This window comes from Bradyrhizobium sp. 2S1 (assembly GCF_011516625.5).
GTDB classification, from domain to species: Bacteria; Pseudomonadota; Alphaproteobacteria; order Rhizobiales; family Xanthobacteraceae; genus Bradyrhizobium; species Bradyrhizobium septentrionale.
In genome coordinates this window covers 4,352,046-4,467,388 of record NZ_CP147717.1, presented here as the reverse complement: position 1 = coordinate 4,467,388, position 115,343 = coordinate 4,352,046, and the positions used below count along the sequence as shown (strand labels likewise).

The window sequence follows — 115,343 nt, the reverse complement described above, 5'->3', positions numbered from 1 at the left end:
CCATTCAGTTTCGCGACGCGGTGCAGCCCCGAGAAATCTCGGGCATGATCGAGTACGAGAAGCAGCGCGATCATTCCTCCCACACGCTCTATAATTATCTGCTGGGCTGGTACTTCTTCGTTCACAGCGAGAGGTTGCGCGACGCCCTCGCCGTCGAGTTCGCAAAGCGCGGGATCCCGGCCGTCAGGAATCATCCCGTGGAGGGCTTTCGGACCGATGCTGCTTTCTTTGGCTTCATCTGGCAGTACGTCTCGATCCTTCACGACATCGGCTACATGTTCGAGGGCAGCCTATCCCGCATGTCCTTCGACCACTCGAGCAAGCAGGCCGAGATCGGCGCCCGGGTCGCGCGGCATTACTTCAACCGGGCCGTCTGGAGCGAAAACGACATCGATCTAGCCCGTCCTATTCGTGAGAGTGCTTTTTTTAGTCCGCTTGATGTGGCCGCACATCTGCTCTGACGAGGCGCGCGGGATTGCCTTCGGCTTTTCACCGCCTGACGACCGGTACTTTGCAACGCGCTTGAGGTGTAGGTTGGGCGAACGGGGGGCGGACGCCCCGCCGGTCAAGGACCGAGCGGCAGCAGCGCGCCTGGCAAGCCGCGGATCAGGTCGGCTTCGGGACATGCCGCGGCAAACGCAAGGCGAATGCGGCTCGTGGTCTCGACGACACGGGCGGCGAGTTTCAAGAGACGAAGACGCAGCGTCGCGAACTCGGCTGTGGCCAATTCCCGGGCTTTGGGAATCGCGTCGCGCACGGTCAGCATCAGCCAATAAGCGGCGGTGTGGAGAACGAGGCGGACTTGATTGGCGAGCGCCGAACGGCAGCTGGTGCGATCGGAGGCGAGCTGTGTCTTATGCAGCTTGATCAGATTCTCGGCTTGGCCGCGCGCGCAATACAGGCTGTCGTAGATCCACTCGGCCGAGCCGACATCGAGGCTGGTGACGACGAAACGGATGTCGAGGCCGAGCATCGTCGCCTCAATACGGGCGACGGTACGCCGTTCGCGATCCCAGGACTTTGCCTTGTGGCGCGTCTCGGTATAGCCACGCAGAACCGGCAGGTTCTCGATGGCGCGTCGCGTGCGGATGTCGTCGGCGGCCTCGTCGAGTTTTCTGGCGAGCGGCTTGGTGCCGGACAGACCGAAGATGTAGTCGATGCCGTTGGTCTCGCACCACGCCATTGCCTCCGGCCGAGCATAGTGCGCCCGTCGCCACGGAACGTAATTCGCGTGTTGTGCCACCGCGTCCGGATATGCCGTATCAGGCGGCGCAGATGGGCACGCACCTCGACGCCGCCCGGCGTCTTGCCGGGCCGCAGCACGACCGCCACGGGCCGGCTCTTCTCCGTGTCGTAGACGTGGATCGGCAGGAAGCAGCGTTCGTCATAATGAGCGTTGAACAGCGAGAGCTGCTGATGGCCGTGGACGACATCGCAGGTATCATCGATGTCAAGCGTGACGGATGCCGGCTCGCGCGGGTAGCTATCCATCCATGCGTCGACCAAAGTGTAGGTCAGTCGGATCACGTCGCGCAGGCGCGGAGCATTCTCCAGCCGCGACAGCGTCGGTTGGGAACACAGATCGCGACCCGTGTCCGGCAGCCGTCCGCAGGCCAGCTTGAATGCCGGATCGGACCGCAGATGATCGAGGTCGTCGGCGTCCTCGTAGCCGCAGCAGATCGCGAACATGCGCGCGCGGAACATATCGACAAGGCTGTGCACGACCCGCGTCGGATCGCGCCGATCCGGGAACACCCGGGCCAAATTGTCGGCCAAGCCGAGACGCCGCTCGGCCATCGCCAGAAGCATCACGCCCCCGTTCGAGGTCAGCCGACCGCCATCGAAGGCAGCTGTGACTTTCTTGGCGTGAACGGCTGGAAACGAGAAGGGCAGAATCGTATCATCGGTCATGGCGGGCGTGGTGTTCGCGGCTGAGTGTGATGGGGTTGGCTTTGCAACCGAATCCTACGCCGCATCAGCGCTTTACACCACGCTCGCCAGCCTCTCATCGCCCTCTGACGAATAAGACGGGCTAACTGGGACCTGCTCGGCGTTCCCGGCGCTGCCGATTTGCCCGCAATCAAGTGGAAACAGATTAATCTCGAAAAACTGAGCTCCGCTGCGAGGAGTGCCCTCGTTGCGCAGCTCGAAAAAACATTGAACGAAGCCTAACGAAGGGCAGTCCATCCCATGCCAACCGGCAACATACGCGACGATCAATCCGTTCGGTGCTGTCCGTATTTAAGCCCCCGCGCAGAAAAAGCGCGGAACTCCATTGACCCACGGAGAACCCCGGTAACACTTCTCCTCTGGAGGGAGAACAGTTGGCGGACCATAAGAATTGCTAAGGGCAGAACATTGGATTGCCGACTCAGTAGTCCTACCGAGAACACCGACCAAGCAGGACAGCACCATCCGTTCAGACGGCGGTGAGAAATATTTTTTTGGGAAGTGCTCCCGAGCGAGAATCCGATCTGTCGCAGATGTGGGTGGACCTTGACCCGAAATTCCAGCTGACGCCAGACACCCATGAAGGCGAAAATATCATCATGGATGCGGGCGCTTATCGTTATGTCCGCTTCAACCATCGCGTCCTGCGCGCATTTTGGATCGCCGGATACACTGCTTGGGAGGGCTACCGCCTGATTGCCGAAAGCACACCGCTTGAGACACTCCAGCAGATCGCTTTACCAGCCTGATCGCAGCCTTTGAGAAAACCATTTCTAGCGATCAGCCTGAATTGGAGGCCCTGCCTGCGGGCGTTGCCGAGCCGGGCAGCTACGCGGATGCCGGCACGGAACCCCAGAGTCGCGCGGCTGGCGAGCTCGCGACTATAGCGGTTGCTTGGGCGCTGCTGCACGAAGTTCGCCATATCCGGCATCAGCGTGAAGGAACGGGCGCTGCTCCATATGGATCGGACGCGACCGAAAAACACAGGGAAGAGTTCTCCTGCGATGAGTTCGCCACGGCGTTTCTGTTAGAGCAAATCGAGCAGGAAACGAAACAACCCGCGGAGCTGGTAAGGCAGAAACGCCAGCTGGGTAAGGCAGGAGACCAAAAACGTCCCGATTACGTCCGTGGTGCTCTTAGCCGTCGCGGGTTCATGCAGCGCAATTAGGAGACCTTACGCATGTTAACGAGCGATGACATTTGTGGAAGTCAGCGCTCGCTGACATTTTTCAATTGTCGCCGAACGCGGACATATGGTAATGTAAGCGAACGACAACATTTTGAATTGCCATGCTCATACGCACATCGGCCGATCTCGGGGCCATCATTCGGGATACCCGCAAACGGCACAAGCTTGATCAGTCCAGCCTCGCCAAGCGCATTGGCGTCAGCCGTCAGTGGGTCATCGAGGTCGAGCGCGGCCACGCGCGCGCCGAACTCGGCCTCGTACTCCGCGCTCTTGACGCTCTCGGCATCCATCTAGACGCAGGCAGCGAACAACCACATGGCCGCGGTTCAGAAAAGTCAGCCGTCGATATCAATGCAATCGTGTCAAAAGCCAAAAGAAGCAGACCATGACCAGCGAACTCGTCGCGCTCCTGGACGGCAGGGAAGTCGGCCGCGTGCACAACGACGCTCGTGGCCGCCTCACCTTCGTCTATGACAGCGATTGGCGTCAAACGAGGGGCGCGTACCCCATTTCGCTCTCCATGCCACTCGCGGCCGAGGAACACGGTCCCGCCGCTGTTCAGGCCTTTCTATGGGGACTGCTCCCGGACAATGAGCGCGTTCTCGATCGTTGGGCGAAGAAGTTTCAGGTCTCGGCTCGCAACGTCTTTGCCCTGATTTCCCATGTCGGCGAAGATTGCGCCGGCGCCATTCAATTCGTCACGCGCGATCGTTTGGAGGAATTGCGAAGCGGTACGAATGACAAGGTTGAGTGGCTTGACGAAACCGCCGTCGCAAAACGTCTGCAAGCATTGAGAGAAGATCATGCCGCGTGGCGGTTGCCGCGTGACACGGGGCAATTCAGTCTTGCCGGCGCCCAGCCGAAAACCGCGCTGCTTCTGCAAAAGGGGCGATGGGGGATACCGTCTGGACGCATTCCGACAACCCATATCCTTAAGCCGCCGACCGGCCATTTCGACGGCCATGCCGAGAACGAGCACATCTGCCTCAATCTCGCGCGCAATCTCGGCTTGCCCGTCGCCGGAACCAAAGTCGTGCGGTTTGAGAAAGAGATCGCCATTGTCGTCGAACGCTACGATCGGCAGTTCAGTGGCAATGACGTCATTCGCGTCCATCAAGAGGACGCGTGCCAGGCACGCGGCATCATGCCAACCAAGAAGTATCAAAGCGAGGGCGGCCCGTCCGCTGCGGATATTATCGAACTTTTACGCACCTACTCCACCGACAGTGTTGATGATCTCGATACATTCATCGATGCCCTCGGCTTAAATTGGCTCATCGGAGGCACCGATGCACACGCTAAGAACTACTCACTACTCCTAGCCAGCGGCCCCACGGTGCGACTTGCGCCACTCTACGATGTTGCCAGCATCCTTCCCTACGACGATGTCGACTTGCAGAAGATGAAGCTTGCTATGAAGGTCGGCGGGGAATACAGGCTAGCCCAGATAGGTGCGCGCGAATGGCAGAAATTCGCCCGCGAGACCCGTTTCGATGCGGAAAAAGTGATTGCCGGATTGAACTCGCTGGCCGAACTGCTCCCCGACAACGTGAGCGACGTGTGCGCTGCCGCGCAAGCGGAAGGGCTAGATAACGCCATTATCGAGCGCCTTTCCGCCAAGTTGATCGAGCGAGCCAAAGACTGCCAACGCCTTCTGAAAGGCTCCTAAGCTTGCACGAGCTCGCGGTTCGCGGTCCGCAAGCACCGACGGAGTCGACGTTCATTCGCGGCCAACTCAAGAAACCACGCTGGGCGGCTGTCTGCGAACTCGGACTTTCCAAATTGTCGCGCTGGGTTACCAAGGGGAGTATTGCCCGACTCGAATGCGCACTTGGTTCGTCGGATAGCTTCGAATCGATAGCTGACAGCGCCCTAACTGCCTTTTGTTCTTTGGAGTGTAGGCCGTGAGGCCTTACTCTTCGTCTTCGTAGAACACTCCAGCTGACCAGCGACTTGCCGATCCAGTCCCGCGCGATCACGTTGGAGGGGCCCATCGCAATCGCCGCGCACGCATCGCGGAAGGAGCCCAATTTGGAGATACTCCGACAGGGCCGCTAACCGAGGGGCAGCAGGTCCTAGGAGCTTGTCTGGATAGTCGCTGTTCAAATCTGGTCGGGTCTGATTCAACATTGGGCGATGAGCAAGTATTTTCGGCCTTGGAACATCGATCAGACGCTGCTTCTGCCGCCGAATGTGCAGGACTTCGTGCCGAAAGGCCATGTCTCGCGGTTTATGGTTGATCTGGTGCGGGAGAGCCTCGATCTCAGGGAGATCATGGGCAGCTATGTGAGCGGGCTTGGGCAGCCGCCGTTTGATCCGCGGATGATGGTGGCGCTGCTGCTGCATAGCTATGCGAGTGGGCTGTATTCGTCGCGTCGGATTGCCAAGGCCTGCCGGGAGCGGAACGATTTTGTGATGATCGTGGCGCTGGATGCGCCGGATTTTCGGACGATCAGCGACTTTCGCAAGCGACATTTGAAGGCGCTCGGCGCGCTATTCGTGCAGGTTCTGAAGTTGTGCGAGACGGCCGGGCTGGTCAAGCTCGGTCATGTCGCGCTGGATGGTACGAAGATCAAGGCGAACGCGTCGAAACACAAGGCGATGAGTTATGAGCGCATGAAGAAGCGCGAGGCGGAATTGAAGGCCGAGGTCGCTCGCATGCTGGCGGCCGCCGAGGCGGCGGATGCCTCGGAGGATGAGACTTTCGGCAACAGCGACGAACTGCCGGACTGGACCGTCGACAAGCAGAAACGGCTGGCGAAGATCCAGCAAGCGATGGCGGCGCTGGAAGCGGACGCCAAACTGGCGGCGGAGGAAGAGCGCCGCATCGAGGCCGAAAAGGAACAGCAGCGCCAGGCCGAAGGCCGCAAGAAGCCGGGCAAACCGGCGGCGCTGCCATCGGAGGAACCCAATCCCAAGGCGCAACGCAACTTCACCGATCCGGAAAGCCGCATCATGAAGTCGAAGGATGGCTTCGTTCAGGCCTATAATGCCCAGGCGGCCGTCGATGCACATGCCCAGATCATTGTCGCGCAAGAACTGACCCAGCACGGCAGCGATCAGGGCCAGTTGGTGCCCCTGATCGAGGCCATCGAGAGCAATCTTGGCCGCAAGCCGCGGCAGGCCTCAGCGGATTCCGGCTACTGCAGCGAAGCCAATCTCGAAGCGCTCGACACACGCAGCATCGATGGCTATGTCGCGCCCGGACGCGCCAAGCACCCGACAGTAGCGAACGGAAAAGTCGGCGGCCCGCTGACACAGGCCATGCGAAAGAAGATCGACGATGGCGGCTTCGAAACACCCTACCGATTGCGAAAGCAAGTGGTGGAGCCGGTGTTCGGGCAGATCAAACAGGCAAGAGGCTTCCGCCAGTTCCTGTTGCGGGGCATCGAGAAAGTGCGCGCCGAGTGGACAATGATCTGCACCGTCCATAACCTCCTCAAGCTGTTCAACCTCGCAAACGCAGCCTGAGCCTGCTACTCTACAACAAATGCCCGTCACGAAAACATATCTGGACGGGCTCCTAGGGCGGGAGATTGCGATCGCGGCGGCCGGTGCGAATGCGACCGAAGACAACATCGCGCGCCTGCGCGCAGCCGACGATCCGGAAGAGCTGACGTAATGCGCGGATCGGACGCGCGGCCGGCTAGGCGACCGGGCCCGCGTCGGTAGACACCACCTGCGATTCCTTGGATTTGCGCGAGATCAGGCGCGCCAGTTCGCTCTGCTCGTAACTCTCGCATGGCAGTTTTATTTAGCGAACAACACAACTACCGGGAGAGTTAATGCATGCCGATGCAATCGCGCCGTGCTCTAAACAGCCTGCCTCGGCTTGCAAGCCGGTGCTAGCTTTGGCCGAAATCAGACCGGACCCTCGGATACCAAACATGTCAGATAAACCGCTTGCCGACGGCAAGATCCTGCAAAGCGTGGTCGATGGCGTCGGCGTCATCACCTTCAACAATCCCGGCAAGCGCAACGCGATGTCGCTGGAGATGTGGGAAGGGCTCGGCGAGGCGCTGATCGCGTTGCGCGACGATCCTGATGTCCGCGTCGTGATCCTGGTCGGTGCGGGCGACAAGGCCTTCGTGTCGGGCGCCGATATCAGCCAGTTCGAGAAGACCAGGCACAACGCCGAGGCCTCCGAGGAATATTCACGGCGCAGCGCGGCCCAGCGCGCTTTGCTCGCCGACTATCCGAAGCCGACCATTGCCTGCATCCGCGGCTTCTGCCTCGGCGGCGGCATGCAGGTCGCGATGCTGACCGATATCCGCATCTCCGGCGCCAGCGGCCAGTTCGGCATTCCCGCCGCCAAGCTCGGCATCGCCTATGGCTATGAGGGCTTACGCCATCTGGTGTCGCTGGTCGGCCCGTCGTGGGCGCGGCTGATCATGTATACCGGCATGCGGATCGACGCCACCGAAGCGCTGCGGATCGGCCTCGTCGATCGCGTGCTGCCGGATGCCGAGCTCTGGGACGCGACCATGGAGATCGCGCGCACCATCTCCGGCAACGCGCCGCTGGCGATCAAGGCCGCCAAGATCACCATCGCGCAGGTGCTGAAGGACCCCGCCGATCGCGACATGGCCGCGATCAAGCAGATCGGCATCGACTGCATGGACAGCGCGGATTTCCGCGAGGGCCGCAGCGCCTTCATGGAGAAGCGCAAGCCGCAGTTCAAGGGCCGCTAGCCATCCGGTGTCATCACCCGCGCATGCGGGTGATCCAGTATTCCAGAGGCGGTCGTGCTTGAGCCGATGGGCCGCGGCGTACTGGGTCGCCCGGTTAAACCGGGCGATCCAGGTGAGGATGAGGACGCCACTTGCGTGATTTCTGAATAACGGAATAATACCGCCGATTTGCCCGACATGTCAAGTTGCCGTGTCGAACGCCGGCCGCGGGCTACTTTGCATGGGGTTGTTTTCGATATTTTGGCAATGCGCCCTTGCAACGGCAGGCCGAGGAGTTTCGCTGTGCTCGCGATTGAACCTGCCCTCTACTTCTTCTCGTTGACCGGCACCGTGTAGTTGAGGATCAACCGCCCGCCGTCGGGGTAAATGGTCTGGCCGGTGATGTAGGAGGCATCTTCGCTGGCGAGGAAGGCCACGACGGAAGCGACCTCGCTCGGTTCGCCGCAACGGCCAGCTGGGGTGCGCGACAGCACGCTGCGCCGGGCATCCTCGGACGAGAAGATCGCCGTCGCCACCATCTCGGTCAGGATCGTGCCGGGTCCGACCGCCACGACCCGAATGCCGTGCGGCGCCAGTGCCACCGCGGCCACCGAGGTCAGCTGCTTCATGGCGCCCTTGGACATCGCATAGGTCGCAAGCGAGGGGATCGCAAGCAGCGCATTGACCGAGGACATGTTGACGACGACGCCGCCACCGCCCTGCGCGATCATCTGCCGCGCTGCGGCCTGGACGCCGAAGAACGCGCCCTTGAGGTTGATCCCCATGACGTCGTCGAATTCGGCTTCGCTGATCTCGAGGAAGTCGCGGTTGCGCGCCACGCCCGCATTGTTGACCATGACGTCGAGCCGGCCGAACTCCTTGACCGCCGTAGCGACGATGCGATCGACATCGGCGCGCTTGCTGACGTCGGCTTCGACGGCCCGCAACCGATCCTCATGTCCGAGTTCGTTGGCGGTGTGGACGAGCCCAGCAGCGTCGACATCCGAGATGACGACCCTGGCGCCATCGGACAGGAAACGCGCCGCGCAGGCCTTGCCGATGCCGCGCGCCGCCCCCGTGATGGCGACGACCTTGTCGGAATTCTTCATGGAAGTGCCTCCAGACCAAAACTGTTCAAGGAGCAATAGCGCATCGCGCGTCCGCAGGGAACGCGACGGATTCTCCGCAGCAGGTTTCAGGACTTGATGCGCGCGAGAATTCTATCGGCCTCGGTACGCCAGTCTGCGCTGCGGGCGAAGTCCGGCGTTCCCTTACGCCCGAACACGCCCTCATCGGCAAGATCGGCGACCCAGCCCTGCCGCTCGGCGGTAGCAGACGCGGACCATGGCGCAAGCCCGGCCTCGCGCACGGTCTCCGCCACCTCGCGCACCTCCTCGGCGCGCCGTCGGCCATGCTCGATCACCCGTTGGAAGAAATAGGGGCCCTGCTTCTCCCAATCGATGCCAGGGAAGGTCTCCTTGAGCGAGGCGAGCACCGCATCCTCGACGCCATAGGCACGCGCGGTGGTAAAGCTCTCGATCACCATCGCCTCCAGGCCCTTGATCATGATGCTGCGGCACATCTTGACCGCCGACGACACGCCAAGTTCGTCACTCGCGACCTTCGCCGCGAAGCCGAGCGCGACCAAAAGCGGCGCCAGCTCGCGCGCGCCCGGGCCGCCGAGCAGCAGCGGCACCTTGATCCGATACGGCGGCAGCGAGGTCATCACCGCGCCCTCGACATAGCGGCCACCGGCGCCATCGATGTGCGCGGCGGCGCGCTGCTTGGCGCCGGGCGAGGCCGAGTTGAAATCGAGAAACCAGGCGCCCTTCCCGATCGCCGGCGCGCAGGCCTCGGCCACCGCCACCGCCTGGCTCGCCGTCACCGCCGAGATGATGAAATCGGCCCGCGCCGCGAGATCGGCGTGGGATTGCGCCAGCGCGACGTCGATCTCCGCCGCGTGCGCGCGCAGCGGCGCGCCCTGCTCGCGGTCGAGCTTGATGTCGTAGGCAGCGACCTTGACGCCCTGCTTGCGCAGATCTTCAGCGAGGATGCGGCCGACCTCGCCATAGCCGAGCATGCCGATCTGCCATTGCCGCGGATCGCTGGAGATTGTCATCAGTTCAAGTCCCGTGTTGTGTCGTCAAACAGCGCGTCGACCGCGACGCGACGCGGGATCAATGCCTGCTGGACGCAATAGTCGATCATCAGTTCGAGCGGCCTGCGGTTCGCCTCGACGCCGAACGGCACCAGGTCCGGCACGCCGGACGGACCAGCCCTGGCCTTGCCGCGCTTGAGGAGCTCGTAGAGGCTGCGCACCACATCCGGCCGCGATGTCGCGAGCCGCTCTGTCACCACCACCAGATGATTGACCGGCACGACACCCTGCCGCGCATACCACCGCGCCGCCTCGCCGGCCGGATCGGCGAACAGCGGCTTGAGCGCGGGATCGCTCGAGGTCTCGCCCAGCACGGCGTCGAGCTCGCCGTCCTTCAGCATCTGGATGATGGTGCTGCCCTTTGGCGCGCGTTCGGTGCGGTCGACATATTCGGCGATATGCGGGTCCTCGAAGGTCACCCAGTCGATGCTGTCAAGGTTGACGCCGTAGTCGTTGGCCAGGATGCCGCGCATCCATGCTCCCGTCGTGGTCGTGAACGAGCGGATGCCGACCCGCTTGCCCTCGAGGTCGGCAGGCGCGAGCGCGCCGCGATCGGCGCGATAGAGCGCGTGACCGTGTTGGAAGCGGCCGACCATCGCTGCCGGCAACAACACCAGCGGCTTGCCGTGCGCGCGTGCCATCAGATAGGTCACGATGGCCATCTCGCAGACGTCGAACGCCTGCTCGCGCACCATCGGCTTGAATGCGGCGTTGGTCGGCGTGAACTCGATGAAGTCGAGGTCGAACAGCTCCGAGCCCAGCTCACCGTCCTTCACCGCCTGGATATGCGGGTGATTGCCGAGCACGGTCCGCAGCCGAAGTTTCTCCATGGCGATCGACTCCGCGGGATCAGGTCAGCGCTCGTCCGGGAATTGCGCCCGGTGCCTTGCGCGGGGCAGGCGTCGCTGGATCAAGTGGAGGAGCCTGCAGCGCGGCCACCGTCGCGCGCACCAGTTCCTCGATAGCGTGGCCGGCGTCGGTGCCGTCGGCGCTGCCGCGCGACAGGCGCGAGACGCGCTCCGGCGTCACCAGCGTGTAGTAGAGCGCACCGAGCAGGAAATGGCCGCGCCAGACAAGATCGGTGCGCGGAATATGCGGCAGGCTTTCATGGATCGCATCGATAAAGGCGTGGCTGGTATCGTCGAACGTCTGCGCGATGATCTTGCGCACGACCTCGTTCCCTTCGGCCGACATGATCGCGCGCAGCCGCGTGAACCGCGTTCCGCCGCCGGCGAGGTCGCTGCCCGAGGTGAAGGCCGGCAGCACATAGGCGCGCACGATTGCCTCCAGCCGGTCCTGCAAATCGCGCACGCGTCGCGCCGCCGCCAAAAGCTCGGAGCGCCGCCGGTTCATCGGACCACAATGCCGCCGGTAGATTTCCAGCAGCAGGCCGTCCTTGGTTTTGAAGTGATAGGTCACGCTGCCGGGATTGGCGCCTGCCGCCTGCGCGATGTCGCGCACCGAGACGGCGTTGAAGCCGTAGGTCGAGAACAACTCCTCGGCGGCGGCGAGGATCGCCTCGCGCATGTTGGGCTTGCGTGAGCTTGCGGCCTTGACGTCGGCCTTAACGCCAGACTTGGCAGGTTTGCGGACCATATTTGTACTATCGTCCAAATAATCAGGTCGCGTCAACGAGGCGGCCGGCAAGCGCGCGGTCAGGACAGTTTGACGTCGGGCTCGGCTCGGCCGCGCGCGGCCGCATCGAGCAGGAAGGTCTTGCCATGCCCGGGATCGGCGGCGCGCTGCGCGTCATCCATGTCCTGCCAGGCCGAGGTCACCAGTACGCGTGAGAAGTCACGGCCGACAAAGGCCGGGCAACTCGATTGGCTTGCCGGCACGCGCAGCGAGCGTAGACGCTTGCCCAGTGGATCATAGATGTCGACGCAGCCGCCGCCCCAGCGCGCGTTCCAGATCAGCCCGTCGGCATCGACGATCGCGCCGTCGAGCCCGCCAGTGCCGTGATGCTGGATCAGGACGGCGGGTTGCCCCACCGGCAGTCCGGTCTCGGCATCGAGCGGCACCCGGTACAGCGCATTGCGCGCGGTATCGGCGAAATAGCCGATGTCACCGTGCGGCGAAAAGCAGATCGCGTTCGGGATCGTGATGTCAGGATAAAGCTGCGTGATGCGACCACGGTGCAGGGCGTAGATTGCGCCCGCTCCCTGCTCGGCCTGGCGCCCCATGGTGCCGAGCCAGAACGTGCCGGACGGATGCACGCGCGCATCGTTGGAGCGCGTCGCCGGGTTGTCGGCCTCGAGCGCAGCGAACAGCTCCATGCGGCCATTGGCGATCTGCCGCACATAGAGCCCGTCGTCGGTGAGAACAAGCTGCCGCTCACCGTCGATCCGCGCCAACGCGCTCGCCATGTTGGGCAGGTTGTGGATCACGGTCCGTCCGCTGGCAAAACGATGCTCGAACAGGCGACGCTCGCGGATGTCGAACCACCACGCGGTGTCGGTTGACGCATCGTAGGTCGGGCCTTCGCCGAGATGGCAACGTTCGGCCGACAACACGGATGTCGGCACCTCTTCCATGAGCGGCTCGGCGGCACGGTCAGTCATGGCATCACTCACACGGTCGAGAATCGATAGATGGCGGTGCGCCGGTAGGTCTGCCCGGGATCGAGCCGCGCCGAGGGAAAGTCGGGCCGGTTCGGCGCATCGGGCCAGGCATGCGGCTCGAGACACAGCGCATCGGATTGGCGGTACAGCCGGTCGCCCTTGCCGGCGGTCGAGCCGTCGAGAAAATTGCCGGAATAGAACTGCAGTCCCGGTTGATCGGTGAACAGCTCCATTACGCGGCCGCTGTGCGGCGCCTCGAGGCGCGCGGCGAAACGGAGGCCGGTCCCCGAGGCCAGACAGAAATTGTGGTCATAGCCGCGCCCGAGTCGCAGCTGCTCGTCATTCATCCTGATCCGCGCGCCGATCGCCGCGGGCTTGCGGAAGTCGAACGGCGTGCCGTCGACCGGCCGCGGCGGCTCCGGCAGCGGGATTGCCGTGGCGTCGACCGCGAGGAAATGGTCGGACGCGATCGTAAGGTGATGATCGAGGATCTGCGTGCCTGAGCGCGCGCCGTCGAGATTGAAGAAGCTGTGATTGGTGAGGTTGAGGCAGGTCGGCCGGTCGGTGGTCGCCTGATAGGTCACCGAAAGCTCCATCGGCGCACGCACGCGATAGGTCACCCGCGTCGCCAGATTGCCCGGATAGCCCTCCTCGCCATGCGGGCTGTCGCGCTCCAGCACCAGCGTCGGCTCCGGATCGTCGCTGAGCTCGACGATCTTCCACAGCTTGCGATCAAAGCCCTGCAGCCCGCCATGCAGCGCGTTGGGGCCGTTGTTGGCGTCGAGCCGCACCGTTTCGCCATCGAGCATGAAGCGCGCGCCGGCGATCCGGTTGGCGTAGCGCCCGACGGTCGCGCCGAAGAATTTGCGCTGCGCGAGATAGCCGTCGAACGCGTCGTGACCGAGCACGATGTCGTCGCATTGTCCGTTGCGATCCGGCGTTACTAGCGCCTGCAGGGTGGCGCCGAAGGGAAGGATGGCGGCCTCAAAGCCGTGCTCGCCGCGCAGCGTCACGCGCTCGACCACGGTACCATCGGGCAATGTGCCGAAGGGCGCACGACTAATTCCAGCTGATGTCATTGTCAGTCCTCGAACGCCTCGACGAGGCGCCGCCGCCCCAGCATGAAGCTGTCGGCGACAAGCTGCAAGGGCACCAGATCGACGTCGGATCTGCCGTCCGACGTCAACGCGACGAAGCGGCGATACAGCGCGGGATACTCCTCGTCGGCGGCATCGACGACCAGCCGGTTGCCGTCGCGCAGCTGTCTGCCGCCCTTGGACAGCGTCACGGGCCCGGCATCGGTCTCGCAAAGGATGTCCCAGGTCTGCGGACCGGTCTGGCGGAAATCGAATTCGGCATGGATCTGCAAGCCGCTCTCATCGGAGAGTTCAAGTTCCGCGGCAATCGGCGCTTCCCGATTGGAGGGAAAATCCAGCGTCGCACTCCTGACAAGAAGCGGGCGCGGCAGGATCTCGGTCAGGATCGAGAGCGCGTTGATGCCGGGATCGAACACGCCGAAACCTCCGGCCTCGAAGATCCAGGCCTGGCCCGGATGCCAGACGCGCACGTCCTCCTTCCAGATGATGGTCACCTTGTTGATGGTGCGGCCGGCGAGCAGCTTGCGCGCAGGCCCGACCGCGGGCGCATAACGCGAATGCCAGGTCGCAAACAATGTCCGGCCTGCTTGATGCGCTGCGGCGATCAACGGCGAGAGTTCGGCAACGGTCGCGCCCGGCGGCTTTTCCAGCAGCACGTGCTTGCCCGCAGCGAGGGCGGCCGCGGCCTGCGCGTGACGGATCTGGGGCGGCGTGCACAGCGCGACCGCATCGATCTCCGGCCCGTCGCGCAGCAGTTCATGCAGGTCGCGGAAATGCGGCAGACCCGGTGGCGATTTGACCGGATCGGCGACCGCAACCAGGGCCGCGCCCGAAATCTTCGCGATCGCCGGCACATGCTGCCGGCACGCGATCTCGCCGAAGCCGACAATAGCGATACGCAGCAAGTCGCTCATGCCCGTCCTCGTGTTGTCGGCTGCCCTGATCGACAAACACCCTCGGCGCAAGACCACAGGTAAGCGCCCAACATTAACCGCACGCTCTTGGTTTGGTTGCAATCCGGAAAATCCGCCACGCCCCGTTGCAAGACCGTTTCTCAAGACCGCGTCTAGCGCGCGGCCTCGAACCCGCCCAGCACGGCCGTCAGATTGGCCCCGAGGATATCGGAGAGATAGCCGCCCTCCTGCACCAGCACCGTCGGCAGACCGAACCGCGCCAGCCCCTCGCCGATGCGGCGGAAGCCGTCGGTGGTGACCGCGAGGCCCGCCAGCGGGTCCTTCTCGGAGGCGTCGAGGCCGAGCGCGACCACCAGCGCGGTCGGTGCGAAGGAGCGGATCGCCCGCTCCGCCGCCGCCAGCGCCTTCATGTAGCCGTCGTCGCCGGTGCCCTTGGCCAGCGGAATGTTGAGATTGGTGCCGAGGCCACCTCCGGCACCGCGCTCATGCGCATAGCCCCAGACGTAAGGATAGAAGAACGACGGATCGGCGTGGATCGAGACGGTGAAGACATCACCCCGTTCGTAGAAGATGCCCTGCGTGCCGTTGCCGTGATGCACGTCGACATCGAGGATCGCGACGCGCTCGTGCTTCTGGCGCAGATGCTCGGCCGCGATGGCGCTGTTGTTGAGGAAGCAGAAGCCGCCGGCGAGATCGCGATAGGCGTGGTGGCCGGGCGGACGGCACAGCGCATAGACGGCATCCTCGCCGTCCAGCACCATCTGCGCAGCGGTGACCGCGACGTCGCTGGAGGCGCAGGCGCCGGCCCAGGTGCCGGGGCCGATCGGGCAGGCCGCCAACGCGCTGGTCGCGGCGATCGCCTACCTCTTCATCGTCGGCGAGATCAAGCGGGTGCAGCTGAAGGCGGCGTGAGGCAAGTCCGGCGCAATAGGGCCGCCGCGACAATGACGACACATCAACGGCGGCTTCGGCCGCCGTCTTTGTCTTCTTGGCCAGTGGGAGGCATCGATGCTAGAACGTACAAATCCTCGAACGATCCATTCCAGGCTAGCATCGATGTTTGACCTGAACCAGCTCCGCTGTTTCGTCACGGTGGCCGAGGAATTGCACTTCGGCCGGGCCGCGGCGCGGCTCAACATGACGCAGCCGCCGTTGAGCCGCCAGATCCAGGTGCTCGAGCACATCATCGACGCGCCGCTGCTGGAGCGCACCAGCCGCTCGGTGCGGTTGACGCCGGCGGGACGCAGCTTCTTGCCGGAGGCGCGGCGCATCCTCAAGCTCGCGGAATCCGCGTCGCAGGTCGCCCGCCGCATCGCGCTCGGCAAGACCGGCTCGCTCAAGATCGGCTTTACGGCCGCCGCCGCCTATGGCTTCCTGCCCGACCTGATCGCGGCCGCCCGCTCCCGCCTGCCCGAGGTCGATTTTTCCCTGAAGGAAATGGTCTCCGGCGATCAGTTCGAGGCACTGACCACCGGCCAGATCGATGCCGGCCTGCTGCGCCCGCCGATCGCGCGGCCGGAATTCGCCAGCCGGCGCGTCGTGGCCGAGCCGCTGCTTGCCGCGATCCCGAAGAAGCATCCGCTGGCCGCGGCCGAGACCGTCAGCATCAAGGATTTCGACGACCAGCCCTTCGTGATGTATTCGCCCTATGAGGCGCGCTATTTCCACGATCTGCTGGTCTCGATGTTCACCCGCGCCGACGTGCTGCCGCGCTATGTCCAGCATCTCAGCCAGATCCATTCGATCCTCGCCATGGTGCGCGCCGGGCTCGGCGTCGCGATCGTGCCGGAAGCGGCCCCTGAAGATCGCGGATGTCCGGCTGAAGCCGCTGAAGTTGCGCACGCCGGTGCCGGTCGAGCTGTTCATGGTATGGCGGCGCGATCACGAGAACCAGCTGCTGCCGGCATTGATCGAGATCGCGACCGAAATCGCTGGCCCGCATCTGCGCGGCGATTGATGCAGATTGTGCATCGCTCGATACCGCGTTTGGCTTGGACGCGCATCGAACGATTTCCTAGGAATCTCGCCATGGACGCGCGCTGCTCGCGCATCTGTTCCCCATAAGCATTTTAGGAGTGGCGCCATGAGCAAGATGACCCCTCAGGAGATGGCCGCGAGAATCGGTGGCGGCCTCCTGTCCTTCCCCGTGACCCCGTTCAACGCGGATCATTCGTTCGACGAGGCGACCTATCGCGCCAACATGGACTGGCTGTGCGGCTATGACGTCGCCGGCCTGTTCGCCGCCGGTGGCACCGGCGAGTTCTTCTCGCTGACGCCGGCTGAGGTTCCGCAGGTCGTGAAGGTCGCGGTCGAGGAGACCAAGGGCCGCGTTCCCGTGCTGGCCGGCACCGGCTACGGCACCGCGATCGCGCGCGAGATCGCGATCGGCGCCGAGAAGGCCGGCGCCGATGGCCTGCTGCTGCTGCCGCCCTATCTGACGCATGCCGAGCAGGACGGTCTCGCCGCCCATGTCGAGGCGGTGTGCGCGTCGGTCAAGATCGGCGTCATCGTCTACAACCGCGACAACGCGATCCTGCAGCCCGATACGCTGGCGCGGCTCTGCGAGCGCTGCCCGAACCTCGTCGGCTACAAGGACGGCATCGGCGACATCGAGCTGATGACCCGCGTCTACACCCGGCTCGGCGACCGCCTGACCTATATCGGCGGGCTCCCCACGGCGGAAACCTTTGCCCTGCCCTATCTCGACATGGGCGTGACCACCTATTCGTCGGCGGTGTTCAACTTCGTGCCGGAATTCGCCACCAATTTCTATGCCGCGGTGCGCCGGCGCGATCATCAGACCATCCATGCAGGGTTGAAGGATTTCATCCTGCCGCTGATCGCGATACGCAACCGCAAGAAGGGCTATGCGGTCTCGATCATCAAGGCCGGCATGAAGGTGATCGGCCGCGATTCCGGCCCGGTGCGGCCGCCGCTCACCGATCTCACCGAGCAGGAGATCGCCGAGCTCGCGGCGCTGGTGGCCAAGCTGCCGCAGGCTGCGAGACAGCAAGCGGCAGAATAGGCCGAAGCGGCGCAAGAACGGAAAGAAGACCAAGGGAGGAGCAGATGATTCAAGACACGATCCGCACCGGCTTTACCGGCGCCCCCGTCGTCACGGCGATGGAGGTGATTCCGGTGGCCGGCCGCGACGGCATGCTCCTCAATCTGAGCGGCGCGCATGCGCCGTTCTTCACCCGCAACCTCGTCATCCTCACTGACAATTCCGGCCACACCGGCGTCGGCGAGGTGCCGGGCGGCGAGAAGATCCGCAAGACGCTCGAGGACGCACGCGACCTCGTCGTCGGCCAGACCATCGGCGCCTGCAACAACATCCTGGCGTCGATGCGCCAGACCTTTGCCGACCGCGACGCCGGCGGCCGCGGCAAGCAGACCTTTGATCTGCGCGTCACCATCCATGCGGTGACGGCCGTGGAATCCGCACTCCTCGATCTGCTCGGCCAGCATCTCAATCTCCCGGTCGCGGCGCTGCTCGGCGAAGGCCAGCAGCGCACCAGCGTCGAGACGCTCGGCTATCTCTTCTTTGTCGGCGATCGCAGCAAGACCAGCCTGCCTTACGTTGAAGGCGAGACCGGCAAGGCGGACTGGTTCAATTTGCGCCATCAGGTTGCGATGACACCGGACGCGATCGTGCGGCTCGCCGAGGCGACGCAAGCGCATTACGGCTTTGCCGATTTCAAGCTCAAGGGCGGCGTGCTCGCCGGCGAACAGGAGATCGAGGCCGTCACCGCGATCGCCAAGCGCTTCCCACAGGCGCGCGTGACGCTCGACCCGAACGGCGCCTGGTCGCTCGACGAGGCGATCCGTCTTTGCAGCAACATGCACGGCATTCTCGCCTATGCCGAGGACCCCTGCGGCGCGGAGGCCGGCTTCTCCGGCCGCGAGATCATGGCCGAGTTCCGCCGCGCCACCGGGCTGCCGACCGCGACCAACATGATCGCGACCGACTGGCGCCAGCTCTCGCACGCGCTGCGGTTAGGGGCCGTCGACATCCCGCTCGCCGATCCGCATTTCTGGACCATGCAGGGCTCGGTGCGGGTGGCGCAGACCTGCCGCGACAGCGGCCTGACCTGGGGCTCGCACTCCAACAACCATTTCGATATTTCGCTGGCGATGTTCACCCATGTCGGCGCCGCCGCGCCCGGCAAGGTGACCGCGATCGACACCCACTGGATTTGGCAGGACGGCCAGGCGTTGACCAAGGAGCCGCTGCAGATCAAGGGCGGCAAGATCGCGATCCCGGATCGTCCCGGCCTCGGCATCGAGCTCGCTCGCGGTGCCATTGAAGCTGCGAACGCGCTATACAAGCAGCATGGCCTGGGCGCCCGCGACGACGCGCTGGCCATGCAGTTCCTGATCCCCGGCTGGACCTTCGACGACAAGCGTCCCTGCCTCGTGCGCTAGACAAGAAAGGTTGGAAACATGACCGCTCACCAGAAGAACTTCATCGCCGGCGAATGGGTCGACGGAACAAGCATCACGCGGGACATCAATCCCTCCAACACCGGCGATGTGGTCGGCGAATACGCCAAGGCCGACAAGGCGCAGACCGAAAAGGCGATCGCCGCGGCAAAGGCCGCCTTCCCGGCCTGGGCGCGCTCGACACCGCAGGAGCGCTTTGACGCGCTGACCAGGATCTCGGTCGAAATCCTCGCCCGCAAGGAAGAGCTCGGCCGCCTGCTGGCGCGTGAGGAAGGCAAGACGCTGCCGGAAGGCATCGGCGAGGTCGCGCGCGCCGGGCAGATCTTTGCGTTCTTTGCCGGCGAGGCGCTGCGGCTGATCGGCGAGAAAGGCGCGTCCGTGCGCCCCGGTCTCGACGTCGAGATTACCCGCGAGCCGGTCGGCGTCGTCGGCATGATCACACCGTGGAATTTTCCGATCGCGATCCCGGCCTGGAAGATCGCGCCCGCGCTCTGCTACGGCAACAGCGTAGTGTTCAAGCCGGCCGAGCTGGTGCCGGGCTCGGCGCATGCGCTGTCCGAGATCATCGCGCGCTCCGGTATTCCCTCCGGCGTCTTCAACCTCGTGGTCGGCTCGGGCTCGGTGGTCGGCCAGACCCTGCTCGAACATCCCGATGTCGCCGCGATCTCATTCACCGGCTCGGTTCAGACCGGCCGCAAGATCGCGCAGGCCTGCGTGGTCTCCAACCCCATGAAGAAGTTCCAGCTCGAGATGGGCGGCAAGAACCCGCTGGTCGTGCTTGACGACGCCGACCTCAAGGTCGCGGTCGAGGTCGCCGTCAACGGCGCCTATTTCTCGACCGGCCAGCGCTGCACCGCGTCCTCGCGCCTGATCGTCACCGCAGGGATTCACGACCGCTTCGTCGCCGCGATGACCGAGCGGATGAAGGGGCTCTCGGTGGATGACGCGCTGAAGAGCGGCGTGCATGTCGGCCCGGTCGTCGACCAGAGCCAGCTCGACCAGGACCTCCGTTATATCAAGATCGGCCAGGATGAGGGCGCCCGCCTGCATTGGGGCGGCGAGTTGTTGAACCGCGAGACGCCCGGCTTCTATCTGCAGCCGGCGCTGTTCACCGAAGCCACCAACACCATGCGCATCGCCCGCGAGGAGATCTTCGGCCCGGTCGCCTGCGTGATCCGCGCCAAGGATTATGAGGAGGCGCTCGCGATCTCCAACGACACCGAGTTCGGCCTCGCCTCGGGCATCTGCACGTCAAGCCTGAAATACGCCTCGCATTACAAGCGCAACAGCGAGGCCGGCATGGTGATGGTCAATCTGCCGACCGCCGGCGTCGACTACCACGTGCCGTTCGGCGGCCGCAAAGGCTCGAGCTACGGCGCGCGCGAACAGGGCGCCTATGCCCGCGAGTTCTACACCACGGTGAAGACGGCTTATACGTTCCCGGGGTGAAATTAGATCGCACCTCGTAGGTGCTTCGCCCCCTCTCCCGCTTGCGGGGGGGGGGTTGGGGTGGGGGCTCTCTCCACGAGTCACACTGTGGAGAGAGTCCCCACCCGTCACGCTACGCGTGCCGACCTCCCCCGCAAGCGGGAGAGGTAAAGCAAGAAAGCCGTTGGCGCCGAAACCTCAGGAGAGCCCGCATGGACCAGTCGATCGGCGCGCAGGAGCAGCCCCGTTACATCAAGCTCAACGAGCGCGACAATGTCGCGATCGTCGTGAATGATTTCGGCCTGCCCGCCGGCTCCCGCTTCGCCGCGGACCTGCTGGTGCGTGCCGGCGCCACCGTGATGTTCTCGGAAGTGACCGAGGTGCGCGACGCGATCCAGCTTCTGACCCGCCGCACCGTCAACGAGGATGTCGGGCGCGCGCTGATCCGCGAGATGGCATGGTACGACGCCTATCTCGCCCGCGGCGGCGCCGACCGCAGTGCCAACACCACGCCGGGCAACAAGAAAGGCGGGCTCGCCAACATCGTCGAAAAATCCTTGGGCTCGATCGTCAAGTCGGGCTCCGGCCCGATCGCGGGCGTGCTGTCGCCCGGCGAGAAGGCGCGGCAGAAGGGCATGCTGTTTGCGGCTACTCCTGCAAGCGACTTCATCTGCGGCACGCTGCAGCTCGCCTCCGGCATGACCTTGCAGGTGTTCACCACCGGCCGCGGCACGCCCTATGGCCTCGCCGCCGCGCCCGTCATCAAGGTCGCGACCCGCAGCGAGCTGGCGCGGCGCTGGAAGGATCTGATCGATTTCGACGCCGGCTGCATCGCGACCGGCGAGAAGACCATCGAGGAGACCGGCTGGGACCTGTTCCGGCTGATCCTCGACGTCGCGAGCGGGCGGACAAAACCGTGGTCGGATCGCTGGGGCATCCACAACGATCTGACGCTGTTCAACCCGGCGCCGGTGACCTAGGACCGGCGCCGATCATCAACGCGCATGGAACTCGCTGAACAGACATTCACCAGCGTGGCGAAATGCTCATGTTCCGTGCGTTGAATCGCCCGAATTGATGTCCCACGTCCTCAGCAACAGGAGGACGTTCCATGAAACAATCGCAGCACTTTCTCGACAATGCGGAGAACTGCGCGCAGCTTGCCGAGCGCGCCGACGACGAGCCAACCTATAATCGCTTCAAGCGCATGGAAGCGGCCTGGCGCGCGCTGGCCAAGGAGCAGGATTGGCTCGACGGCGAGAGCTCGCCGTCGGAAACGGCGGCCTAACACCGAAGGTGGCCCGTGCGCGATAAATCAAATGTCGCCGCGGGCCGCTTTCTATTCGGCGCTGCGCTGCCGCTGCCAGCGCAGCAGATAGGCCTGCAGCCGCCAGATGATCGCCGACAGCACGACACCAACCAGCATCAGCACCACGACCGCGACCATCATGCCCGAGGCCTCGCCGCGCGCCTCCGACTCGATGATGAGACGGCCGATGCCGCGCTCGGCGCCGATGAATTCGCCGACGATCACGCTGATCAGCGCAAAGGAAATGGCGGGCGTCAGCGAGGCAAACACCCAGGCCATCGTCGAGGGGATCACCACGGTGCGGGTGATATGCCACTCGCTGGCGCCGAGCAGACGCGCAGCATTGGTAAAACCCTCGTCGATCGAGCGCGCGCCCTCGAAGGTGTTGAAGAACACCAGGAACACCACGACGATCCAGGAGGTCACGATCTTCGACATGTCGCCGATCCCGAACGCCAGCACGATGATCGGCGCCAGCGCAATCCGCGGGATCGAATTCACCGCGGTGATGAAGGGCTGGAAAATCGCGCTGAGGCGGTCGGATCGCCCCAGGATCAGCCCGGCGACGAAACCGCTGACCACGCCGGTGACGAAGCCGAAGAAGGTATTCTTCAGCGTGATGGCGGTCGCCGCCCAGAGATTGTTCTCGTTGCGCGCCAGGCACTTTGCGAAGTCGCCGTTGAACCAGCCGTTGAAGACGCCGAGCTTCGATTTGAGGCAGCTCTGGATCAGGAAATTCTCGTAGATCATCGACGGCTTCGAGATGAAGTACGGGTCGAGCAGATCCGGCACCAGCCACGGCAGTTTCGCCCGCAGGTCGTAGCCCCATTGCCACACCGAAAGCACGATTGCGCAGATCAGGACCTGCCAGCCGATCGTGTTCATCATGCTGTATCGCTTCATGGGCTGCGGCCCTTGACGAATTCCTCGCCGAGCGAATGCCAGATGTGCTGGAACAGCTCGGCATAGCGCGGAGTCTCGCGCACCTTCACCGCATCGCGCGGGCGGGCGAAGTCGACCTCGAACATGTCCTTGATCCGGCCCGGCCGCGCCGAGAACAGGATGATGCGGTCGGCGAGTGTCAGCGCCTCGCCGAGATCGTGGGTCACGAACAGCACGGTCTGCTGCTCGCGCTCCCAGATCCGGAGCAGCACCTCGTGCATGTCGATCTTGGTGTGGGTATCGAGCGCGCCGAACGGCTCGTCCATCAACAGGATCTGCGGCTCGACGATCAGGGTCCGCATCAACGCCGCGCGCTGCCGCATGCCGCCCGACAGCGCCGACGGATAGGCGTTCTCAAATCCCTTCAGCCCAGCCTGCGCGACGCATTCCGCGATGCGCGCTTTCCGTTCGCTCACGGCCACGCCCGCGAGCTCCAGCCCATAGCCGATATTGTCGGCCACCGTCCGCCAGGGGAACAGCGTATCGCGCTGAAAGACGTAGCCGACATCGGGCGTCGCCTTGCCGGCGACGACGCGCTTGCCGTCGATCAGGATCTCGCCGCCGGTGGGGCGGATCAGCGAGGCGATCATGTTGAGCACGGTGCTCTTGCCCGAGCCCGACGGCCCGAGCAGCGCGACGAACTCGCCGCGCCGGACGTCGAAAGTGACGTCGCGCACCGCCTCGATCGTGGTTTTGGCAAGCTGGAACGACTTGCACAGGCCGTTGACCTCGACGCGGCGGTCGGCCGAGGCGCGCGGTGACAGAGTGACGCTCGTCTCGAGCGCGCTCAACCCGGATAGGCCTTTCGCGCCGCGTCGATCAGGTTGGAGTTGACCACGTCGGCGATCTTGAGCGGCTTGATGCCGGTCATCTCGCGGAACCAGACCTTCTCGCCGCGCGCAAAGCTTGCGGCGTCGATCGTGCCCTCATAGTCCGCGACCTTCTGGATCGCCGTGATCTCGAGCAGATTGGCGTCACGCGAGGTGCTGCCGACATAGGGCTCGATCGCGTCATAAACCTCCGTCGGCTTGTGCGTCTTGATCCACTGCGACGCACGCCACAGCGCGGTGACGAAGGCCTGCATTTTGGCAGGGTCCTTGTCGATGGTTGCCTGCAGCGTGAAATGCGCGGTCACCGGCACCTTGCCGCCGATATGCTTGTTCCAGATCGCCTCGTCGGTGCCGTCGAACAGCAGTTCACCCCAGCCCTGCTGCTGTGCCTCGTTGAGCAGCGACAGCGAGCTGACCAGGATATCGACCTGCTTCGATTTCAGCGACCCCAGCATGGTGTCGACATTGCCGGTGCCGATCCAGGTCACCTTGTCGTCGAGACCCATGGTTTCCATGTAGTAGGACGCCCAGACATGGTTGGTGCCGCCGAGCGAGGAGACCGAGACGATCGGCTTGCGGCCGTCGGGCCGCTTCCATTGGGTGAAGGCCTCCAGCGAGTTGATGCCCTGGTCCTTCAGATCCTTGCGGATGATGAACATCACCGAGTTCGACCGTGTGTCGACCGGCAGCAGCACGCGCGCGGCGCGGCCGTGATTGGTCAGCTGCATCGGATGGGTGACGTCGCCGATGCCGATATCGCCCTGCGACCAGGCGATGATCTCGCGGGTCTTCACGCCGCTGCCGCCCTGCAGCAGCTTGCAGTCGAGCCCGGCTTCCTTGAAGAAGCCGATGCGATCCGCAACAAATTGCGTCTGATAGACCGGCACCGCGACCGGATAGATCGCGCGGCCGGTGGCCGCCTGCGCCCACGCACGCCCCGTAGCCAGCGCCGCGCCGCTGGCGGCGATCACCGTCAGCGCCGATCGCCTCGAAATGTGGGGCATGGCGACATCAGCCATCACGCGTGCTCCTTGGCCGAAATCCTGTCCAGCGCGCCGAGCACAGCATCGCCCATCTGGACGGTCGAGAGTTTTTTCGCGCCGGCCTCGGCGATATCGGCCGTGCGCGCACCGGACGCCAGCGCGGTCTGCACCGCCTTTTCCAGGAGGTCGGCATCCTCGGGGCGGTTCAGCGTCAGGCGCAGCAGCATCGCGACGCTGAGGATCGAGCCGAGCGGATTGGCGATGCCCTTGCCCGCGATGTCGGGCGCGCTGCCATGCACCGGCTCATACAGCGCCTTGCGCCGGCCGAAGCGATCGACCGGCCCGAGCGAGGCCGACGGCAGCATGCCGAGCGAGCCCGAGGCCATCGCCGCACAGTCGGACAGGATGTCGCCGAAGATGTTGCCGGTCACCATCACGTCGAACTGCCGTGGCTCGCGCACGATCTGCATCGCGGCGTTGTCGACATAAAGATGGGTCAGCTCGACGTCGGCGAACTCCTCCTTGTGCAGTTTGATCATTTCCTCGCGCCAGACCACGCTGGTCTCCAGCACATTGGCTTTGTCGACCGAGCAGACCTTGTTGCGCCGGGTCCGCGCCAGCTCGAACGCCGAGCGCGCCACGCGGCGGATCTGGTTGGTGGTGTATTGCTCGGTGTTGAAGCCGCGTCGCTGGCCGTCGGGCAATGTTTCGATGCCGCGCGGCTCGCCGAAATAGATGCCGCTGGTCAATTCGCGGATGATGACGAAGTCGACGCCGTCGAGCACCTCGGCCTTGAGCGGCGCCGACGCCGACAGCGCCGGGCTCGCCACGATCGGCCGCAAATTGGCGTAGAGATCGTATTTGCTGCGCAGGCCCAGCAGACTGCCGGCCTTGCGCGCGGCCGCGGGCACTTCGGTCGTCTCCGGCCCGCCGGTCGCGCCCCACAGGATCGCGTCGGCCTCGTCCATCGCCTCGGCCGTGTCCTCGGGCAGCACCTTGCCGGTCGCCAGATACGGGATCAGGCCGTATTGCGCCTCGCGCAGCGTCATCGGCACGTTACGTTTGGCCGCGAACCAGTCGAGCACGCGGCGGGACTGTGCGGTGACCTCGGGGCCGATGCCCTCGCCGCCGACGACGGCGACCTTGACCATGTTGGATTGCGTGCTCATGCAGGTGTCCTTGAAGCGGGTGTCCTTGTAGAATGAATCCAGGGCCGCGCCGCGCGGTCGGCGGCCTGGAAGGCGTGGATCTCGTCGTCGCGCTGCAGCGTCAGCGCCACCTCGTCGAGCCCCTTCAGGAGCCCGTCGCGCCGCCGCGGGTCGATCTCGAACGAATGCCGCGCGCCCGACGGCGAGACGATGGTCTGGGCCTCCAGATCGATCGAGACCTTGCCTGCGCCCTGCGTCGCCTCGATGTCGGCGGCAAGCGAATCCACCACCGCCTTGTCGACGATGACGGGGAGGATTCCGTTCTGGAAGCAGTTGGCGAAGAAGATGTCGCCGAAGCCGGAGCCGATGATGGCGCGGATGCCGCGCTCCTGCAGCGACCACACCGCGCCTTCGCGCGACGAGCCGCAGCCGAAATTCGGCCCCGTCACCAGGATCTCGGCCTCGCGGTACGGCTCGCGGTTGAGAATGAAATCCGGATTCTCCGAGCCGTCGGCCAGATAGCGCAGCGAGCCGAACGCCCATTTGCCGAGCGTGCCGCGGATCGAATTGCCGACCAGGCGCTCGATGCGGATGATGACGTCGGTGTCGATATTGGCGCGCATGATCGGCGCAGCGGTTGCGGTGAGCTTGTCGAACGGTTTCGGCATCACTGGCGTCCCATCATCCTGACATCGGCGATCGCGCCGGCAATGGCTGAGGCCGCCGCGCTCGCGGGGCTCGCCAGATGCGTGCGGGCGCGCGGCCCCTGGCGGCCGACGAAATTGCGGTTCGAGGTCGAGACCGAGCGCTGCCCGGGCGCCACCACCTCGCCATTGGCGGCAAGGCACATCGAGCAGCCCGGCTCGCGCCACTCGAAGCCGGCGTCGATGAAGATCTTGTCGAGCCCCTCGGCCACCGCCTCGCGCTTGACGTTTTCCGAGCCCGGCACCACCCAGGCCCGCACGCCGGCCGCGACCTTGCGGCCACGCGCGACCTCGGCCGCGGCGCGCAGATCGCTCAGCCGGCTGTTGGTGCAGGAGCCGATGAACACCCAGTCGATCGGCGTGCCGGCAATCGGTGCGCCGCCTTGCAGGCCCATATAGTCGAGCGCGGTCTCGATCGCGGCGCGCCGCGCCGGATCGTCGACCGTCTTCGGATCGGGAATGACGCCATCGACGCCGACGACGTGCTCTGGGCTGATGCCCCACGTCACCTGCGGGATGATCTTTTCGACATCGATCACGACCTCGCGGTCGAACACCGCGTCCGGATCGCTCGGCAGCTCGCGCCACGCCTTCACCGCGAGATCCCACATCTCGCCCTGCGGCGCATAGGGGCGGCCGCGCAGGAATTCGAAGGTCTTTTCGTCGGGCGCCACCATGCCCATCTTGGCGCCGAGCTCGATCGAGAGGTTGCAGATCGTGAGCCGGCCCTCGATCGGCAGTGCCCGGATCGCGCTGCCGGCATATTCGACCGCGTAGCCGGTGCCGCCGGCGGCGCCGATATGCCCGATCAGCGCCAGGATCATGTCCTTGGCGGTGACGCCGAGCGGCAGCTTGCCTTCGAAGCGCGCGCGCATCGTTTTCGGACGCTTCTGGATCAGCGCCTGCGTCGCCAGCACATGGGTGAGCTCGCTCGATCCAATGCCGAAGGCGAGTGCGCCGAGGCCGCCATGGGTACAGGTGTGGCTGTCGCCGCAGACGATCGTCGCGCCCGGCAGGCTCAAGCCGAGTTCCGGCCCGATGACATGGACGATGCCCTGGCCGGGCTGGTCGACATCGAACAGCGTGATGCCGCTCGCCGCGGTCTCGAGGCGAAGCGCGGCCAGCAATTCCATGCCGATCTTGCTGGTCCCAGTGCGGCCGGGCGCCGTCGACAGCGCATGGTCCGGCGTCGCGAAGACCAGTTCGGGATTGTGAACCTTGAGCCCCCTGCTCTTCAGGTCGAGCAGGCCGCGCGAGCCGCCGAGATCGTGCAGCAGATGGCGGTCGATATGCAGGAGATCGGTGTCCTCGCTGAGGCGGGCAATGACATGCTGGTCCCAGATCTTCTCGAGCAAACTTCGTCCGGGCATCCGCCTTCCCCTGCTCTCTGCGTTTCCATACGGCTTGATCTTATTGGCGCCAATCTGTGCCAAAGTTGTCGTCAAGTGAAGCAGTTTCGTCCTAACATCACATATGTGATGGAGGTGCGGTAGTTGACCCGCCGCGGAGACAGCCATGCCGAACTCGAATAAGACGGCCATTGTCAAATCGGCCATGCGGACGTTTGCAGTTCTGGAATTCTTTCGGGAAACAAAGCGGGCTGCTTCCGTGACTGAAATATCTTCCGCGTTGGAGATGCCCCAATCGAGCACATCGGTGTTGCTTAGCAGTCTCGTTGAATTGAACTACCTTGAATACGACCGACAGACCCGGCGTTTCATCCCTAGCTACCGGGTCAATCTGCTTGGTGATTGGATCCGTCGTTCTCCGTTCCGTGACACAAAGCTCACCGATCTGATGGAGGAACTCTGGACCGCGACTGGCGGCGAAACCGTGATGCTTAGACAACAGGCAGGCGCCGCCGGGATGCAGTATCTACACGTCGTACGCGGCGGCTATCAGCTTCAGTTCATTGCACATGCCGGTCAAATACGACCGATGGTTCGTACCGCGCTCGGACACGTGCTGCTGAGCCAAATGCCAAACACCAAAATTCGCGGCATCATCCGTCGCAATAACGCTGAGGAGCCGAGTCAGTCGGCGCGCGTTCGCGAGTCGACCTTTCTCGAAGAGGTCGAGCGCATTCGCCGCCGCGGCTTTTCCGAGTCGAGCGGCCGCACGACGCCGGGCGCAAACACAATAGGCATGCTTGTACCTCTACCCAAGAGACGCGCTCCGCTCGCGATCGGCATCGGCGGACCAATCGAACGAATCGCGGCAAAGCGCGCGCGCATCATTGAAGTCATGCAGAGCCGGCTGAAGAAACTGGCAGATGAAGCCAGGCCAGGATTCGTTGAGAAATGACCTCTCAGGACGCTAAACGCGTGCGGGTGACAGAACCGTAGCCCGGATGGAGCGAAAGCGAAATCCGGGGCCAGTCCCTCCGCGGAGAGATCGGCCCCGGATTTCATTTCGCTTCATCGGGGCTACGATGCCTCAATTTCGTCATGGCCGGGCTTGTCCCGGCCATCCACGTCTATTCTCGCGGGTCGAAGCAAAGACGTGGATGCCCGGCACGAGGCCGGGCATGACGGAGTTAAGTGAAGGAGCTGGGCCTTAACCGCTACGACGCCAGCGCCTCCTCCGGCATCACAACCGACAGATGCTGGCTCTCGGCCACGGCGCGGTTGGTGATGCGGCCGCGATGCACGTTGAGGCCGGCGCGCAGGTGCGGATCCTCGACCAGCGCGCGCAGTCCCTTCGATGCCAGCGCCAGGCCGAACGGCAAAGTGGCGTGGTTGAGCGCGTGGCTCGAGGTAACCGGCACCGCGCCCGGCATGTTGGCGACACAGTAATGCACGATGTCGTCGACCAGATAGGTCGGCGCCTGGTGCGTGGTCGGCTTCGAGGTCTCGAAGCAGCCGCCCTGGTCGATCGCGACGTCGACCAGCACCGCCCGGCGCTTCATGCTGGCGAGCTGCGCGCGCGAGACGAGCTTGGGCGCGCTGGCGCCAGGGACCAGCACCGCGCCGATCACGACGTCGGCGGCGATGATCTCCTGCTCGATCGCCTCCAGCGTGGCGTAGCGGGTGCGGACACGGCCGATGAAAAGATCGTCGAGCGCGCGGAGCCGCGGCAATGAGCGGTCGAGGATGGTGACGTCGCTGCCGAGCCCGGCGGCCATCCGCGCCGCATGGGTACCGACCACGCCGCCGCCGATGATCGCAACCCTTGCCGGCGGAACGCCCGGCACGCCGCCAAGCAGCTTACCCATGCCGTCGGCGGATTTGCGCAGCGCAGCGCCCGCGGCCTCGATCGCGAGCCGGCCGGCGACCTCGCTCATCGGCGCCAGCAGCGGCAGCCCGCCATGCGCATCCGTCACGGTCTCATAGGCGATCGCCGTGCAGCCGGAAGCGAGCAGGCCCTTGGTCTGCGGGACGTCGGCCGCAAGATGCAGATAGGTGAAGAGGATCTGTCCCTCGCGCAGCCGGGCCCATTCGGCCGGCTGCGGCTCCTTCACCTTCACGATCATGTCGGCGACGGCAAACACCTCGTCGGCGGTATCGGCGATCCGCGCGCCGGCCTGCGTGTAGACGTCGTCGCCGGCACCGATGCCGTCGCCGGCGCCGCGCTGCACCACCACCTCATGTCCATGCGCCGCATATTCCCGCACCGAGGCGGGCGTGAGCCCGACCCGATATTCCTCGACCTTGATCTCCTTGGGCACGCCGATGCGCATGGTCCGCTCCTTGAATGGTTCGCTTCCGCCAGCCTCGAGCGTATTCCCCGTCACACGGCGTTTCTCAGCGAATTCCGGCTTGTGTGCATCCAGATACGCTCATATCCTTCGTCGTAGGCACAGATCTTGAAGGAAAACTGCGTGGACGGTCTCGATCGTATCGACCTCAGAATCCTCGGCGAGCTGGTCACTGATGCCCGCGCGAGCCAGATCGAGCTTGCGGAAAAGGTCGGGCTATCGCCGACCGCCTGCGCGCGGCGCATCCGCCATCTCGAGGAGATCGGCGTGATCCGCGGTTACCGCGTCGATCTCGAGCCGAGCGCGCTGGGACTTGTGACAACGGTCGTCGTGACCATCACGCTGGAGAGGCAGAGCGAGGACTATCTGGCGGCATTCGAGGCCGCGATCGCGCGGTGCCCCGACGTCGTGTCATGCCATCTGATGTCGGGCAGCGACGATTATCATCTGCAGGTCATCGCCCGCGACATCGCCGACTTCGAGCGCATCCACAAGCAGCATCTGTCGCGGATGCCCGGTGTGGCGCGCATCCATTCCAGCTTCGCGATGCGCGAAGTGGTCCGCCGCACCATTCCAGAGACCGCGCTGCGCGGTTGAGCGCTAGGCAAGGCAGCGAGCACTTTCTGCATCGTCATTCCGCGGCGCGCACCACGCCCCGCTGTCACAAATCTCACTGTCACAAATCGCGCTGTCACAATTGGAGCCTGCCCGCGCCACACGCATTTTTTAGTCGTGATTCCCGGCCGCCTGTGACAGAATTAATACATCCAAATGTCAATTCGGTTAAACGCGGAGCGGTGAATGAGCATGGAGTGGCGGGCACGGCCGGTTTCGCTGGCTTGGTCGAATCCAGTGATCCGGTGGTGGGGCCTGTTGAGCCTCGTCAGCGCCGCCAACATCGCGGTGTGGTTCGCGCTTTACCGCCAGTTCCACGAGCAGGCCAATGGCAGCCTGAGCAACACCTCCGGCATCGGGTTGATGCTGCTGCTCTGCGCCGCCTACGTGTTCGGCTGCGCGTTCCGCTCGGTGCTGCCGCGCGCCGACGTGCAGCGCATCTGCCTGGTCGACACCTGGCTGTCGAGCGTCGTGGTCGGCCGCACCGTCGCCACCGTCGCCGAGGTCTGCTTCGCCGCGCAATGGGCGATCGTGCTGTATCAGCTCGGCACCATGACCGGCGCCGAGACCACCGTGACCATCGCCTGGATCATCGTGCCGCTGATCGTGATCGCGGAATGCTTCTCCTGGTATGCGGTGCTGACCACCCATTATCTCTGCAACGCGATCGAGAACTCGATCTGGGCCGTGGTGTTCTTCCTGGTCGGGATTGCGCTGTGCCGGCTGCTGCCCGAGTTTCATGGCCCGGTGCGCTGGGCCTTCATCGTCGCGATCGTCGGCATCGCCGCCTTCCTCGCCTTCCTGATGACCGTCGACGTCCCGATGTATCTGAACCGCTGGCGCGCCAATCTCGCCGCCGGCGGCACGCTGCTGCACCCGCTCGAGGGGCTGCGCGACGTCAGCCGGCGCTGGGTCGTGACCCACGACATCGCCGAGTGGCGCGAGGAGATCGCCTGGATGTCGCTGTATTTCAGTATGGCGGTGTGGTCGAGCCTCGCGCTCTGCGTCGGCTATTCGCTCGAGGATCAGCTGCCGCGCTACCGCACTGAGCCCGTGATCGTCAGCACGAGTGTGACGCCGGCGGCGCAGCGCACCGCCACGATCGAAACTGCGGCAACGCCCCGCAATTGATCGGCGGCCGCCGGCCGCAGCTTGTGGCCAACAGCGCTTTCGGAGTAAAGGCTGGGGCGTCCCCGCTTATTCATTCGCGCATCCCATGCCCCGCATCACCATCATCGAAACCGGGCTCGTCAGTCCGCAATTCCGCAAGCGCCACGGCAGCTATCCGCAGATGTTCCAGCGGATGGTCGCTGCCGCCGATCCCTCTGTTGCCTGCGACGTCGTGAGCGTCGCCAACGGCGAGGCGCTGCCGGAGCCGGCGGCGCTGGATGCGATCCTGATCACGGGATCGTCGGCCGGCGTCTATGACGATGTCGACTGGATCGCGCCGCTCGAATCCTTTGTGCGTGCGGCGCACGACCAGCGCGTTCCGATGGTCGGCGTCTGCTTCGGCCATCAGCTGATCGCACAGGCGCTCGGCGGCACCGTGCGCAAGTCGGAGAAGGGCTGGGGCATCGGCCGCCACGTCTATCGGCTGGCACCGAACAACGGGCTGATCGCGGGCGAGACGATCGCCGCGGCCTGCTCGCATCAGGATCAGGTGATCACCCCGCCGGCCTCCGCACGCACCATCATGTCATCAGACTTCACGCCGCATGCCGGGCTGCTCTATGCCAACGGCACCACGCTGTCGGTGCAGCCGCATCCGGAATTCACCACCGACTACGCCGATGCGCTGTGCGACCTGCGCCGCGGCCTCGCGCCGGATGCCGTGGTCGAAACCGCCAAGGCGTCACTCGCCGCGCCGCTCGAGCACGCCCGGCTCGGCGGCGTGATCACGCGCTTTCTCACCGGCCGCGCGCCCGCGTGAGACGATCGCTCAGGTCATGCTGCCCGGCATGAAGCAGCGCACCCGCGGGTGGCCGTCGATATAGTGCTTCCACACCATGGTGCGCCCAATCTTGTTCGGCTCGGTGATCACGGCTTCGTTCGGCACCACGACCCATTCATCGTCGATGTGGACGCGATAATGGCCGTGATCCGACTCCCAATCGGGATCGGCGACCACATAGCCGTCGGCATCCGAGCAGCATTGTCCGTAACCACTGTGCAGGCTTTCAAACCAGGGTTTTAATGGTGAATTGGCGTAGCGGCCATCGTCGCGCGCCAGGGACGGCGATGTCAGCCACATCGTCCCAAGCAGCAGTGCCGCACGCGTGATGGCGTGCATGGTGTCGTCTCCGCAGATTTCGATCCCGCTGCGGGCGCGCATCACTCCAGTTCGCCCGCGACATTGCGGTCGCAGGCGAGAACGCGGCGAATCGGCGCCCCAGCTCCTGCCATTCAGCTATGCAAGAGCAGCGCCAGACTGCATTCCGGCAGACTACTGCCGACGAAAGTATGGGGTGCGCGCGCCGCCGCAATCTCACGCGGGAAGCAGCGCGCGCGTGCTCGCTGGAGCGCGATCAACGGCCCGCCGCGGCGACCTCGGGGACGAGCGGCGGTGCACTGCGCGACGCCGCCTGCAATGCGCATTCGACGAAGCGGCGCGGCAGCAGCGAGGCGTTCGCGCGCATCGCCACCAGCATGCGGCTCTCCGCATCCGGCGTGTCCAGCGGCTTCGCCACCACATTCATGACGCCGGCCTGCTGGTAGCAGGACGGCAGGATCGAAAGCCCGATCCCGGCCGCGACCAGGCTCAGCACGGTACGCAGTTCATGCGCCTCCTGCACCACGCGCGGGGCAAAGCCCGCCCGCCGGCACAGCATCGCGGCCTGATCGCCGACGCCGCAGCCGCTCTCGGCCATTCCGACGAATTCGTGATCGGCGAGATCGGCCATCTCGAGCGCACCTTTGGCGCCGGCCAGCGGATGATCCAGCGGCAGGAACACCATCAGCCGGTCGCGCCACACCACATGGACCTGCAAATCGGCCGCCGGCCTGAAATCGAGCGGCGGCCGCATGATCGCGACATCGAGCTCGGCGTCGGCGAGCGCCCGCAGCTGCGTCGCCGTCGACATGTGCCGGAGCTCGATCTTCACCCGCGGATAGCTGGCGCGAAAGCTGCGGAACAGTTCGGCGAACATGTCGAGCATAGGCACCGAACCGGTGAAGCCGACGCGGATCATGCCGGCCTCGCCGCGCGCTGCACGGCGAACCGTCTCCGACGCCAGATCGAGCTCGCTGACCGCGCGCCGCGCATGTTCCAGCAGCAATTGCCCCGCCTGCGTGAGTTCCACCGCACGTCGCGTCCGTGCTAGCAGGCGCGTCCCGAGCTCCGCCTCCATCGCCTTGATCTGCGTGCTCAGCGGCGGCTGGCTGACATGCAAACGCTTCGCGGCGCGACTGAAGCTCAATTCTTCGGCCACCGCGATGAAGTAACGAAGCTGCCTGTAATCCATCGCTTATTCCGTTTCCCTATAAGTGGGGGGTCAACAAAATTTGACCTCACGGGGCCGTTTCCCGATCTTCGCGCGAAATCAGCAATGCTCCAAGGGAGAAGAAGGGAGAAGCGCGAAAAATGCGTCAGGTTCTTGCAGTATGGCGCGGCGCACGTAGCGGGGCAGCCATGCAATATCGCAGCAGGCGATAGGCCATGACCGCTTCGTTTCGTGTCCTGGTCACCGGCGACAACCTCGCCCCCGCAGCCGTCAAAATCCTCAGCGAGATCGGCGCTGATGTCGTGCTGATGCGCGATGCGGTCACGCCTGAACGCCTCACGCACGAGATGGCAACAGCGCCGACGCAGGCGATCCTGATGCGCGGCAATCCGGTATTCTCCTCCGCCGTCATTGCCAGCAATCCGCATCTGCGCGTGATCGCAAAGCACGGCGCCGGCGTCGACAGCGTCGACATCGATGCCGCAACCAGGCAGCGCGTGCTGGTGATGGTGGCGGGCGATGCCAACGCGCCCGCGGTCGCCGAGCACACCATCGCGCTGATCCTCGCGCTCGGGCGCGACGTCGTCAGCCTCAACGAACGAACCCATTCCGGCGCCTGGGACCGCGCCACCTATCGCGGCCGCGAAATCCGTGGGCGCACCCTCGGCCTTGTCGGCTTCGGCCGCATCGCCCGCCACGTCGCGCGTACAGCGGCGGCGCTCGGCATGACCGTCGTCGCGCTCGGCCGGAGCAAGGGCCGGGTCGACCCAGCGCTGGCGCGCGAGGCCGCCGATCTCACTGAGCTGCTCGCGGTCTCCGATATCGTGAGTCTGCACGCGCCGCTGACCGATGCGACCCGCGGCATGATCGATGCCGCGCGCCTCAACGCCATGAAGTCCGGCGCCATCCTGATCAACACCGCGCGCGGCGCACTGGTCGACGAGGACGCACTATGCGCGGCACTCAGCAGCGGACATCTCGCCGGCGCCGGCCTCGACACGCTGGCGCAAGAGCCGCCGGCCAAGGACAGGCCGATCCTGCAGGCGCCGAACCTGATCGTGACGCCGCATATCGCAGCCCAAACCGGCGCGTCGATCACACGGACCGGCGTCGAGGCCGCGCGCAACATCGCAGCGGTGCTAACGCGCGGCGACATCGATCGCGCCAACGTCGTCAATCCGGCGGCGCTCGATCCGCCTTAAATCTCGCAGCAACGGCCCTACAACAAGAGGCCGAGATCATCAGGGGGAAGCGAACATGAATCTGGGGTGGCTGTCCAAGCTGTCCGCCGTCGAACGCAAGACATTCTTCGCCGCCTTCGGCGGACTTGCGCTCGATTCGATGGACACGACGATCTACGCGCTGGTGACGCCGGCACTGATCGCGACGCTGAGCCTGTCGCGGCCGGACGCCGGGATTCTTGCATCAAGCTCGCTGATCGGCACTGCCGCGGGCGGCTGGATCGCCGGCATTGCCGCCGACCGGTTCGGCCGGGTGCGGGTGCTGCAATTCACCATCCTGCTGGTCGCAATCTCGACATTTGCCGCCGCCTTCGCCGACGGCTTCTGGTATCTGCTGGTCGCGCGCGCCGTCCAGGGCATGGGCTATGGCGGCGAGGCCGCGGTCGGCGCTGTGCTGGTGGCCGAAGTGGTCTCGGCCGGGATGCGCGGCCGCGTCGCCGCCGCGATCCAGAGCGGATATGCCGTCGGCAACGCGCTGTCGGTAGCGGCATTTCCCGTCATCTTCGGCTGGCTGTCGCAGGACATGGCCTGGCGCGTGTTCTTCGCGATCGGAATCCTCCCCGCGTTGCTCGTCTTCTTCGTCCGCCGCTTCGTGCCGGAATCCGCAATCTTCGTCGAGGAGAAGGCGCAACGCGGCGCCTCGTCGACGCACAGCTTCTGGACCATCTTCACCGGCGAGCATCTGTTCAAGACGCTGGTCGCGACCTTCTTCACCACGGGCACGTTAGGTGCGGCCTATGTGATGATCACCTGGCTGCCGACCTATCTGCAGACCGGGCTGCATCTGCCCGTCATGCACACCGCCGGCTATCTCGCCGTCAACATCTTCGGATCGTTCGTCGGACCGATCGCCTTCGGCCTGATCGCCGACCGCATCGGCCGCCGCAAGGGCTTCATGCTGTTCCTGCTCTGCCAGGCGCTGAACGTCACGGTCTATACCCAGGCGCCGATCGGCCAGGGCATCACCATCATCCTCGGATTTTTCCTCGGCGCGCTGCAGGCCGGCCTCGCCTCCGGCCTGATGCCGACCTTTGCCGAGCTGTTTCCGACCAACATCCGCGCCAACGGCGCCGGCTTTGCGCTCAGCGCTGGACGCGGCCTCGGCTCGATCGTGCCGGCGAGCGTCGGCATCCTGTCGACGCGGATGCATCTCGGCGACGCAATGGCGATCTGCGCCATCTGCGGCTACGCGGCCGCCTTTTGCGCGGCATTGATGCTGCCCGAACAGCAGGGCATCGACCTCAGAACGATGGCGGCAGGCCCGGCTCCGGACGGAGCCGAACGGCTGCCTCCCGAACGAGAGGCCGTCCCCAACAACATCCGAAATGGCGTCGCGACCCAATGAACGCCATCACAACGAACGGGAGGATTTTTATGGCCGGAGCATCCGTCAAAGAACTCGAACAGCAAACCATCCGCCGCGTCTACTGGCGGCTGATCCCGATCCTGTTCGCGATGATGTTCTTCAACTATCTCGACCGCATCAATCTCGGTTACGCCGGGCTGACGATGAACAAGGACCTCGGCCTCAGCCCCGCGATCTTCGGCTTTGCCGCCAGCATCTTCTTCCTCGGCTACATGGTGCTCGAGGTCCCGAGCAACCTGATGCTGCACTGGCTCGGGGCGCGGATCTGGCTGGCGCGCATCCTGATCAGCTGGGGCCTTGTTGCGACGCTGACCGCCTTTGTCTGGAATCCGCTCAGCCTCTATGTGATGCGGTTCGGCCTCGGCGTCGCGGAAGCCGGCTTCATGCCCGGCGTGGTGCTCTATCTGACCTACTGGTTCCCCCCGCGCTATCGCGCCCGCGCCGTGGCCGGATACATCATCGCCGGCTCGTTCTCGGCAGTCTTGGGCGGGCCGATCTCGACCAGCATCATGACCTTCTTCGACGGCGCCGCCGGCCTGCATGGCTGGCAATGGATGTTCATTGCCGAGGGCGTGCCGACCATTCTGCTCGGCCTCTTCACGCTCTATTATCTGACCGACCGCCCGGCCAAGGCGAGCTGGCTGAGCAAGGAGCAGGCCGCCTGGCTGGAGGGCGAGCTCGCCGCCGAGCGGGCCGAGATCGAACAACAAGGGCAGCACAGGTTGATCGAATGTATCATCGATATCAGGATCTGGCTGCTGGCGGCGCTGTTCGGCTGCGCGCTGGTCGGCATCTATGGCCTGTTGCTGTGGCTGCCGCAGATCATCAAGGGCATGGGCAATCTCAGCAACATTCAGGTCGGCTTTCTCTCGGCGATCCCGCCGCTGCTCGGCGTCATCGGCACCATCGTGGTCAGCCGCAGCTCGGACAAAACAGGCGATCGCAAGTTTCATCTCGCGGCCGTCTATCTGCTTGCGGCGATCGCGATGCTCGGCAGCGCCTGTGTCTCGAGCCCGGTGCTGGCCTTCGTGTTCCTTTGCATCGTCGGCTTCAGCCTGAACGCCGGCAACCCGCTGTTCTGGAGCATCAACGCCTCGCTGCTGACGGGCGCCGCCGGCGCCGCCTCGATCGCCATGGTCAACACGCTGGCGCAGTTCGGCGGGCTGATCGGCCCCTGGTGCATCGGCCTGATCAAGGACTCCACCGGAAGCTTCTCCTGGGCATTGGTCGGCATCGCCGGCTTCCTGCTCATAGCCTCCGCCATCGCCGCCACCATGCGCGTCAAACCGCGCGAGGCGGAATTGACGGGAGCCATCCCGTCATCCGTCGCACACTGACAACCTTGTAAGGAAGCAACCATGATCATCGATTGTCACGGCCACTACACCACGGAGCCGGCCAAGCTGCAGATATTTCGCGACAAGCAGCTCGCCGGCCTCGCCGACAGATCGCGCCGCCCGCTCACCACCAACCTCGGCATCACCGACGATGAGATCCGCGACAGCGTCGAGGGCGCGCAGCTCCGCTTGCAGAGGGAGCGCGGCACCGACGTCACCATCTTCTCACCGCGCGCCGCCGGCATGGCGCATCATGTCGGCAAGGAAGCAACCAGCCGGGAATGGACCACGATCTGCAACGACCTCGTGCATCGGGTCTGCACGCTGTTCCCGCAGAACTTCGTTCCCGTCTGCCAGCTGCCGCAGAGCCCGGGCGTGAAACCTGCGAACTGCATCGAGGAGCTGGAGCGCTGCGTGACGCAGCTCGGCTTCGTCGGCTGCAACCTCAATCCAGATCCCGCCGGCGGCTACTGGTGCGATCCGCCGCTATCAGACGAATGGTGGTATCCGCTGTATGAGAAGATGGTCGAGCTCGACGTGCCAGCCATGGTCCATGTCTCTTCGTCCTGCAATCCCTGCTTCCACGGCACCGGCGCGCATTACCTCAACGGCGACACCACCGCCTTCATGCAGTTCCTGACCTCGGACATCTTCAAGCGCTTCCCGACCCTGCGGTTCATCATCCCGCATGGCGGCGGCGCGGTGCCCTATCACTGGGGCCGCTACCGTGGCCTCGCGCAGGACATGAAGCTGCCGCCGCTGTCCGAGCATCTGTTGAAGAACGTGTTCTTCGACACCTGCGTCTATCACCTACCCGGCATCGAGCTGTTGACCCGGGTAATCCCGGCCGAGAACATCCTGTTCGCGTCGGAGATGGTCGGCGCGGTCCGCGGCATCGACCCGGAGACCGGGCATCACTTCGACGACACCCGCCGCTATATCGACGCGTTGCCGCTGAGCGCGGCGGACAAGGCCAAGATCTTTGAAGGCAATGCCCGCCGTGTCTATCCCCGCCTCAACGCCCATCTCGACCGCCGCGCGCATTAAGCGATCGCGCCGCCAACAAACCGGAGAAAACCGATGGCCATAGGATTTGCAATTCACAAGGCGAAGCGGAAAGTCTCGCCTGACCTCGTCGCGCGCTACCGCCCGCTGCCAGTCGCCAATATCAGCGATTCGATGTCGCGGATCGCGGGCACCAACCGGCTGCGGCCGATGCATGCCGGCGGCTGGCTCGGCGGCCCGGCGCTGACCGTCAAGACCCGGCCCGGCGACAATCTGATGGTGCACAAGGCGATCGATCTCGCCCAGCCGGGCGACGTCATCGTCGTCGACGCCGGCGGCGTCCTGGTCAACGCCATCATCGGCGAGATCATGTCGACCTTGGCCGAGAAGAAGGGCGTCGCGGGCTTCGTGATCGACGGCTCGATCCGCGATGCCGGCGCGATCCGCGCTGGTGCGTTCCCGGTGTTTGCCGCCGGCGTCGCGCATCGCGGCCCCTACAAGGACGGCCCGGGCGAGATCAATTGCGCCATCTCGATCGACGGCATGATCGTCGAGCCCGGCGACCTCATCGTGGCCGACGACGACGGCGTGCTCTGCGTGCCCTATGACGACGCCGAGGCCATCTGCAAGCTGACCGAGGCCAAGAAGGCCACCGAGGAGAAGGCGATCCAGCAAATCCTGGCCGGCACCAGCGACCGCCGCTGGGTCGACGAGGCCTTGCAGCGCCTCGGCTGCGAGTTCAAGGACTAGACACGATACCGTTGCCTAAGAGGCGGGAATGCCCGTCTCTTAGGCACAAACCTGCGTAAAGCCGCCCAGTATCACCGCCCCGTATCGGATTCGCGCGGCCGTCCACCGGCATCGGGAATTTGTCCCGAACATATCTGGAAAAGAATCCCGGTCCTCCGGGACACATCTTGTTTGCCAAAGCCTTAGCGCTCCCGCAGTCTTAAAACCAAGGTTCGTCGGGGATAAAAGTCGAACCGCGACTTTGGGGTGGGGGTCATGGCTGGTGTGTTGTTGCGTACGGCAACACGATTTCTGTCTTCTTCGGTACACACACGTGGCGCCGCGGCCGTGCTCACGGCGATCGGCGCTGCGGCGCCGCTGACCGTTGTTTACGCCCAGACCCCCGCACCCGCCCCGACCGAGCTGCCACCAGTCACCGTAATTGCCCCCTCGCCGCTATCCGGCACGCGCAGCGCCAAGCCGGCGGCCCGGCCGGTGATACGGACATCGCGAACCACACGAACACGGGCCGCGCCGGTGCAGACCGCGGCGGCGCCCGAGGGCGGCGCCGGCGTTCCGGGCGTCTCCGACCGCGACGCGAGCCTGCTCGACCGCGACAAGATCCCGTCCAACACCGAGGTGCTGACCTCGGCGGATTTCAGCCACAACTATTCGACAAACTTTCTCGACTCGGTGAATCGCAAGCTGCCCGGCGTCACCCTGACCGACCAGACCGGCAATCCGTTCCAGCGCACTCTCGACTACCGCGGCTTCGTCGCCTCGCCGGTTCAGGGAACGCCACAGGGCATCGCGGTCTATCAGAACGGCGTCCGCATCAACGAATCCTGGGGCGACGTGGTCAACTGGGATTTCATCCCGGAAAAGGCCATCGACCGGGTTTCGCTGGTTCCCAACAACCCCGTGTTCGGCCTCAACGCGATCGGTGGCGCACTCAGCATCCAGATGAAGAACGGCTTCACCTATCAGGGTGTCGAGGCCGAAGCGTTCGGCGGCTCCTACGGCCGCGTGCAGGGCAGCGTGCAGGCCGGCGGCCAGAAGGACAACATCTCCGCCTATGCGGCGTTCGAATCCGCCTATGACCGCGGCTGGCGCGACTACGCCAATTCGTCGCACGTCAACCGCATGTATGTCGACATCGGCGCGCGCAACGATGACACCGAATTCCACGTCAATTTCACCGGCGCCAGCAATCTGCTCGGCAACGTCGCGGCCACGCCGGTCGAGATGCTCAATCAGCGCTGGTCGAGCGTCTACACCTGGCCGCAGTCGACGAAGCTTCAGCTCGCCTTCGTCAACGCGACGCTGAACCACAATTTTTCGGACACATGGTCATTCCAGGGCAACGCCTACTTCCGCGGCTTCCGGCAGTCCCATGTCGACGGCAATGGCACCGACGTCGCGCCGTGCGACGATCCCACCAATTTGTGCATCGGCGACGGCCTTCCGATTTTCGGCCCGGCGGACGGTACCGTTCCGAACACGCTGGGCACCGCTTTCCTTGGCGAGATCGACCGCAACCGGGTCGCCACCAACAGCTTCGGCGGTACAGCCCAGTTGACCAACACCGACAAGCTGTTCGGGCATGACAACCACGTCGTGATGGGCGTCAGCGTCGACCACGGCAACACAAAATTCACGGCGACCAGCGAACTCGGTACCGTCGACCAGAATCTGTTCGTGACGGGCACCGGGGTCTTCATCAACCAGCCCGACGCCGGTCTCAGCCCGGTCGACCTGCGCGCCACCAACACCTATACCGGCGTCTACCTCACCGACACGTTCGATGTGACGAACAAATTCTCGGTCACCGCCGGTGGACGATTCAACTATGCCCAGATCGACCTGCAGGACCAGACCGGCACAAACGACCTGCTCAACAGCAGCAACCGCTTCCAGCGATTCAACTCGGTGATCGGCGGCACCTACAAGATCACCCCGAACCTCACCGCCTATGCCGGCTATTCGGAAGCCAACCGCGCGCCGACGCCGCTGGAGCTCGGCTGCTCCGATCCCAACCATCCCTGCATGATCGACACCTTCCTGGTGGCCGATCCGCCGCTCAAGCAGGTGGTGGCGCACACCGTCGAGGCCGGCCTGCGCGGCGGCTGGGGCCGCGACGCCAGGACCGGCGTGCTGAGCTGGGGCCTCGGCGTGTTCCGCACCTTGTCCGACGACGACATTATCCAGGTGGCAAGCCCGCTCGGCGTCAACAATTTCGGCTTCTTCCAGAATGCCGGCCAGACCCTGCGGCAGGGCATCGAGGCCAAGCTCGAATACCGCTACAACAGCTGGAACGCCTACGCCAACTACACCTATGTCGACGCGACCTATCGAAGCGCGATCACGCTGTTCTCGCCGAACAATCCGAACGCCCAGACCGACCCGAACAACGACGACGTCTCGTTTGTCAACGTCAAGCCGGGCGACCACATCCCGGGCATTCCCGCGCACCGCTTCAAGGCCGGCGTCGAGTACAACGTCACTGACGCGTGGAAGATCGGCGCCGACCTCAACGTCGTGGGCAGCCAGTGGATCATCCACGACGACACCAACCAGAGCCCGAAGGTGCCGGCCTATTCGGTCGTCAATCTGCACACCTCATATCAGATCACAAAGAACATCGAGGTGTTCGGCCTGATCAACAACGTGTTCAACCAGCACTGCTATCTGAGTGGCGCGTTCTATCAGACCGGCGGCTTTGCCAGCGCCACGCCTGGAGTCACCAACCTGATGGCGCAACTGAGCGATCCGCGCACCTTCGTGCCCGGCATGCCGCTCGCCGCCTATGCCGGCATCAGGGCGAAGTTCTGAGTATTATGAAAGTCTGGTCAAGCGGCGTGGCGACGCGAACTCGCTGCACCTCTCCCGCTTGCGGGGGAGGTCGGATCGCATCGACAGATGCGATCCGGGTGGGGGTTCTCTCCCCATAGAGAGCATCGATCGCGGAAACACCCCCACCCCCGCCCTCCCCCGCAAGCGGGAGAGGGAGCGCACTTCCTTCGCGGAAACTATTCAACCTATCGTGGCCCTGACGAGCGATGCGGAATCCTACGCCAGCGTCCCGCCGTCGACCGGCATCGCGATGCCGGTGACGAACGACGCCTTGTCCGACAGCAGGAACACCGCGACCTCCGCGATCTCCTCGGGGCGCGCGGCGCGGCCCATCGGATTGCGGGTCACGGCGGCCTTGATCAGTTCCTCCGGATCGGCCTCGTTGTGACCCGGCTGGTCCGGCCGGTTGACGAACACCCGCAGCATCGGCGTGTCGATCGCACCGGGACAGATCGCATTGACGCGCACGCCGTCCTTGGCGTGGCGCTTGGCGAGCGCCCGCGCCAGGCCGATCACGCCGGCCTTGGCCGCCGAATAGGTCGGGCTCCACGGCGAGCCTGTCAGCCCCGAGGTCGATGCCGTGAACAGGATGCTGCCCTTGCGCCGCGCCGTCATCTGCGCGAGCGCCGCGTTGGTGGTGATCAGCTGCGAGCGCAGATTGAGGCCGACGCTGAGGTCCCAACCCTCCATGTCGTCGATCACGGACGGACCGGGAATGCCGAGATGGTTCCAGACGCAGTCGAGCGCGCCGAATTCCTCCACCGTCGCAGCGACGATCTCGCGCGAAAAGCCGTCGTCGCGGAGATCGCCGGTCAGCGCCAGCGCGCGGCCGCCGCCCTTCCTGATCTCGTCGACCACCGCCTTCGCGCCGGCCTCGTTCTGATCGACCACCGCAACGGATGCGCCCTCGCGCGCGAGGATGCGCGCCCCGGCGCGGCCGGCGCCCGACGCTGCGGCGGTGACGAGCGCGATCTTGCCCTGCATGTCCATGTTTTCGATCCCGGCTGTGCTCTTGATCTCGAGCCTTCTCGGCTCTGGTTGGATCAGGACCGCAGCGCTCCGGTCTTGCGCTGATGCGCTATCCGCCCGATCTGCGCGAGAATGCGCTAGCGGCCGCCGAACAGAACCGGCGACTGGCCAGGCAGCAGCTGCGAATGGATGTCGCTGTCCATCCGCTCCGTCCCTTGCTGGGTGAAACCGGCCCCGAACGACAGGGTGACATTTGAACTGGGGCGGAACTCCAGGCCCGCGCGCGCCGAATAGCCGGCGTTGACGCCGGGATTGCCGCTGAACGGCGCCAACGGCCCGCCGGCGCCGGGCGGATTGTATTTCAACGTGTCGAAGCCGGCGAAGAACGTCACGGGTGTATTGCCGACGCCCTTGAAGTTGTAGCCGAACTGCGCGCCCTGATATTCGAGCGAGCCGAACGCCGCCGATTGGCCGAGCGCGCTCCAGCTGGCGCGGCCGCCTTCGCCGCCGATGAACCAGCCGTCCGGACGGCCGTTCAGATACGAGAAGTCACCGCCCTGCGCGCTGGCGGCGTCGAAGCCCGGAAAGTTGCCGTAGGTGTCCGCCTTCTGGCCGTCGGCCAGGCTGCCACCGAAGCCGAACAGCGACCCCGGCGTCCAATAGCGCACCGGGCCGGCCTGGGCATGCGCTTGCTGGCCGCCGAGACACAGCGCCGCCGCGATGATTGCGAGACCGGTTTTGCTTGCGAAGATCGACATTCCGGAGACCGTCATTTGTGCCCGCAAACTATACGCGCCGGAGGCCGACAATGCCAGCGTACCGCTCCCCGGCAACACGACCGCCTCTTGCCAATCGCGCGGCCACCCCTTATGTACACGCCTCCTTTTCTTGAGCGAGCGACCCAGGTTTCCACATGCGGCGATCACAGCAAGCATCGATGCTGATGACGGGAGGGCTATTGCCCTCAGCCGCCGCTATTCTGCTTTGGACCTGACCTCACGTCACACCTGACATTGGAAGGCAGCCCGGAGCGGAAGCGGCTCCGGGCGCCGAACGAGCTCTCGCGGTGCCTCGAGTCGTGCAAACCCAGCACGGGAGCTCGAACACCACAGGTGTCCCATGGCCAAAGAGAAGTTCATCCGCCTCAAGCCCAACTGCAATGTTGGCACGATCGGCCACGTGGATCATGGCAAGACGACGCTGACGGCAGCGATGACGAAGGTTTCAGCCGATCACGGCTGGGGCGCGTTCGTCTCCTATCAGGACGTTGCCAGGGCGTCGGCAGCGCAAGGTACGCGTGACGACACGAAGATCCTGACCATTGCGACGAGCCACGTCGAGTTCTCGACAGCGGCGCGTCACTACTCGCACGTCGACTGCCCGGGCCACGCCGATTATGTGAAGAACATGATCACGGGCGCAGCGCAGATGGACGGTGCGATCCTGGTCGTCTCCGCCGTCGACGGACCGATGCCGCAGACGCGCGAGCACATCCTGCTCGCGCGCCAGATCGGCGTGCCGCGCATCGTGGTGTTCCAGAACAAGTGCGATGTCGCTGACGATCCGGAGCTCGTCGATCTCGTCGAGATCGAGGTGCGCGATCTGCTGTCGAAGTACCAGTATGACGGCGACAACGCGCCGGTCGTGCGCGGTGCGGCGATGGCGGCGCTGCGCGGCGAGCGCGGTCCGCTGGCGGATCAGGCGATCCTGAAACTGTTCGAGGCGCTCGACAGCACTATCGAGCTGCCCGAGCGGCCGAAGGATCGTCCGTTCCTGATGCCGATCGAGGGCGTGCAGTCGATCGCAGGACGCGGCACTGTGGTGACCGGGCTGGTCGAGCGCGGCACGATCAGGCTCGGCGACGAGGTCGAGATCGTCGGCCTCGGCGAGACCCGCAAGTCGGTCGTGACCAGCATCGAAGAGCTACCGGAAGATCCTCGACCAGGGGCAGGCCGGCGACAATGTCGGCTGCCTGCTGCGCGGGATCGACAAGGCTCTCGTGCAGCGCGGTCAGGTGCTGTCGCACCCGGGCGGTGCGTCGCCGCACCGGACCTTCCGCGCGGAAGTGTATGTGCTGACAAAGGACGAAGGCGGACGGCACACGCCGTTCTTCGCCAATTATCGTCCGCAGTTCTACTTCCGGACCGCCGACGTCACCGGCACCGTCCAGCTCGCCGATGGCGCCGAGATGGTGATGCCGGGCGACAGCGCCGAGTTCACGATCGAGCTCAACAAGCCGATCGCGCTCGAGGAGCGGTCGCGCTTTGCGATCCGGGAAGGCAACCGCACCGTCGGTGCCGGCGTCGTCACCGCGATCGTGGAGTGAGGGATGGGGGCCTGGCGCGAGCCGGGCCCCTATTTTCATAACGAGTGCTTCACGGCCACCACGAAAGAACGCCGCAAGTCGCGACGTTGCCCAATCGCCCCAGACGGCTGGAAATTGATCGCATTGCCCAGCAATGCGGATTGACAGGCTGACACGTTTTCGAAAATGTGCGACACCGCGTCGCAGGCACCGTCCATCGGTGTTGTGACCATCGACGCGGAATGGCGTCGTCATGAAGTGGTTTCGTTCGAACATCAGGCACGGGGCTGGGCTGGCGCTTTTGGCGCTGGCGATCCAGTTCGCGCTGTCGTTCGGGCATTTTCATGCCATCGCATCGGCACAGGCGACGGCGTCGTTCGCGGCGCATGTCGAGAACGCCTCGCGCGATGAACCTCGTTCTGCCCCTGATTCCGATCAGGCCGCGGACCTTTGCGCGGTCTGCGCCGTCGTGGCGATGGTCAATACGGCGACGCCGGCACCGGCGCTGCCGCCGCTGCAGTTGCCCGATGCCGTCGGTCTGCTGCGTTGGCGCATCGACAGTTATGCGGCCCCGGTCGAATTCGGCCGGCCGCACTTTCAGCCGCGCGCACCTCCGATCTCCTGACCTCCAGGCACAACTGAACTTCGAACGCGGCCACGCATCGGCTGCCGTTTGATCAATGGGGAATCTGGCCGTCGCGCATCGACGGCGGGCTCGACCGCGTCCTCATCGGAAGGATCCGGATCGCGGCCTGGTGAGATCGGAAACGAACATGTCAGGACATATCAGACGACACGCCGCCGCCGGCGCGGCATCGCTTTTGGTCTGCGGGATGAATGGCGCTGCATACGCGCAGACGACCGCGCCGACCACAGAACTTCCGGATATCACGGTGACGGCGCCGCTGCATCACAGCGCGCCGTCTGCGTCGAACAAGCCGAAGACACGCGTTGCGGCCGGCGGCGGTCGACGCGCGCGGCGAACCGGTGCGGTATCGGCTGCGCCCGAATCCGCCGAGCAGGTTCAGGCGCGAGGGATCGCTGGCCAGAACGCGCGGCTCGACCAGGCCCGCGCCGCGCTGCTGGCACCGACCGGCGCCAATACCTACGAGATGAGCCGGCAATTCCTGGAGTCGCTGCCGCAGGGCACCAACACCACCCTGGACAAGGCGCTGCTGCAGGCGCCCGGGGTCTCGCAGGACTCGGCCGCAAGCGGCGAGCTGCACGTGCGCAACGAGCACGCCAACCTGCAATACCGCATCAACGGGATCATGCTGCCGGACGGCGTCGGCGCCTTCGGCCAGATCATCGACACCGGCATCGTCGGCAGCATGGCGCTGTTCACCGGCGCCCTGCCCGCGCAATACGGCCTGCGCACCGCCGGCGTGCTCGACATTCAGACCAAGACCGATGCCTTCAACAATTCCGGCAGCGTCAGTGTCTATGGCGGCAGCCACGGCAATTTCACGACCAGCGTCGACTATGGCGGCACCATCGGACAGACGCAGTATTACGTCTCGGGACGCTATTTCGGCAGCGATGTCGGCATCGAGAATCCGACGCCGGCCTACAATGCGATCCACGACCGGACCGATCAGGAAAAGGGCTTTGCCTATGTCTCCACAGCGCTCGATCCGACCAGCCGGCTGACCTATATCGGCGGCGTCTCCAACGGCAATTATCAGATCCCCAACAATCCGGGCCAGTCGCCGGCCTTCACCGCCTTCGGCGTCTCCAATTTCGATTCCGCGCTGCTCAACGAGCGGCAGCGGGAGTTCAACCAGTTCAACGTCGTGGCCTATCAGAAATCGGCCGACGGCCTCGATTACCAAATCGCCTATTTCAACCGCTACAGCCAGTTGCACTTCACGCCCGATCCGGTCGGCGATCTCGTCTTCAACGGGGTCGCGTCCGACGTCTACCGTCAGAGCTTCATCAACGGAATTCAGGAAGACACGTCCTACAGAGTAGGCTTCGCCCACACGCTGAAGTTCGGTGTGTCGTTCAGCGCCGAGCGGTCGCTGGTCAACAACGGCTCGACCGTGCTGCCGCTGGACGATACCGGCAACCCCATCGACGCGCCGCTCTCAGTGTTCGATTCCAGCGCCAAGACCGGGTACCTGTTCTCCACCTACATCAGCGACGAGTGGAAGATCACCAACCAGCTGACGCTCAACGCCGGGCTGCGCTTCGACCAGATGTGGCAATATGTCGATGCCAACCAGCTCAGCCCCCGGATCAGCCTGACCTGGAAGCCTCTCGAAGGCACGACCTTCCATGCCGGCTATGCCCGCAACTTCACGCCGCCCGAGCAGGTGCTGGCGGCGCCGACCAATCTGGGACTGGTGCAGAACACCACGGCGCAGCCGGCGGTCACCGCCAACGACCCCGTGCTGCCAGAGCGCTCGCACGTGTTCGACGTCGGCGTCACGCAGAAAGTCTATGCGATCCCGGGCCTCGAAGTCGGCATGGACGCCTATTACAAGATCGCGACCGATCTGCTCGACGACGGCCAGTTCGGCGCGGCCTACGTCCTGACCGCTTTCAACTACGCGAAAGGCACCAACGAAGGCGTCGAGCTGACGGCGAGATACGACCACGACAATTTGCACCTCTACGGCAACGTCGCCATCGCAAGACAGGTCGCGACCAACGTCGTCTCGAACCAGTATCTGTTCGATCCGGACGAACTGGCCTACATCGCCAACAATTACGTCAACACCGATCATGCCCAGACCCTGACGGCATCGGTGGGCGGCTGGTATCAGTGGCACGACACCAAGTTCAGCGCCTCGCTGATCTACGGCTCAGGCCTGCGCGACGGCTTTGCCAACATCGGCACGGTGCCGCCCTACACCCAGGTCAATCTCGGCGTCTCGCACGATTTCTACCTTGTCGCACCGAACAAGCCGACCACGCTGCGTCTCGACGTCGTCAATCTGTTCGATACCGTCTACCAGATCCGCGACGGCTCCGGCATCGGCGTGTTCGCGCCGCAATACGGACCGCGGCGCGGCGTCTATGCCGGCATCACCCAGAAGTTTTGACGAAAGTCCCACGTCAACCGGGGGATGACGACGCCGACGGCATCGTCATTGCTCCAGTCCGCGGATGTCCTGGGACCCGCGGGCTGGCACTATTTGACCGCCGGTTTGGCCGGCGATATCTTTCGACCGCTGGGCCCTTCGCAGTGACAGTCTATTCGAGGCGCACATGGAATGGTCGACCAGGCCGGCCCGTCCGGATCAGCCCTTCGGCAGTTGGGCTGATGACCTCGCGGCTGCGTTCGTGCGGTTGGAGCCGCGCAGGATTGCCGAGGAGTCCTTTGCCGGCACGATCTGCATGGTCGATGCCGCGCCGCTGCAGATCTCGCGGGTCACGGCGAGCGGACACACCGTGCTGCGGCTGCCGTCGCACATCGTTGCGAGCACCGACGACCTTTGCTTCGTCAACCTCCAGCTCGAAGGGCTTGGACGCACCTCGCAGCGCGGCCATGAGCAGATCAGCGCGCCCGGCGATCTCGCGGTTGCCGATACGACGCAGCCGTTCGAGATCGCCCACCGCCACAACTTCAAGCTCTTTTGCTTTGCGGTGCCGCGACGTCTGTTGCCGGACGCGCTGTTCGATCGCCCGCGGCTCGGCCTGTCGGCGACCGAAACCGGCCGCGCGCTCTCGCGGACGCTGGCGAGCTATGCCGAGCTCTGCCTGAGCGGCCGTCAGCTCGCGACAACCTCGGCGATGCTCGGCGCGCATATCGCCGAGCTGATCGCGCACGCACCCGACATCCTCGCCGACATGTCGCCGGAGCGCGTGCATACGCCGGTGCTGCTGTCGATGATGCTTGACCACATCGCCCGTCACAGCGACGATCCCGAGCTCGGTGCCCCGGCGCTGGCCACGAAATTCCGCTGCTCCGAGCGCTATGTGCATCGCCTGTTTGCGACCACCGGCCGCTCCGTCGGCGAACACGTCAACGAGCAGCGGATCGCCGCGTGCACGCGCGCCCTGCTCGATCGCAGCGCTGCCCACAGGACCATTGCCGAGATCGCCTTTGCCGCGGGCTTCCGCGACATCTCGCATTTCAACCGCCTGTTCAAGCGCCACAATGGCCTCGCCCCGCGCGAGTTCCGTCGCTCAGCCGCGCATTGAAAGCGCGACGAGACCGGGTTCAAGACCCGGTTCACCCCACGCCAAGAAATCGGGCACTGCCGTCCAAGATTTCCTGACCATGCCGGGATAGCGATAGCCCGACACGGAGGACATTGGCATGGCGATCGATTTCACGCTCACGGCGCAGCAGCGCGAGTTGCAACTCGCCTCCCGCAAATTTGCCAGGGAGGGGCTGGCCGAGGCCAGGGCGGCCGAGAAACTGGCAACGCCGGAGCAGCGCTTTCTCGCCACCAAACCGACCTACGAGGCGATGGTGGCGGCCGGCTACGTGCGCAAGTGCATTCCGGCGCCGGCAGGCGGCGACAATGCCGGCATGATCGACATGGCGATCCTGGCCGAGGAATTCTACAGCGTGAACCCCAGCGTGACGCTCACGATGCTCGGCAGCGTGCTCGGCCTGCTGCCGCTGCTGCTCGGCGGCACGGCCGAGCAATGCCAGCGGCTGCTCGCGCCGTTCCTGAAGACCAGCGGCGCGCCGCTCGCGGCCTTCTGCTCCAGCGAACCGGGCGGCAGCGCCAACGCCGCCTCGCCGCCGCCCGGTGAGGGCGTCCGCACCACGGCCCGGCGCGAGGGCGACAATTGGGTGATCAACGGCCGCAAGAAATGGGTGTCCTCGGCCACCGGCTGGAATCGCGAGGGCGCCGATCTCCTGACCGTCGTGAGCCGAACCGATCCGGCGGCGGCACCCGACGCGGCCATCTCGATCATTGCCGTGCAAGGACCGGTGACCGGTCTGGTGTTCGAACGCGCGATCGACAGCATCGGCCATCGCGCGCACCTCGTCCCCCAGTTTGGCTTGCAGAATGTCACGGCGCCGCAGCGCAATCTGCTCGGACAGCAGGGCTCAGGTCTGGCGCTGACGGCGGCGGCGTTCACCGGCACCGCGGCGCTGGTCGGAATCTTCGGCGTCGCGCTGATGCGGGCGGCGTTCGCGTTCGCGCTTGATTTTGCCCGCACCGAAAAGCGCGGCGGCGTTCACCCCATCATCGAGCATCAGGCGGTTGGATACGCACTCGCCGATGCCAAGACCACGATCGAGGCGGCGCGCTATCTCAGCTGGCGCGCCTGCCATGCCCTAGACACCCAGTCGCCGGCGGCCGAGGAACTCGCGGTGCAGGCCAAGATCTTCGGCTCCGAAGCCGCCGTGCGCGTCATCACCGATCTGATGCGGGTGGTCGGCATCGACAGCTATGACCATGAAGCGCCATTCGGCGGCCTGCTGCAGGACGCGCTCGCGCTGCCGATCTTCGACGGCGGCAATCTGGGCATCCGCCGGCGGCAACTGCACACGATGTTCAAGAGCCGCGACTACAGCCCGCTTGCTGCAAGCGGCGCGGCGTAGGCCAGAGCGTTTTCGAGCGAAGCCTGCCCCGCACGTGATGCGGGGTGGATACCGGTTCACGCAAGGAAAACGCGTCAAAACAAGAATCGAGTTTTGAAGGAGTGCGATCATGAGCACAGAGCGGAAAGTGGCTGTTGTCACCGGCGCATCGCAGGGCATCGGCGCCGGCATCGTTCAGGCCTTCAGGGATCGCAACTGCCGGGTCGTTGCGACGTCGCGCTCGATCAAGCCAGCTGCCGATGCGGATTTTTTCACGGTGCCAGGCGACGTCGGCGCAGCTGATACGGCTGCGAGCGTGTTCAAGGCGGCGATCGAGCGTTTCGGCCGCGTCGACACGCTGGTCAACAATGCCGGCATCTTCATGGCCAAACCGTTCGCGGCCTACACGCAGGATGACTACGCCACTTACATCTCCACCAACGTCACGGGCTTTTTTAACATGCCCCGGCGCGCGCTGGAGCTGATGAGCAAACAGGGACACGGTCACGTCGTCACCATCACGACAAGTCTGGTCGACCAGCCGATGAGCAGCGTTCCGGCCGCCCTCGCCTCGCTGACAAAGGGCGCCCTGAACGCCGCAACCCGCGCACTCGCCATCGAATACGCAAGGACCGGAATCCGCGTCAACGCGGTGTCGCCCGGGATCATCAAGACCCCGATGCACCCGGCAGAGGCGCATCAGGCGCTGGCGGCGCTTCACCCGGTCGGCCGGATGGGAGAGATCTCCGATATCGTCGACGCAGTGCTCTATCTCGACGGCGCAGGCTTTGTGACCGGCGAAGTGCTCCACGTCGACGGCGGACAGGCGGCCGGCCACCACATGCCTGGCTGATGTATGCAAGAGGCACTGCGCGAGGAGCTGTCCGTCGTCTTTGACGACGAGGAACAGGCACTCACTCCGTAAAAACCCCGCTTGCACTCCGCTGCCGGCTGCGGGAAGCTTCTCCGGTCGATTTTGGGGAAGGAGCGGAAAGCATGGTGTGCGCACGCAAACTTCTTTTGAGCTGCCTTGCAGTCGCGGCATTCGCCGCCGCCTTCAGTCCCCGAACCGCCAACGCGGTGTTTTGGCGCGGCGTCACCGCCCCGACGAACATCGACATCCACGGCTACCCGATCATCAAGGAGCCACCTCCGAGCCCGTGCCAGCTCATCCATGTGAATGGCTTCTGGGTCCGGCAGTGCCTGGATTTGTCGTATCGCCGATGGCGGTGAACGAGTAGCGCCGCGCTTGCGCTGCGATCTCCGCGATGCTCGCCTTGTCCGTCCACCGCGGGCATGAGCCTCCGCGCCGGCCCTGCATTGCGCTGACCCGGGTGGTGCGGCGGGCAAGCGCCAGACAGGCCCGAAAGTTGCCATCGTTGTTGTGAAAACTTGCTGTCGGATCCGCGTTATTGCTGTCGAATTCGCGTTCGGCGTAACAAATGCTCCGCGGATATCGTACCAGCCTCGATCGTCAAATCTTTGCGGGAGGCGGCAATGGGATTGTCCTGGCAACAAGGTCCGCTCTCGGCGGGCGCACTCGGCCGGTTCCTCGTGCCCGAACCGCTGCCCAAGCGGTTATTGTTCGTCGAGCGGCTGCGCCGGCGCATGCGCGTGCGCTTCGCCGAGCGCTGGATCGCCGACAGCGAGCAGGTCCTCCTGTTGTTCGAACCGGCTCGCTATCCCGTCGCCTACTTTCCGGAGGCCGATGTTGCTCCGGGTGTCCTGGAACCCACCGAGCACGTCACCGAGCACGTCGATCTCGAATCCACGTCCTGGTATAGCGTCCGCGCCGACGAGCAGCACATCGCAGCGCGGGGCGCGTGGCAGCACACCGGCCTGCCGGCCCACGCAAGCGAGCTGCAGGGCCGGGTCGCGTTCGCCTGGCGGGTGATGGATGCCTTCTATGAGGAGGACGAGCGGATCGTCGGCCACGCCGCCGACCCCTACCATCGCATCGACATCCGCCAGGCCTCCCGTCATCTCGTGGTCCGCCACGGCGAGCGCGTCATTGCCGACACCAGGCAGCCGCTGGTGATCTACGAGTCCGGCTTCGCGCCACGCTGGTACGTTCCGCGCGCCGATATCGACGAGTCCACCCTCGTTCCGGTCAAGCTCCAGACCTTCTGCCCCTACAAGGGATTATGCAGCTACTACGCGATCGGTGAGGCACGCCAGGCGGCGTGGTCCTATCCCGACGCCTATCCCGAGGTGCGCCGCATCTCCGGCCTGGTGTCGTTCGAACCCGATATCGTCACCGTCCATCTCGACGGCGTCGAGCTGCATCTCGAGCCCGGCCAGACCGTCGTGCCGCACGGCCCGGATCGCAACCTCGACGTCGCCGAGATCGTCCGCGAGTAATCCTCCGGCGGCTTGCTGCCATTTTAGGCCGCGAGAACGGCCTCCGATTCTCATTCAAGGCGGAGCAGAACATGGCGCGACTGCTATCCGTGAACGTCGGGCTTCCGCGCGACATTGAGTGGAAGGGCCGGACCGTTCACACCGGGGTCTGGAAAAGCCCGATGCCTGGCCGCTGCCGGGTCGGCCGGCTGAATCTGGCCGGAGACGGCCAGGGCGACCTCGCAGGCCACGGCGGCGAGCATCGCGCCGTGTTCGTCTACCAGATCGAATCGTATCGCCACTGGCAGGAAGAGCTGAAGCGAAACGACTTCGTCCACGGCCAGTTCGGCGAGAACTTCACGATCGAGGGGTTGCCCGACGATGCCGTGTGCATCGGCGACCGTTACCAGATCGGCAGCGCGCTGTTCGAGGTCACCCAGCCTCGCGTGACGTGCTACCGCGTCGGCATTCGCGTCAACGAGCCGCTGATGCCGGCATTGCTGACCTCAAGCGGGCGGCCGGGCTTCTACTTCCGCGTCCTCAGGGAAGGCGATGTCGGCGCCGGCGACGACATCCTGAAGGTGGGCGAGGCGAAGGAGCGAACGACCGTTGCGGAGATCAACGCGCTGCTCTATTCGCCGAACCATCCGCGTGATCGGCTGGAGCGCGCCTTGCGCATCGAGCAACTCTCGCCGGGATGGCGGGCGTCGTTCCAGGCTTTGCTGCAGAACCAGGCGAGTGGCGCGGGCACCGGCAACGCGGGGCTCGCGCCGGAAGCGGCTGCGTATCCCGCTGCGCCGGGATTTCGTCCGCTCGTGGTCGCCGCGATCGATCACGAGGCCGCGGACGTCCTCTCGCTGTCGATGCAGGATCCGGACGGACAGCCGCTGCCTTCGGCCCTGCCCGGTCAGTATGTCGTGCTGCGCCTTCGACCCGCCGGCAACGGGCCGCAGCTGTTTCGCAGCTACTCGCTCTCGGGCCCCGCTTCGACGGAGCGCTACCGGATCAGCGTGAAGCTCGAGCCGAACGGTGCTGCCGGAACCTACCTGCGGGAGCAGGTCCGGTCCGGCGACCGTCTCGACGTCAGCTCGCCGCGCGGAAGCTTCGTGCTGCAGTCCGGGGAGCGGCCCGTCGTGCTGCTCAGCGCGGGAATTGGCGCAACGCCCGTGCTGGCGATGCTGCACGCCCTGGCGAAGACCGGCTCGACACGGCAGGTGTTGTGGCTGCACACGGCCCGCGACGGGCAACATCATCCGTTCGCAGCCGAAGTCCGCCGCCTGATGCCCGCTCTCACCCACGGTCGCAGCTATGTTTGTTACAGCAGGCCGGCCGCACGCGATCGGAAGGGCATAGATTTCGACGGCAGCGGTCATCTGTCGCGACAGGTGTTCGGCGAGGTCGGCATTCCCGGGGAGGCGGACGTCTACCTCTGCGGGCCCACGCGCTTCATGGCAGACATGAAAGACGCGCTGACGGCCTTCAGCGTGGCGCCGCAGCGAATTCATCTCGAAATCTTCAACGGCAGCGAATCGATGACGCCGGGTGTCGTCGGCGCCGCGGCCCGAGCTCCACATCCGCCGAGCGAGGATGCGGACACCGGTCCATTGATCTCCTTCGCCAGAAGCGGCGTTGCCGCACACTGGAAAGCGTCAGCCTACCAAAACATCCTCGAGCTCGCCGAGGCATGCGATGTCCCGGTGCGCTGGGCGTGCCGGAGTGGCGTTTGTCACAACTGCGAAAGCGGCCTGGTTTCAGGCACGGTCGCCTATGAGCCAAAGCCGCTCGACCGGCCCGCGGACGGCAATCTTCTGATTTGCTGCTCACGGCCGGTTGGTGATCTCGTCATCGATCTCTGAACGGCAAGCGCAACACGCATCAGACCGAACCGCCGCCATCCGCGCGCGGCTGTGAGATAGCTGATCCGAGAGTTCGCTACGACGACTGGTTCAAGCGCGACGCTGCGATGAAATCAACGAACAGGCGGACGCGTGGCGGCACGGGATGGCCCGGCTGAAACGTGGCGAACAGTTCGATTTCATCGCACGCATGATCGGCAAGACAGGCCACCAGGCGCCCGGCCTGCAGGTCCTCGGACACGTCCCATAGCGCTTCCGACGAGAGGCCCCGACCTTCAAGGGCCCAGCCGTGAAGCACGTCGCCGCTGCTGCTGGACAGGTGACCCTTCACAACGATCTCCTCGACGCCGTGCTCCGTCCGGAACCGCCAGCGATCGTGCAGATGATGCCGGCGCGCCAGACGCAGGCATTCGTGATCGATCAGATCGGCTGGCCGCTCGGGCATCCCGCGTTTGGCGAAATAGAATGGCGCAGCGCAGAGCACGCGCGGCGTGGTCGCGATCTTGCGCGTCATGACCGCCGGATCGTCGGGCCGGTCAACGCGAAGGGCAACGTCGATGCCATCCTGTCCGACCTCGAGGCCGGCATCGGACAGCACCAGATGGACGTCCAGTCCCGGATGCTGGTCGGCGAATTCCGCCAGCAACGGCGCGATCCGCCGCCGGCCGAGCTCCATTCAGCTTTCGGCAATGTTCGTAGAACAGCGCCCCCTCTTCCGTCAGTCGAAACCGCCGCGCATTGCGTTCCGCAAGCTTGACGCCGAGCCGGGCCTCGAGGGCGGCAAACCGCCGGCTGGTGGCGGGCGGCGACGAGCGCAGCGCCGCGGCACCGGCGGAGATTCCGCCGGCTTCAACGACGCCGCAGAAGAGCTCGATGTCCCCGATGCTGTCCGGCATTTCAGCCCCCATGTTTCCATTTAATGGAAGCATAGCATCCTTGCCGGCATCTTTCCGGTCCTCTCAGGCCGGTCCATTTTCCTGCTCAGGAAAGATGAGGAGCAAGATTCATGCGCGCAATCCGGTTCGAGACCTTCGGAGACCCCTCGGTACTGAAACTGACCGAGGTCCCGGCGCCGACCGTGGACGCGGCGACCGCGCTGGTGCGCGTCGTCGCCGCCTCCATCAACCTCAGCGACGTCAAGAACGTGGCTGGCGCGATGAGCCAGACCACGCTGCCGCGCATCCCCGGCCGGGATTACGCCGGCATCGTCGAGGCGGGACCGGCCGAATGGCGCGGCGCCGCGGTCTGGGGCACCGGCGGCGATACCGGCTTCACCCGCGACGGCACCCATGCCGAACTGCTCGCGGTGCCGGTCGCGAGCCTGCGACGGAAGCCGGACAATCTCAGCTTCGAGCAGGCGGCATCGGTCGGCGTCAACTATGTCGCCGCCTGGTGCGGCATCGAGGCCGCCGGTCTCAAGGCTGGCGAGACCATGGTCCTGATCGGCGCCGGCGGCGGGGTCGGCGGCGCCGCGGCCCAGATCGCCCGGCGCATCGGCGCGCGGGTGATCGGCGTCGACCGCCACGCGCCGCATGCCGACGCGCCGATTCATGCGATTGCGGAGCATCTGATCATCGGAGCGGAGGACGTGCCGGCGGAAATCCGCGCGGTCACCGGCGGCAACGGCGCCGATGTCGTGTTCGACCTCGTCGGCGGCGTGATGTTCCGCAGCGCTGTCAACAGCCTCGCGCTGCGCGGACGGCTGGTGGAAATTTCCGCGACCGGCCAGCGCGAGGTGAGCTTCGATCTCGCCGATTTCTACCACAATGAAAGCCGGCTGTTCGGCGTCGATACCTTGAAGCGCGATCTTGTGGCCTCAGCCGACGTGCTCGACGCGCTCACGCCCGGTTTCATCGCCGGCGATTATCGCGCGGCCCCGATCGCGGAAACCTGCGGGCTAGCTGACGCTGCGCAGGGCTATCGCAAGGTCGCAGCCGGTGCGGCCGGTCGCATCGTGATCAAGCCGCAGCAATAGGAGGGCGACGATGATCGGCTATGTGCTGTCCCTGCTGATGGGCGTTGCCGCCGGGGTCGCTTACGGCCTCGTCCAGATTCGCTCTCCAGCCCCGCCGCTGATCGCGCTGGTTGGCCTGTTGGGCATGGTGGTCGGAGAACAGATGATCAATACGGCGCGGCATCATCTCGCGCCCGCTTCAGCACCGATCGCGCAGACCGACGACGCACGTCCGGATCCGAACGGCCTTGTCGCCGGTCAAATGCCGAAGCGCATCGACGGTGCAGCACGGTCTCCCTGACACCCGTTGCGATCGACGGTCGGCGTCGTGGTGAAAGATCGGCCGGATCCCCACCCTCACCTGTCATCGCCCGGCTTGACCGGGCGATCCAGTACGCCGCGGCTTCTCGGCTCACACGCCGGCGTCTCTGGAATACTGGATCACCCGCATGCGCGGGTGATGACACCAAACAACCGCGACATTGCGCCGCGAACCTCGTTGCGGCGCAACAATCAAAATGAGACTGCCCGTTAAGCGATTGCGCGGCGACGACATCCGCGCTGTGCCCGCCTTCGGCTAGCTTTGCCCCCAACAACCGGACGCCCTCGCGCCACGTGGACGCCGGCGACAACACAGAGGGAGGAGAGCGATGTTGAAAGGCAGTTTGGGACTGATTGCGTTGAGCAGCCTGTTGCTTTCGGGCACGGCGTTCGCTCAGGAGAAGATCAAGGTCGGCGTCACCGCGACGCTCGAGGGCACCTACACCGTGCTCGGCGAGGATGGCATGCGCGGCCACCAGACCGCGCTCAACGTGCTCGGCAAGAAAATCGGCGACAAGGAGCTTGAATTCATCGTCGCCTCGACCGACGCGACGCCGGACTCCGCGGTGCGCGCGGTGCGCAAGCTGATCGAGCAGGACAAGGTGCAGATCCTGCTGTCGCCGCTGTCGGGCGACGAGGGCATTGCGGTGAAGAACTTTGCAAAGACCCATCCGGAGCTGACCTTCGTCAACGCCGCCTCCGGCGCGCAGGAGACGACCTATGTCGACCCGGCGCCGAACTTCTTCCGCTTCAACATGGACGGCGCGCAGTGGCAGGTCGGTCTCGGCAAATACGCCTATGAGACCAAGGGCTATCGCAAGATCGCGACCGTCGGCGAGGACTACTCCTTCATCTACACCCAGGTGTTCGGCCTGGTGCTTGAATTCTGCGGCGCCGGCGGCCAGGTCACCAACCGGCAATGGGTGCCGCTCGGCACCAAGGACTTTGCCTCGGTCATCGCAGCGCTGCCCGACGATGTCGACGCGATCTATCTCGGCCTCGGTGGCGCCGACGCGGTCAACTTCCTCAACCAATATCAGCAGGCCGGCGGCAAGGCGCATCTGATGGGCGGCTCGATCATGATCGACCAGACCATCCTGTCGTCGAAGGGCAGCGCCAAGAACGCGCTGGTCGGCACCATCGCCGCGAGCGGCCAAGCCGATACCTGGGAGGATCCGAGCTGGCAGAAATTCGTCAAGGCCTACCAGGACGCCTTCCCGCCGGCCAAACGCTTCCCGAGCCCGTCGTTGCTCGCCACCAACTATTACGGCTCGACCATGGCGCTGATCCTGGCGCTGCGCCAGGTCAACGGCGATCTCTCCAACAACCAGGCCAAGCTCAAGGAGGCGCTGGCCAAGATCGAGATCGATGCGCCGAACGGCAAGATCAAGCTCGATTCCAACCGCCAGGCGATCGGCACCAATTTCGTCACCGAGGTGGTCGATGACGGCAAGGGCGCGCTGTTCTCCAAGGTCGTGAAGGTGATCCCGAACGTCAACCAGACGCTGGGCTACGATCCGGCGGTGTTCGCCAAGATCGGCCTGCCCGGCCGCACAATCCCGGAGTGCAAGAAGTACTGACGTATTTGTTGCAGTGCAGGCAGAGCGGCCGCGGCATGGCGCGCGGTTGCACCAACAGCCCTGCTCGCCCTTGCTTTCCGCGGGCGGATGATGAACGCTTGTCGAAAAGACAAGAACATCCCGCGGGAGGGGAGGCATGAGCAGGGCGCTTGCCGTCTTCCACGGCCGGTTCGGTCGCGCGACGGTCTATCAGTTGAACCGTCCCTTCAACGTGCATGCGCACCGCGAAGGGCATCTGATCTTTCATGTCGGCGGAACGCCGGCGCAGATCGATGTCTCGGAGCAGCGCCTGCTGCTCAAGGACGACACCGTCGTCGCGGTCAACCCGTGGGAACCGCACAATTTTCTGCCGACCGACATGGACCATGGCGCGATCTTCTTCGTGCTCTATGTCAACGCCGAATGGTTCGCGCCGACGGCGAATGCGCAGGGCCTGCGGTTCGGCCGCACCTTCTTTCCCCGCACCGAGACGCTCGACCGGCTGATCCGCCGCACCGCAGCACTGGTGTGCGGCGCGCCGTCGCTGCGCACCCTCGATTGCGAACTCCGGCAATTGATCGATTCCTGCTACGAGGAGAGCTGGCAGGCGGCGCAGGACGCCCCCGCGGCGGCCGCGGTGACCGATTTCCGGGTCCGCAAATCGATCAAGCTGATGTCGGAAAGCCCCGGCGCCGAGATCGAGCTCGATGCGATCGCGCGCGAGGCCGGCCTGTCGCGGCCGCATTTCTACCGGCTGTTCCGGACGCAAACCGGCGTCACCCCTCACCTCTACATGAACACGCTGATCATGGAGCAGGCGCTGGACGCGCTGGTCGCGACCGAGACGCCGATCGCCGATATCGGCTTCGATCTCGGCTTCTCCTCGCAGAGCGGCTTCACCCGCTTCTTCGCCGCCAATGTCGGCATGGCCCCGACCGACTATCGCCGCGCCGCCAAGGTGTTGCGGCCGTGAACGAGTTCCGGAAAGGAAAACGATAAAAGATACTCTGGATCAAATCCCTAGCTTTCGCCCTCGATAGGATGTCAGGACACGCGGCCCGGCAGACGGTCGCGGCCAGCTGAGGGAACGCGACGGAGATGGCCAGGTTCATCGAACGCCATCCGGCCTGGGCGCTGATCGTAATCATCGCGGTCGCGGTGCTTGCGTGGCTGGTGTTCGCGATCTGGCCGCCGGGACTGGAGGCCGCGATCGGCCGCAAGCGCGTGTTCCTCAATGCCGTGCTGAACGGCATCACGCTCGGCGGGCTGTATTTCCTGGTGGCGAGCGGCTTCACGCTGATCTTCGGCCTGATGCGCAACGTCAACCTCGCGCACGGCTCGCTCTATCTGTTCGGCGGCTACATCGGCTACGCCGTCAGCACATGGACGGGATCGTGGATCCTCAGCTTCATCGTGGCCTTCATCGCGGTGGCGCTGGTCGGGGTGATCCTGCAGCTCGCCGTGTTCCGCCGCATGGAGGGGCAGGACCTCAGGCAGACCATGGTGACGATCGGGCTGTCGATCGTGTTCGCCGATTTGATGCTCTGGGTGTTCGGCGGCGACTTCTACCAGGTCCAGACCCCGGCCTGGCTGATCGGCCCGGTGCAGCTGCCGCTGCTCACCGCGATCAAATCGTCGGGCGAGCCGGTCTATCTGCAATACCCGCTGGTGCGGCTGGTGATCTTCGCAGCGTCCGTCGTGATCGGGATCGCGATGTGGCTGGCGCTGAATCGTACGCGGATCGGCATGATCGTTCGTGCCGGCGTCGACGACCGCGATATCCTGGCCGCGACCGGAGTGCGGATCCAGCTCGTGTTCGTGCTGGTGTTCGCGCTCGGCGCAGGCCTTGCCGGCATCGCCGGCGTGGTCGGCGGCACCTTCCAGTCGCTGTCGCCGGGCGAGGATACCCGCTTCCTGCTCGCTTCCCTCGTCGTCGTGATCGTCGGCGGCATGGGCTCGATCCCGGGGGCCGCGCTCGGCGCCGTCATCATCGGGCTCGCCGAGCAGCTCGGCTCGGTCTACATCCCGACCTACGCCATCGTCGTCACCTTCCTGATCATGGTCGTGGTGCTGGCGCTGCGGCCGCAGGGCCTGCTCGCGAGGCGATGAAATGTCGTTGCTCCAGAGCACCCAGTTCCGCCCCGACCCGTCCGCCAACGCGACGCGACGCGCCTTGATCCGCGCCTGGCCCGAATTGCAGAACCCGGCAGCGTGGCTGGTCGCGCTGATCCTCGTGATCATGCCGTTGATCGCCAACGGCTTCTTCCTGATCGAGATCTTCGCCACCACGCTGATCCTCGGCATCATCGCGCTCAGCCTGATGTTCCTGGCCGGCTATGGCGGCATGGTCAGCCTGATGCAGCTGACGATCGCGGGCTTCGCCGGCTACATGGTCGCGGTGTTCGGCATAAGCGGCAACGCCAATATCAGCCTGGGCTGGCCGTGGTGGCTGGCAACGCCGATGGCGCTGGCGCTGGCGACGCTGTTCGGCACGCTCGGCGGCGCGCTCGCGGTGCGCACCGAGGGCATCTACACCATCATGATCACGCTGGCGATCGGTGCTGCCTTCTACTACTTCACCAACCAGAACTGGGCGATCTTCAACGGCCACACCGGCATCAACACCGTCGCGACGCCGCATTTCTGGGGCGTCGACTGGCGCGCCGACATCGCGTTCTACTATGTGACGCTCGGCGTCGCCGCGATCTGCTACTTCGCCGTCCAGTATGTCTCGCGCGCGCCGTTCGGCCTCGCGCTGCAGGGCGTGCGCGACAATTCCCGCCGCATGGCCGCACTCGGCTTCAATCCCAATGCCCACCGCATCGCGGCCTACGCCTTCGCCGCCTTCATCGCGGCGCTCGGCGGCGTGCTGCAGGTCTGGAACTACCGGCAAATCTCGCCCGGCTCAGTCAGCGTCGGCGCCTGCATCGACGTCTTGATCATCGCCATAGTCGGCGGCATCACGCGGCCGATCGGCCCGTTCATCGGTGCGCTGATCTTCGTGCTGCTGCGCACCTTCGCGCTCGACGTGCTGATCAAGTTCGGGCTCGACGGCAATCGCTTCCGGCTGCTGATCGGGCTCGGCTTCCTCGCCATCGTGTTCTGGTCGTCCGACGGCGTGATCGGTCTCTGGGAACGCTGGCGGCGCCGCACCACCTCCTCGACGCAACGTCCAGGCGGAGGCCGCCATGGATAGCGTCGCGCAGCGGCTGTCCGTGGTCGGCGCCGGTGCAGCGCTGGAGCTGCGCGGCGTGACGCGGCTGTTCGGCGCGCTGGCGGCGCTGACCGACGTCACCATCACCGTGCGGCCCGGCGAACGCCGCGCAGTGCTCGGCTCGAACGGCGCCGGCAAGACGACGCTGTTCAACTGCATCACCGGCGATTTCCCGCCCTCCTCCGGCACGATCCGCTTCTTCGGCGAGGACATCACCCAGTTCCCGCCCTATGAGCGCATCCGCCGCGGCTTGCGCCGTACCTACCAGATATCGGCACTGTTCCCCGGCCTCACGGTGCAGGACAACGTCTACCTCGCCTGCCGCGGCGTCTCGCGCGGCCGCTTCTCGTTGCTGCGCCCGGGGCAGAACGATGCGCTGATGCACGCGACCGAAACACTGGTGCAGGCGGTGCATCTCACCGGCGTCAAGGACCAGCGCGTCGCCGAACTCGCGCATGGCCAGCAGCGCCAGCTCGAGATTGCGCTGGCGCTGGCCGGCGCGCCGCGCTTCATCCTGTTCGACGAGCCGGCTGCGGGACTGTCGCCGACCGAGCGGCGCGAGCTGATCGAGATCCTGACCTCGCTGCCGGCCCATATCGGCTACATCATCATCGAGCACGACATGGATGTCGCGCTGCGCGTCGTCGAGAGCGTCACGATGATGCACAACGGCCGCATCTTCAAGGAAGGTCTGCCGCGCGAGATCGAATCCGATCCCGAGGTGCAGCAGCTTTATCTCGGAGGCGGCCATGAGTGACCGCCGCGCCGCTCCTGCCCTCGAGGTCAAGGGCCTCGACGTCTATTACGGCCATTCGCATGCGCTGCAGGGCGTCGATCTGACGCTCGATACCGGCGTGTTCTCGGTGGTCGGCCGCAACGGCATGGGCAAGACCACGCTGTGCAAGGCGATCATGGGCCTGGTGCGCGCCAGCGCCGGCTCGATCCGGATTCGCGGCGAGGAAGTCACGCGGCTCAACCCGGCGCGGATCGCCCGGCTCGGCGTCGGCTATGTGCCGCAAGGCCGCCGCCTGTGGCGATCGCTGACCGTCGACGAACATCTCGCGCTCGCCGGCGGCCTGCGCCGCGGTGCCTGGACCGTCGAGCGCATCTACGACACCTTTCCGCGCCTCGCCGAGCGCAAGAACAACGGCGGCAACCAGCTCTCCGGCGGCGAGCAGCAGATGCTGGCGATCGCGCGCGCGCTGCTGACCAACCCGCAACTGCTGATCATGGACGAGCCGACCGAGGGCCTTGCGCCCGTGATTGTCGCGCAGGTCGAGGAGATGCTGCTGCGGCTCGGCGACGAAGGCGACATCTCCGTTCTGGTCATCGAGCAGAACATCGGCGTCGCGACGACGGTGTCGCGCAACGTCGCCATCATGGTCAACGGCCGGATCAACCGCATCATCGACTCCGCGCGCCTCGCCACCGACCGCGAGCTGCAGCAGCGGCTGCTCGGCGTCGGCACCCACGGCGCGGATGTGACTGAGGCCGAGGCCGCGCCAGCAAAGGCCGAAGCGGCCGGCGCACCGCTGCCGGAACGCAAGGGGCCGGCTCGTATCTACGTCTCCAATCCCGTGCTGCCGACGCGCTGGTCGCAACCGGTGCCGATCGCCCGCATCGAGGCCGCCGCACGGACGCAGTCCGCCGCCGTCACGAGGCTCGAGGAGACGACCCGCACGCGGCGCGAGCCAGCGACATCCAGGACGTCGGGGCCACCGGTCGTGCTGATCGTCGGCACGCTCGACACCAAGGGCGCGGAGCTGCGGTTCATTCGCGACATCATTGCCGGCAGCGGCCTGCGCACCCGGCTGGTCGACGTCTCGACCAGCGGCAAGGCGGCGAGCTGCGACGTCACCGCGCAGGAGATCGCACTGAACCACGGCCGCGGCGGCGCGGGCGTGTTCGGCGCCGATCGCGGCGCCTCGGTGACGGCGATGGCCGAGGCCTTCGAGCGCTGGCTGCGCCGCCAGGGCAATATCGCTGGCATCATTTCGGCCGGTGGCTCGGGCGGCGCGTCGCTGGTCGCACCCGGCATGCGCGCGCTTCCGATCGGGGTGCCCAAGCTCATCATCTCCTCGGTCGCCTCCGGCGACGTCGGCCCCTATGTCGGTCCTGCCGACATCACCATGATGTATTCGGTGACCGACGTGCAGGGCCTCAATTCGATCTCGCGCGCGGTACTCGGCAACGGCGCCAATGCGCTGGTCGGCATGGTCAAGGCGCGGCTCGACCAGCAGACCAGCAAGCAGCGCGACACCGCTGCCAGCCTTCCCGCGATCGGCATCACCATGTTCGGCGTGACCACGCCGGCGGTGCAGAAGATCGCGGCCGACCTGCGCGAGGATTTCGAGTGCCTGGTCTTCCACGCCACCGGCGTCGGCGGCCGCTCGATGGAGAAGCTGGTCGAGTCCGGCCAGCTCGCCGGGGTCATCGATCTCACCACGACCGAGGTCTGCGACCTCATGATGGGCGGCGTATTCCCGGCGACCGACGATCGCTTCGGCGCAATCATCCGCAGCCGCGTGCCCTATGTCGGTTCGGTCGGCGCGCTTGATATGGTGAACTTCGGCGCACCCGACACCATTCCGGAGCGCTACCGGCAGCGCAAGTTCCACATCCACAATCCGCAGGTCACCTTGATGCGGACCACGCCAGAAGAGAACGAGCGCATGGGCCGCTGGATCGGCGAGCGCCTCAACCAGATGGACGGACCGGTGCGCCTCTTCCTGCCAGAAGGCGGCATCTCCGCGCTCGATGCACCGGGCCAGCCGTTCTGGGACCCCGATGCGGACGTTGCGCTGTTTGGCGCGCTGGAGCGCACCGTGCGCCAGACCGGCAACCGGCAGATCATTCGCATCAAGCGCAACATCAACGATCCCGAGTTCACCGCCGCCATCGTCAGCGCGTTCCGTCCGCTGCTCGGACGCGCCGGTAGCAGGCGGAGAGTGGCGAGGTGACCCATGCCCAGGTTTGAACGCACGGCGCTGTTGGAGAAGTTTCACGCGATGATCGCGCGCGGCGAGCCGATCGTCGGCGGCGGCGCCGGCACCGGACTGTCCGCGAAATGCGAGGAGGCCGGCGGCGTCGACCTGATCGTGATCTACAATTCCGGCCGCTATCGCATGGCGGGCCGCGGCTCGCTCGCCGGACTGATGCCCTATGGCGATGCCAACGCCATCGTCGTCGAGATGGCCGGCGAGGTGCTCCCGGTCGTGACAAGGACGCCGGTGCTCGCAGGCGTCAACGGCACCGATCCGTTCCGCGACATGGATGCGTTCCTTGACCAGCTCAAGGCGATCGGCTTTGCCGGCGTGCAGAATTTTCCGACCGTCGGCCTGATCGACGGCACCTTCCGCGCCAATCTCGAAGAGACCGGGATGTCCTACGCGCTCGAGATCGACATGATCTCGAAGGCGCATGAGAAGGACATGCTGACCACGCCCTATGTGTTCAGCGAGCAGGAGGCCGCCGCGATGGCGATTGCGGGCGCCGACATCATCGTCTGCCATATGGGCCTGACCACGGGCGGCACAATCGGCGCGCAGACTGCGCCAAAACTTGCCGACTGCCCTGCCCGCATCGAGGCCTGGGCGGAAGCCGCGCTCAGCGTCAATTCCGACATCATCGTGCTCGCGCATGGCGGTCCGATCGCCGACCCCGCGGATGCCGATTTCATCATGAAGCAGACCCGCAACTGTCACGGCTTCTATGGCGCCTCCTCGATGGAGCGCCTGCCGGTCGAGCGGGCGCTGACGGATCAGGTTCGCAAATTCAAGGCGATCGGCGCACGCTAACGCGCCGTGACCAAGGGAGGAAGAGATGTCGGGGATGCTGGTCGGTGAATTGATCCTCTGGCTCATCGTCGCAATCGTCGCGATCGTCATCATCGTCTATGTGGTGAACTGGCTCTACCACCGCTCGTCGAAGGAAACCTCCTTCGTCCGGACCGGCTTCCTCGGCGAACGGGTGGTGATCAATGGCGGCGCCTTCGTGCTGCCGTTCATCCACGACTACACGCCGGTCAACATGAACGTGCTGCCGATGGGGATCGTGCGCTCCAAGCAGGACGCCGTGATCACCCGCGACCGCATGCGCGTCGATATCGAGGCCGACTTCTACGTCCGGGTGCAGGCGACCCGCGAAGCCGTCTCGATCGCCGCCGCCACCCTCGGCCGCCGCACCATGGAGCCGGAGCAGCTGCACACCCTGCTCTCCGGCAAGTTCATCTCCGCGCTCCGCTCGGTCGCCTCCGAGATGACGATGGAGCAGATGCACGAGCAGCGCGGCGACTATGTCGCGCGCGTCAAGGCCAATGCCGCCGAGGCGCTGGCGCAGAACGGCCTCGAACTGGAGTCGGTCGCGATCACCGATCTCGACCAGACCGACCTCGAATATTTCAACCCCTCGAACCGCTTCGACGCCGAAGGCCTGACCCGCCTGATGGAGGACATCGAAGCCAAGCGCAAGCTGCGCAACGACATCGAGCAGGACTCGATGATCAAGATCCGCTCCCGCAACCTCGAGGCCGAGCGGCAGGCGCTGGACATCGAGCGCGAGAGCGAGACCGCCCGCCTCGAGCAGGAACGCGACATCGAGATGCGCCGCGCCCTGCAGCGCACCGAGGTCGCCCGCGAGCGCGCGCTGCGCGAGACCGAAGCCGAGCAGGCCCAGATCACCGCACGCGAAGCCATCGAAAAGGCGCGCATCGCCAATGAGCAGGCCATCACCGAAGCCCGCATTGCCTCCGAACGCGAGACCCGGCACCGCGAGATCGAGCGCACCCGCGCGGTGGAAGAACGGGAATTGCTGGCACGCGAGGAGATCGAGAAGGCCAGGATCGCCAACCAGCGCTCCGTCGACACCACCCGCATCGCCTCCGAGCGTGAGGTGCGCCAGCGCGAGATCGAGCGCATGCGCACGGTCGAGGAGGCCGAGATCGCCGCCCGCGTGTCGATCGAAAAGGCCCGCATCCAGCAGGACCGCGTCGTCACCGATGCCCGCATTGCCAATGAGGAAGAAACCCGCCGCCGCGAGATCGAGCGGACCCGCGCCGTCGAGGAAGCCGAGATCGCGGCCCGCGAGGCCACCGAGAAGGCGCGCATCGCCCAAACCATGACGGTCAATGTCGAGCGCATCTCCTCCGACGAACGCACCCGCGCGCTGGAAATCCAGCAGGTCCGCACCATCCAGGAAGCCGAGATCGAGGCGCAAAAATCGGTCGAGGCCGCCCGCATCATCAGAGAGAAGACGCTGGCCGCTGAGCGCATCGCCGCCGATCACACCACGCGCAAGCTCGAGATCGAGCGCAACCAGGCGATCGAAATCGCCGGGATCACGGCACGCGACGCCACCGAGGCGTCGCGGATCGCGCAGGAAGAACATGTCCGGGCACTCGAAATCGCGCGGACCCGTGCGATCGAGGGGGCCGACATCGCCTCGCGCGAATCGATCGAGGCTGCACGCATTTCGCAGGAGAAGTCGGTCGCTGCGCAGCGCATCCGCGCCGAACGCGAGACCCGCGCGCTCGAGATCGAGCGCACCGGGGCCATCGAGGCCGCCGAGCTGAAGCGCCGTGACGCGGTCGAGCGGCAGCGGATCGACGTCGAGCTGGCGCTGGAGAGCGAGCGGATCACCTCCTCCAGGACCCGCGAGGTGCTCAATATCGACCAGAAGCGGGCGATCGAGCTCGCCGACGAGGAACGCGTGATCGCGCTCGCCGCCAAGCGCTCCGAGCGCATCGATGCCGACCGGCAGGTCAAGCAGGCCGAGATCACGGCCCGCAAGGAGGTCGAGACCACCGATGTGACCCGCGAGCAGGCGCTGGAGGCCGCGCGGATCGCACGGCGCCGCTCCATCGAGCAGCTCGAGGTCGCCCGCAATCAATCACTGCAGGAAGCCGAGATTGCCGCCCGCGAGGAGGTCGAACGCGCCCGCATTGCGTCGGACCGCGGCCTCGACGAGGCCCGGATCGGTCGCGAACGCGAGCTGCGCAAGCTCGAGGTGAACCGCGAGAAGGACGTCGAGACCGCGCTGATGGAGAAGGCGATCGCGCTGCATCAGAAGTCGCTGGAGGAATCCGCGGCGCGCGCGGCGGCTGAAGACGCGAGGGTGCACGCCACCGAAGCGGCCGAGCGCGTGGTTACCGCGCGTGAGAGCGAAATCGCGAAGCGGCGCAAGACCGTCGAGGTTCTGCTCGCCGAGAAACAGGCCGAGGAAACCAGGATCGCGGCCGGAGCCGAACGGGTTCGCGCCACGGTCGAGGCCGAGGCGCAGCGCCTGCTCAACGAGGCTGAAAATGTGCTGACCGATCAGGCACGCTACTCGCTGTTCCGCCGCAAGCTGCTCGACCGGATCGAGGGCATCGTGCGCGAGAGCGTCAAGCCGATGGAGAAGATCGAGGGCATCCGCATCCTCCAGGTCGATGGCCTCAACGGCAACGGCCAGGGCGGCAGCGGTGGCCGCAGCGCCACCGACGAGGTGATCGATTCGGCGCTGCGCTATCGCGTGCAGGCGCCGCTGATCGACTCGATCCTGTCGGATATCGGCGTCGAGGGCGGCAGCCTGGCAAAAATGCCCGGCCTGATCCGCGAGGCGCGCGACATGCAGGGCATCAAGGACTCTGCACGCAAGAGCGGCGGCGAGGCCAAGCCGGCGGCGCCCGAGGGCGGCGGCGAACCACCGCGCCCTGAGCGCACGCCGCGCAAGAAGGACTGAGCTCACGCCATGGCACGGGTTTACGTCTCCACTGTCGTCAATGCCCGCAACGACCGGGTCTGGGCTCGTGTACGCGATTTCAACGGCTTGCCGAACTGGCACCCCGCGATTGCGGAGAGCCGGATCGAGGGCGGTGAGCCCGCCGACAAGATCGGCTGTATCAGGGATTTCCGGCTGCGCAACGGCGATCGCATCAGGGAGAAGCTGCTCGGGCTGTCCGACTACGACATGTTCTGCACCTATTCGATCCTGGAATCGCCGATGGGCGTCGAGAACTACGTGGCCACCCTGCGGCTCACGCCGGTTACCGATGGCGACCAGACCTTCCTGGAATGGACCGCCGAGTTCGACTGCGCGCCGGAGCGCGAGACCGAGCTCGTCAACAATATCGGCGGCGGCGTGTTCCAGGGCGGGTTCGACGCGCTGAAGCGGGCGTTCGGAGGATAGGCAGTGCCGCACATCGTCAAAAGCACGATCCTGGATGCACCGACCGATACGGTCTGGGCCGTGCTGCGCGATTTCAACGGCCATGACCGCTGGCACCCGGCGGTCGCGACCAGCGGCATCGAGCGCGCGCAGCCCTCCGACAAGATCGGCTGCGTCAGGCGCTTCAAGCTGAAGGACGGCGCCGAGCTGCGCGAACAGCTGCTGGCGCTGTCCGACCTCGAACAATCGTTCAGCTACTGCCTGCTCGATACGCCGATCCCGATGTTCAACTACGTGGCGCATGTCCGGCTGCTGCCGGTCACCGATGGCGACCGCACCTTCTGGCACTGGGAATCGCGCTTCACGACGCGGACCGACGACCGGGATCGCATCACGCAGATGGTTTCGGAAGACATCTACCAGGCCGGCTTCGAAGCCATCCGCCGGCACCTGAAGGAGGCCGCGTAAGCGGAGAGGGACATCATGCCAGTCACGGTGAAGACCTTCACCAGCACCAACGAGGCGGCGGCCGCGCTGTCGTCGGATCGCAGCGCGCGTTACCTCGGCGGCGGCACGCTGGTGATGCGGGCGCTGAACGAAGGTGACATCTCGATCTCGACCGTGGTGCGCGCCAGCGACCAGGCGATGACCCGGATTGATACGTCGAGCGCGCGGATCGTGCTCGGCGCCGGCGTCACCTTCGCGCGCATTCTGGCCGAGCGCGATCTCGCCATCCTGCACGCCCCTGCCCGCTCGATCGGCGGACCGGCGGTGCGCAACATGGGCACGGTGGGCGGCAATCTGTTTGCGCCGGCGCCGTATGGCGACTTCACGGTCGCGATGCTCGCGCTCGACGCGGTGGTGTCGGTGCAGGGTGGCCTCGGCGGCCGCGAGATCGGAATCGAGGAATTCCTGCAGGCGCGCGACCGGCAGACCGGCACGCTGGTGCTGGCGATCTCCTTTGCCAAGCCGGGCAGCACTGAGGCCTTCCGCTACCGCAAGATCGCGCGCATCAAGCCCAAGGGGGGCGCGGTGATCACGCTCGCCGCGCATCTGCCGGTCAACGGCAGCCGGATCGTCGGCGCCCGCGTCGCGCTCGGTTCGATGGCGCCGACGCCGATCCGCGCCCGCGCCGCCGAGCGCGCGCTGGAAGGCCGCTCGCTCGACGCGTCCACAATCAACGCGGCCGCCGCGGCAGCCGTCGAAGGAACGTCGCCCGGCGATAATGCGCTCGCCAGCGCCTGGTATCGCCGCGAGATTGTCGGCGTGCATCTCCGGCGCCTGCTGTCCGGTCAGGAATAGATCGTCATGGCCAAGACCCCTCTGCAATTTCGGCACAACGGCCGTGACGTCGCGATCTTTGTCGACGGCGGCACCAACTTGCTGGTCGCGCTGCGCGAGCTGATCGGCGACATGACGCCGAAATTCGGCTGCGGCCAGGGCGGCTGCGGCACCTGCAGCGTGCTGATCGATGGTGAACTGCACCTCTCCTGCCTGACGCTCGCCGAGACCGTCGCCGGCCGCTCCGTCGAGACGCTCGACGGCATCAAGGACGGCCCCAATCTGCATCCGCTGCAGCGCGCCTTCGCCGACAATTTCGCCGCGCAATGCGGCTACTGCTCGCCGGGCATGCTGATGGCCGCGAAGGCGCTGCTCGACCGCAATCCGCAGCCGAGCCGCGCCGAGGTGGTCGAGGCGATCTCCGGCAATATCTGCCGCTGCACCGGCTATGAGCCGATCATCAACGCTGTGCTGGCTGCCGCCTCCGGCGGCCGCGCACGCGCGTAAGGGAACAGTGCCATGCTGGAATTGCGCAAGGACCTCTTCGCCGACGAGCGCGACGATAATCTGAAAGAAATCGGCAAGGGTACGCAGCGCCAGGACATGCTCGGCCATGTCACCGGCACCTCGCCCTATTTCGACGACCACAAGCTGCAGGGCATGCTGCATCTGAAGGTGGTGCGCAGCGAACATTCGCACGCCCGGCTGCGGCGCATCGACACCTCGGAGGCCGAGCGGTCGCAGGGAGTGCGGCGCGTGATCCGCGCCTCCGACGTGCCGCGCAATCTGAACACGCTGCTCAGCCTGATCAATTTCGGCAAGGACGACGAGCCGTCGCTCGCGGTCGACAAGGTGCGCTACAAGGGCGAGCCGATCGTCGCGATCGTCGCCGACAGCCCGCGCGAGGCCTTCGAGGCGATCGCCAAGGTGAAGATCGACTATGAGCCGCTGCCGGCGGTATTCGACGTCGAGGACGCGCTGAAGCCGGGCGCGCCCGTGGTCAACGAGGTCTATCCGAAGAACACCTTCACCTATCACGAGACCTACGATCGCCAGCAGTTGCGCTTCGGCGATGCCGATCGCGCGCTGGCCTCGGCCGACCATGTGCTGGAACAGCGCTACCAGATGTCGCCGATCGAGCATGCGCCGACCGAAACCAACGGCTCGATCGCCGCACCCGACACCAATGGCCGCTACATCGTCTACACCTCGACGCAGGCGCTGTTTTTCGCGGTCGACACCTGTGCAAAAATCCTCGACGTGCCCTCCAACACCTTCCACTTCATCGGCGGCACGGTGGGCGGCGGGTTCGGAGGCAAGGTCGACACGCTGACCGAGCCGCTCTGTATTCTCGGCGCGATGCTGACCGGACGCCCGGTGCGCTACGTATTCGGGCGCCAGGAGGAGATGCAGTACGGCCCGCCGCGCGGCGCCGAGCGCATCTACATCAAGGATGGCGTGATGCGGGACGGCCGCGTCGTCGCCCGCAAGGTGCGCGCCTATTTCGACAGCGGCGCCTATACACGGCTGTCGAGCTATGCGGCGGTGAAATGCGCAGCGCATCTGCCCGGTCCCTACACCATCCCGAACGTCCATGGCGACGTCTACTGCGTCTTCACCAACCGCACGCCGGCGACCGCGATGCGCGGCTTCGGCGTCACGGCGATGGATTTCGCCATCGAATGCCAGATGGACAAGCTCGCCCATCTCGTCGGCATGGATCCGATGGAGTTCCGGATCCTCAATGCGTATCGCGACGGCGACATGAAGGCGCACCGTCGCGAGGCCAAGAACACGGCGCTGATCGAATGCGTGCAGGTTGCCGCGGAGAAGGCCAAATGGCCGCTCCGCGAGGAATTCAAGCGCATGTCGTCGCGCAAGGATGGTGGCGGTCTCCGTGCCGCCGTGACGCTGACGCCACGTGAAGCGCATCCGCCGGCGCCCGCACCGTCGCAGCAGCGCACGACGTATGATCGCGCCCCGGCTGCAACCCGCGAGCGGCCGCCTCCGCCTCCCTCTTCGACGCCACCATCACCTCCGTCACCGCGGCCGACCGCGCCGTCGCATGGCGCCACCCGCTTCTCATCCGTCTTCGGCACCAGGAGGCGCTGACCATGACCCGGCATCGCGGACGCGGCATCGCGTCGGTCAACTATCCCATCGGCATGAATCTCGGCGGCGATCCGAGCCAGGCGTTGGTGCACTCCAATCCGAGCGGCAAGTTCACCGTGGCGCTGTCCTCGATCGATCTCGGCCAGGGCATGAAGTCGGTGACGCGGCAGATCTGCGCCGAGACGCTGGGCGTGCCGGTCGAAGACGTCTATGTCGACACCGCGGATTCCGACACTGGTCCGCACTGCATGGGCTCGTTCGCCTCGCGCGGCACCCATCGGGTCGGCAACGCCGTGATGGCGGCGGCGCGCGAGGCGCGCGGCGTGATGATGGAGGCGGCGGCCGAGGAGCTGGAAGTCAATGCCGCCGACCTCGAGACCGACGGCCGCGGCAACATCCATGTCAAGGGCGCACCGCACCGCTCGATCTCGACCAAGGATGTCGCGATCGCCGCGCAGTTCAAGCAGGGCAAGACGATTTCCGGCCGCGGCATCTTCCTGGTGCCGCTGTCGGACGTCGACCCCGAGACCGGCGAGATGTCGCCCGCAACATGCTATGGGCACGCCTGCCTCGTCGCGGAGGTCGAGGTCGACGACGAGACCGGCGAGGTCGACATGGTCCGGATGGACAGTGCCTATGAGCTCGGCCGCGCGCTCAATCCGCGGCTGGTCGAGCAGCAGCTGGTCGGCGGCGCCTGGATGGGTGTCAGCCACGCGCTCTATGAAACGCCGGAACCCTATTATCCAGAGCCGGTGCACGGCCCGCGCGACTTCGTCGAATATCTGATGCCGGGACCGGGCGACATCTGCCCGCACGACATCGCGGTGCTGGAACGCCCGGCGCCCGACGGCCCGTTCGGTGCCAAGGGTCCGGGCGAGATGTGCGCCAATCCGGTGCTGCCGGCCGTCGCCAACGCGATCTTCAACGCCGTCGGCGTGCGGATCGACGATCTGCCGATCACACCCGAGAAGGTGCTGCGCGCGATCAAGGCGCAGGGCGGCGCGCGGCCGCAGCCGCGGCGCTGAGGTCGCTCCATGCCGGTCCGCAGCAACATCGTCGGCATCGACAGCCCCGAGGCGCTGGAGAAGGCGCTGCGCGCGGCCTATTACCTCGCAGACGACGGCATCGCGACCGCCTCCTATCTCTCGCTCGCGCTCGGCAAGCCGCTGCTGCTCGAGGGCGCGCCCGGTGTCGGCAAGACCGAGGCTGCGAAAGCGATCGCCGCCGTGCTCGGCCGCCGGCTGATCCGCCTGCAATGCTATGAGGGCATCGATGCCGCCGCCGCACTCTATGAGTGGAACTATCCGCGCCAGATGCTGGCGATCCGGCAGGCCGGCGAAGAGAGCATCGACATCTATGGCGACGCCTTCCTGATCGAGCGTCCGATGCTCGCCGCGCTGCGGGCGCCCGACGCGACCGTGCTGCTGATTGACGAGATCGACCGCGCCGACCAGGAGTTCGAGGCCTTCCTGCTCGAATTCCTCTCCGACTTCCAGATCTCGATCCCCGAGCGCGGCACCATCCGCGCCGCCGAGCATCCCGTCGTCGTGCTGACCTCGAACCGAACCCGCGACCTGCACGAGGCGCTGCGGCGGCGCTGCGTCTATCACTGGATCGACTATCCGAACGCCGAGCGCGAGGCGCGGATCGTGATGATGCGCGCCTCCAGCGTTGCCGAAGCTACCGCCCGCGCTGTGGTCGCCGCCGTCGGCCGGCTGCGCCGCGAACCGCTCAGCAAAGCGCCAGGGATTGCGGAAGCGGTCGACTGGGCGGAGGCCGCAACCTTGCTGCACAAGGGCGGCGCGCGCTGGCCGGATGCCTTCAAGCGTTCGATTGGCGTTGCGCTGAAGGACGAGGAGGATCTGCATTTCATCTCACCCCGGCTCGATGCATTGATCGCGGAGGCAGCCGCGTGAGCGACGATCTCAAGCTGCCGCGCGCCGCGCAGATCTTCGTGTCCTTCGTCGCGCTGCTGCGCGCCAACGGCTTCCTGGTCGCGCCGGAGCAGACCACGAGTTTTCTCGCCGCGATCGAACTGCTCGGGCCAAGGAGCCTCGAGCACATCCGCCAGGCCGGGCTCGCGACGCTGGCGCCGCCGCCAGAGCGCCGCGCGACGTATGACCGGCTGTTCGACATCCATTTCCGCGGCGCGGAGGCAATCGAACAGGCCGAGGGCGAGGACGACGAAACCGTCCGCCTGCAGGAGGAAGGCCGCGGCGGGGACGAGCCGCCGCTCGCCGACGAGGCCAACGAATCCGGGCTTGCCGCCGCGCGCGCCGAGGCGCTGGTCGAACGCCGCTTTGCCCAGACCGCGACGAGCGATCCGCTGCGAAAGCTGTCGCGCGAGGCGGCAAAGCGGCTGCCGCGGCGGCGTGGCCACCGGCGGCGGCGCGCACGCAGCGGCCCGTTCGCCGATCTGCGCCGCACTCTACGTGAAAGCATCCGCAATGACGGCGAGGTGCTGCGGCTCGGCCGCATGCGCCGCCGCCAGCGCCCGCGCAAGATGCTGTTGCTGATCGACGTCTCCGGCTCGATGAAGGCGCGCACCGAAGAGAACATGAGGCTCGCGCATGCGCTGGTGCAATCGGCCGGCAATGTCGAGGTCTTCACCTTCGGCACAAGACTGACCCGCGTCACCCCGGCACTGCGGCTGAAGCGCCGCGAGCAGGCGCTGAATGCGGCCTCGTTCCTGGTCAGCGACTGGGACGGCGGCACCCGCATCGGCGACGCGCTGCAGGCCTTCCTCGCCGTGCCGCGGTTCGGCGGATATGCCCGCGGCGCGGCGGTCGTGATCGTCTCCGACGGCCTGGAGCGCGGCGATCCGGCCGCGCTCCGCGATGCGGTCGCAAAGCTGTCGCGCCGGGCCTGGCGCATCAGCTGGCTGACGCCGCTCGCGACCTCGCCCGGCTTCACGCCGCAAACCGAGGCGCTGATTGCGATCCAGCGCTTTGTCGATGATCTCGTGGACGGCGGATCGAGTGCGGCGGTGGTCGCGCATCTGCTGTCGCTCGGAACAAGGAGAGCTGCGTGACTGGCATTGTCGACGGACATCATCACATCTGGCGCCAGGCCGATCTCGCCTGGCTGTCCGGCCCGATGCAGCCGCGCATCTTCGGCCCCTACGAGCCGATCCGCCGCGACTATCCGATCGAAGAATATCTCGACGATCTCAAAGACACCGGCGTCACCCGCTCGGTCTATGTCCAGACCAACTGGCCGAACGGAAAGTTCGAGGATGAGGCGGCCTGGGTGCAGCAGACCGCCGACCGGCACGGCTGGCCGCATGCCCTCGTCGCCTATGCCGATTTTTCCGTCGACGACGTCCGTCCGCAACTGGATCGCCTGAAGCGTTATCCGCTGGTGCGCGGCGTGCGCATGCAGCTGCACTGGCACCACAACCCGCTCTATCGCTTCGCCGCGCGCCCCGATCTCTGCACCGATCCCGTGATCCGGCGGAATGTCGGCCGCCTTGCCGACTATGGCTGGAGTTTTGACCTGCAAGTGTTCGCGCCACAGATGGCCGATGCGGCCGGCCTCGCAGCGGCCTGCCCTGACGTGACCTTCATCCTGCAACACGCCGGCATGCTCGAGGATCTGTCGCCGCAGGGCCGCGCCGCCTGGCGTGTCGGCATGGCGCGGCTGGCGCGCTGCCCGAACGTGGTTTCGAAATTGTCGGGGCTCGGCACCTTCATCCACCGCAACGATGCCGCGCATATAGCCGGCGTCGTGATCGACACCGTCGCGATCTTCGGCGCGGACCGCTGCCTGTTCGGCTCGAACTTTCCGATCGAGAAGCTGTGGACCAGCTACCGCGACCTCATCGACGCTTTCAAGGCGGCGGCCGAACGGCTCAGCGGCGAGCAACGCGAGGCGATCTTCAGCACGACGGCGGCGCGGGTCTATCGGCTGGGGCCGTAGGCGCCCCACGAGCACGGCCAAAACAACGAACACGAATTGGGAGAGGGACAGATGCCGTTGGAGATCAAGATCCTGGACTATGGCGATATCGAGCTGGAATCGAGCTTCCTTGTGCTCGGGCACAATTGCGGTCGCACCCGCCGCGTGCTGACGCTTGGCTTTTTGATCCTCGGCGGCCCCTACCCGGTGCTGGTCGATACCGGCTATCGCTCCAACCAGATCATGGAGACGCTCGGCATGCGCGGCCTCCAGTTCCACGAGAACATGATCGAGAACCAGCTCGCCCGCCACGGTGTGCGAATGGGCGACGTCCGCTTCGTCTGCCACACCCATCTGCACATCGATCACGCCGGCAAGGACGACCTGTTCCCGATGAACACCACTGTCGTCGTCAATCGCAAGGAGCTGGAATACTCCGTCTCCGGCCTGATGCATCCGCAGTATCCCGCGCCCGACATCAAGCACCTGATTGACCGCCTGCACACCAAGAGCGGGCTGCGCTTCCTCGACCTCGAGATCACCGGTCCGGTCGAGCTGATGCCGGGCGTCTATTGCGACGCCGCCAACGCCCACACCGAGGGCTCGATGAACATCCACGTTCACACCGCCGACGGCATCGCGACGATCTGCGGCGACGTGATCTACGACTTCAACGACCAGATCGTCACCCCCTTCAACGAGATCCACGACGCCGAGCCGCGCACCACCGGCAACCACGGCACCAGCAAGCGCGCCGAGAAGGCCGCGATCAAGAAGCTGCTGAGTAGCTCGCGCTATCTGCTGCCGGTGCATGATCGCCCGGCCAAGATCGAGGGCGGCGCGGTGGTCGGCCGGCTGCACGACCAGGTGCCCGGGCCTGTCGTGCAGAGCCTGCCGCAGCGCAACTGGTTCCCGGCATAGGCACAGAGGCCTGTCACGATGACGCATGTCACGCTGCGCGCCGAGTTCGACGACCTGATCGACCCCTATGCGCCGGTCGGCCAGGTCGGAACAGGATTCGATTTCACCGAGGGCCCGGTCTGGCATCCGCTGGATCACTTCCTGCTGTTCTCCGACATGCCCGGCGACGTGCGCAGGCGCTGGGATGCGCGGCGCGGCGTGGTCGAGGTCAAACGTCCGTCGAACAAGTGCAACGGCATGACCTATGACGCCGAGCTCAACCTGATCGTCTGCGAGCACGCGACGTCGTCGCTGATCCGCGAGCGGCCCGACGGGCGGCGCGAGGTGCTGGCCTCGCATTTCGAGAACCAGGAGCTCAACAGCCCGAACGACGTCTGCGTTCACTCGAGCGGCGCGATCTACTTCTCCGATCCATGGTACGGCCGGATGCCGGTCTATGGCGTCGAACGGCCGCGCCAGCTCGGCTTCCAGGGCGTGTATCGCGTGCCGCCCGGCGGCGGCGCCCCGAAATTGCTGGTCGACCGCTACCTGTTCGAGCAGCCGAACGGGCTGTGCTTCTCGCCCGACGAGCGCATCCTTTACGTCAATGACACCGTGCAAGCTGTGATCCGCGCCTTCGACGTCAGCGCCGACGGCTCGCTCGGCAACCCGCGCGTGTTCGCGAGCGGCATCCGCTCCGAGCTCGAGCCCGGCCTGCCCGACGGCATGAAGTGCGACCAGCGCGGCAATGTCTGGGTCACTGCGCCCGGCGGGGTCTGGGTCTATTCGGCTGACGGCAATCTGCTCGGCAAGGTCCGCCTGCCCGAGCTCGTCGCCAACCTCGCCTGGGGCGGCGCCGATTTTCGCACGCTGTATCTGACCGCGACCCATTCGGTCTATGCGGTTCCAACCAAGGTCGGCCCACGGCATGAGCCCTATATGAGCGGCAAGCGTGGGGGCGCCGGTGCGGCAACGTCCACGACGGCCGCGCCCAATCTCGCCGCTGGCGAGATGCAGCTCGATCCGAGGCGCTGCGCGATGATCATCCAGGACATGCAGAACGACGTCATCATGGACGGCGGCGCATTCGCCGAGTCCGGCGCGCCCGCGCATGCCCGCCAGCAGCATGTCGTCGAGAATGTCCGGCGCGTGGCCGAGGCGGCACGGGCGCGCGGCGTCGCCATCATCCATGTCTGGTTCGTGGTCGAGCCGGGCGCACCCGGCGTGACACTCAACGCGCCGCTGTTCGAGGGACTGGTCGACAGCAAGGCGATGGTGCGCGGCAGCTGGGGCGCAGCGCCGGTCTCCGGGCTCGAGCCGCGTCCCGGCGACTTCGTGGTCGAGAAGATGCGGATGAGCGCCTGGGAAGGCACGCGGCTCGAGACCATCCTGAAGGCGACCGGCCGCGACATGATCATCAACACCGGCGCCTGGACCAACATGTCGGTCGAGCACACCGCGCGCACCGGCGCCGACAAGGGCTATTTCATGATCGTGCCGGAGGATTGCTGCTCGACCATGAATGCCGACTGGCACAACGCCGCGATCAATTTTGCCTTGCAGAACGTCTCCGTCGTGACCAACGCCGACACCGTCATCAAGGCGCTCGGCTGAGGAGGCGCGGTGCCGAAACTGCTGCACCTCGCCTGCTCCCCCCGTGCCGATTCGGAATCGGCGGCCGGCGCGCGCGTCTTTCTCGATCGCTTCCGCCAGGCGCGGCCGGACTGGGAGATCGACGCGATGAACCTCTGGCGCGAGCCGTTGCCGGAGTTCGAGGGTTATTTGCTCGAGGCCAAATACGCCCGGATCGGCGGCAAGAGCTTCACCAATTCGCAGCACGACGCCTTCGCCGTCGCCGAGCGCCTCGCACTGCGGCTGTCGCTCGCCGATCGCGTGCTGATCTCGACCCCGATGTGGAATTTCGGCATTCCCTACAAGCTCAAGCAATGGCTCGACGTCATCATCCAGCCCGGGCTGACCTTCCGCTTCGATCCGGCGTTAGGTTATCTGCCGCTGCTCAAGGACCGGCCGACCATCGTGATCATCGCCAGCGGCAGCGACTTCGTCACCGGCATGAACCGCGGCCGCATCGACATGGCGACGCCCTATCTGCGCGAGGCGCTGCGCTTCATCGGCGTCAGTGACGTGCGCTTCGTGCCGATCGGCCCGACCACCGGACCCACCGAGCCGATCCGCGTGGCCCGTGAGGCCGCGCACCGCAGACTCGCGGAGATGGCGGGGCGGTTTTGATCAACGAGACCGATCGCAGCGTCAATCCGACGAATGCGGCAATGACGCCGGCGTGATTATCCGATTCACCGATCAAGCATCGCGGTGTCATCACCCGCGAAAGCGGGTGATCCAGTATTCCAGAGACGCCGGTGCTTGAGCCGAATGGCCGCGGCGTACTGGATCGCCCGGTCAAGCCGGGCGATGACAGATGTGGTGGGGACGCGCCTTCGCATTCTCGCGACATGAATCGTCCGAGCTTTGCTCTTCGTCTCACCCTCTCTTGCAGAGGCGCAGGGAAAGCCGGGTGCCGATTGCACCCATGGGCCCCGAGCAATGGGTAGAAAGCTCGGGGGTAGGACCACAGGTGAACCGGAAACAACCCGGCTTTCCCTGCGCGATGGGTTACGGCTTACTTCGTGCTCTCCCCGGCGAGACTTGGCTTGTTTGTCACCGCCTTCGCAAGACGCAATTGCGTCTTACAAGGGGACACCGGCCGCTAGTACCTACTGTTCTTAAAGCGTGAGTCGTGATTCAAGGTCGGGATGATACCCGAAGCAAGAGAAGTCCACCTTTCGAGGAAAGATCGCAAGGTGCTTGAGGCGTGTTGCCGCTCCCCGGTGACGTTGCAGCGCGATTTGAAGCGGGCGCGGATAGTTCTGTTGGCGGCGGATGGACGCAGCACTCGGTCGATCGCCAAGGAAGTTGGGGTCCAGCCGCGGATTGTCAGCCTTTGGCGGCATCGCTATGCCGACCAAGGCCTTGAAGGGCTGCAAGACAAGCCGCGACCGGGCAAGCAGCCAATCTATACGAAGGCCACCGACAAGCGGATTCTGAAGCTGCTGGACAAGCCGCCGCCGGACGGGTTCGCACGCTGGACCGGGCCCCTGCTGGCCGGGGCGCTGGGCGATGTTGACGTCCAATATGTCTGGCGGTTCCTGCGCAGCCACAAGATTGACCTCGCGGCTCGTAAGTCCTGGTGTGAGAGCAACGACCCGAACTTTACGGCCAAAGCCGCCGATGTTGTCGGCCTCTATGTCGCCCCGCCCGCGAAGGCCATTGTGCTGTGCGTGGACGAGAAGCCCTCGATCCAGGCTTTGGAGCGAGCGCAGGGTTATCTGAAGTTGCCCAATGGCCGCGCCTTGACCGGCCAGAGCCACGATTACAAGCGGCATGGCACCACAACATTGTTTGCGGCGCTCGAAGTCGCCACCGGAAAGATCATCGCGGCGCATTCAAAACGCCGACGCCGCGTCGAGTTTCTCGACTTCATGAACAGCGTCACCGCGGCTTTTCCGAACCGGAAGCTTCACGTCATCCTCGACAACCTCAACACCCACAAGAAGAACGAGCATTGGCTCAAGGCCCACCCCAACGTGCAATTTCATTTCACGCCGACAAGTGCGTCTTGGCTCAATCAGGTCGAGGTATGGTTTTCGATCTTGCAGGGGCAGTCGCTCAGCGGCACCTCCTTCACAAGCCTCACGCAGCTTCAGGAGCACATCGATGCCTACGTCAACGCATACAACGACAGAGCCGAGCCCTTCGTCTGGACCAAGAAAAAGGTCCGTCAACGCCGTTTCAAAGGCCGCCGTATCACTCAGCTCTGATTCTGGGTACTAGGGCGTCAGGACCACACGACTTCACCGTCCGCTTCGCGTGCTCTCGTCAGTCACACGCTCGGCGTCCACCGCATCTCACCGCAACACCCGTGACGATCGCGAAGCGCCCCTCGATCGGGTGAGACGGGGAAATCTATAACACTGAGTCGCACTTCTGATAAAGCGAAATATTTTCGCGGTGGCGGGCTTGCGCCGTCGGGCAACTCAGTGATCTTCCCCCGAAAAAATGGACAAGGTTAAGCTGCTTTTAGCTCCATCTCGATCGGACTGACATAGCCGATGGCGGAGTGACGACGAGTTCGATTGTAGAAGCCTTCAATGTAAGCAAAGATATCACGTGTGGCCTCTGCGCGTGTTGCATAGTGAGTGTGGTAGACGAGCTCGATTTTGAGCGTGTGAAAGAAGCTCTCCATTGGAGCATTGTCATAGCAGTCGGCCTTGCGGCTCATCGATGCCCTCAAGCCGGCAGATTGCACGACCTTGCGGTATTCCGCCGATGCGTATTGGACGCCGCGATCGGAATGATGGATCAGACCGGCGCCAGGCCGCTGCGCTGAGACGGCCATCCGCAAGGCTGCCAGCGGCAGCTCGGCACGCAAATGATCCGCCATCGCCCAGCCGACGATCCTGCGGCTGTACAAATCCATGACGGTGGCCAGATAGAGCCAACCCTGATCGGTCTCGATGTAGGTGATATCGGCGAGCCAGATCCGGTTCGGCGCAGTGGCGGTGAAGTTGCGCTCGAGCAGGTTCGCCGCGATCGGGAGGTCGTGACGGCTATCGGTCGTCCGCACCCGGCGAGGCCGTGCCATGATGGCCCTGATACCGTGATGGCGCATCAGCCGCTCGATGCGGCCACGGCTCGCCCCGCGGCCCTGGGCCTTCAATTCGACATGGATACGCGGGCTGCCGTAGCGTCCGTTTGTCTCGCGATGGACGCGCTTGATGTCGTCGACAAGCTCACGGTTGGCGACCGATCGCTGGCTCTCCGGCCGGGAGCGCCAAGCATAATAGCCGGCCGGCGAGACACCGAGCACGTCGCACAGGATCGTCACAGGATAGTCGGCGCGGCGATCTTCGATGAAGCGGAATCTCATTTCGGCCCCCCAGCAAAGATCGCGATCGACTTTTTTAAAATGTCGCGCTCCATGCGCAGCCGCTCGTTCTCTCGCTGCAGACGAGCGATCTCCGCCGCGTGGTCCGCCGACGGCAGCGTCGCTTGCGTTGTGGGGCGCCGCGCCGCAGCCGTCGGCTCTCGCCCAGTTCCACGTAGTTCCACCCAGCGCCGCAAAACTGAATCGCGCAGGCCAAGTTCCTTGGCCACCGATCCGATCGAGCGGCCACTCGAAGCGACCAGATCGACCGCTTGCCGCTTATAGTCGTCCGTAAACGACCTACGCTGACGTCCTTCCATCCAACACCTCTCCTGGCTCTTCGAGCCTACTACAGGTGTCCATCAATTCGGAGGAGGTTCACAGTGGCACGCGCGCGTGAGGGACGCACCGGCGGAAGGGTTCCCTCCCCCCTTGCGGGGGAGGGTTAGGGAGAGGGGCGCTACACGGCGCGCGCTCTCCGAATCCGTCACGGCGACAAGCGAACAGGTTACGCAAGCGTTGCACTCATCAATCATCTCGCCCGGGGCCACCCCTCTCCCCACCCTCTCCCGCCGCAAGTCGGGCCTGCCCGACTTGCGCAAATTTACAATGCGCAACCGGGGTAGACCCCGGTTGCGTGGAGAGGGTGCCTTGGGGCGTGCTCACCTCACGTACGATACTCCGCACTCACCCTACGTTTCTGCAGCGGCAAAACACAGCCTGCACAACAATCCCGGTGCGTTGTCGCGCAATTCAATTCGCGCGCCGTGCAGGCTGGCGACCGCCGCGACCAGGCTGAGGCCGAGGCCGTTGCCCGGCGTGTAGCGGCTCTGTTCGAGCCGGTAGAAGCGTTTGAAGACGCGGTCGTGCTGGCCGGGTGGAATGCCGGGGCCGTCATCGGCCACCGCAATCACCGCGCCGCCCTCGTCGTTGTCGCAGGTCACGGTCACCCGCCCGCCGGGGCGGCCATGCTTGATGGCGTTGTCGACGAGATTGGCGATCGCGTCGAACAGCAAATCGCGGTCGCCGGTGACCAGCACCGCGGCATCGCCGGCAAGCTCGAGATGCGTGGTGACCTCCTCGGCCGCGGCATCGTAGAGCTCGACCACTTCGCCTGCGATCTCGACGAGATTGACGGTGCGGAAGGCGTCCTTGCGGGCCCGCGTCTCGATCTCGGAAATCCGCGTGATCGACGCGAACATTCCGAGCACCGCATCGAGATCGGCGATGGTATCGCCGATCAGCGCCGCATCGCCTTCGCCGTTGCGCGGAGCGTGGTAGGCCTTCTCGAGCCGGCCGCGCATCCGGGTCAGCGGCGTGCGCAAATCGTGCGCGATGTTCTCGCCGACCTGCTTGACGTCTCCCATCAGGGTCTGGATCCGATCCAGCATCAGGTTGAGATTCTCGGCGACGCGATCCCATTCGTCGTGGCTGCCATGCAGCGGGATGCGCTGGTCGAGCCCGGAGAGCATGATGGCGCGGCTGGTCGCATTGATCGACTCGATCCGGCCGACGGTTCGCCGCGTCACCCCGATACTGGCGACGGCTGCAAGCACGATGATGAGCAGGACAACGGCGATGCCGGCGGCCCTGATCTGGGCCATGAAGCCGTCGAGATCACCGATGTCGCGGCCGACCAGCAGGCGATCGCCGTTTGGCAAGGTTTCCGTCACGGCTCGCACCAGCGTGGTTCCCGCAGCGAGCGACGGCGGCGGCGGCGCGCGAAATTCCACCCATCCCCGCTGCGCAGTGCCCTCGGGCCATTGGCTGAGATTTCCGGCGAGCACCGCGGAGCCGGGACCGGCCAGCAGGTAGACGTGATCGGCAAAACCCCTGTCCGCGATCCGCTGTGCGATCAACGCGGCCAGGCCGTCGCGGCCGGATCGCACATAGGCATCGTGCAGGCTGGCCCGTTCGACGGTGATGGCGCGATCGGCCCGATCGCGCGCATAGGACAGCGTCGACCAGTAGACATAGGCAAAGATCGCCGAGACGATCAGGCCGAACGCACCGATGGCGATCAACGCCAGGCGGAATGTCGAGGACTTGAGGGTCTTAGCCAGGAGCACGGAGGCAGTACCCGATGCCGCGGATCGTGTGAATCAGCGGATAGGCTTGCTGATCGTCGACCTTGCGGCGCACCCGTCCGACATAGACGTCGATGATGTTGGTCGATGGATCGAAGTGCAGGTCCCAGACATGCTGCAGCAGCATCGCGCGCGACACCACGCGGCCTTCGTTGCGCACGAGATATTCGAGCAGCTGGAATTCCTTCGGCAGCAGCGGAATCTTGCGGCCGCGCCGGCTCGCCGTCCGCGCGATCAGATCGACCGCGAGGTCGCCGACCCGCAGGATGGTCTCCTTGGCAACGGTCTCGCTGCGGCGGCCCAGCGCCTCCAGCCGCGCCAGCAACTCGACAAAGGAGAACGGCTTGACCAGATAGTCGTCGCCACCGGCGCGCAAGCCCCGCACGCGGTCGTCGACCTCGCCGAGCGCGCTGATGATCAGGAACGGCACCGCGATGCCGTCGTCGCGCATCTGGCGCATCACTGTGATGCCGTCGATGTCCGGCAGCATGCGATCGATCGTGATCACGGCATAATCGCGCGCCGCACCCTGGCTCAGCGCTTCGCGGCCGTTCGCCGCCAGGTCGACATCGTAGCCGCTGGTGGTGAGCTCCTCGACGAGCTGACCGGCGGTCTCAGGATCGTCCTCGACGACGAGAATGCGGCGGTGTGCTCCGGTCATTATCTTGAACTCCGAGTTGTCTTGAACTCCGAGTCTTCTTGAACTCTTGGAGTTCTCAACTCTCCGGGCGCCCGCCCCGCGACGGCCGACGCCAGACTATCCCATTCCGGGGCTGGATGGAACGCCTGGCGACGACCGCGACAACGGTGCGGTTGGTTGGGCGATCACCAATAGTCCCCGCACACATTGACCCATTGCAATCCGTACGGCGTCCACGACCTGCGCCAGCAGCCATCGTAATAGCCGCCGGCGTAAACGTAGGGCGCGCCGAAGACCGCGAAGCGATGGAAGCGGTGGTGGCGGAAGCCGCCATGATGGAAGAAGCGCGCGCCGTGGACTCCGGCGCCGGCAAATCGCGGGCCGATTGCGGGCGCACCGACGAAGCGGGGGCCACCAACGCGCCCGCCGGCAAAATGCCCGCCGCCGCCCATCGCGGCGAACGCCGCGCCGCTGCCACCACGCATACCGCCGCCGAAACCACCGCCACGCATTCCGCCCATTCCGCCGCCATGCATGCCGCCGCCCATGGCGCCAGCAAAGCCACCGCCATGCCCGCCACCGAAGCCACCGCCGTGACCACCGCCGCCACCGCCATGTCCACCGCCACCACCGCCGCCTCTGGCGAAGGCTACGGGTGCAAGCGCAACGCTGGCAGCGAGCGTCGCCGCCGTGAGAAACGTGAACAGCCTGTTCTTCATCAAATCCTCCCTGATTGGGACCGCGGCGAACCTCTCGTCGCCGCAAGCAGAGGACGCTCAGAAGACGCAAGCCGATGCCCGACTTCAACTGACAAATGCGCCAGATTCTGACGCCGGATTTAGGATTGGCGCGCGAGCTCTGTGCGCAAGGCGACCTTCAAGTGTCCGAATCAAACCACCAGACGATCTCGGAGCCAGGGCAGACTTCGCGTCACGTCACGAGCGCTCGCCTTGAGGATGCGCGCGGCACCGGCACACCCCTTGATCATGCGCGATCTCCGTGGTAACTGGGCTTCATGATCAACGTCGTGCGCATCGCGAACCGCAAAAACATGACCCACTCTCGCTGGGCCGTGGAAGGAGTCGTGCGCTAGGAATTCGACGACGCGATCTTTTCACCAGGCCCCGCCGACATCGGACGGGGCCTTTTGTTTGGCCATGCTCCCTGCCGGCACAACAGCAGGAGCTTCCGATGCCACCCCAACAGACGAACCTCAGCCCCTCGACCGGGCGCGATGCCGCAGGGCTGCGCCTCGACCCCGCCATCGCACTGGTGGAAGGCACCACCGGCGATGCCTTGGCCGAGGCATGCCCCGATGCCTCCATCGCAGCGCTAAGAGACGCTTTCTCGGAAAAGGAAGCGGCTGGACCACCAGTCGCATCGACGCGGAGCCTCCTGGGTTTGCTCCAGGGATATTGGCGCGCCTTCCGAAATTGGCGCCAACGCGCGAGGTCGCGAGTCAGTTTGCACGACCTCAGCGACAGGGAGCTGATGGATATCGGCCTGACACAAGGTGAGATCGACTGCCTCGTTGCCGGCCGAGCCATTGAAAGGCTCAGAGAAGGCGCGACGTATCTTTGGCTGTCTCGTGGTGTGATGTAACTGATGGCAAGTCACCACCAGCTCTGCACATTGAGTGGCTGGCCGCCGGGCGGATCAACGAAGCGTGATCCGCCCCTTTTCTATCGCCGTGATGTGGCGGACGCCAACGCGGCTCAGGTCGGCTTGCCGCGCCCGCTCTTCTCGGCGGCGCGGCGCAGCGCTTCGGCGAGCGCGCCGCCGCCGGACTGCTCGGCCGGCTTGCGCGGTGCCGACGACGTCATCTTGGCCGAGCCGCGCGAAAAATCGCGGGACGGTCCCGCATTGTCCTTCTTCGGTCCGATCTCGTCGTCGAGCCGCAGCGTCAACGCGATGCGTTTGCGCGCGACCTCGACGTCCAGCACCTTGACCTTGACGATGTCGCCGGGCTTCACCACCTCGCGCGGGTCCTTGATGAAAGTTTTTGACATCGCCGAGATATGCACCAGCCCATCCTGATGCACGCCGATGTCGACGAAGGCCCCGAAGGCGGCGACGTTGGTCACGGTGCCTTCGAGGATCATGCCCTTCTTGAGGTCCTTGACCTCCTCGACGCCTTCCTTGAACACCGCCGCCTTGAACGCCGGGCGCGGGTCGCGGCCCGGCTTTTCCAGTTCGCGCAGAATGTCGGTGACGGTGGGCAATCCAAAGGTGCCGTCGACGAAGGATTGCGGCCTGAGCCCGCGCACCATATCGGCGTTGCCGATCAGCGCCTTGATGTCGCTCCTGGTCGCCTCGAGGATTCGCCGCACCACCGGATAGGCTTCCGGATGGACGCCGGATGAATCGAGCGGGTCCTCGCCATTGCTGATGCGCAGGAAGCCGGCGCATTGCTCGAACGCCTTCGGCCCGAGCCGGGGCACGTCCTTCAGCGCCTTGCGCGACTTGAACGGGCCGTTGGCGTCGCGGTGCTGCACGATGCTTTGCGCCAGCCCCGCGCCAATGCCCGACACCCGCGAGAGCAGCGGCACCGAGGCGGTGTTGGCATCGACGCCGACCGCGTTCACGCAGTCTTCCACCACGGCATCGAGCGAGCGCGCGAGCTTGGCTTCGCCGAGATCATGCTGGTACTGGCCGACGCCGATCGCCTTCGGATCGATCTTGACGAGCTCGGCCAGCGGATCCTGCAGCCGCCGCGCGATCGAGACGGCGCCGCGAATGGTGACGTCGAGGTCGGGCAATTCGTTCGAGGCGAAGGCAGAGGCCGAGTAGACCGACGCGCCGGCCTCGGAGACCACGATCTTGGTCATCTTGCGCTCGGGCAGCCGCTTCACCAGCTCAGCGGCAAGCTTGTCGGTCTCGCGCGAGGCGGTGCCGTTGCCGATCGCGATCAGCTCGACGCCGTGCTCGATCGCGAGCTTGCCGAGAATGGCGAGCGCCTCGTCCCAGCGCCGCTGCGGCTCGTGCGGAAAGATCGCCGTATGCGCCACCACCTTGCCGGTCGCATCGATCACCGCGACCTTGACGCCGGTGCGATAGCCGGGGTCGAGGCCCATGGTGGCGCGCGCGCCGGCCGGCGCGGCGAGCAGCAGATCGCGCAAATTCGAGGCGAACACGCGCACCGCCTCGGTTTCGGCCGCGGCCCACAGCCGCATCCGCAGATCGATGTTGAGATGGATCTGGATCTTGGTGCGCCAGGCCCAGCGCACCGTCTCCGTCAACCACTTGTCGCCCTTGCGGCCCTGGTTGGAGACCGCAAAGCGGTTCATGATCTTCAGCTCGTAGATGCCGGGCACGCCGACAGCCGGCGCCTCGGCCTCCGGCTTGATCGCGAGGTCGAGGATCTCTTCCTTCTCACCGCGGAACAGCGCCAGGATGCGGTGCGACGGCAGTTTCGGCAGCGGCTCGGAGAAATCGAAATAGTCCTTGAACTTCTCGCCTTCGGTCTTCTTGCCGGTGCGGACGGTCGAAGCCATGATGCCGTTCGACCACATCTCCTCGCGCAGCGCGCCGATCAGATCGGCGTCCTCGGCGAAGCGCTCGACCAGGATGGCGCGCGCGCCGTCCAGCGCGGCGGCGACGTCGGCGACCTGCTTCTCGGCATCGACGAAGGGAGAAGCGGCCTCGTTGGGATCGTTTTGCGGCTGCGTCAGCAGGAGATCGGCGAGCGGCTCGAGCCCGGCCTCCTTGGCGATCTCGGCCTTGGTGCGGCGCTTCGGCTTGTACGGCAGATAGATGTCTTCGAGACGGCCCTTGCTGTCGGCGGCCATGATCTGGGCTTCGAGTGCGGCGTCGAGCTTGCCCTGCTCGCGGATCGAATTGAGCACCGCGGTGCGGCGCTCCTCGAGCTCGCGCAGATAGGTCAGCCGCTCTTCCAGCGTGCGCAGCTGCGCGTCATCGAGCGCGCCGGTAAGCTCCTTGCGGTATCGCGCGATGAACGGCACCGTGGCGCCGCCGTCGAGCAGCGTCACCGCCGCCTCGACCTGCTCGTCGCGAACCCCCAGCTCCTGCGCAATCTGATGATGAATCTTTGCCACGCTCGTCTCTCTGAATCGTCGCGCCGCTGATGGCGCGGACGCCGCTTATGAACCATCCCGGAATGATTCATCAAGGCGCGCTGTGGATCAAATTTGGCACCTCGCGCAATCTATTTCCGGGATGTGCGCCACCCGCGGCTTGACAAATAGACCCGCGCCGCATTGCCGCCGAAAATCGCAGCTCTTGCCTCACTTGACAAATCAGCCAGCAGGCTCTCCGCAGCAGCGAACCAGCGCGCATAGCCGCCGGCGAGATTGACGACTGGCCAGTCGCTGCCCCACAGCATGCGCTGCGGCCCGAAACATGCGAGCGCATGGTCCACAGCCTCGCGGAGATCGGCGACCTGCCAGTTCGGCGCCGCCTCGGTCGCGAGGCCCGACAGCTTGCAGACGACGTTGGCGCGCGCGGCAAGGCTTGCGATGTCGTCCTTCCAGGCCGCGATGTCGCCGGTTGCGAGATTTGGCTTGCCGAAATGATCGAGCACGAATTGCAGGTCCGGATGGCGATCGACCACCTGGACGAGCCTTGGCAGATGGCGCGGCAGCACCAGCGCGTCGAACACCAGGCCGTACTGCGCCATGGCCTCGAGCGGCGCGGCCAGTTCCGGGCGCAGCAGCCAGTCGTCATCGGCGATGTCCTGCACCATTGGCCGCAGGCCGACCAGCAACTCGCGCCCGGCAATCGCATCGATCCGCGTCGCCGCGTCGTCGGCATCGAAGTCGATCCAGCCGACCACGCCCCGCACCAGATCGGAGCCTTTGGCAACGTCGAGCATAAACGCAGTTTCCGCCTCGGTCGGCGCGGCCTGCACCAGGATGGTACCATCGATCTCGGCTGCGGCGAGACGCGGCATCAGATCTGATAGCCCGAAGTCGCGGTAAATCGGTCCGCGTTCGGGTGTCAGCCAGCCGTAGTCGGCGCGTGCCAGGGTCCAGACATGATGATGGGCGTCGATCCGGATCATGCCGGCACCGGCGCATTCGGATCGAGCAACCTCTCGGCTTTCAGGTCACGCCACAACGCGGTGGGGATGGAGGCCGACAGCGCGGCGACATTGCGCTCGACCTCCTGCGGTGTCTGCGCGCCGAGCACGAGGCTCGCGACCGCCGGATGACCCAGCGCGAAATGCAGCGCGGCGGTCGCCAGCGTTACGCCATGGGCGCGGCAGACGCGCTCGATTGCGGCGACCTTCTGCATCACGTCGGGTGGCGCGTCCTTGTAATTATACTTGGCGCCGGCGACCGCGCCGGTCGCCAGGATGCCGGAGTTGAACACGCCGCCGAGCATCACGCCGATGCCCTGTGCCTGCGCCAGCGGCAGGAATTCGGCGAGCGCCGGCTGCTCGAGCAGCGAGTAGCGGCCGGCGAGCAGCATGGTGTCGAAGGTACCCGCCTTGGCGAAGCGCACGCACATCTCGGCCTCGTTGACACCGATCCCGATACCCTTGACCACGCGCTCGGCGCGCAATTTGTCGAGCGCGACATAGGCGCCGTCCATCGCCTCGCGAAACCGCGCCTCGATCGCGTCAGCGCCATGGGTCCAGACGTCGACGTCGTGGATCAAGAGCAGGTCGATGCGATCGGTCCCAAGCCGCAGCAACGATTGCTCGACCGAGCGCATCGTGCCGTCATAGGAATAATCGACCACCGCGCGATGCGGCTGGCCGCCGGCGAAATTCGAGCCGTCGCCGCGGCCGTGGAACGGGTCCATCCAGCGCCCGACCTTGGTGCAAACGACGACGTCGTCACGCGCCACCCGGCGCAGCGCGGTGCCGCAGCGATGCTCGGCGAGGCCATGCCCATACAGCGGCGAGGAATCCAGCAAATTAACGCCAAGCGCAAACGCCCGCTCCGCCGCTGCGATCGCGGCGGTGTCATCGAGCCGCGCAAAGAGATCGCCGAGCGGCGCGGTGCCGAAACCGAGGATGGAGACCTCGAGCCCAGTGCGGCCGAGCCTGCGGCGCGGCAGTGCTGACGCAGGGGCCGTATGTGAGGATTGAGGTTGGTTCATCGCGAGGGCTCCCTGCAGTCTTCTTGCTTGCAGGCAGACTAGCCCTGCGGCCGTGCTGAACACAAGCCGACGCGCATGGCGACTGGCACGCGGACAATGCGCAGCCGAGCGCACAATCCAGGGTTCCGATCAGCGGAGAGGCCGACGGTCGTGGCGCTCGTTACGCGTCGGAAAGCACCTGCTGCGCGACGTTATCGACCACGACGGGGCTCTCGAAATAGGTGACCGTCGGATCGGCGCCATATTTCTCGCGGGCGCGGGCGCGCCACGCTTCGGTGTACAGCGCTTCCGCCTCTGCCCTCGAGTTCCAGAAATAGATGCCGCCGGCCGTCATCCCGTCCTCGGACAGCACATAGGTCTTTCGAAACAGCCCAGGTACGTCGCGATAGATCGGGGCCGTGCTCAGGAAGATGCTGCGCGCTTCCTCGGGCGTGACCGGCTTCGGCAATCTGAACGTCGTGACGGCGGTAATCATCCGGACCTCCTGGGCATCAATCTTGACACAATTGTAAAACTTGACGATAGTGTCAAGAATGAATCAGCGGAGCGAACCGAATGGTCGGCATGCGTCAGTTTGACGAGGACGAGATGATCGCGAACGCGCTCGACGTGTTCTGGCGCAAGGGCCTGCACGACGCGACCATGCAGGACCTCGCCGCCGCGACAGGCGTCCAGCGCGGCAGCCTCTACAACGCCTATGGCGACAAGGAAGCGATCTTCCTGCGCGCCTTCGATCGTTATGCCGAGGAGTTCCTGGACGCGGCCGGCACCGCGCTGGCCCAGGGCGACACAGCGGCGGGCTTCAGAAATTTCTTCGACATGATCATCGTCAATATGACGGACGGTTCGCCGCCGCGCGGTTGCCTGACCACGCGCACCGCGCTCGACGCGGCGATCTCGAGCACCGACGTCCGTCAGCGCGTGCAGGGCGTGCTGGGCCGGCTCGAGCAATTGATCGGCAAGGCCCTCAGCGCGGCCCCGGGCAAGCGCAGCGCGGCCGATGCCAACCGGCTGGCGCGGGTAATCGTGACCTTCACGCGAGGGTTGGCCGTGATGGAGCGCGCCGGATACAGCCGCAAGCAGCTGAAGGAGACCGCTGCGACCTTCATCGATGCGGTGGTCGACGATGTCTGAGGCGGCATCTCCGTCGTGGCGATCGATATCATATGGGAGACAACATGATGCAGGATCGGAAAGGTGGTTGCCTCTGCGGCGCGGTGCGCTACGCGCTGAAGAGCGAGCCGCGGAGCATCGCCCTATGCCATTGCACGCACTGCCAGCGGCAAAGCGGAAGCCTGTTCTCGTTCAACCTCGTCGTCCGCGAAGCCGACTACCAGCAAACGGGCGAGACCGCGGTGTTCGTCGACCAGGGCGATAGCGGCCATCCGGTCTACCGCCATTTCTGCGGACGCTGCGGCTCCCCTCTCCTTGCAAAGACCGCATTGATGCCGGGGAAGGTCGTGGTGAAGGCCGGCACGCTCGACGAGCTGGAGGGGCTGCAGCCGCAAGTCGAGATCTATACCGATCATGCGATGACGTGGCTCACGCCGGTCCCGGACGCGGCACGCTTTGCCCAGAACGTGTGACCGGCCGCGCCGGCCGCAGGCGCTGCGCAAGCCGGCGCAGCCGGACAGGAGTTGCCGCGACATCGGTCAGGGACGAGTGCCGATGTCGCGGCTTGCGATCATTGACCAGCCGCCAGTTCGGCATAGTTGCCGTCCTTGTCGCGGCGGTACACGACATAGTCGATCAGCGTGATGTCACCCTTCGGCGTGTAGCTGATGTTGCCGAGCACGGTGTCCCAGTTTCCCGCCTTGATGGTCGTGGCGACCTTCTTGGCATCCGTGGTCTGGGCGCGCGCCACGGCCTGGCTCCAGATCTGGAACGCGGCATAGCTGTAGAGGGTGTAACCGTCGGGATCGATGCCCTTGTCCTTGAACTTCTTCAGGGTCGCGGCCGCGGTCAGCTTCTTGCGCGGATCGGGCGAGAAGGTGAACAGCGAGCCCTCGGCAAGCGGACCCGCGATCGCCGCGAACTGCTTGTCGACCAGGGCGTCGCCGCCCATCAGCACGGCATTGACGCCCTGCTCGCGCATCTGGCGCAGGATCAACGCAGCCTCCGCGTAGTAGCCGCCGACATAGACGAAATCGATTCCCTCCTTCTTGAAGCGGGACACCAGCGCGGCAAAGTCCTTGTCGCCCTTGGTGTAGGCCTCATAGAGCTTTTCCTTCACGCCCGCGGCGTTGATGGCGTTGCGCGTCTCGTCGGCCAGGCCTTTGCCGTAGGTCGTCTTGTCGTGGATGATCGCGACGTTCCTGGTCTTGTAGTTCTTGATGATATAGGCGGCCGCGACCATGCCCTGCTGGTCGTCCCGGCCGCAGACGCGGAACGTGTTCCACAACCCGCGCTCGGTGAACAGCGGGTTGGTCGAGCCAGGAGTGATCTCCAGCACGTTGCCCTCGGCATAGGCATCCGACGCGGGGATCGAGGTCGACGAGCAGAAGTGCCCAACGACGAACGGAATGTTCGCGCCTGCCATCTTCTCGGCAACCGACACCGCCTGCTTCGGATCGCAGGCGTCATCGCCGACCTCCAGCTTAAGCTTCTTGCCGAGCACACCGCCCGCCGCATTGATGTCGGCAATGGCGAGATCAGCGCCGTTCTTGAACTGCTGGCCGAAGCTCGCCTCCGAACCGGTCATCGGGCCGACCACAGCAACACTGATATCCTGCGCCATGGCCGCGCCGGACAAAGCCAGGCTCGTGCCGAGCGCAAGAAAATATCCTCGAAGTGCAAACTTCATCACATTCTCCTCGATGGTGTTAAGTCGCCTCAATGCATCGCACTCGACGAATCTTGCCGGCTGCGACGATCACCGGGGGCTGCCTTTTAGGCGCGAGATGGTTGGCAGGCTCGGACTGGGGCGACGGGGGATTGGACATATGCGACATCGCGCAACAATGTGAAAACACGTTGCCGTGCATTGCTGCTAAAATCATCCGCGCAGCTGGCGCGATCGAACGCGATCTTGTGTGCGCGACAGCACATAGCCAATGCATCGGCGGTATTGCTCGGCACCGCGACAACGCAGCGCCTGCGATCCTGCGTGCTGGCGGGATAGGCGTCATCGCGACTGCCGCGACGACAGCATCAACGAACTCCATCCGTTGATGCCGCGAGGTATGCTTATCTCAAATGCGACGGCACCGTCGTCTGGCCCTCGGGACCGAAGACACTCGGTCAGGACCGCCGCGGTACCGCGCGGATGTTCGACGGCGTCGCGCCGTAGTGCCGGCGGAAGGTGCGATTGAAGTAGGAGAGATCGCCGAACCCGACCTCAAAGGCAATCGTGCCGATGGTGCTGCCGCTGTGGCGCGGATCGGTCAGCAAATGATGCGCGCGCGCCAGGCGCTGGCCGAGCACGACTTCCAAGCCGGCGCTTTCAAACACCGTTGCGCGGATAATTATAATTGACCAACCGGTTGGTCAATAGTAATCCGGTGGCAGGTCATGCGACCTTCGGCCGTAGAAGCCGCAACGGGAGGTAATCATGGTCAGCAATCTGGTGTTGACCGATATCCGCGCCGGATATCGCGTCCTGACGCTCAACAGGCCCGATCGCCTGAATTCATTCAGCGCCGATCTGCACTCCGCATTGATGGCCGCGTTGATTGCGGCAGAACAGGACAAGTCCTGCCGCGCTGTGATCCTGACCGGAGCGGGACGCGGGTTCTGCGCCGGCCAGGATCTTTCGGATGGCGTGTTCACGCCGGGCGAGACGCCGGATCTCTCCGTACCAATTGAAAAATTCTACAACCCGCTGGTGCGCAAGCTGCGCAGCATCCCGATGCCGGTCGTGTGCGCGGTCAATGGCGTGGCTGCAGGCGCCGGCGCCAACGTCGCCTTTGCCTGCGACATCGTGCTCGCCGCGCGCTCGGCCAAGTTCATCCAGGCCTTCGCGAAGCTGGGGCTGGTTCCGGACTCCGGTGGCACCTGGTTCCTGCCGCGGCTGGTAGGGCCCGCCCGGGCGCGCGCCTTGGCCCTGCTCGCTGAACCCGTCTCCGCGGAACGGGCGGAATCCTGGGGCATGATCTGGAAGATGGTCGAGGATGCGGAGCTGATGACCGAGGCACATGCGCTGGCCGCTAATCTCGCGACGCAGCCGACCGACGGCCTCGCGCTGATCAAGCAGGCACTTGATGCCTCCGAGACCAACACGCTCGACGCGCAACTCACGCTCGAGCGCGACCTGCAGGGACGCGCAGGCCGATCGGCGGACTATGCCGAAGGCGTCACTACGTTCCTCGAGAAGCGCGCGCCGCGGTTCGCCGGCAGAGCCTAGAGCGGGATGAAGATTCTTCGAATCATCATCCCGCTCCAGCTCTTTGTTTCTGAGCATGATCTTTTCGGAAAACCGCTCCACACTTTTCCGGATCATGCTCTAGGCGCAAATTGAACGTTCCGCCGGCAAGGCGAGACGCATCACTTGATCACAGTTCAGAGGAATCAACTTCGATGACACAGCCTCAATCCAGTGGCGCGCGGAGCGCGGATACCATCATGAAACTCGACAGCTTCGTCTGCGGAAAATGGACCGGCTCCGGCGAACCCGCGGCCGAGATTCACAGTGCCGTGACCGGCGATGTGGTGGCGTTCACGACCCGGAGCGATCTCGACATGCGGGAGATCCTCGCCTATGGCCGCACGGTCGGCGGCAACAATCTCCGCAAGCTGACGTTTCATCAGCGCGCGGGCCTGCTGAAGGCGCTGGCCGACTATCTGAGCCAGCACAAGGACCGGCTCTACAAATTGTCGTTCCAGGCGGGTTGCACGCGCACCGACGCGATGATTGACGTCGATGGCGGCATCGGCACGTTGTTCGCCTATGCCGGCAAGGGCCGCCGCGAGCTTCCGAACATCAAATTCCTGCTCGACGGCAATGTCGAGGGGCTCTCCAAGGGCGGCGCATTCGCCGGCCAGCACATCGTGACGTCCTTGCACGGAGTTGCCGTGCACATCAACGCGTTCAATTTCCCGTGCTGGGGCATGCTGGAGAAGCTGGCACCGGCGCTGCTCGCCGGCGTTCCCGTCGTCACCAAGCCGGCAACCGTCACCTCCTATGTCGCCTACGAACTGGCCCGGCTGATCGCCGAATCCAGGGCGCTGCCGGAAGGCGCGCTGCAGTTCATCGTCGGATCGACCGGCGACCTGTTCGATCACCTGACCTGCCAGGACGTGGTGTCCTTCACCGGCTCGGCCGACACGTCGCAAAAACTGCAGCGCCATCCGGTGATCGCGCGCGAAGCCGTCAGGTTCATCGCGGAACGCGATTCGCTGAACGCCGCGATCCTCGCGCCCGACGCCGCGCCGGGAAGCCCGGAGTTCGACCTCTTCATCAAGGAAGTGGCCAAGGAGATGACGGTCAAGGCCGGGCAGAAATGCACGGCAATCCGCCGCGCATTGGCGCCGTCGGCGCAGATCGACGCGGTCATCACGGCGCTGCGCGAGCGTCTCGCCAAAGTCACGATCGGCAATCCCGAAAACGAGAAGGTCAGGATGGGGCCGCTGGTTGGCCTCGGCCAGCGCAGCGATGTGCTTGCGCATGTGGCCAGGCTTCGCACTGAGACCGAGCTGGTGGCCGGCGATCCCGGCAATTTCCCGCTGGTCGACGCCGACGCCAGGCGCGGCGCCTTCGTCCCGCCGCTGCTGCTGCACTGCGCCAACCCGGTTGCCGCAACAGCGGTGCACGAGATCGAAGCGTTCGGGCCTGTCAGCACCGTGATGGGCTATGACGATCTCGACCAGGCCATCGCGCTCACCAACCGCGGCGGCGGCAGCCTCGTCGCATCGGTCTACACGCATGATATCCCGACCGCGACCGAGCTCGCCTTCGGCATCGGCAGTTTTCACGGCCGCGTTGCGATCATCGACCGCGACTGCGCGACGGAACACACCGGCCACGGCTCGCCGATGCCGCAGATGGTTCACGGCGGCCCGGGCCGCGCCGGCGGCGGCGAGGAACTCGGCGGCGTCCGCAGCCTGCAGCACTACATGCAGCGCACCGCGCTGCAGGGCTCGCCCGCGATGCTGTCAGGCGTCACCGGCCGCTGGTTCAAGGGCAGCCCAGTGCTCGAGGGTGACCTTCACCCGTTCCGCTATCACTATGACGATCTCGAGATCGGCCGCACGCTGGTCTCGAAGGCTCGGCAGATCACGCTCGACGACATCGAGCATTTCGCGCATTTCACCGGCGACACCTTCTACGCCCACATGGATGAGGAAGCGACCAAGGGACATCCGTTCTTCCCCGGCCGCGTCGCGCATGGCTATCTGCTGCTGTCGTTCGCGGCCGGCCTGTTCGTCGATCCCGACTACGGCCCGGTGCTGGCGAATTACGGGCTGGACTCGCTGCGCTTCGTGAAACCCGTCCAACCGGGTGAACAAATCCAGGTGCGGCTGACCGCGAAGGAGAAAACGCCGCGCAATAAGCAATATGGCGAGGTGCGCTGGGACGTCGAGATCACGACCGGTACAGGTGAGACCGCGGCGACCTATGAACTGCTGACCATGAATGCGATGCGAACCTAGGATCCGCCGAGGGCCCGCTTCAGAGCAGCGCAGCCTGCCGGCTCCGGCCGGCGGGCTTCGCCTTGCTGCGCGGCCGGGCAACGGCGGCAGCCGCTTCCTCCGCACCGGCCAGCACCAACTGCACGACGAAGTCGGCATAATCGGCGCGGGTCATCGGCCCGCCCTCGCGAAACCACATATAGTGCCAGTTCAGCATGCCGAACACGCTCATCGTCAGCGGCTTGAGCACGCGCTTCTGCTTCGCCGCCGGCACGGCGGCGGCCAGCGCATCCGACATGATCCCGACCAGTATCCGCTCGCTTGCGAGCAGCGGCTGCTGCTTTTGCTCCGGCAGCAGCCTGAGGCTTGCGATCTGGACCTGATGCTCGGCGTCGGCATGCCGGTAGAGCTCGAGCAGGGTCGTGACGATCGTCCCGAGGCGCTCGACCGGATCGCCGGCCGAGGCGCTCGCCTTGCGAACCGACGCCACCAGCCGCTCGAGATGCGACGACAGGAGATCGAAGAGGATCGCCTCCTTGTCGGGATAATAGTGATAGAGCAGCGCTTTCGAGACACCGCACGCGTCGGCGATCGTATTCATCGACGTGCCGACATATCCCGATGCGGCAAACAGCTCGGCCGCACGATGCAGCATCGAGAGGCGCTTGTCGTCATAGTCCTTGGCGCGCGATCGGGCCATGTCTCGTCCGTTCCACCAGCCGGCCGTTCAGCCGTCGTCGTCAGACGTGAATCAACAACGGCAAATTTCTCAGCCCAGTCCGGCCCTGTCCATTGCCAGGGCCGGTCTGAGCGCCATTTATTGACCATCCGGTCGGACAATTCCATGACCTATATGGAATGGACCCCTGCGTTGCAATGCTCAGCGCAGGGCGGCGGCCGGATCCGGCGCCAGCCGGGCCCCCATCGACGCCACCCATCGTCCGCCCAGCTGGCATGGCACCAACCGGGCCTGCGATGTCTCATCAACTCCTTCGCATGAAGCTCAGGCGGCTGCGACCTCGTGGCCGGCCATCACTTCCAGCGCTCTCAGGATGCCGGAATGGTCCCAGGCCTTGCCGCCGAGCGCGGTGCAGGCGTTGAACAGCTGCTGGGCTGCGGCAGTGCCCGGCAGCGACAGCCCAAGGGCCCGCGCGCCTTCCAGCGCGAGGTTGAGATCCTTCTGATGCAGCTCGATGCGGAAGCCCGGATCGAAATTGCGCTTCAGCATGCGCTCGCCGTGCACTTCAAGGATCCGGGACGACGCAAAGCCGCCCATCAGCGCCTGGCGCACCAGCGCAGGATCGGCGCCCGCCTTGGACGCGAACAGCAGCGCCTCGCTCACCGCCTCGATGGTCAGCGCCACGATGATCTGGTTGGCGACCTTGGTGGTCTGGCCGTCACCGTTGGCGCCGACATGCGTGACGTTCTTGCCCATGGTATCAAACACGGGCTTCATCGCGTTGAACGCCCGCTCCCGCCCGCCAACCATGATGGTCAGGCTTGCCGCCTTTGCGCCAACCTCGCCGCCGGAGACCGGCGCGTCGAGATAGTCGGCCCCGAGCGCATCGATCTTCCGCGCGAACTCCTTGGTCGCCAGCGGCGAAATCGAGCTCATATCCACCACGATCATGCCCTTGGAGACGCCCTCGGCGACGCCACCTTTGCCAAACAGCACGGCTTCGACATGCGGCGTGTCCGGCACCATGATGATGACGGCATCGGCTTCCTGCGCGACCTGCTTGCCGGACTCGCACGCGACGGCGCCGTTCGCGATCAGGTCGGGCGGCAGAGGCGCGACGTCGTGCAGGAACAGGCGATAGCCGGTAGCCAGGAGATGGCCGGCCATCGGACGTCCCATGGTGCCCAGCCCGATGAATCCAATGTCTTTCATTGTCGTCGCTCCTGTCAGCCCGATGAGGGCGTTTTCTAGCGAAACGGATACCGGTTCGCGTGAAGAAAACGCGTCAAAACATAAAATTGAGAGCTCCGTTCCGGTTCAATCGGAACGGAAACGCTCTAGGTCACGAAAGTCTGCGCGGCATGCCAGGCAAGGCTCTCGAGCGTGGTCGTCCGCGGCTTGTATTCGCATCCGATCCAGCCGCGATAGCCGATGCTGTCGAGATGCTTGAACAGATATGAATAGTTGATCTCGCCGGTCCCCGGCTCATGACGGCCCGGGTTGTCGGCGAGCTGGACATGCGCGATCCGGCCGAGATGCCTCTCGACGGTTCGCGCCAGATCGCCCTCCATGATCTGCATGTGATAGATATCGTATTGGATGAACAGGTTGGGCGACCGCACGTCGGAGATCAGCTGCACCGCCTGTTCCGTCCCGCTCAGGAAGAAGCCCGGAATATCCAGCGTGTTGATCGGCTCGACCAGAAGCTTGATGCCATGCTGGGCGAGCGCGCCGGCGGCGAAGCGCAGATTGGACACCAGGACTTCGTGCAGCTCTGCCGCATCCGCGCCAGTGGGGGCGATGCCGACCAGGCAGTTCAGCTGCCGGCAATCCAGTGCCTTCGCATAGTCGATCGCGCGCGCGACGCCGTCGCGAAATTCATCGGTTCGATCGCGCAGGATCGCAATGCCGCGCTCGCCCGCGGCCCAATTGCCGGCCGGAAGATTGTGCAGCACCTGGGTCAGCTCAGACCGCGCCAACTCCTCCCGCAATTCGCTCTTGTCGTAGTCATAGGGAAAAAGATACTCGACCGCGTTGAAGTCGGCGGCCTTGGCGACCGCGAACCGATCGAGGAACGGCAACTCGTTGAAGAGCATGGTGAGGTTGGCAGCAAATTGAGGCACGGTTGGTATCTCCGCTTGAGGCAGCGCTAATGATGTCGTCAGGCCGGCAACAGCGTGCCGGATCGTGCTGCGCTCGGCACCTCATCGAGCGGAAGGTCGAGCACCTCTTCGAATTCGACGATGTTGTCGATCTCCGTTCCCATCGCGATGTTGGTGACCCGCTCGAGGATGAACTCCACCACCACGGGCACGCGGTGCTTGGCCATCAATTCGCGCGCGGTCGCGAACGCCGCCTGGGCGTCGTTCGGGTCGGTCACCCGGATCGCCTTGCAGCCCAGCCCCTCCGCGACGGTGACGTGGTCGACACCGTAGACGCCGATCTCGGGCGCGTTGATGTTCTCGAACGAGAGCTGCACGTGATAGTCCATGTCGAAGCCGCGCTGGGCCTGCCGGATCAAGCCGAGATATGAATTGTTCACGACGACGTGGATGTAGTACCCAGAATCAGAGCTGAGTGATACGGCGGCCTTTGAAACGGCGTTGACGGACCTTTTTCTTGGTCCAGACGAAGGGCTCGGCTCTGTCGTTGTATGCGTTGACGTAGGCATCGATGTGCTCCTGAAGCTGCGTGAGGCTTGTGAAGGAGGTGCCGCTGAGCGACTGCCCCTGCAAGATCGAAAACCATACCTCGACCTGATTGAGCCAAGACGCACTTGTCGGCGTGAAATGAAATTGCACGTTGGGGTGGGCCTTGAGCCAATGCTCGTTCTTCTTGTGGGTGTTGAGGTTGTCGAGGATGACGTGAAGCTTCCGGTTCGGAAAAGCCGCGGTGACGCTGTTCATGAAGTCGAGAAACTCGACGCGGCGTCGGCGTTTTGAATGCGCCGCGATGATCTTTCCGGTGGCGACTTCGAGCGCCGCAAACAATGTTGTGGTGCCATGCCGCTTGTAATCGTGGCTCTGGCCGGTCAAGGCGCGGCCATTGGGCAACTTCAGATAACCCTGCGCTCGCTCCAAAGCCTGGATCGAGGGCTTCTCGTCCACGCACAGCACAATGGCCTTCGCGGGCGGGGCGACATAGAGGCCGACAACATCGGCGGCTTTGGCCGTAAAGTTCGGGTCGTTGCTCTCACACCAGGACTTACGAGCCGCGAGGTCAATCTTGTGGCTGCGCAGGAACCGCCAGACATATTGGACGTCAACATCGCCCAGCGCCCCGGCCAGCAGGGGCCCGGTCCAGCGTGCGAACCCGTCCGGCGGCGGCTTGTCCAGCAGCTTCAGAATCCGCTTGTCGGTGGCCTTCGTATAGATTGGCTGCTTGCCCGGTCGCGGCTTGTCTTGCAGCCCTTCAAGGCCTTGGTCGGCATAGCGATGCCGCCAAAGGCTGACAATCCGCGGCTGGACCCCAACTTCCTTGGCGATCGACCGAGTGCTGCGTCCATCCGCCGCCAACAGAACTATCCGCGCCCGCTTCAAATCGCGCTGCAACGTCACCGGGGAGCGGCAACACGCCTCAAGCACCTTGCGATCTTTCCTCGAAAGGTGGACTTCTCTTGCTTCGGGTATCATCCCGACCTTGAATCACGACTCACGCTTTAAGAACAGTAGGTAGTAGGGCAGATTGAACTGCGCCCCGACCGCGAGTTCCTCGATCAGGAACTGGAAGTCGTAGTCACCCGACAGCGCGACGATGTCGCGGTCGGGGTCGGCGGCGCGCACACCGAGGGCGGCCGGCAGGGTCCAGCCGAGCGGACCGGCTTGGCCAGCATTGATCCAGTTGCGCGGACGATAGACGTTGAGGAACTGGGCGCCCGCGATCTGCGACAATCCGATCACCGTCACGTAGCAGGTGTCGCGGCCGAAGGCCTTGTTCATCTCCTCGTAGACGCGCTGCGGCTTGATCGGGATGTTGTCGAAGTGGCTCTTGCGCAGCATCGAACGCTTGCGGTCGCGGCAGGCGGCAGGCCAGGCCTGCCGATCGCGGAGCTTCCCTGACTTGCGCCACTCCTTGGCGACGCTCACGAACATCTCCAGCGCGGCCTTGGCGTCCGACACGATGCCAAGATCCGGATTGAAGACACTACCGATCTGGGTCGGCTCGATGTCGACATGGACGAATTTGCGCCCCTTCGTGTAGGTCTCGATCGAACCGGTGTGCCGGTTGGCCCAGCGATTTCCGATGCCGAGCACGAAGTCGGATTCCAGCATCGTGGCGTTGGCGTAGCGATGGCTGGTCTGCAGGCCGACCATCCCCGCCATCAGCGCGTGATCGTCGGGAATGGCGCCCCACGCCATCAGCGTCGGAACCACCGGGACGTTGACCGCTTCCGCGAAGGCGACCAGCAGCTCGGATGCATCGGCGTTGATCACGCCGCCGCCGGCCACGATCAGCGGCCGCTCCGCGGCGTTGAGCATCTCGAGCGCCTTCTCGATCTGCTTGCGGGTCGCCGTCGGCTTGTAGACCGGCAGCGGCGAGTAGGTCTCGTCGTCGAACTCGATTTCGGCCAGTTGCACGTCGAGCGGAAGATCGATCAGCACCGGTCCGGGCCGTCCCGACCGCATGACATGGAAGGCCTGGCTGAACACGCGCGGCACCAGCGCCGGCTCGCGGACGGTGACGGCCCATTTCGTCACCGGCTTTGCGATCGCCTCGATGTCGACGGCCTGGAAATCTTCCTTGTAGAGCCGCGCCCGCGGCGCCTGACCGGTGATGCAGAGGATCGGGATCGAATCCGCGATCGCCGAGTAGAGGCCGGTGATCATGTCGGTTCCGGCGGGTCCCGATGTGCCGATGCAGACGCCGATATTGCCCGCCTCCGCCCTTGTATAGCCTTCCGCCATGTGCGAGGCGCCTTCGACGTGCCGCGCCAGAATATGCCGGATCGAACCGTTCCGCTTCAGCGCGGAGTAAAGCGGGTTGATCGCGGCGCCGGGAACGCCGAACGCGCACGTGATCCCTTCGCGTTCGAGAATGCGCACTGCTGCATCGATTGCTCGCATTTTCATCTGATGATCCCGCTTCGCTAGGAGTTGGCCTGAGCATGATCATCAGACCCGCGCGCATCGATCTCAACGCAATCGATGGGATTTTCCACGCTATGGCAGCGCCCACGATTTTGTGGGTGTCTTCAAGAGATTAGGGTCAGCGGAGAAATGGAAATCGTGATGGACGAAAATGCGAAAAGCCTCACGCCTGCCCTTGCTGCGTGCGGCTCCCGCGAAGCTCGGCCGTGAGTTCGGCTGCGATCTGGTGCACGATCGTACCGATGTCCGGCAAGCGTTCGTTCGTCAGCCGGTCCGCCGTGCCCGATACCGAAACCGCGGCAAATGGCTCGCTGCAGTCGTTGAAGACGACCGCAGCCACACAGCGCAGGCCGAGGCGGGCCTCTTCATCATCCACCGCATAGCCCTGGCGCCGCACGTTCTCCAGTTCCTTGAACAGCTCGCCGGGCCGCACGATCGACTTTTCCGTCAGCCGCGGCATGCCCTGACGGCGGATGATCGCGTTGACGTCGGCATCGGAATAGGTTGCCAGCACAGCTTTGCCAACGCCCGAGGCGATCATTGCGACGCGTCCGCCCACCTTGGTCAGCGAACGCATGATCTCCCGGCTTTCAATGCGGGACACGACGATGATGGACTCATCATCGACCACGGCCAGGTTGGCGGTTTCCCTGGTCTGGTCGCGCAGCTTGCGCAGATAGGGCAAGGCCTGCGCGGCAAAATTCCGCCGGCGCATGAAGGTCGAGCCGACCACGAAGCTTTGCGCGCCGATGTGCCATTTGGATTCGTCGCGGTCGAACTGCACGAATCTGCGGTTCTCGAGCGTCGTCAGCAGCCGATGAACGGTCGACGGCGACAAGCCGGTGCGGATCGCGAGATCGGTCAGCCGATAGCCTTCGTCGTCCTCTGCAAGCGTCTCCAGGATCTGCAGCGCACGATCGACAGATTGAACGCCGCCGTCTCGTGCGTCCGGATCCGGCTGCGCGCGAAAATCGGGTTCGGTCGGCTTGCGCCGGATCGGCGCTCTTTTCATCACGACCCTGCCCCTAACCAGTTGCGATTCAGAACGGTATTGCGTCCGAAGGACGAGCGTCAGGTTTGGCATGTGGCATGCCAATTACACCAGGAGTCAAGCTGCAGAGATCGCCCGATTGGTCAGTATATTTGCCGTTTTCCTCAAAATCTTTCTGATTCTTTTGTTTGACAACTGGGATAATGTATACAACGATTATTTTACAACGACCTGATCAGACAAACGGGAGAACGCTGCCATGTACGTCGGGGACATCCTTCGCAACAGCCCGCACCTCGTGACGATCGGCTCGAACGAAACCGTGAGCATTGCGGCGAACCTGATGTACGCGAGCAATGTCGGCGCAGTCGTGGTCAGGAACGTCTCGGGCAGCAAGGACGCCGCGGTGATCGGAATGTTCAGCGAGCGCGACGTCGTCGCTGTGATCGCCGAACACGGCACCGGTGGGCTTGCCGTGAAAGTCGCGCAGTTCATCTCGCGGCCACTGGTGTCCTGCAATTCGCAGGACACGCTCGCGGATGCCGAACATCTCATGGGCCGGCACGGCATCCGCCATGTCCCCGTCATCGACAACGGCCGGCTCGTCGGCGTCGTCAGCATGCGGGACATCACCACTGCTTACGACGAGGCCACCTGCGCAGTGCAGGCGGCCTGACAGAATTTTCCAAGACAACTGCCACGCAACCCAGTTCGAGCCGCAGCGGCTCGAACTGGGTCCCCACTCTGCTCGCGAGGATTTCATGAGGATCTGCATCTACGGCGCCGGCGCCATCGGCGGTTATCTCGGTGTCGAATTCATGCGCGCTGGCGCGGATGTTAGCCTGGTCGCGCGCGGCGCGCACCTTGCCGCGATGCGACAGAACGGTCTGAAGCTCCTGATCGGCGACGAGGAGCGCGTGGTACATCCGCGCTGTACCGACGATCCCGCCGAGCTCGGCGAGCAGGATTTCGTCATCGTCTGCCTCAAGGCGCACTCGATCACCGGCGTCATTGAACGCATGCAGCCCCTGCTCGGTCAGCGCACCCGCATTGTCACCGCCGTCAACGGCATTCCCTATTGGTATTTCTACAAGCACGGCGGACGGCACGAAGGATCGGCGCTCGAGAGCATCGATCCCGGCGGACGGCAATGGAAGGAACTCGGCCCCGAGCGCGCGATCGGCTGCGTGGTGTATCCCGCCACCGAAATCGAAGCGCCCGGCGTGATCCGCCACGTCTACGGCAACAACTTTCCGCTGGGCGAACCCTCCGGCGAGATCACCCCCGAGGTCGAGAACCTTTCCGCCCTGTTCGCGGCAGCCGGCATGAAGGCGCCGGTTCTCGATCGCATCCGCGACGAGATCTGGCTCAAGCTGTGGGGCAATGTCTGCTTCAACCCGATCAGCGCCCTGACCCATGCGACCCTCGACGTGATCTGCAGCAACCCCGGCACGCGCGCGCTGTCGAAAGCGATCATGCTGGAAGCCCAGGCGATCGCGGAAAATCTTGGCGTCAAGTTCCGGGTCGATGTCGAACGCCGCATCGAAGGTGCGCGCAAGGTCGGCGCGCACAAGACCTCGATGCTGCAGGATCTCGAGCGCGGACGTCCGGTCGAAATCGATCCGCTGATCACTGTCGTCCAGGAGATGGGCCGGATGACGGGGATTGCAACGCCCGCCCTCGATGCGGTGCTGGCCCTGGTCGCGCAGCGCACCAGGCTGGCAGGCCTCTACGACGGGGCGGCCGGCGTTGCCGAAACAAAATCGCTTGCGGTGGCGTGACCCTGATGAACAACGTCACACGCTGGGTCCGCTTTCGTCACCATGCCGACATCGGCTTCGGGCAACTCACGCCGTCCGGCATCTCCGTACACGTAGGCGACATGTTCGGCGACGCGCGGCCGACTGGACGAATGCTGGCGGTGGAGGCTGTCGAGTTGCTTGCGCCTACGCAGCCGAGCAAGATCATCGCGCTCTGGAACAATTTTCACGCACTTGCCGCCAAGCTGAAATCACCCGAGCCGGCCGAACCGTTGTACCTGCTAAAGGCGCCGACCAGCGTCACCGCGCCTGGCGCCGTGATCAGGCGTCCCGCTGGTTACGACGGCAAGACGACCTACGAGGGCGAGCTCGGCATTGTCATCGGCAAGACCTGCACCGCGGTCGCTCCCGAACAGGCCGACGCCTTCATCTTCGGGTACACCTGCACCAACGACGTCACCGCCGCAGACATTCTCAATCGCGATCCGACTTTCCCGCAATGGGCCCGGGCCAAGGGCTTCGATGGCTATGGCCCCTTCGGTCCCGTTGTTGCGTCGGGCCTCGATCCTGCAAGCCTTGTGGTGCGCACCATCCTCAACGGCGTGGAGCGCCAGAATTATCCGATTGCGGACATGATCTTCAGCGCGCAGGCGTTGGTCAGCAAGATTTCACACGACATGACGCTGTTGCCGGGCGACCTGATCTGCTGCGGGACATCGATCGGTGTCGGCGTGATGAAAGAGCCGATCAATACGGTCACCGTCGCGATCGACGGAATCGGCGAACTGACCAACGAATTTTGCCAGTAAGCGGCCGCGGGACGAGAGCCCGACGCCGCCGGACCATCAGCCATTAAAACCACAAACTCCTGCTTTGGGGGGACTCATGAACTCCAGCACGAAACCGGTATCATCGCCCGGCGGCTTCCGCTGGCTTCAGCTGGCGATCGGCATCGTCTGCATGGCGATGATCGCCAACCTGCAATACGGGTGGACGCTGTTCGTCGACCCTATCGACGCGCAATATCATTGGGGCCGCGCCGCGATCCAGCTGGCCTTCACGATTTTCGTGATGACGGAGACTTGGCTTGTGCCGGTGGAAGCCTGGTTTGTCGACAAATACGGCCCCCGTATCGTCATCATGTTCGGCGGGCTGATGATCGCCCTCGCCTGGGTGCTGAACGCGTATGCCTCCTCTCTCGTCACGCTTTATGCGGCAGCGATTGTTGCCGGCATCGGCGCCGGCGCCGTCTACGGCACGTGCGTCGGCAACGCGCTGAAATGGTTTCCGGACCGCCGCGGCCTGGCCGCGGGCGCGACCGCCGCCGGGTTCGGGGCCGGCGCGGCGCTGACCGTCGTGCCGATTGCCAACATGATTGCCGCAAGCGGCTACCAGAGCGCCTTCCTGACGTTCGGCATCGGGCAGGGACTGACGGTTATCCTGCTCGCCACGTTCGTCCGTCCGCCTGATATCACCGTGTCCGCCAGAAGGAAGCAGCTCAATCTGCCGCAGACCGCGGTCGACTACACGCCGGTTCAGGTGTTGCGCGCCCCGATCTTCTGGATGATGTACCTGGTGTTCGTGATGGTGGCTTCCGGCGGGCTGATGACCGCCGCCCAGATCGGGCCAATCGCCCATGACTTCAAGATCGCCGATACTCCGGTCAAGTTGGCCGGCTTCCAGATGGCGGCATTGACGTTCGCCATCTCGCTCGATCGCGTGTTCGATGGTTTCGGCCGCCCGTTCTTCGGCTGGATCTCCGACAATATCGGCCGTGAGCACACCATGTTCATTGCGTTCGCGACTGCGGCGCTGATGTTGCTGACGCTGTCGGTCTACGGCCACATTCCGGTTGTCTTCGTGTTGGCCACCGCCGTCTATTTCGGCGTTTTCGGGGAAATCTACAGCCTGTTTCCGGCAACATCGGGCGACACGTTCGGCGCCAAATACGCGACCACCAACAACGGCATGCTCTACACCGCGAAGGGGACTGCGGCGCTGCTCGTGCCGCTGGCGAGCATCATCTCCTCCCAGTTTGGCTGGCAGGCCGTGTTCATCGTCGCAGTCGCGCTCAACGCCACCGCAGCCCTCATGGCCGTGTTCGTGATCAAGCCGCTGCGCCGCGCGTTCATTCTCGGCAGTGAAAGCACGGCACGTGCCGCGGTTCCTCGTGCAACGGCAGCTCACAGCGAAAGCGATCTGCCAAAGGGACCGCTATCCTACGACAGCCTCGAGAAGGCCCCCTGACGGAGGACTTCTCCCGGCCCGAAGCTGCGCTCGATTTGAGACGGCCGCGTCGTTCGAGAGAGCCATTGACCATTGGACCAATTGGCCGGAGTGCAGCGATTGAACGCGAACTGGACTGACCGGCGAGCCCGCACTGCGCTGCGACGAATCTTCGACGCCGCAATCGCCAGCGCCGATCCAAGGATCACGATCGCATCTGCCTTGCCGGCAAAGCCCAGGGGCAGATGCATCGTCATCGGCGCAGGCAAGGCTTCGGCGGCGATGGCAGCCGGCCTCGACGCGGCATGGCCTGACGTCGACCTTTCGGGCGTCGTGGTCACGCGCCACGGCCATGCGGTTCCCGCGGGCCGCATCGGGGTACTGGAGGCATCTCACCCCGTACCCGACGACACGAGCAAGGCGGCCGCCCTTCGCATGTTGCGCGCCGTTGAGGGACTTTCATCGGATGATCTTGTGGTCGTGCTGATGTCCGGTGGCGGCTCGGCGCTGATGACGCTTCCTGCATCCCCGATGACGCTCGCCGACAAGCAGGCGGTCAACCGGGCACTGCTTGCAAGCGGCGCGACGATTGCCGAGATGAATGTCGTCCGCAAGCATTTGTCGGCGATCAAGGGCGGACGGCTGGCGCTGGCCGCGCGTCCCGCACGCGTCACGACCCTGGTGATATCGGACATTCCCGGCGACGATCCGGCGGCGATCGGTTCCGGTCCCTCGCTTCCGGACAGCAGCACAAGAGCCGATGCGCAAGAGATCGTTGACCGGTTTGCAATCCGATTTGCCGGCAGCGGCGCGGCTTGCACTCGAGCAGGCCGACGAGACACCCAAGCCGGGCGAGATCGACGCGGATGTCCGCATCCTTGCCGCGCCGTTCCAGGCGCTCGACGCTGCGGCCAATGTGGCCCGCGACGAGGGCCTCACGCCGATCCTCCTTGGAGATGCGATCGAGGGCGAAGCACGGGAGCTCGGAACCGTGATGGCCGGCATCGCCCGGTCAGTCGCGATACATGCTCAGCCAGGCCAGGCCCCCGCGGTTCTGCTGTCGGGGGGAGAGACAACGGTCACAATCGGACGCGGGCCGGCGGGCCGCGGCGGCCGCAACACCGAATTCTTGCTGGGACTTGTCATCGCCCTGTCGGGCGCGGCCGATATCTGGGCCATTGCGGGAGACAGTGACGGCATCGATGGAACGGAAGATGCGGCTGGTGCTTTGATCGGTCCGGATACACTGCAGCGCGCCGCCGCGAAGCTCCTCGACGCACGGGCTTGTCTGGCGGCCCATGACAGCTACACATTCTTCGATCGCCTTGGAGACCTCGTGCGCACCGGGCCGACACTGACCAACGTCAACGATATCCGCGCCGTGCTGATCGGAGCCGGCAAGCCGGGAATCAAGTTAAGGATGAGGTGATCCATGCGTCGTCATCGACGGGCCAAGATCGTTGCAACCGTCGGCCCCGCCAGCAGTTCTCCCGAAATGCTCAAGGCGCTGCTGGAGGCGGGCGTCGATACGTTCCGCCTGAATTTCAGCCACGGAACCCAGAACGATCACGCCAGGATTCACGCCGCGATCCGAAAGCTGGAACAGGAAGTCAACCGGCCCATCGGCATTCTGCTGGACCTGCAGGGCCCGAAGATCCGCGTCGGCACCTTGCGCGATGGCAAGATCATCGTCGCGGCCGGAGAGACCATCCGCTTCGTGCTGTCCGGGTCGGATGGGGATCGTGGCGCGATTCCGCTCCCGCATCGGGAAATCTTTGCGGCCGTGCCGGTCACGATCTCTTGATCGACGACGGCAGGGTCCGCGTTCGCGTCACCGGGCTGGGTGACGATTTCATCGAAGCCAAGGTGATCGTCGGTGGCACGATCTCGAACCACAAGGGCGTCAATCTACCGGGGACGGTGCTTGATCTTTCACCACTGACGACAAAGGACCGTCTCGATCTGGAGTTCGGCCTGAAACTCGGCGTCGACTGGGTCGCCTTGTCGTTCGTGCAAAAGCCCTCCGATATCATCGAGGCGAGAAGCCTGATCGGCGACCGTGCCGGTCTGATGGCCAAGATCGAGAAGCCAGCAGCGCTTGAGCGGATCGACGATATCATCCAGCTGTGCGACGCCATCATGGTTGCGCGGGGCGACCTCGGCGTCGAGATTCCACACGAAGACGTGCCGGGCCGTCAGAAGGAATCGGTGCGGGCCTGCCGGCTTGCCGTGAAGCCCGTGATCGTCGCCACGCAAATGCTGGACTCCATGGTCGCCGCCCCCACGCCGACTCGCGCCGAAGTCTCCGACGTTGCGACCGCCATCTATGATGGCGCCGATGCGGTGATGCTGTCGGCGGAATCTGCCACCGGCCGCTATCCGCAGGAGGCGGTCGAGATGATGGACCGCATCATTCGCAGCACCGAGCAGCACAAGTCCATCGTCGAGGCCACCCAGCCGGGCGAAGAGCAGACCGCGCCCCATGCTGTGGCAACGGCCGCGGCCGACCTCGCTTCCGTCGTTCACGCCAAGGCCATCGTGGCCTATACGTCGAGCGGAACGACCGCCGCGCGCGTGGCGCGCAAGCGGCCGAGCTTGCCGATCCTCGTCATCACCCCGAGCCGCGAAGTGTCCCGCCGCCTGTGTCTGCTGTGGGGCGCTCACAGCGTGCTGTCCGACGACGTTCGCAGCTATGAGGAGATGGTCGAACGCGCGACTGCATTCGCGCTTGCGGAGCAATTCGCATCAAGCCGGGATCTGCTGGTTGTCGTCGCCGGCATTCCGTTTGGACAAGCGGGTACAACAAACAATCTGCGCGTCGTTTCGCTCCCGTGACAGAACCAGGATTGCGTCATCAGCCCATCGCCAAGGTCGTGGTTTGCCGGAGCATCGCGTGGGCCATGCTACTCTAGCGAGGAGGCGCTGCCGTTCTTCCCAAGATCAGCCGGTATCTCGTCCGTCAGGTAGAGGATGAGATCGCGAGCGTGGCAAGAACGGTCCTGTTGCTGATCTCGAGTTTGCGGAAGATGTGGTGGAGATGAACCTTGATGGTTCCGTCGGCCACCTTCAGACGGCGGCCAATCTCCTTGTTCGACAAGCCTTCCGACACCAAACGCATGATCTGACGCTCGCGCTCCGTCAGCACCGCAAGATACTTCACCGGAATCGCCGTCGGTGCACGAGAGATGACTTCCTCGGACGCGGGCGGCGGCAACATTCGCTGGCCGTCGGCGACCTGCCGCAACATCTGAATAAGGGTTTCAGGCTCCTCCTCGCTCAGGATGACGCCGTAAGCCCCCGCTGCCGCCAACAGGGCGAGATCGCGATCCTCAACAGAGGTGGCGAGGAAAACGAGCCGCACACCAGGCGTCCCGGAATTTGCGATATCTGGCGTGGCCTGCGCAAAGATGTCAGGCATCGACATGTCCAAAATGGCGATGTCGGGCGCGAGGCTCCGGATTGCCTTGAAACAGCTCGCTCCATCATTGCAACGAGCAACAACTTTGAAATCACGCTCTGCTTCGAGCAGACAATTCAGACCCAATAAAACGACCGGATATCTGCTAGCAATTACCACACGACTGAAATTCATTTACGTCCAATCCCTCAGTCCCTCCAATTCAGCAACGCGCCCATTTCATTAAGAAGCTACTCCAATATGAGGCTTTTCAGTAAGCTTTTGTTGTTGCGGCGCCCCGTGAATCTACTGGCCGAGCGCCCAAGCACATGCGATTTGCGCAACGTTTGATTGCAGCGACGGACCCAACTAACCCCAAGCGAGCGTCCAAAATGCCTATAACCAACGGTATATAGGGATATTGGGGATTAGCATTTAAAATTCCTAAATATTGAGACACTGGACTCGGGATTTTTCGTCCCAAATTTGTGTCCAAATCTACGAAGTCTGAAGAGTGGTTTTGTTGCGTTTTTTTAGCTGGGCGGTCCATCAAGAAGAATGAGCCGGATTCAACTGACCCGCCCCCTGTATCATTGTAGCGTCCGGGAGAGTTTCCATGAGACGGCGATATCCTTTTACTGCTGTGCTTGTTGGTGAAAATAGTCTTCGCAAAGAAGGTCTTGCCAGAATTCTGAACTCCGAGAATTTTCAAGTCCTTACTTCAATAACCGATGCCAACGATTTGCTAGGCGATGACGCGCTTCAGAAGGTGCCCGTTGCTTCGGCATTGTTTCTGATTGTTCACAATGGCGATGATTTTCGCCCGACAATCGAGCAAATCGACTCCCTCAAGCGCCGTCACGCCGACGGACGCGTGGCGGTCGTCGCAGATCAATATCGACTGAGCGATCTGGCGGCCGCATTCCGGGCCGGTGCCACCGGCTATTTCATCGACGTGATGAACTGTGACGCGTTCATCAAGTCCATCGAGCTCGTCATGATGGGCGGGACGGCATTCCCGCCGGCATTCCTCACCTCCGCCCTCGATGCCGAGAAGCGCGACGTGGACGATGCTCCCGCACCCGCCGATGCCAATCATGTCGTCGCAAAGCCGGATGACAAGCTTGCCCAGCAACTTTCGCCGCGGGAAATTTCAATTCTGCAGTGCCTGATCGAAGGCGATTCCAACAAGTGCATCGCGCGCAAGATCAGCATTGCCGAAGCCACGGTGAAGGTTCACATCAAGGCGATCCTTCGGAAGATCCGGGTTCAGAACAGAACCCAGGCAGCGATCTGGGGGTTGAACCATCGGTCTGCGGCGTGGGCGAACAACAACAGGGCCACGCATCAGGCCGCTGATGGAGCTGAGCGGCCTCTCCCTCCTCAGAGAGAACTTCCCAAGATCGCGCTGGCGGGTCGGCCGGCACCACTTGGCGCAATCGACCACGCAGCGAACTATTTTGACGTGTCGCTCGCAAACGGCCACGTCCGCAAGGACTCAAAAATCGACGGGGCGATCCGGCTACGTAAATAGCCGAAACCCGTCCAGTTCGGTATCCCGCCGGGTAACCTTCGGCGGGATGCCGGGCTTCGACTGTATGCCGCACAGATCGATGCGATGCGCGACGGCCAACACGGCGGTTCGCGCAAACGTCGGCGGTTTGCTTATCGTTCCCGCAACGCTTCCTGCTGGTGTCTTGCCAACGGCGAGAGCAGATAGCTGATGATCCTGCGGGTACCCGTCTTGATCTCAACCGTCACCGCCATGCCAGGGCCGAGCTTGACTTGCTTGTCCTCGACCTGCATCTGCGTGCGGTCGAGGGAGACGCGCGCAGCATATTCCAGCTCCTGGCCTCTCGACTCGCTGCCACTCTGCACGCTCCCCTGCGCCCGATCATTCGACGCGCCCTGTGGTCTGTCGCGCGTGATCGCGTCCGACGATACGCTGAGGACTTCGCCGTGGAGGAGCCCGTAACGGGTGAAATTGAATGTATCGACCTTGATCTCCGCCTGCTGTCCCGGATGAACAAATCCGATATCGCGATTGGAGAGCATGGCTTCGATCTCGAGATGGCTCTCGCTGGGAACCACCACGGCCAGCGCCTGCGCCTGCGCGACCACGCCTCCCACCGTGTGAACGGCAAGTTGCTGCACCACGCCATCGACCGGCGCCGTCAACTGCTGCAGCTTTGTCCGCTGCTCCGCCTTCACCACCTCTTGCGCAACGCCCGCAGCCTTCTGCTCCGCTTTCGCAAGAGCATCATAGGTCGTACGCCGATATTCGGCGGCGGACCTTTCCCTCGTTTCCTTCAGCAAGGCAATGGCGGCGTCAGCTTCGCGCAGCCGGCTCTGCTGCAGGATGAGATCCTGCTGAAGGCCGACCAGGTCCTGATACTCGGAGAGATAGGTAACCTTCGAGCCGAGCGCCTTGTCGAGAAGCGTTTTCCGGATTTCGACCCGCTCCGTGAGCACCGGTATCGTGGCCTGGATCTTCCCGACGTTCGCGGAAATGGTCGACCGCTCGGCGTCCTTCTGGCTTTGCTGCCGCTCGATCTCGGCAAGCTTGGCTTGCTGCTCCGCGCGCTGGCTGGCCAGAAACTGGCGATGCAGATCGATATCCGCGGCGCTTGCGCCGCGCGGCGCCTGGAAAGCCGCGAGCGGATCGTCCGCGAGCGCCGCGCGAAGCCGCGCCACTTCGAGCTCGGCGGCCAGCAGATCGCTGCGGTAACGCTCCTGATCTGCTCCCGTCATCGTGGGATCCAGCTCGATCAGGACATCACCGGCCTTGACGCGCTGTCCGTCTCGCACATGGATCGCACGCACGACGCCCGACTCGAACGGCTGAATAAGCTTGGTGCGCCCACCCGGCACGATCTTGCCGGTCGCCGTTGCGACGATATCGACGTGACCGAGCGATGCCCATAGCAGCGCGACGCAAAATGCCGCG

The 115,343-nt window shown here is 64.9% G+C and carries 97 protein-coding genes and 11 pseudogenes (2 of these 108 cut by a window edge); 67 read left to right on the top strand and 41 right to left on the bottom strand.

Annotation, left to right across the window (positions count from 1 at the left end; translation table 11 throughout):
• Positions 1-461, top strand: partial view of a hypothetical protein gene (locus tag HAP54_RS21060; RefSeq protein WP_166303481.1) — the 3' portion only. It extends 190 nt beyond the left edge of the window; the window shows 461 of its 651 coding nt (coding positions 191-651); its start codon lies off the left edge, out of view; it ends in the stop codon at positions 459-461.
• A gap of 104 nt (positions 462-565) precedes the next feature.
• Here the strand turns inward: HAP54_RS21060 and HAP54_RS21055 are convergent.
• Positions 566-1,911: pseudogene (locus tag HAP54_RS21055) on the bottom strand (IS1380-like element ISBdi2 family transposase).
• A 518-nt stretch (positions 1,912-2,429) separates the two neighbouring features.
• Between HAP54_RS21055 and HAP54_RS21050 the strand changes: the two are divergent.
• From HAP54_RS21050 to HAP54_RS21025, 6 genes are all read left to right on the top strand, one after another.
• The gene (locus tag HAP54_RS21050; RefSeq protein ID WP_156928901.1) at positions 2,430-2,699 is read left to right on the top strand and encodes a hypothetical protein; all 270 of its coding nucleotides are present in this window, start codon (positions 2,430-2,432) and stop codon (positions 2,697-2,699) included.
• A 41-nt stretch (positions 2,700-2,740) separates the two neighbouring features.
• Positions 2,741-3,118, top strand: coding sequence for a phage exclusion protein Lit family protein (locus HAP54_RS21045; protein WP_224741848.1), 378 nt, complete (start codon positions 2,741-2,743; stop codon positions 3,116-3,118).
• 122 nt (positions 3,119-3,240) lie between these two features.
• Positions 3,241-3,528, top strand: coding sequence for a helix-turn-helix domain-containing protein (locus HAP54_RS21040; RefSeq protein ID WP_029084072.1), 288 nt, complete (start codon positions 3,241-3,243; stop codon positions 3,526-3,528).
• Positions 3,525-4,808, top strand: coding sequence for a type II toxin-antitoxin system HipA family toxin (locus tag HAP54_RS21035; RefSeq protein ID WP_029084071.1), 1,284 nt, complete (start codon positions 3,525-3,527; stop codon positions 4,806-4,808). Before HAP54_RS21040 ends, HAP54_RS21035 begins: the two co-directional genes overlap by 4 nt.
• Before the next feature lie 467 nt (positions 4,809-5,275).
• The gene (locus HAP54_RS21030) at positions 5,276-6,610 is read left to right on the top strand and encodes an IS1182 family transposase (protein ID WP_166202952.1); all 1,335 of its coding nucleotides are present in this window, start codon (positions 5,276-5,278) and stop codon (positions 6,608-6,610) included.
• Positions 6,611-7,026: 416 nt separating this feature from the next.
• Positions 7,027-7,830: an enoyl-CoA hydratase gene (locus HAP54_RS21025; RefSeq protein WP_166303478.1), complete on the top strand. Its 804-nt coding sequence runs from the start codon at positions 7,027-7,029 to the stop codon at positions 7,828-7,830.
• Between the two features lie 305 nt (positions 7,831-8,135).
• On the opposite strand, the gene HAP54_RS21020 is transcribed toward HAP54_RS21025, so the two are convergent.
• From HAP54_RS21020 to HAP54_RS20985, 8 genes and pseudogenes are all read right to left on the bottom strand, one after another.
• Positions 8,136-8,918, bottom strand: a complete 783-nt coding sequence (locus tag HAP54_RS21020; protein WP_166303475.1) for an SDR family NAD(P)-dependent oxidoreductase — start codon at positions 8,916-8,918, stop codon at positions 8,136-8,138.
• 86 nt (positions 8,919-9,004) lie between these two features.
• Positions 9,005-9,928: a DUF1932 domain-containing protein gene (locus tag HAP54_RS21015; RefSeq protein WP_175619467.1), complete on the bottom strand. Its 924-nt coding sequence runs from the start codon at positions 9,926-9,928 to the stop codon at positions 9,005-9,007.
• The gene (locus HAP54_RS21010) at positions 9,928-10,797 is read right to left on the bottom strand and encodes an ABC transporter substrate-binding protein (protein WP_166303472.1); all 870 of its coding nucleotides are present in this window, start codon (positions 10,795-10,797) and stop codon (positions 9,928-9,930) included. The genes HAP54_RS21015 and HAP54_RS21010 overlap by 1 nt, the downstream gene beginning before the upstream one ends.
• A 19-nt stretch (positions 10,798-10,816) precedes the next feature.
• Positions 10,817-11,563: a TetR/AcrR family transcriptional regulator gene (locus HAP54_RS21005; RefSeq protein ID WP_166303469.1), complete on the bottom strand. Its 747-nt coding sequence runs from the start codon at positions 11,561-11,563 to the stop codon at positions 10,817-10,819.
• 59 nt (positions 11,564-11,622) lie between these two features.
• Positions 11,623-12,501 carry an SMP-30/gluconolactonase/LRE family protein gene (locus tag HAP54_RS21000; RefSeq protein WP_166308189.1) on the bottom strand — a complete coding sequence of 293 codons (879 nt, stop codon included), beginning with the start codon at positions 12,499-12,501 and terminating at the stop codon, positions 11,623-11,625.
• Positions 12,502-12,536: 35 nt separating this feature from the next.
• Entirely contained in the window at positions 12,537-13,607 is a 1,071-nt protein-coding gene (locus HAP54_RS20995) for an aldose epimerase family protein (protein ID WP_166303466.1), read from the bottom strand.
• A gap of 2 nt (positions 13,608-13,609) precedes the next feature.
• Entirely contained in the window at positions 13,610-14,539 is a 930-nt protein-coding gene (locus HAP54_RS20990; RefSeq protein WP_166303463.1) for a Gfo/Idh/MocA family protein, read from the bottom strand.
• Positions 14,540-14,691: 152 nt separating this feature from the next.
• Positions 14,692-15,384 (bottom strand): annotated as a pseudogene (locus HAP54_RS20985) (histone deacetylase family protein); the annotation flags it as partial.
• Positions 15,385-15,595: 211 nt separating this feature from the next.
• Here HAP54_RS20985 and HAP54_RS20975 point away from each other — a divergent pair.
• From HAP54_RS20975 to HAP54_RS20950, 6 genes and pseudogenes are all read left to right on the top strand, one after another.
• Positions 15,596-16,496, top strand: a pseudogene (locus HAP54_RS20975) (LysR substrate-binding domain-containing protein).
• A 126-nt stretch (positions 16,497-16,622) separates the two neighbouring features.
• Complete coding sequence (gene kdgD / locus HAP54_RS20970; protein WP_166303460.1) at positions 16,623-17,564, top strand: 5-dehydro-4-deoxyglucarate dehydratase; 942 nt, start codon at positions 16,623-16,625, stop codon at positions 17,562-17,564.
• Between the two features lie 44 nt (positions 17,565-17,608).
• Positions 17,609-18,964 (top strand): glucarate dehydratase, encoded by a 1,356-nt coding sequence (gene gudD / locus HAP54_RS20965; protein ID WP_166303457.1) that lies wholly within the window; start codon positions 17,609-17,611, stop codon positions 18,962-18,964.
• A gap of 18 nt (positions 18,965-18,982) precedes the next feature.
• Positions 18,983-20,431, top strand: a complete 1,449-nt coding sequence (locus HAP54_RS20960) for an aldehyde dehydrogenase family protein (RefSeq protein WP_166303454.1) — start codon at positions 18,983-18,985, stop codon at positions 20,429-20,431.
• A gap of 299 nt (positions 20,432-20,730) precedes the next feature.
• Positions 20,731-21,390: pseudogene (garD, locus tag HAP54_RS20955) on the top strand (galactarate dehydratase); the annotation flags it as partial.
• A 131-nt stretch (positions 21,391-21,521) separates the two neighbouring features.
• Positions 21,522-21,698, top strand: coding sequence for a hypothetical protein (locus tag HAP54_RS20950; RefSeq protein WP_165126055.1), 177 nt, complete (start codon positions 21,522-21,524; stop codon positions 21,696-21,698).
• A gap of 51 nt (positions 21,699-21,749) precedes the next feature.
• Here HAP54_RS20950 and HAP54_RS20945 read toward each other — a convergent pair whose 3' ends face one another.
• From HAP54_RS20945 to leuC, 6 genes are read right to left on the bottom strand one after another with little or no spacing between them, the layout of a single operon-like run.
• Positions 21,750-22,607: an ABC transporter permease gene (locus HAP54_RS20945; RefSeq protein ID WP_414646209.1), complete on the bottom strand. Its 858-nt coding sequence runs from the start codon at positions 22,605-22,607 to the stop codon at positions 21,750-21,752.
• Positions 22,608-22,618: 11 nt separating this feature from the next.
• Positions 22,619-23,452 (bottom strand): ABC transporter ATP-binding protein, encoded by an 834-nt coding sequence (locus HAP54_RS20940; RefSeq protein ID WP_166303448.1) that lies wholly within the window; start codon positions 23,450-23,452, stop codon positions 22,619-22,621.
• Positions 23,449-24,510, bottom strand: a complete 1,062-nt coding sequence (locus HAP54_RS20935; protein WP_166303445.1) for an ABC transporter substrate-binding protein — start codon at positions 24,508-24,510, stop codon at positions 23,449-23,451. The genes HAP54_RS20940 and HAP54_RS20935 overlap by 4 nt, the downstream gene beginning before the upstream one ends.
• Complete coding sequence (gene leuB / locus HAP54_RS20930; RefSeq protein WP_166303442.1) at positions 24,510-25,643, bottom strand: 3-isopropylmalate dehydrogenase; 1,134 nt, start codon at positions 25,641-25,643, stop codon at positions 24,510-24,512. The genes HAP54_RS20935 and leuB overlap by 1 nt, the downstream gene beginning before the upstream one ends.
• The gene (leuD, locus tag HAP54_RS20925; protein WP_166303439.1) at positions 25,640-26,290 is read right to left on the bottom strand and encodes a 3-isopropylmalate dehydratase small subunit; all 651 of its coding nucleotides are present in this window, start codon (positions 26,288-26,290) and stop codon (positions 25,640-25,642) included. Before leuD ends, leuB begins: the two co-directional genes overlap by 4 nt.
• On the bottom strand, positions 26,290-27,696 hold the full coding sequence (gene leuC, locus HAP54_RS20920; protein ID WP_166303436.1) for a 3-isopropylmalate dehydratase large subunit: 1,407 nt from the start codon (positions 27,694-27,696) through the stop codon (positions 26,290-26,292). The genes leuD and leuC overlap by 1 nt, the downstream gene beginning before the upstream one ends.
• 145 nt (positions 27,697-27,841) lie before the next feature.
• Here leuC and HAP54_RS20915 point away from each other — a divergent pair, with 145 nt between their 5' ends.
• Positions 27,842-28,630, top strand: coding sequence for an IclR family transcriptional regulator (locus HAP54_RS20915; RefSeq protein ID WP_166303433.1), 789 nt, complete (start codon positions 27,842-27,844; stop codon positions 28,628-28,630).
• A 259-nt stretch (positions 28,631-28,889) separates the two neighbouring features.
• On the opposite strand, the gene ald is transcribed toward HAP54_RS20915, so the two are convergent.
• A complete protein-coding gene (gene ald, locus HAP54_RS20910) occupies positions 28,890-30,005 on the bottom strand; it encodes an alanine dehydrogenase (RefSeq protein WP_166303430.1) in 1,116 nt (371 codons plus the stop codon).
• Between the two features lie 126 nt (positions 30,006-30,131).
• Here ald and HAP54_RS20905 point away from each other — a divergent pair, with 126 nt between their 5' ends.
• The 3 genes from HAP54_RS20905 to HAP54_RS20895 all read left to right on the top strand — a co-directional run bounded on the left by HAP54_RS20905 (position 30,132) and on the right by HAP54_RS20895 (position 32,568).
• A complete protein-coding gene (locus HAP54_RS20905; RefSeq protein WP_166303427.1) occupies positions 30,132-30,620 on the top strand; it encodes an Lrp/AsnC family transcriptional regulator in 489 nt (162 codons plus the stop codon).
• A 210-nt stretch (positions 30,621-30,830) separates the two neighbouring features.
• Positions 30,831-31,769 carry a hypothetical protein gene (locus tag HAP54_RS20900; protein ID WP_224742055.1) on the top strand — a complete coding sequence of 313 codons (939 nt, stop codon included), beginning with the start codon at positions 30,831-30,833 and terminating at the stop codon, positions 31,767-31,769.
• Positions 31,770-31,854: 85 nt separating this feature from the next.
• Positions 31,855-32,568, top strand: a complete 714-nt coding sequence (locus tag HAP54_RS20895) for a type 1 glutamine amidotransferase (RefSeq protein ID WP_166303421.1) — start codon at positions 31,855-31,857, stop codon at positions 32,566-32,568.
• A 9-nt stretch (positions 32,569-32,577) separates the two neighbouring features.
• On the opposite strand, the gene HAP54_RS20890 is transcribed toward HAP54_RS20895, so the two are convergent.
• Together HAP54_RS20890 and HAP54_RS20885 are read right to left on the bottom strand one after the other, a co-directional pair.
• Complete coding sequence (locus HAP54_RS20890) at positions 32,578-32,928, bottom strand: hypothetical protein (RefSeq protein WP_166308186.1); 351 nt, start codon at positions 32,926-32,928, stop codon at positions 32,578-32,580.
• A 235-nt stretch (positions 32,929-33,163) separates the two neighbouring features.
• Positions 33,164-34,099: a LysR substrate-binding domain-containing protein gene (locus HAP54_RS20885; protein WP_166303418.1), complete on the bottom strand. Its 936-nt coding sequence runs from the start codon at positions 34,097-34,099 to the stop codon at positions 33,164-33,166.
• A gap of 194 nt (positions 34,100-34,293) precedes the next feature.
• Between HAP54_RS20885 and HAP54_RS20880 the strand changes: the two genes are divergently transcribed.
• From HAP54_RS20880 to HAP54_RS20855, 6 genes are all read left to right on the top strand, one after another.
• Positions 34,294-35,280, top strand: coding sequence for a hydroxyacid dehydrogenase (locus HAP54_RS20880; protein WP_166303415.1), 987 nt, complete (start codon positions 34,294-34,296; stop codon positions 35,278-35,280).
• 55 nt (positions 35,281-35,335) lie between these two features.
• Positions 35,336-36,664 carry an MFS transporter gene (locus tag HAP54_RS20875; protein WP_166303413.1) on the top strand — a complete coding sequence of 443 codons (1,329 nt, stop codon included), beginning with the start codon at positions 35,336-35,338 and terminating at the stop codon, positions 36,662-36,664.
• Positions 36,665-36,693: 29 nt separating this feature from the next.
• Positions 36,694-38,022, top strand: a complete 1,329-nt coding sequence (locus HAP54_RS20870) for an MFS transporter (protein ID WP_166303410.1) — start codon at positions 36,694-36,696, stop codon at positions 38,020-38,022.
• Positions 38,023-38,043: 21 nt separating this feature from the next.
• Positions 38,044-39,069 carry an amidohydrolase family protein gene (locus HAP54_RS20865; RefSeq protein WP_166303407.1) on the top strand — a complete coding sequence of 342 codons (1,026 nt, stop codon included), beginning with the start codon at positions 38,044-38,046 and terminating at the stop codon, positions 39,067-39,069.
• Positions 39,070-39,102: 33 nt separating this feature from the next.
• The gene (locus HAP54_RS20860; protein ID WP_166303404.1) at positions 39,103-39,777 is read left to right on the top strand and encodes an RraA family protein; all 675 of its coding nucleotides are present in this window, start codon (positions 39,103-39,105) and stop codon (positions 39,775-39,777) included.
• A gap of 516 nt (positions 39,778-40,293) precedes the next feature.
• On the top strand, positions 40,294-42,588 hold the full coding sequence (locus tag HAP54_RS20855; protein ID WP_414646226.1) for a TonB-dependent receptor: 2,295 nt from the start codon (positions 40,294-40,296) through the stop codon (positions 42,586-42,588).
• A 237-nt stretch (positions 42,589-42,825) separates the two neighbouring features.
• Here the strand turns inward: HAP54_RS20855 and HAP54_RS20850 are convergent, their stop codons facing one another.
• Together HAP54_RS20850 and HAP54_RS20845 are read right to left on the bottom strand one after the other, a co-directional pair.
• Positions 42,826-43,599, bottom strand: coding sequence for an SDR family NAD(P)-dependent oxidoreductase (locus HAP54_RS20850; RefSeq protein ID WP_166303402.1), 774 nt, complete (start codon positions 43,597-43,599; stop codon positions 42,826-42,828).
• Between the two features lie 116 nt (positions 43,600-43,715).
• Positions 43,716-44,336 (bottom strand): hypothetical protein, encoded by a 621-nt coding sequence (locus tag HAP54_RS20845; protein ID WP_166308180.1) that lies wholly within the window; start codon positions 44,334-44,336, stop codon positions 43,716-43,718.
• A 361-nt stretch (positions 44,337-44,697) separates the two neighbouring features.
• On the opposite strand from HAP54_RS20845, the pseudogene tuf reads away from it, so the two are divergent.
• The 9 genes and pseudogenes from tuf (at position 44,698) to HAP54_RS20800 (ending at position 55,570) form a co-directional block, all read left to right on the top strand.
• Positions 44,698-45,904, top strand: a pseudogene (gene tuf / locus HAP54_RS20840) (elongation factor Tu).
• Between the two features lie 280 nt (positions 45,905-46,184).
• A complete protein-coding gene (locus tag HAP54_RS20835) occupies positions 46,185-46,508 on the top strand; it encodes a DUF2946 family protein (protein ID WP_224741850.1) in 324 nt (107 codons plus the stop codon).
• Between the two features lie 208 nt (positions 46,509-46,716).
• Positions 46,717-48,930, top strand: coding sequence for a TonB-dependent receptor (locus HAP54_RS20830; protein ID WP_248114471.1), 2,214 nt, complete (start codon positions 46,717-46,719; stop codon positions 48,928-48,930).
• Positions 48,931-49,096: 166 nt separating this feature from the next.
• On the top strand, positions 49,097-50,032 hold the full coding sequence (locus HAP54_RS20825) for a helix-turn-helix domain-containing protein (RefSeq protein ID WP_166303393.1): 936 nt from the start codon (positions 49,097-49,099) through the stop codon (positions 50,030-50,032).
• Between the two features lie 118 nt (positions 50,033-50,150).
• Positions 50,151-51,395: an acyl-CoA dehydrogenase family protein gene (locus tag HAP54_RS20820; RefSeq protein WP_166303390.1), complete on the top strand. Its 1,245-nt coding sequence runs from the start codon at positions 50,151-50,153 to the stop codon at positions 51,393-51,395.
• A gap of 109 nt (positions 51,396-51,504) precedes the next feature.
• Positions 51,505-52,227, top strand: a complete 723-nt coding sequence (locus tag HAP54_RS20815) for an SDR family NAD(P)-dependent oxidoreductase (protein WP_166303387.1) — start codon at positions 51,505-51,507, stop codon at positions 52,225-52,227.
• Between the two features lie 143 nt (positions 52,228-52,370).
• Positions 52,371-52,607, top strand: coding sequence for a hypothetical protein (locus HAP54_RS20810; protein ID WP_166303384.1), 237 nt, complete (start codon positions 52,371-52,373; stop codon positions 52,605-52,607).
• Between the two features lie 264 nt (positions 52,608-52,871).
• Complete coding sequence (locus tag HAP54_RS20805; protein WP_166303381.1) at positions 52,872-53,735, top strand: DUF427 domain-containing protein; 864 nt, start codon at positions 52,872-52,874, stop codon at positions 53,733-53,735.
• Between the two features lie 71 nt (positions 53,736-53,806).
• Positions 53,807-55,570 carry an MOSC and FAD-binding oxidoreductase domain-containing protein gene (locus HAP54_RS20800; RefSeq protein ID WP_166303378.1) on the top strand — a complete coding sequence of 588 codons (1,764 nt, stop codon included), beginning with the start codon at positions 53,807-53,809 and terminating at the stop codon, positions 55,568-55,570.
• Between the two features lie 76 nt (positions 55,571-55,646).
• Here the strand turns inward: HAP54_RS20800 and HAP54_RS20795 are convergent, their stop codons facing one another.
• Together HAP54_RS20795 and HAP54_RS52540 are read right to left on the bottom strand one after the other, a co-directional pair.
• A complete protein-coding gene (locus HAP54_RS20795) occupies positions 55,647-56,246 on the bottom strand; it encodes a substrate binding domain-containing protein (protein WP_224741851.1) in 600 nt (199 codons plus the stop codon).
• Between the two features lie 91 nt (positions 56,247-56,337).
• A pseudogene (locus HAP54_RS52540) lies at positions 56,338-56,466 on the bottom strand (LysR family transcriptional regulator); the annotation flags it as partial.
• Between the two features lie 110 nt (positions 56,467-56,576).
• Between HAP54_RS52540 and HAP54_RS20785 the strand changes: the two are divergent.
• The 23 genes from HAP54_RS20785 to HAP54_RS20675 all read left to right on the top strand — a co-directional run bounded on the left by HAP54_RS20785 (position 56,577) and on the right by HAP54_RS20675 (position 81,790).
• The gene (locus HAP54_RS20785; RefSeq protein ID WP_166303375.1) at positions 56,577-57,545 is read left to right on the top strand and encodes a quinone oxidoreductase family protein; all 969 of its coding nucleotides are present in this window, start codon (positions 56,577-56,579) and stop codon (positions 57,543-57,545) included.
• A 10-nt stretch (positions 57,546-57,555) separates the two neighbouring features.
• Complete coding sequence (locus tag HAP54_RS20780; RefSeq protein ID WP_166303372.1) at positions 57,556-57,825, top strand: DUF1427 family protein; 270 nt, start codon at positions 57,556-57,558, stop codon at positions 57,823-57,825.
• 349 nt (positions 57,826-58,174) lie between these two features.
• Positions 58,175-59,425 carry an ABC transporter substrate-binding protein gene (locus tag HAP54_RS20775; RefSeq protein WP_166303369.1) on the top strand — a complete coding sequence of 417 codons (1,251 nt, stop codon included), beginning with the start codon at positions 58,175-58,177 and terminating at the stop codon, positions 59,423-59,425.
• A gap of 136 nt (positions 59,426-59,561) precedes the next feature.
• The gene (locus tag HAP54_RS20770; protein WP_029082762.1) at positions 59,562-60,377 is read left to right on the top strand and encodes a helix-turn-helix transcriptional regulator; all 816 of its coding nucleotides are present in this window, start codon (positions 59,562-59,564) and stop codon (positions 60,375-60,377) included.
• 125 nt (positions 60,378-60,502) lie between these two features.
• The gene (locus tag HAP54_RS20765) at positions 60,503-61,513 is read left to right on the top strand and encodes a branched-chain amino acid ABC transporter permease (RefSeq protein WP_166303366.1); all 1,011 of its coding nucleotides are present in this window, start codon (positions 60,503-60,505) and stop codon (positions 61,511-61,513) included.
• A gap of 1 nt (position 61,514) precedes the next feature.
• Entirely contained in the window at positions 61,515-62,600 is a 1,086-nt protein-coding gene (locus HAP54_RS20760) for a branched-chain amino acid ABC transporter permease (RefSeq protein WP_166303364.1), read from the top strand.
• The gene (locus HAP54_RS20755) at positions 62,593-63,375 is read left to right on the top strand and encodes an ABC transporter ATP-binding protein (protein WP_166303361.1); all 783 of its coding nucleotides are present in this window, start codon (positions 62,593-62,595) and stop codon (positions 63,373-63,375) included. Before HAP54_RS20760 ends, HAP54_RS20755 begins: the two co-directional genes overlap by 8 nt.
• Positions 63,368-65,578, top strand: a complete 2,211-nt coding sequence (locus HAP54_RS20750) for an ABC transporter permease (protein ID WP_166303358.1) — start codon at positions 63,368-63,370, stop codon at positions 65,576-65,578. Before HAP54_RS20755 ends, HAP54_RS20750 begins: the two co-directional genes overlap by 8 nt.
• 3 nt (positions 65,579-65,581) lie before the next feature.
• Positions 65,582-66,415: a phosphoenolpyruvate hydrolase family protein gene (locus tag HAP54_RS20745; protein WP_166303355.1), complete on the top strand. Its 834-nt coding sequence runs from the start codon at positions 65,582-65,584 to the stop codon at positions 66,413-66,415.
• 25 nt (positions 66,416-66,440) lie between these two features.
• Positions 66,441-69,335: a flotillin family protein gene (locus HAP54_RS20740; protein ID WP_166303352.1), complete on the top strand. Its 2,895-nt coding sequence runs from the start codon at positions 66,441-66,443 to the stop codon at positions 69,333-69,335.
• Positions 69,336-69,344: 9 nt separating this feature from the next.
• On the top strand, positions 69,345-69,782 hold the full coding sequence (locus HAP54_RS20735) for an SRPBCC family protein (protein WP_166303349.1): 438 nt from the start codon (positions 69,345-69,347) through the stop codon (positions 69,780-69,782).
• Positions 69,783-69,785: 3 nt separating this feature from the next.
• Entirely contained in the window at positions 69,786-70,229 is a 444-nt protein-coding gene (locus HAP54_RS20730; protein WP_166303346.1) for an SRPBCC family protein, read from the top strand.
• Positions 70,230-70,244: 15 nt separating this feature from the next.
• Entirely contained in the window at positions 70,245-71,063 is an 819-nt protein-coding gene (locus tag HAP54_RS20725; RefSeq protein ID WP_166303344.1) for an FAD binding domain-containing protein, read from the top strand.
• A 6-nt stretch (positions 71,064-71,069) separates the two neighbouring features.
• On the top strand, positions 71,070-71,549 hold the full coding sequence (locus tag HAP54_RS20720; RefSeq protein WP_166303341.1) for a (2Fe-2S)-binding protein: 480 nt from the start codon (positions 71,070-71,072) through the stop codon (positions 71,547-71,549).
• Positions 71,550-71,561: 12 nt separating this feature from the next.
• Positions 71,562-73,154 (top strand): xanthine dehydrogenase family protein molybdopterin-binding subunit, encoded by a 1,593-nt coding sequence (locus HAP54_RS20715; protein ID WP_166303338.1) that lies wholly within the window; start codon positions 71,562-71,564, stop codon positions 73,152-73,154.
• Between the two features lie 2 nt (positions 73,155-73,156).
• The gene (locus HAP54_RS20710) at positions 73,157-74,179 is read left to right on the top strand and encodes a xanthine dehydrogenase family protein molybdopterin-binding subunit (protein WP_166303335.1); all 1,023 of its coding nucleotides are present in this window, start codon (positions 73,157-73,159) and stop codon (positions 74,177-74,179) included.
• Positions 74,180-74,188: 9 nt separating this feature from the next.
• Entirely contained in the window at positions 74,189-75,070 is an 882-nt protein-coding gene (locus tag HAP54_RS20705) for an AAA family ATPase (RefSeq protein ID WP_166303333.1), read from the top strand.
• Positions 75,067-76,185, top strand: a complete 1,119-nt coding sequence (locus HAP54_RS20700; RefSeq protein ID WP_166303330.1) for a vWA domain-containing protein — start codon at positions 75,067-75,069, stop codon at positions 76,183-76,185. The genes HAP54_RS20705 and HAP54_RS20700 overlap by 4 nt, the downstream gene beginning before the upstream one ends.
• Complete coding sequence (locus HAP54_RS20695; RefSeq protein ID WP_166303328.1) at positions 76,182-77,072, top strand: amidohydrolase family protein; 891 nt, start codon at positions 76,182-76,184, stop codon at positions 77,070-77,072. The genes HAP54_RS20700 and HAP54_RS20695 overlap by 4 nt, the downstream gene beginning before the upstream one ends.
• 51 nt (positions 77,073-77,123) lie before the next feature.
• A complete protein-coding gene (locus tag HAP54_RS20690; protein WP_166303325.1) occupies positions 77,124-77,972 on the top strand; it encodes an MBL fold metallo-hydrolase in 849 nt (282 codons plus the stop codon).
• An 18-nt stretch (positions 77,973-77,990) separates the two neighbouring features.
• On the top strand, positions 77,991-79,565 hold the full coding sequence (locus tag HAP54_RS20685) for an isochorismatase family protein (protein ID WP_166303322.1): 1,575 nt from the start codon (positions 77,991-77,993) through the stop codon (positions 79,563-79,565).
• A gap of 9 nt (positions 79,566-79,574) precedes the next feature.
• On the top strand, positions 79,575-80,201 hold the full coding sequence (locus tag HAP54_RS20680) for an FMN-dependent NADH-azoreductase (RefSeq protein WP_166303320.1): 627 nt from the start codon (positions 79,575-79,577) through the stop codon (positions 80,199-80,201).
• Positions 80,202-80,725: 524 nt separating this feature from the next.
• Positions 80,726-81,790, top strand: a complete 1,065-nt coding sequence (locus HAP54_RS20675; protein ID WP_166204319.1) for an IS630 family transposase — start codon at positions 80,726-80,728, stop codon at positions 81,788-81,790.
• Between the two features lie 248 nt (positions 81,791-82,038).
• On the opposite strand, the gene HAP54_RS20670 is transcribed toward HAP54_RS20675, so the two are convergent.
• From HAP54_RS20670 to HAP54_RS20655, 4 genes and pseudogenes are all read right to left on the bottom strand, one after another.
• Positions 82,039-83,216, bottom strand: a protein-coding gene (locus tag HAP54_RS20670) for an IS3 family transposase (RefSeq protein WP_414645828.1) whose coding sequence is annotated in 2 segments (ribosomal slippage) — positions 82,039-82,925 and positions 82,925-83,216 — 1,179 coding nt in all. Because the reading frame shifts where the segments join, the coding sequence is not laid out codon by codon here.
• A 372-nt stretch (positions 83,217-83,588) separates the two neighbouring features.
• Positions 83,589-84,524, bottom strand: a pseudogene (locus HAP54_RS20665) (sensor histidine kinase); the annotation flags it as partial.
• Between the two features lie 427 nt (positions 84,525-84,951).
• A complete protein-coding gene (locus tag HAP54_RS20660) occupies positions 84,952-85,644 on the bottom strand; it encodes a response regulator transcription factor (protein WP_029082743.1) in 693 nt (230 codons plus the stop codon).
• Between the two features lie 164 nt (positions 85,645-85,808).
• Positions 85,809-86,342 carry a hypothetical protein gene (locus HAP54_RS20655; protein WP_166303317.1) on the bottom strand — a complete coding sequence of 178 codons (534 nt, stop codon included), beginning with the start codon at positions 86,340-86,342 and terminating at the stop codon, positions 85,809-85,811.
• A 472-nt stretch (positions 86,343-86,814) separates the two neighbouring features.
• Between HAP54_RS20655 and HAP54_RS20650 the strand changes: the two genes are divergently transcribed.
• Complete coding sequence (locus tag HAP54_RS20650) at positions 86,815-87,225, top strand: DUF1127 domain-containing protein (protein ID WP_166303313.1); 411 nt, start codon at positions 86,815-86,817, stop codon at positions 87,223-87,225.
• A 113-nt stretch (positions 87,226-87,338) separates the two neighbouring features.
• Here HAP54_RS20650 and HAP54_RS20645 read toward each other — a convergent pair whose 3' ends face one another.
• The 4 genes from HAP54_RS20645 to HAP54_RS20630 form a co-directional block, all read right to left on the bottom strand.
• Positions 87,339-89,678: a Tex family protein gene (locus HAP54_RS20645; protein ID WP_166303311.1), complete on the bottom strand. Its 2,340-nt coding sequence runs from the start codon at positions 89,676-89,678 to the stop codon at positions 87,339-87,341.
• 110 nt (positions 89,679-89,788) lie between these two features.
• Positions 89,789-90,643, bottom strand: a complete 855-nt coding sequence (locus HAP54_RS20640) for an amidohydrolase family protein (protein WP_166303308.1) — start codon at positions 90,641-90,643, stop codon at positions 89,789-89,791.
• Complete coding sequence (locus tag HAP54_RS20635) at positions 90,640-91,689, bottom strand: aldo/keto reductase (protein WP_166303306.1); 1,050 nt, start codon at positions 91,687-91,689, stop codon at positions 90,640-90,642. Before HAP54_RS20635 ends, HAP54_RS20640 begins: the two co-directional genes overlap by 4 nt.
• 160 nt (positions 91,690-91,849) lie before the next feature.
• Positions 91,850-92,164, bottom strand: a complete 315-nt coding sequence (locus tag HAP54_RS20630) for a YdhR family protein (protein WP_166303303.1) — start codon at positions 92,162-92,164, stop codon at positions 91,850-91,852.
• Between the two features lie 80 nt (positions 92,165-92,244).
• Between HAP54_RS20630 and HAP54_RS20625 the strand changes: the two genes are divergently transcribed.
• Both HAP54_RS20625 and HAP54_RS20620 read left to right on the top strand, forming a co-directional pair.
• Positions 92,245-92,823, top strand: a complete 579-nt coding sequence (locus HAP54_RS20625; RefSeq protein WP_166303300.1) for a TetR/AcrR family transcriptional regulator — start codon at positions 92,245-92,247, stop codon at positions 92,821-92,823.
• 32 nt (positions 92,824-92,855) lie between these two features.
• Positions 92,856-93,275, top strand: a complete 420-nt coding sequence (locus tag HAP54_RS20620; RefSeq protein WP_248114474.1) for a GFA family protein — start codon at positions 92,856-92,858, stop codon at positions 93,273-93,275.
• A 98-nt stretch (positions 93,276-93,373) separates the two neighbouring features.
• Here HAP54_RS20620 and HAP54_RS20615 read toward each other — a convergent pair whose 3' ends face one another.
• Complete coding sequence (locus tag HAP54_RS20615; RefSeq protein ID WP_166303297.1) at positions 93,374-94,492, bottom strand: branched-chain amino acid ABC transporter substrate-binding protein; 1,119 nt, start codon at positions 94,490-94,492, stop codon at positions 93,374-93,376.
• 437 nt (positions 94,493-94,929) lie between these two features.
• The gene (locus HAP54_RS20610; RefSeq protein ID WP_166308130.1) at positions 94,930-95,112 is read right to left on the bottom strand and encodes a helix-turn-helix domain-containing protein; all 183 of its coding nucleotides are present in this window, start codon (positions 95,110-95,112) and stop codon (positions 94,930-94,932) included.
• 127 nt (positions 95,113-95,239) lie between these two features.
• On the opposite strand from HAP54_RS20610, the gene paaG reads away from it, so the two are divergent.
• Both paaG and paaZ read left to right on the top strand, forming a co-directional pair.
• The gene (gene paaG / locus HAP54_RS20605; protein WP_166303294.1) at positions 95,240-96,031 is read left to right on the top strand and encodes a 2-(1,2-epoxy-1,2-dihydrophenyl)acetyl-CoA isomerase PaaG; all 792 of its coding nucleotides are present in this window, start codon (positions 95,240-95,242) and stop codon (positions 96,029-96,031) included.
• Positions 96,032-96,249: 218 nt separating this feature from the next.
• Complete coding sequence (gene paaZ / locus HAP54_RS20600; protein ID WP_166303292.1) at positions 96,250-98,277, top strand: phenylacetic acid degradation bifunctional protein PaaZ; 2,028 nt, start codon at positions 96,250-96,252, stop codon at positions 98,275-98,277.
• Between the two features lie 19 nt (positions 98,278-98,296).
• Here paaZ and HAP54_RS20595 read toward each other — a convergent pair whose 3' ends face one another.
• The 7 genes and pseudogenes from HAP54_RS20595 to HAP54_RS20565 form a co-directional block, all read right to left on the bottom strand.
• Positions 98,297-98,956: a TetR/AcrR family transcriptional regulator gene (locus HAP54_RS20595; protein WP_166303289.1), complete on the bottom strand. Its 660-nt coding sequence runs from the start codon at positions 98,954-98,956 to the stop codon at positions 98,297-98,299.
• Positions 98,957-99,259: 303 nt separating this feature from the next.
• Positions 99,260-100,147, bottom strand: a complete 888-nt coding sequence (locus HAP54_RS20590) for a 2-hydroxy-3-oxopropionate reductase (protein ID WP_166303287.1) — start codon at positions 100,145-100,147, stop codon at positions 99,260-99,262.
• Positions 100,148-100,272: 125 nt separating this feature from the next.
• The gene (gene hyi / locus HAP54_RS20585) at positions 100,273-101,058 is read right to left on the bottom strand and encodes a hydroxypyruvate isomerase (protein ID WP_166303284.1); all 786 of its coding nucleotides are present in this window, start codon (positions 101,056-101,058) and stop codon (positions 100,273-100,275) included.
• 38 nt (positions 101,059-101,096) lie between these two features.
• Positions 101,097-101,492, bottom strand: a pseudogene (locus HAP54_RS20580) (thiamine pyrophosphate-dependent enzyme); the annotation flags it as partial.
• 10 nt (positions 101,493-101,502) lie between these two features.
• Positions 101,503-102,567 carry an IS630 family transposase gene (locus HAP54_RS20575; RefSeq protein WP_166204319.1) on the bottom strand — a complete coding sequence of 355 codons (1,065 nt, stop codon included), beginning with the start codon at positions 102,565-102,567 and terminating at the stop codon, positions 101,503-101,505.
• 42 nt (positions 102,568-102,609) lie between these two features.
• Positions 102,610-104,004: pseudogene (gene gcl, locus HAP54_RS20570) on the bottom strand (glyoxylate carboligase); the annotation flags it as partial.
• Positions 104,005-104,185: 181 nt separating this feature from the next.
• Positions 104,186-105,034 carry an IclR family transcriptional regulator gene (locus HAP54_RS20565; protein WP_166308127.1) on the bottom strand — a complete coding sequence of 283 codons (849 nt, stop codon included), beginning with the start codon at positions 105,032-105,034 and terminating at the stop codon, positions 104,186-104,188.
• Positions 105,035-105,272: 238 nt separating this feature from the next.
• Between HAP54_RS20565 and HAP54_RS20560 the strand changes: the two genes are divergently transcribed.
• The 6 genes and pseudogenes from HAP54_RS20560 (at position 105,273) to pyk (ending at position 111,834) form a co-directional block, all read left to right on the top strand.
• Positions 105,273-105,689 (top strand): CBS domain-containing protein, encoded by a 417-nt coding sequence (locus HAP54_RS20560; RefSeq protein ID WP_166303282.1) that lies wholly within the window; start codon positions 105,273-105,275, stop codon positions 105,687-105,689.
• An 85-nt stretch (positions 105,690-105,774) separates the two neighbouring features.
• Positions 105,775-106,794, top strand: coding sequence for a 2-dehydropantoate 2-reductase (locus HAP54_RS20555; protein ID WP_166303278.1), 1,020 nt, complete (start codon positions 105,775-105,777; stop codon positions 106,792-106,794).
• A gap of 5 nt (positions 106,795-106,799) precedes the next feature.
• Positions 106,800-107,582: a fumarylacetoacetate hydrolase family protein gene (locus tag HAP54_RS20550; protein WP_166303275.1), complete on the top strand. Its 783-nt coding sequence runs from the start codon at positions 106,800-106,802 to the stop codon at positions 107,580-107,582.
• Positions 107,583-107,658: 76 nt separating this feature from the next.
• A complete protein-coding gene (gene oxlT / locus HAP54_RS20545; protein ID WP_166303272.1) occupies positions 107,659-109,020 on the top strand; it encodes an oxalate/formate MFS antiporter in 1,362 nt (453 codons plus the stop codon).
• Positions 109,021-109,119: 99 nt separating this feature from the next.
• A pseudogene (locus HAP54_RS20540) lies at positions 109,120-110,428 on the top strand (glycerate kinase type-2 family protein).
• 3 nt (positions 110,429-110,431) lie between these two features.
• Positions 110,432-111,834 (top strand): annotated as a pseudogene (gene pyk, locus HAP54_RS20535) (pyruvate kinase).
• Between the two features lie 124 nt (positions 111,835-111,958).
• Here the strand turns inward: pyk and HAP54_RS20530 are convergent.
• Positions 111,959-112,591 (bottom strand): LuxR C-terminal-related transcriptional regulator, encoded by a 633-nt coding sequence (locus HAP54_RS20530; RefSeq protein ID WP_224741853.1) that lies wholly within the window; start codon positions 112,589-112,591, stop codon positions 111,959-111,961.
• 421 nt (positions 112,592-113,012) lie between these two features.
• Here HAP54_RS20530 and HAP54_RS20525 point away from each other — a divergent pair, with 421 nt between their 5' ends.
• Positions 113,013-113,930 carry a LuxR C-terminal-related transcriptional regulator gene (locus HAP54_RS20525; RefSeq protein ID WP_166303269.1) on the top strand — a complete coding sequence of 306 codons (918 nt, stop codon included), beginning with the start codon at positions 113,013-113,015 and terminating at the stop codon, positions 113,928-113,930.
• 131 nt (positions 113,931-114,061) lie between these two features.
• On the opposite strand, the gene HAP54_RS20520 is transcribed toward HAP54_RS20525, so the two are convergent.
• Positions 114,062-115,343, bottom strand: partial view of an HlyD family type I secretion periplasmic adaptor subunit gene (locus HAP54_RS20520; RefSeq protein WP_166303266.1) — the 3' portion only. The gene runs 146 nt beyond the window's last position; only the last 1,282 of its 1,428 coding nucleotides appear in the window; its start codon lies beyond the right edge, outside the window; the stop codon is at positions 114,062-114,064.

What these genes read in the sequence shown, in the direction of transcription:
- HAP54_RS20825 (WP_166303393.1), top strand. Translation starts at nt 49,097, where the DNA reads ATGGAATGGTCGACCAGGCCGGCCCGTCCGGATCAGCCCTTCGGCAGT.
- HAP54_RS21010 (WP_166303472.1), bottom strand. Translation starts at nt 10,797, where the DNA reads ATGGAGAAACTTCGGCTGCGGACCGTGCTCGGCAATCACCCGCATATC.
- HAP54_RS20865 (WP_166303407.1), top strand. Translation starts at nt 38,044, where the DNA reads ATGATCATCGATTGTCACGGCCACTACACCACGGAGCCGGCCAAGCTG.
- HAP54_RS20710 (WP_166303335.1), top strand. Translation starts at nt 73,157, where the DNA reads ATGACCCGGCATCGCGGACGCGGCATCGCGTCGGTCAACTATCCCATC.
- HAP54_RS20960 (WP_166303454.1), top strand. Translation starts at nt 18,983, where the DNA reads ATGACCGCTCACCAGAAGAACTTCATCGCCGGCGAATGGGTCGACGGA.
- HAP54_RS20935 (WP_166303445.1), bottom strand. Translation starts at nt 24,510, where the DNA reads ATGGCTGATGTCGCCATGCCCCACATTTCGAGGCGATCGGCGCTGACG.
- HAP54_RS20780 (WP_166303372.1), top strand. Translation starts at nt 57,556, where the DNA reads ATGATCGGCTATGTGCTGTCCCTGCTGATGGGCGTTGCCGCCGGGGTC.
- gudD (WP_166303457.1), top strand. Translation starts at nt 17,609, where the DNA reads ATGATTCAAGACACGATCCGCACCGGCTTTACCGGCGCCCCCGTCGTC.
- HAP54_RS20555 (WP_166303278.1), top strand. Translation starts at nt 105,775, where the DNA reads ATGAGGATCTGCATCTACGGCGCCGGCGCCATCGGCGGTTATCTCGGT.
- leuC (WP_166303436.1), bottom strand. Translation starts at nt 27,696, where the DNA reads ATGCCCGGACGAAGTTTGCTCGAGAAGATCTGGGACCAGCATGTCATT.
- HAP54_RS20875 (WP_166303413.1), top strand. Translation starts at nt 35,336, where the DNA reads ATGAATCTGGGGTGGCTGTCCAAGCTGTCCGCCGTCGAACGCAAGACA.
- HAP54_RS20800 (WP_166303378.1), top strand. Translation starts at nt 53,807, where the DNA reads ATGGCGCGACTGCTATCCGTGAACGTCGGGCTTCCGCGCGACATTGAG.
- HAP54_RS20575 (WP_166204319.1), bottom strand. Translation starts at nt 102,567, where the DNA reads ATGATACCCGAAGCAAGAGAAGTCCACCTTTCGAGGAAAGATCGCAAG.
- HAP54_RS20900 (WP_224742055.1), top strand. Translation starts at nt 30,831, where the DNA reads ATGGAGTGGCGGGCACGGCCGGTTTCGCTGGCTTGGTCGAATCCAGTG.
- HAP54_RS20725 (WP_166303344.1), top strand. Translation starts at nt 70,245, where the DNA reads ATGCCAGTCACGGTGAAGACCTTCACCAGCACCAACGAGGCGGCGGCC.
- HAP54_RS20650 (WP_166303313.1), top strand. Translation starts at nt 86,815, where the DNA reads ATGCCACCCCAACAGACGAACCTCAGCCCCTCGACCGGGCGCGATGCC.
- HAP54_RS20630 (WP_166303303.1), bottom strand. Translation starts at nt 92,164, where the DNA reads ATGATTACCGCCGTCACGACGTTCAGATTGCCGAAGCCGGTCACGCCC.
- ald (WP_166303430.1), bottom strand. Translation starts at nt 30,005, where the DNA reads ATGCGCATCGGCGTGCCCAAGGAGATCAAGGTCGAGGAATATCGGGTC.
- HAP54_RS20820 (WP_166303390.1), top strand. Translation starts at nt 50,151, where the DNA reads ATGGCGATCGATTTCACGCTCACGGCGCAGCAGCGCGAGTTGCAACTC.
- HAP54_RS21040 (WP_029084072.1), top strand. Translation starts at nt 3,241, where the DNA reads ATGCTCATACGCACATCGGCCGATCTCGGGGCCATCATTCGGGATACC.
- HAP54_RS20560 (WP_166303282.1), top strand. Translation starts at nt 105,273, where the DNA reads ATGTACGTCGGGGACATCCTTCGCAACAGCCCGCACCTCGTGACGATC.
- leuD (WP_166303439.1), bottom strand. Translation starts at nt 26,290, where the DNA reads ATGCCGAAACCGTTCGACAAGCTCACCGCAACCGCTGCGCCGATCATG.
- HAP54_RS20845 (WP_166308180.1), bottom strand. Translation starts at nt 44,336, where the DNA reads ATGTCGATCTTCGCAAGCAAAACCGGTCTCGCAATCATCGCGGCGGCG.
- HAP54_RS20775 (WP_166303369.1), top strand. Translation starts at nt 58,175, where the DNA reads ATGTTGAAAGGCAGTTTGGGACTGATTGCGTTGAGCAGCCTGTTGCTT.
- HAP54_RS20990 (WP_166303463.1), bottom strand. Translation starts at nt 14,539, where the DNA reads ATGAGCGACTTGCTGCGTATCGCTATTGTCGGCTTCGGCGAGATCGCG.
- HAP54_RS21000 (WP_166308189.1), bottom strand. Translation starts at nt 12,501, where the DNA reads ATGGAAGAGGTGCCGACATCCGTGTTGTCGGCCGAACGTTGCCATCTC.
- HAP54_RS21005 (WP_166303469.1), bottom strand. Translation starts at nt 11,563, where the DNA reads ATGGTCCGCAAACCTGCCAAGTCTGGCGTTAAGGCCGACGTCAAGGCC.
- leuB (WP_166303442.1), bottom strand. Translation starts at nt 25,643, where the DNA reads ATGAGCACGCAATCCAACATGGTCAAGGTCGCCGTCGTCGGCGGCGAG.
- HAP54_RS20850 (WP_166303402.1), bottom strand. Translation starts at nt 43,599, where the DNA reads ATGGACATGCAGGGCAAGATCGCGCTCGTCACCGCCGCAGCGTCGGGC.
- HAP54_RS20675 (WP_166204319.1), top strand. Translation starts at nt 80,726, where the DNA reads ATGATACCCGAAGCAAGAGAAGTCCACCTTTCGAGGAAAGATCGCAAG.
- kdgD (WP_166303460.1), top strand. Translation starts at nt 16,623, where the DNA reads ATGAGCAAGATGACCCCTCAGGAGATGGCCGCGAGAATCGGTGGCGGC.
- HAP54_RS20810 (WP_166303384.1), top strand. Translation starts at nt 52,371, where the DNA reads ATGGTGTGCGCACGCAAACTTCTTTTGAGCTGCCTTGCAGTCGCGGCA.
- HAP54_RS20945 (WP_414646209.1), bottom strand. Translation starts at nt 22,607, where the DNA reads ATGATGAACACGATCGGCTGGCAGGTCCTGATCTGCGCAATCGTGCTT.
- HAP54_RS20685 (WP_166303322.1), top strand. Translation starts at nt 77,991, where the DNA reads ATGACGCATGTCACGCTGCGCGCCGAGTTCGACGACCTGATCGACCCC.
- HAP54_RS20890 (WP_166308186.1), bottom strand. Translation starts at nt 32,928, where the DNA reads ATGCACGCCATCACGCGTGCGGCACTGCTGCTTGGGACGATGTGGCTG.
- HAP54_RS20740 (WP_166303352.1), top strand. Translation starts at nt 66,441, where the DNA reads ATGTCGGGGATGCTGGTCGGTGAATTGATCCTCTGGCTCATCGTCGCA.
- HAP54_RS20770 (WP_029082762.1), top strand. Translation starts at nt 59,562, where the DNA reads ATGAGCAGGGCGCTTGCCGTCTTCCACGGCCGGTTCGGTCGCGCGACG.
- HAP54_RS20705 (WP_166303333.1), top strand. Translation starts at nt 74,189, where the DNA reads ATGCCGGTCCGCAGCAACATCGTCGGCATCGACAGCCCCGAGGCGCTG.
- HAP54_RS20735 (WP_166303349.1), top strand. Translation starts at nt 69,345, where the DNA reads ATGGCACGGGTTTACGTCTCCACTGTCGTCAATGCCCGCAACGACCGG.
- HAP54_RS20625 (WP_166303300.1), top strand. Translation starts at nt 92,245, where the DNA reads ATGGTCGGCATGCGTCAGTTTGACGAGGACGAGATGATCGCGAACGCG.
- HAP54_RS20565 (WP_166308127.1), bottom strand. Translation starts at nt 105,034, where the DNA reads ATGAAAAGAGCGCCGATCCGGCGCAAGCCGACCGAACCCGATTTTCGC.
- HAP54_RS20805 (WP_166303381.1), top strand. Translation starts at nt 52,872, where the DNA reads ATGGGATTGTCCTGGCAACAAGGTCCGCTCTCGGCGGGCGCACTCGGC.
- HAP54_RS20765 (WP_166303366.1), top strand. Translation starts at nt 60,503, where the DNA reads ATGGCCAGGTTCATCGAACGCCATCCGGCCTGGGCGCTGATCGTAATC.
- HAP54_RS20690 (WP_166303325.1), top strand. Translation starts at nt 77,124, where the DNA reads ATGCCGTTGGAGATCAAGATCCTGGACTATGGCGATATCGAGCTGGAA.
- HAP54_RS20715 (WP_166303338.1), top strand. Translation starts at nt 71,562, where the DNA reads ATGCTGGAATTGCGCAAGGACCTCTTCGCCGACGAGCGCGACGATAAT.
- HAP54_RS21020 (WP_166303475.1), bottom strand. Translation starts at nt 8,918, where the DNA reads ATGAAGAATTCCGACAAGGTCGTCGCCATCACGGGGGCGGCGCGCGGC.
- HAP54_RS21025 (WP_166303478.1), top strand. Translation starts at nt 7,027, where the DNA reads ATGTCAGATAAACCGCTTGCCGACGGCAAGATCCTGCAAAGCGTGGTC.
- HAP54_RS20860 (WP_166303404.1), top strand. Translation starts at nt 39,103, where the DNA reads ATGGCCATAGGATTTGCAATTCACAAGGCGAAGCGGAAAGTCTCGCCT.
- HAP54_RS20760 (WP_166303364.1), top strand. Translation starts at nt 61,515, where the DNA reads ATGTCGTTGCTCCAGAGCACCCAGTTCCGCCCCGACCCGTCCGCCAAC.
- HAP54_RS21015 (WP_175619467.1), bottom strand. Translation starts at nt 9,928, where the DNA reads ATGACAATCTCCAGCGATCCGCGGCAATGGCAGATCGGCATGCTCGGC.
- HAP54_RS20590 (WP_166303287.1), bottom strand. Translation starts at nt 100,147, where the DNA reads ATGAAAGACATTGGATTCATCGGGCTGGGCACCATGGGACGTCCGATG.
- HAP54_RS20870 (WP_166303410.1), top strand. Translation starts at nt 36,694, where the DNA reads ATGGCCGGAGCATCCGTCAAAGAACTCGAACAGCAAACCATCCGCCGC.
- HAP54_RS20745 (WP_166303355.1), top strand. Translation starts at nt 65,582, where the DNA reads ATGCCCAGGTTTGAACGCACGGCGCTGTTGGAGAAGTTTCACGCGATG.
- HAP54_RS20620 (WP_248114474.1), top strand. Translation starts at nt 92,856, where the DNA reads ATGGGAGACAACATGATGCAGGATCGGAAAGGTGGTTGCCTCTGCGGC.
- HAP54_RS20995 (WP_166303466.1), bottom strand. Translation starts at nt 13,607, where the DNA reads ATGACATCAGCTGGAATTAGTCGTGCGCCCTTCGGCACATTGCCCGAT.
- HAP54_RS20755 (WP_166303361.1), top strand. Translation starts at nt 62,593, where the DNA reads ATGGATAGCGTCGCGCAGCGGCTGTCCGTGGTCGGCGCCGGTGCAGCG.
- HAP54_RS20530 (WP_224741853.1), bottom strand. Translation starts at nt 112,591, where the DNA reads ATGAATTTCAGTCGTGTGGTAATTGCTAGCAGATATCCGGTCGTTTTA.
- HAP54_RS20895 (WP_166303421.1), top strand. Translation starts at nt 31,855, where the DNA reads ATGCCCCGCATCACCATCATCGAAACCGGGCTCGTCAGTCCGCAATTC.
- oxlT (WP_166303272.1), top strand. Translation starts at nt 107,659, where the DNA reads ATGAACTCCAGCACGAAACCGGTATCATCGCCCGGCGGCTTCCGCTGG.
- HAP54_RS20950 (WP_165126055.1), top strand. Translation starts at nt 21,522, where the DNA reads ATGAAACAATCGCAGCACTTTCTCGACAATGCGGAGAACTGCGCGCAG.
- HAP54_RS20750 (WP_166303358.1), top strand. Translation starts at nt 63,368, where the DNA reads ATGAGTGACCGCCGCGCCGCTCCTGCCCTCGAGGTCAAGGGCCTCGAC.
- HAP54_RS21030 (WP_166202952.1), top strand. Translation starts at nt 5,276, where the DNA reads ATGAGCAAGTATTTTCGGCCTTGGAACATCGATCAGACGCTGCTTCTG.
- HAP54_RS20655 (WP_166303317.1), bottom strand. Translation starts at nt 86,342, where the DNA reads ATGAAGAACAGGCTGTTCACGTTTCTCACGGCGGCGACGCTCGCTGCC.
- HAP54_RS20635 (WP_166303306.1), bottom strand. Translation starts at nt 91,689, where the DNA reads ATGAACCAACCTCAATCCTCACATACGGCCCCTGCGTCAGCACTGCCG.
- HAP54_RS21035 (WP_029084071.1), top strand. Translation starts at nt 3,525, where the DNA reads ATGACCAGCGAACTCGTCGCGCTCCTGGACGGCAGGGAAGTCGGCCGC.
- HAP54_RS20640 (WP_166303308.1), bottom strand. Translation starts at nt 90,643, where the DNA reads ATGATCCGGATCGACGCCCATCATCATGTCTGGACCCTGGCACGCGCC.
- HAP54_RS20525 (WP_166303269.1), top strand. Translation starts at nt 113,013, where the DNA reads ATGAGACGGCGATATCCTTTTACTGCTGTGCTTGTTGGTGAAAATAGT.
- HAP54_RS20785 (WP_166303375.1), top strand. Translation starts at nt 56,577, where the DNA reads ATGCGCGCAATCCGGTTCGAGACCTTCGGAGACCCCTCGGTACTGAAA.
- HAP54_RS20720 (WP_166303341.1), top strand. Translation starts at nt 71,070, where the DNA reads ATGGCCAAGACCCCTCTGCAATTTCGGCACAACGGCCGTGACGTCGCG.
- HAP54_RS20885 (WP_166303418.1), bottom strand. Translation starts at nt 34,099, where the DNA reads ATGGATTACAGGCAGCTTCGTTACTTCATCGCGGTGGCCGAAGAATTG.
- HAP54_RS20880 (WP_166303415.1), top strand. Translation starts at nt 34,294, where the DNA reads ATGACCGCTTCGTTTCGTGTCCTGGTCACCGGCGACAACCTCGCCCCC.
- HAP54_RS20815 (WP_166303387.1), top strand. Translation starts at nt 51,505, where the DNA reads ATGAGCACAGAGCGGAAAGTGGCTGTTGTCACCGGCGCATCGCAGGGC.
- HAP54_RS20615 (WP_166303297.1), bottom strand. Translation starts at nt 94,492, where the DNA reads ATGAAGTTTGCACTTCGAGGATATTTTCTTGCGCTCGGCACGAGCCTG.
- HAP54_RS20795 (WP_224741851.1), bottom strand. Translation starts at nt 56,246, where the DNA reads ATGGAGCTCGGCCGGCGGCGGATCGCGCCGTTGCTGGCGGAATTCGCC.
- HAP54_RS20550 (WP_166303275.1), top strand. Translation starts at nt 106,800, where the DNA reads ATGAACAACGTCACACGCTGGGTCCGCTTTCGTCACCATGCCGACATC.
- HAP54_RS20830 (WP_248114471.1), top strand. Translation starts at nt 46,717, where the DNA reads ATGAATGGCGCTGCATACGCGCAGACGACCGCGCCGACCACAGAACTT.
- HAP54_RS20660 (WP_029082743.1), bottom strand. Translation starts at nt 85,644, where the DNA reads ATGACCGGAGCACACCGCCGCATTCTCGTCGTCGAGGACGATCCTGAG.
- paaG (WP_166303294.1), top strand. Translation starts at nt 95,240, where the DNA reads ATGGTCAGCAATCTGGTGTTGACCGATATCCGCGCCGGATATCGCGTC.
- HAP54_RS20595 (WP_166303289.1), bottom strand. Translation starts at nt 98,956, where the DNA reads ATGGCCCGATCGCGCGCCAAGGACTATGACGACAAGCGCCTCTCGATG.
- paaZ (WP_166303292.1), top strand. Translation starts at nt 96,250, where the DNA reads ATGAAACTCGACAGCTTCGTCTGCGGAAAATGGACCGGCTCCGGCGAA.
- HAP54_RS20915 (WP_166303433.1), top strand. Translation starts at nt 27,842, where the DNA reads ATGCCGAACTCGAATAAGACGGCCATTGTCAAATCGGCCATGCGGACG.